This is a genomic window from Streptomyces sp. NPDC018693, assembly GCF_044391385.1.
Taxonomy (GTDB): Bacteria; Actinomycetota; Actinomycetes; order Streptomycetales; family Streptomycetaceae; genus Streptomyces.
In genome coordinates this window covers 1-113,371 of record NZ_JBIRZZ010000014.1, presented here as the reverse complement: position 1 = coordinate 113,371, position 113,371 = coordinate 1, and the positions used below count along the sequence as shown (strand labels likewise).

Here is a 113,371-nt window from a genome sequence, read left to right as displayed (position 1 = left end):
GCTCGGCCGCCACGTCATCGGGCAGCTGCTGGACAAGGTCCCGGCCGAGCAGGTCACGGCCGTCGTGCGCGACGAGGCGAAGGCCGCGGACCTCGCGGCACGCGGGGTGAAGCTCGCGGTCGCCGACTACAGCAGTCCCGAGACCCTCGACGGCGTGTTCGCGGCCGGCGACAAGGTGCTGCTGATCTCCGGCAGCGAGGTCGGCAACGACCGGGTCGGCCAGCACAAGGCCGTCATCGACGCCGCCAAGGCCGCCGGGGTCGCACTGCTGGCGTACACCAGCGCGCCGGGCACCCTGACGGCCGCGCTCGCCGACGACCACCGCGGTACCGAGGAGCTGCTGCTCGCCTCCGGCCTGCCGTACACGCTGCTGCGCAACGGCTGGTACCACGAGAACTACACCGAGAACCTCGCCCCGGTGCTGGAGCACAACGCCGTGGTCGCGGCGGCCGGCGAGGGCCGGGTGTCCTCCGCCTCCCGCGCCGACTACGCGGCCGCCGCCGTCGCCGTACTGACCGGCGAGGGCCACGAGAACCAGACGTACGAGCTGGGCGGCGACGAGGCGTGGAGCTTCGCCGAGTACGCGGCCGAGCTCAGCCGCCAGACCGGCAAGGAGATCACCTACAGCCCCGTCCCCCTCGACGCCTTCGTCTCCATCCTGACCGGCGCCGGCCTGCCCGAGCCGTTCGCGCAGATCCTCGGCGGCGTCGACGTCTCCGTCGAGAAGGGCGAGCTGGTCGTCACCTCCGGCGACCTCTCCCGTCTGATCGGCCGCCCGACGACCCCGGTCTCGGAGTCGATCACGGCCGCGCTCAAGGGCTGAACTCCCCCGGTTGCCCTTGGGCACACCCACACCCCCGGCCGTCATGACCGTATAGCGATACGGACATGACGGCCGGGGGTGCTCGGCGCTACCTTCGACCGACGCGCGTGTGCGCGAGCGCGCGGATGCGCGGGAGAACCAGAAGGAGGGGCCGTGGCCGGAGCGTCCAGGGGCGAGCAGCGGATAGGTCTGCTGAACGGCTTCGCGGCCTATGGCATGTGGGGGCTGGTCCCCCTCTTCTGGCCGTTGCTCAAGCCGGGCGGGGCGGTGGAGATCCTCGCCCACCGCATGGTGTGGTCGCTGGTCTTCGTCGCCGCGGCGCTGCTCTACGTACGGCGCTGGAGGTGGGCAGGGGAGCTGCTGCGGCAGCCGCGCCGGCTTGGGCTGGTCGCGGTGGCGGCCGCCGTGATCACGGTGAACTGGGGCGTCTACATCTGGTCCGTGAACGCCGGCCATGTGGTCGAGGCGTCGCTCGGCTACTTCATCAACCCGCTGGTCACCATCGCGATGGGTGTGCTGCTGCTGAAGGAGCGGCTGCGTCCGGCCCAGTGGGCGGCGGTCGGCATCGGTTTCGCCGCGGTGATCGTCCTGACCGTGGGCTACGGCCGCCCGCCGTGGATCTCCCTCGTCCTGGCCTTCTCCTTCGCGATTTACGGACTGGTGAAGAAGAAGGTCAACCTCGGCGGAGTGGAGTCGCTGACCGCCGAGACGGCCCTGCAGTTCCTGCCCGCGCTGGCCTATCTGCTGTGGCTGACCGAGCGCGGCGAGTCGACCTTCACCACGGAGGGTGTCGGGCACGCGGCCCTGCTCGCCTCGACCGGCGTGGTCACCGCCCTCCCGCTGGTCTGCTTCGGCGCCGCCGCGATCCGCGTCCCGCTGTCCACACTGGGGCTGCTGCAGTACCTCGCACCGGTCTTCCAGTTCCTGCTCGGTGTCGTCTACTTCCACGAGGCCATGCCGCCCGAGCGCTGGGCGGGCTTCGCGCTGGTGTGGCTGGCGCTGACGCTCCTCACCTGGGACGCGCTGCGCACCGCCCACCGGACGGCCCGCGTCCTCAGGGCGAAGACCGCGCCCGCGATGCCGGCCGCCGACGTACGGGAGGCCGACCCGGCTCAGTCCGCGCCGGGCCGCCGCTGAGCCCCGTCGGCGGCGGTCTCGCGGGCCCGGTGGGCGCGTACCTTCTCCCGGTTGCCGCAGTGTTCCATCGCGCACCAGCGGCGGCGGCCCGGGCGTGAGGTGTCGACGAAGAGCAGATAGCAGTCGTGGGCCCCGCACTCGCGGATGCGGTCGGCGTACGGCCCGGTGAACAGGCCGATCGCGTCGCGGGCCAGTGTGCCGAGCAGGCGGGTGCCGGTGGCGCCGGGGGCCCAGGCGTGGCTGCCGTCGGCGGTGAGGCGGGGGACGAGCGAGGGCTCGGCGGCGGCCGCGTTGATCACGTCGAGCTGCTCCGGCCGGGCCGGGCGGCCGTGGGCGCGATCGGCGGTCAGCAGGAACAGGGCGTCCCGGAACTCCCGTATGCGCGCCAGCTCGCCGTAGTCCACAGCCAGTTCCAGCCCTTCGGGGAGCCGGCTGCGGGCGGCCCAGCTGATCACGTCGGCGGGCTCGTGCAGCATCTCGTGGCGCGCGAAGGCGCCCGGACCGCCGGTGGTCAGCAGCTCCAGACAGAGCGCGCCCGGGTCGAAGCGGTAGGGCTTGCCCTCGTACGAAAGCAGCGTCAGCCCGGGGGACCGTTCCGGCGTTTCCCTTGCCCACTCGCGCATGTAACCACTATAAGCAGTTACATGACGCAGACGCAGAACTCTCCCGCCCCGCTGCCCTGGAAGCTCGTCATCGACTGCGCGGATCCGCATGCCCAGGCGGACTTCTGGGCCGCCGCGCTGCACTACGAGGCCGAGGACAACAGCGCACTCATCGAGCGGCTGCTCGGCATGGGCGCGCTGCCGGGCGCGGCCACCGTCGAGTACCACGGCCGCGCCGCCTTCCGGGACCTGGTCGCCGTACGACACCCCGAGGACCCGTACGACCCGGACAGCGGCACCGGGCTGGGGCGGCGGCTGCTGTTCCAGCGGGTGCCGGAGGCGAAGACCGTCAAGAACCGGCTGCACCTCGATCTGCACGTCGGCGGGGAGCGGCGCGCGGCCGAGGTCGAGCGGCTGACGGCACTGGGGGCGAGTGCGCTGCGGGAGGTGAAGGAGCAGGGCGGCGAGTGGGTGGTGATGGCAGATCCCGAGGGGAACGAGTTCTGCGTGCAGTGAGGCACTGTCGCCCGAACGACCTGTCCATATAGCACTCTTGACGGAGAGTCAGCTTCAGCTTCACCATCCAGGCACCCCATTCACGCGGGCCCCCCGGCGAGCGACCCTCGCCGGGGCCCCACCGGAATCCGGAGCCCCCCACCATGAAGCTCTCCGTCTCCGGGCGGGCGTCGGCCGCCGCCGTCGTCACGGCCGCCCTCACCCTGCTCGCCACCGGCTCCCTCGCCGGCACGGCACCCGCCGCCCCGGCCCTCACCGCCCCGGCCCTTGCCGACGCGCCGGACATACCGCTGGCGAACGTCAAGGCACACCTCTCCCAACTGCAGTCCATCGCCACCGCCAACGGCGGCAACCGCGCGCACGGGCGGGCCGGTTACCGGGCCTCGCTGGACTATGTGAAGGCGCGGCTGGACGCGGCCGGATACACCACGACGATCCAGCAGTTCACGGCCTCCGGCCGCACCGGCTACAACCTCGTCGCCGAATGGCCCCACAGCCGGTCCGACCAGGTCGTCATGGCCGGCTCCCATCTCGACAGCGTGACCGGCGGCCCCGGCATCAACGACAACGGCTCCGGCTCGGCCGCCGTCCTGGAGACAGCGCTCGCCGTGGCCCGCGCGGATCTGCGGCCCACCCGGCAGCTGCGGTTCGCCTGGTGGGGTGCGGAGGAACTGGGGCTCGTCGGGTCGCGCTACTACGTCAACCGGCTGTCCTCGACGGAGCGTTCACGCATCAGCGCCTATCTGAACCTCGACATGATCGGGTCGCCGAACCCCGGCTACTTCGTCTACGACGACGATCCCACGATCGAGCGAACGTTCAAGGACTACTTCGCCGGCCTCGGCGTCCCCACCGAGATCGAGACCGAGGGCGACGGCCGCTCCGACCACGCGCCCTTCAAGAACGCCGGGGTGCCGGTGGGCGGCCTGTTCACCGGGGCCGGCTACCTCAAGACGGCGGCACAGGCCGCCAAGTGGGGCGGCACGGCGGGCCGGGCCTTCGACCGCTGCTACCACTCGTCGTGCGACACCAGCGCCAACATCGACGACACGGCCCTGAACCGCAACGCGGACGCGCTGGCGTACGCGGTGTGGACCCTGTCGTCGTAGCCGCCCGGGCCTCGCGTCATCCGCCGGGCGTGGCGGCCGACTTCCGGGCGGCCCGCTCGGCCAGGCGGAGCATCCGGGCGCGGGCCGACTCCAACTCCTCGACGTCGTCGGCCGCGGGGCCCTCCTCGCCGGCCAACGCCGTCCACAGGCCGAGCAGTTCATTGCCCAGGTTCAGCCCCTGGAACGGGTCACGCACCGCCCGCCAGGCGGCCGCCGCGCTCTGTACGTTGCCGTACGCGGCCTCGGCGTCACCGGACCGGCGGTGGATCCCGGCCAGGTCGAGGGAGATGTGGAGGGCGCGCACCGGATCGTCCGCCAAGTAGGCGATGTACGCGGTGAGTTCACGCAGCCGGAGCACCTCGGGGTGCTCCGGCCCCAACGTCCCGGACGCCTCGACCACGGTCCGCTCCGCGATCCGCCCCGCCTCATCTATCCGCCCCACCCGCACGGCCTCATTGACCCGCGCCACGGGCTCCCCGAGCACCGCCGGACCACCGCCCTGCCCGCGCCCCCCGACATCGACCCCCTCCCCGGCAAGCACAGCCTCGGCCACAGCATCGAAGCCGCGAGCGGGGGTGGGGGTGGGGGTGGGGGTGGGCTTGGGGTCGGGGTCGAGGCCGAGAACGAGGGCGGATTCGGGGGCGGGGGCTGGCCTTGGGCCGGGACCGAGAGCGGATACGGAAGCGGAGGCCGGCGTGGGGATGGGGGCAGCGGCGGGCTCGAGGCCGGGGCGGAGGGTGGACGCGGAAGCGGAGGCCGGCGTGGGGATGGGGGCAGCGGCGGGCTCGAGGCCGGGGCGGAGGGTGGACGCGGAAGCGGAGGCCGGCGTGGGGGCGGACGTGTGGGCAGGGTCAGGGCTGGACGCGGACGTGACCCTGGTCTGGGTGATCTTGGGCGCCGGGGCGGGGGCGGACCCTGCGGCGGACCCGGGCTCGGGTGCCGGGGCAAGGGCAGCCCCGGGCACAGGCCCCGGCTCGGGCACGGGCACGGCCATTGCGCCCAGGGCGGATTCGGCGGCGAGGGCGGGCGCGGGGTCCTCCGCTGGGGCCGGTACCTCCACTGGTTCCGGCGTCGCGTCCATCCGTGGCGGCGGCCCGAAGACGCCGATCGGGGCCATGGCCGTACCGGGTGCCGCAGCCGCACCCCCACCCGGAGCCGCACTCACACTCGGGCACGCAGGGAGCGCGCGCTCCGCGACCGCACGCCCGCCCGTATCCGAAGCCGCACCAGGAGCCGCGGCCGTACCCGAAGCCGCCACCCCCGCGGGCTCCGCCCTGGGCACCGCACGCGAGCGGAAGGCAGGGGCGGAGTCCGGTGTCGGCCTGGTCGCCTCCTCCAGGGCGCCCATCCGCACCGGCTCCCCCGTGAAGTGGCTGGCGCCGTCGGTGTCGACGCGGAGGGGGACGACGTAGCCGATGCGGCTGTCGTGGACCGTGGCGAGGACGGGGTGGCCGGTGGCGAGGGCGATGCGGTGGAGGTGGCGCAGGACGGCCTGGTGGATGTCGGCGTCGTCGGACGCGCCGACCGGCATGCCACCGATCGTCGCCCCGGCCGTCCCCGCTCCGGGGACACGCACGTCGAGCGGCACCACCACGGCCGCCGCTTCCCGCTTCTTCTCGGGGCTCAGTCGAGACATCGGTTCCCTCACACTCGTACAGGTACCGTCGAGTCTCTCCGCTTCCCCCCGATACCCGCGTCACCACGACGTCACAGCCTCGTTCCAGACCCCCCAACCCCTATTGATTGCGTATGCATATAGTATGTGGATACAAGGATTGGGGGACTCCATGACCACCCGCCGCTTCCTGTTCGTGCTCGGCAGCAGCCGTAGCGACGGCAACACCGAACTCCTCGCCCGCCGGGCCGCCGAGCAGCTACCCGCGGAAGTGACGCAGGAATGGGTGGATCTGACCGAGCGTCCGCTCCCCGACTTCGAGGACGTGCGTCACGACGGCGACCATGACCGCCGCACCGAGGGCGAGACCGCACGCCTCCTCGACGCCACACTCGCCGCGACGGACATCGTGATCGCCTCGCCGCTGTACTGGTACTCGCTGTCCGCCCAGACCAAGCGCTACCTGGACCACTGGTCGGCCTGGCTGCGCACGCCGGGCGTCGACTTCAAGGCGACGATGGCCGGCCGCACGCTCTGGGGCGTGACCGCGCTCGCACACGAGGAGTTCGAGGTCGCCGCCCCGCTCATCGGCACACTGAACCACTCGGCCGCGTACATGGGGATGCGCTTCGGCGGGGTCCTGCTCGGCAACGGCAGCAAGCCCGGTGACGTGCTGAGGGACACGGAGGCGCTGGCCCGCGCCAAGACGTTCTTCGCACAGGAGGCACCCCTGGCCCGTTTCCCCTACGAGGTCTGAGACGAGCCCCGATCAGGTGCTGATGTCCTTGGTCGTGAAGCGCGCCCAGGCCGCCGAGCCGAACACGGCCGCGTAGAGGGCCTGCAGGCCGAGGTTCTTGCGCAGGTCCTCCCAGTGGACGGGGTCGCGCATCAGGTCGGCGAAGGACAGCCAGTGGTGCGGGAAGAGATACGGGTGGATCGTGTGCAGCTGCGGTATCTGATCGACGATCTGCACAGTGATCAGCAGGCCGACGGTCGTCGCCATCGCCGCGATGCCGCTGTTGGTGAGCGTGGAGACGAACAGGCCGAGCGCCGCCACCCCGAGCAGGGACGCGGCGACGACCAGCGCGATCAGCAGGGCTCTGAGCAGCCCCTCTCCCAAGGCGATGCGGGTGCCGGAGATGGTGGTGAGGTCGCCCAGCGGGAACAGCAGCGCCCCGACGGCGAGGGCCGAGGCGGCGACGACGAGGGTGGCGACCAGACAGAAGGCGGCAGTGGTGGCGAACTTGGCGAGCAGCAGCCGGGTCCGCCCGGCCGGGGCGACCAGCAGATAGCGCAGGGTGCCCGCGTTCGCCTCGCCGGCGATCGCGTCGCCCGCGACGACCCCGACCGCCATGGGCAGGAAGAACGGGAGGGTCGCGGCGAGCGCGGTGAACACCAGGAACAGGCCGTTGTTGGTGACCTGCGCCATGAACGCCGGGCCGTCGCCCCTGTGTCCGCCGCCCGAACCGCCACCGTCCGACTCGATCTTGATGGCGATCCCGACCAGGACGGGCACGGCGGCCAGCACACCGAGCAGCGCGACGGTGCGCCAGCGCCGCAGGGTGACGACGAACTCGCTGAGGAAGAGCCCGAGCGCCCAATGGGGCCGCGGCCTCACCGTGACCTCGGCCGTCTCAACCCGCGACATCGAACCCCTCCCCCGTGATGGCCACGAACGCGTCCTCCAGGGAGGCCCGTTCCACCCCGAACCCGCGCACCCGCACCCCCGCCTTCACCAGCGCGGCGTTCAGCTCGGCGGGCTCCCGTTCGGGCGGCTCCCCGGTGACCCGTTCCTCTCCCTCCGCGACGACCACATCGCCGACCCCCTGCTCCTTGAGCACCCGGGCCGCCTCCGCCGTGTCCGGGGTGGTGACCACGAGCCGCCCCCGCGCCCGCGCCGCGAGGTCGGTCACCGCGCCGTGGGCGAGCAGCCGGCCCCGGGCCATCACCGCGGCGTGCGTGCAGACCTGCTCGATCTCGTCGAGGAGGTGGGAGGAGAGGAAGACGGTGGTGCCGTCGGACGCCAGCTCCCGCACCAGGGCCCGGATCTCACGCATGCCCTGCGGATCCAGGCCGTTGGTCGGCTCGTCGAGCACCAGGAGCCGGCGCGGCTGGAGCAGGGCGGCCGCGAGTCCGAGCCGCTGCTTCATGCCGAGCGAGTAGGCGCGGGCCTTCTTCCCTGCGGCGGCCGTGAGTCCGACGCGCTCCAGCGCCGCCCCGATCCGGGCGCGCCGGGTGCGTGGGTCGGCGGTCGGGTCGGCGGCGTCGTAGCGCAGCAGGTTGTCCCGGCCGGAGAGATGGCCGTACAGGGCGGGTCCCTCGATGAGGGCGCCGACCTGTGGCAGTACGGTGCGGGCGGCGCGCGGCATGGGCTGCCCGAGCACCCGCGCCGAGCCGGAGGTCGGCTCGATCAGCCCCATCAGCATGCGGATGGTGGTGGTCTTGCCGGAGCCATTGGGGCCGAGGAAGCCGAAGACGCTGCCGCGCGGGACGGTGAGGTCGAGGGCGTCGACGGCGAGCTGACCACCGCGGTAGCGCTTGGTCAGCGCGCGGGTGTGGATGACGTCGTCGCGCCCCTCACCCTCGACCTCGTTCTCGGCCTCGCCCTTGGCCTCTTCCTCCATCGGCCCCTCCTGCCCCCGGTGGCTCACTTCTGCTGGTTCGCCGCCTTCACGAGCGCGTCCTTGGTGACGGCGCCGGCGTAGACCTTGCCGTCGTCGGTGACCAGGGCGTTGACGAGGCGGGTGGAGTAGACCGTGCCCGAGCCGAACTTGCCGGTGACCTTGTCGCCGAAGGAGCCGAGGAAGTCGCCGAACGCGCCGAGGTCCTCACCGCCTGCGGCCGGACCGGAGGGCAGGTCGCCCATGCCCTCGGCGCCGGAGTCGAAGGTGGCGATGGCGCCCCAGCCCTCGCCGAGGACGTTCATACCGCCGAGCTCGCCGCCGAACGCGCCGAAGTCCTCGGCCGCTCCCGGTTCCTCCTCCATCCCCTTCTCCATGTCCTCGGCCTCGGCCTCGGTGACCTTGGCGCCCTTGGGCGGGGTGAAGTCGAAGGTGGAAGCGGCCGGCTTGGCGAAGCTGACCTTGGTGAAGCCCGCGTCCACGACGGCGGCACCGCCGCTCGCCGGAGTCAGGGTGAACTTCAGGGGCATGCCCGTGCCCGCGTCCACGGCCACGGTGATGGCGCCGACGGTGGAGGTGGCGTCCTTCGGCTTGATGACCAGCTTGTAGGCGTCCCGCCCGGCGACGTGCAGGCTGCCGTCGACGGTGACGGACGTGGTGTCGTCGACGGCCTTGAGAGCTTCGTCGGCGAGTTCCTTGGGCGTGACGGGGACGGTCTCCCCGCCCTTGTGGTCCGCCTCGCCGTTGTGGTCCGCCGCCTCGTCCTGCGGGGCGGTGGAGTGGTAGACCTCGTTGGACTCGCTGTCGTAGCCCCAGAGGTCCTTGCCGTTGTGGATCAGGCTGTACTCGGCGCCCTTCTCCAGGAGGGAGAGCTTCTGCCGGTCCGGCCCGTCGGCGGCGACGCGCAGGGTGTGGGTGCCGGTGACCAGCTCGGTGAGGCGCGCGGAGGGGTCCGCGGAGGAGCCCTCACCCGACTCGGTCATCCCGGCCAGCAGGCCGTCGGCCAGGCCGCCGAGGTCCGGGAGCCCGAGGTCCGTGCTGATCTTCACGGTGCCGGAGAACTGCTCGACGTCCGATGCGGCGATCTTCTCCACGAGCTGCTGCGCGGTGACCTCGGGCAGATCGGGGTCACCGGAGTCGGCGAGCGCCGGGACGAGACCGATGGTCGCGGCCGCGACACCCACGACGGTGACGGGGACGACGTACCGCGCGACCTTGCGCCGCGCGGTGGTGGTGTCGTCGGATTCGTACGGTGCCATGTGTGCCTAACCTCCGTAGTCGGCGGCGCCATTCACCCGAATCGGTGAGGAGCGGTGGTTTCCGTACTCACCATCAGACCAAAACCGCCCGTGGGAGACGTCAGCCCGCGGACTCAACTCAATGTACGACTTCGGTATGACATCGGTGACTTGGAGGTGGAGGCGACCCGTAGGGGATGATCCGGAGCCGGGGGTGTCAGCCCGCGCGATGCACCACCGCGTCGCACAGCTCGACCAGCGCCACCTTCGCGTCGCACTCCGGCAGCGGGGCAAGCGCCGCCCGCGCCTCCTTCGCGTACCGCACGGTGTCCCGCCGCGCCTGCTCCAGCGCCGGGTGCGCCCGCAGCGCGGCCAGCGCCTCGGCGTGCCGTACGTCGTCACTGAGGTCGGAGTCCAGCAGTTCGCACAGCGCGATGTCCTCCGGCAGCCCGAGCCGTGCCGCCCGCTCCCGCAGCCGCAGTACGGGCAGCGTGGGGATGCCCTCGCGCAGATCGGTGCCCGGCGTCTTCCCGGACTCGTGCGAGTCGGAGGCGATGTCCAGCACGTCGTCGGCCAACTGGAAGGCGACCCCGAGGCGCTCTCCGTACTGGGTCAGCACATCGACCACGGTCTCGTCGGCCCCGGACATCATCGCCCCGAACCGGCAGGACACCGCGACCAGCGAGCCGGTCTTGCCGCCGAGCACATCGAGGTAGTGATCGACGGGGTCGCGCCCGTCGGTCGGGCCGGCCGTCTCCAGGATCTGTCCGGTGACGAGCCGTTCGAACGCGAGCGCCTGGACGCGTACCGCCTCCGGCCCGAGGTCGGCGAGGATCTGCGAGGCGCGGGCGAAGAGGAAGTCACCCGTGAGGACGGCGACGGAGTTGCCCCAGCGGGTGTTCGCGCTGTCGACCCCGCGGCGCACCTCGGCCTCGTCCATGACGTCGTCGTGGTAGAGCGTGGCGAGATGCGTGAGCTCCACCACGACGGCCGACGGCACCACACCCGGCGCGTAAGGGTCGCCGAACTGCGCGGCGAGCATCACCAGCAGCGGCCGGAACCGTTTGCCGCCGGCCCGCACCAGGTGCTGCGCGGCCTCCGTGATGAAGGGCACCTCACTCTTGGTGGCTTCGAGCAGGCCCTCCTCGACAGCCGCCAATCCAGCCTGGACATCGGCTTCGAGGGCCTGGTCCCGCACGCTCAGCCCGAACGGCCCGACGACGGTCACGAGGGATCTCCTGTCTGCTGGCGTCTACCGGCGATTACACGGTTTGTCGATAGGTCGCTGCCATCACTCAAGTCAGCGTATCCGGTCACGTTTCGATCACCATCAGACCCCACCGCCTCACGTGAAGGGAACGCCAAGGGAACGGAAGGGACATTTATCGACTTACCGGAAAGTATCCATTAGCCAACCAATGAAGAATTAGCCGCTATTGCCCGATTTGCCACGCATTGCAAAGGGCGGTGACATCTCTCACTCGGCCCGACCGCCCGACCGCGCCCCGGGCGCCCGTCTCCCCTGCCCCGCAGGCGAGTTGAGCCTTGGCGAACGCAAAGGATCAAGCGCCCCATATGCCTCGCCGCGAGGTCAACAGGGCGTTCTGTGAATTCGCCACTTGTTTCGGACATGTGCCCTCGCATACGTTCCCGCCGAGTCGGGCGGACGCCGAATCCTGCCGCCGCCTGACACCCACCCATCGACGAACCACTCGCGTACGGCAGGAGCGGGGGACCCAGGTAACACGCCGCGCCGGGCACACGCCCGACCGGCTTGGGGTGAAGCCATGCCCGTACGGGCGTGGCCGGGCACCTCCCAGCCCGAACCCGACAGCTCACCTCGCAGGCGCCGGAGAGGAACATCACCATGCCCGCATACGGCAAGCCCACCCGCCCGAGCCGCCTCGCCCGCCGCCTCGCCCTCGCCGGCACCGGCGTGGCCGTACTCGCCCTCCCGCTCGTCGGCGCGACCACCGCGTCCGCGGCCACGGCCACCCCCACCTCGACGACGACGGTCGCCGGATACCCGAACAACCTCGACGGCTGGATCCGCGAATCCCTCGCGATCATGGCGGAGAAGGGCATTCCGGGCAGCTACGACGGCATCCACCGCAACATCATGCGCGAGTCGTCCGGCAACCCGAACGCCATCAACCTGTGGGACTCCAACGCGGCCAAGGGCACCCCGTCCAAGGGCCTGCTCCAGGTCATCGACCCGACCTTCGCGGCGTACCACGTGGCCGGCACCTCGTACGACCCGTACGACCCGGTCGCGAACATCACCGCCGCCTGCCACTACGCCCAGCACCGCTACGGGTCGATCGACAACGTCTTCGGGGCCTACTAGGCGTACTGGGCGCTGTACCGGACAGCGCCTCACGGAAAGAGCCGTTCGAGGACGACGGCCACCCCGTCGTCCTCGTTCGACGAAGTCACCTCGTCGGCCACCGCCTTCAGCTCGGGATGCGCGTTGGCCATCGCCACCCCGTGTGCCGCCCAGTCGAACATCGGGATGTCGTTGGGCATGTCGCCGAAGGCGATCGTGTCGGCCGGCCCGATGCCCAGGTGCCGGGCGGCCAGCGCCAGTCCGGTGGCCTTCGTCACCCCGCACGGCTGGAGCTCCACCGTGCCCGGCCCCGACATGGTGACCGTGGCCAGCGAGCCCACCGCCGCCCGCGCCGTCGCCGCCAACTCGTCGTCGGACAGCTCCGGATGGCGCAGCAGCACCTTGCTGATCGGCTCGCACCACAGGTCCTCGCGGCGGGCGACCCGCAGCGCGGGCAGCGTCGGGTGCGGCATCCGGTACCCGGGCTCGATCAGCGTCAGCCCGTCGACGCCGTCCTGGTCGACGGCCGCGTACACCTGGCCGACCTCGGCCTCGATCTTGCCGAGCGCGGTCTCCGCCAGCTCCCGGTCCAGGGTGACCGACCACAGCAGACGGTCCGCGCCGGCGTCGTACAACTGCGCGCCCTGTCCGCACACCGCGAGCCCCCTGCTGCGCAGGTTCTCCAGCAGCGGCCGTACCCGCGGCGCCGGCCTGCCGGTCACCACCAGATGCCGGGCGCCGGCCTCGGTGACCCGGGCGAGCGCGTGCAGCGACCGGTCGGAGAAGGTGTCGTCGCCGCGCAGCAGCGTTCCGTCCAGGTCGGTGGCGATGAGGGCGTACGCGGAGCGCTCGGCATATGCGGTGGGTGCGGGCATGATCAGAGAATACGGATACTTCACGCCGGACCCGACGGCCGTCTCACGCCCCGGATCGCCGCTTTCCCACGCATCGCCGGGTAATGGACGCTTGACGGCCAATGCACCGGTTGGCAACAACATGCTCCGCTACCTACCGCCCGCACCGAGTCGGGCGGTACCGTCCAAGAGTCCAGGGGGGACTTGATCGGGGGGTCAGGTTGAACAGTGGGCGCATTCGTGTGCTGCGGCCGAGCGAACTCGGCGCGGGGGACAGGGAACGGTGGCGCGGGCTGCGGGCGCTGTCCGCGGCTCCTCGCAACCCGTTCATGGAACCGGAATTCACCGACGCGACGGGCAGGGTACGGCCACGGGCCCGGGTCGCGGTGGTCTACGAGGGGCGTGAGCCGGTCGGCTTCCTGCCCCATGAACGCGGCCCGCTCGGCGTGGGCCAGGCGCTCGCCTACGGGGTGTCCGACGCCCAGGGCGCGGTGCTGAGTCCCGGACTCGGCCTCGACGCCGCCGAACTGATGCGGGCCTGCTCTCTGTCGGCGTTCGCCTTCGACAACCTGGAGGCGGAGCAGGGCCTGTTCGTGCCGCACGCGGCCGCCGAGTACGCGGCGTACGTCATCGACGTGGAGAAGGGCTACGACACCTACGAGTCCGTCCTGCGCGCCCAGTCGCCGAAGTTCCTGAAGACGACGCTCGCCAAGGAGCGCCGGCTGGGCCGCCAGGTCGGCGAGGTGCGGTTCGTCTTCGACGAACGTGACCCGGCCGCGCTGCGCACGCTCATGGCGTGGAAGTCCGCGCAGTACCGCAGGACCGGCCGCCGGGACCGGTTCGCGCAGGAGTGGATCACGCGGCTCGTGCACGGGCTCGCCGAGACGCGCGCCCCGGAGTGCACCGGCACGCTGTCCGTCCTCTACGCCGGTGACCGTCCGGTCGCCGCCCACTTCGGGCTGCGCTCCTCGACCGTCCTGGCCTGCTGGTTCCCGTCGTACGACGTGGAGTTCTCCAGGTACTCGCCGGGGCTGGTGCTGCATCTGCGGATGGCCGAGGCGGCCGCCGCCGAGGGCATCCGCACGCTCGACCTGGGGCGGGGCGCGGCCGAGTACAAGGACTCGCTGAGGACCGGCGAACTGCCCGTGTACGAGGGGGCGTGGACCAGGCCGGGGGTCGGCGCCGGGCTGTACTGGCTCAGCCGCGAACCCGCGCGCCGCGCCCACCACTTCGTACGTAACCGGCCGAGGCTCGCGGCGGCGGCCGCTCAGGTGCTGAAGAGCACGGGGCGGCTGCGGCGGTCCTGACACCGAAACGTCATTCTGGGGGGAGCGCATGTTCCGCACGACGCGCACACGGCAGGAGATCCAGCGGTTCCTCGACATCAGTCCCGTCCAGGTCGCCGAGATCGACCTCGACGACGGGGTGGTACGACCGGGTCCGGGCAGCCCGCCGGTGACCCACGGCGAGGTGTTCCTGCTGGTCAGGCGGGCCGGTCGGCCGATCGGCACCCTGCTGGGGCGGGTGCCGGAGGGCGGCGATCCGGCGGCGGTGCTCGGGGCGTCGGCCCATCGGCTCGGCTCCCGGGCAACCTCCCCGCCCGCTGCCCCGGCCGTCCCCGGTCCGCCACCGCCGTACGCCACCGTCGTCATCGCCACCCGTGAGCGCGCCGGACAGCTCGCTCACGCGCTCGACTCGATGCTCGCCCAGGACCACCCGGACTTCGAGATCGTCGTCGTCGACAACGCGCCCGTCACGGACACCACCCGGGACCTGGTCGAGCGCAAGTACGCCGAGCGGGTGCGGTACGTGTGCGAGCCGCTGCCGGGCCTCGCGATCGCCCACAACACGGGCATCGGGGCGGCCCGTGGCGAGGTGGTCGCGTTCACCGACGACGACGTGATCGCCGACCCGCGCTGGCTCACCGAACTGACCGCGCCCTTCGCCGCCGACCCGTGGCTCGGCTGCGCGACCGGCCTGATCCTGCCGGCCCGGCTGCGCACCCCCGCCCAGGTGCTGCTGGAGAGCCACGGCGGCTTCGCGAAGGGTTTCGCGCCCCGGACGTACGACCCCGCCGAACCGCCCGCCGACGAGCCGCTGTTCCCGTTCACGGCGGGACGTTTCGGCTCGGGCGCCAACATGGCCTTCCGCACCGGCGCACTGCGCGCGGTGGGCGGCTTCGACCCCGCGACCGGCGCCGGTACGCGCGCGCGTGGCGGCGACGACCTGTACGGGTTCGTCCGCGTCCTCGCGGCCGGGCACCGGCTGCACTACACGCCGTACGCGCTGGTGTGGCACCACCACCGGGAGACCTGGCGGGACCTGGAGACCCAGGCGTACGGCTACGGCGCGGGCCTCACCGCCTACCTCACCGCGATCCTGGTGAACCGGCCCGCTCTGCTGCCGGCGTTCCTGGCGCGGCTGCCCCGGGGGTTGGCGTACGCGCGGACGCTGACGGCGGTACGGGAGGACTCGGCGGGGGGAGCACCAGGTGATCACGACGAACGGAACCATCCCTGGCCACGGCGGCTCTCACGACTGCAGCGGCGCGGGATGGCGTACGGACCTGTGGGCTATCTGCGGGCGCGACGGGCACTGCGGGCCATGAGACGGGAGCAGCGATGAGAGTGTCTGGGGACAGAGTGGCGGACCTGGGTGCCATAACAGGGCTCGACAGCATCCCGGTCCTCCTCTACCACGCCGTGATGGAGGAACCGCCCGGCTGGATCGCCGAGTTCACGGTGTCGCCGAAGCAGTTCGCGGCGCAGCTCGACGCCGTGGTCGACAGCGGTCGTACGCCCGTCACCATCAGCGCGCTCGCCGACCATCTGGCCGGGCGGGCGCCGCTGCCGGCCCGGCCCGTGCTGCTCACCTTCGACGACGGCTTCGCCGACCTGCCCGGGCCGACCGCCGAGGCGCTCGCCGAGCGGGCGCTGGCGGCGACCGCCTACCTCACCACCGGCGCCATCACACCGGGCGGGCGCAGCCTGCTGCCGCCCGCGCCGATGATGACGCTGGACCGGGCCGCGCTGCTGGAGCAGAGCGGCATGGAGGTGGGCAGTCACACCGTCACCCACGCCCAGCTCGACACCCTCGCGGCGAAGGACCTCTCACACGAACTGCGCGACTCACGTGCGCGGTTGGAGGACGCGCTGGGGCACCCGATCCGCCATCTCGCCTATCCGCACGGCTACAACAGCGGGCGGGTGCGGCGGATGGCGGCCGCGGCCGGGTACGACACGGCGACCGCCGTCCGGCACGCGCTCAGCTCGGACCACGACGAGCGGTACCGCATCGCGCGGCTCATCGTGCGGCAGAGCCACACCGTCGCCGACGTCCGGAACTGGCTGGCCGGACGGGGGGCGCGGATCGCGCCGTACCGGGACGGTCCCAGGACGGTCGGCTGGCGGTGGTACCGCCGGGCGCGCGCTGTCGTGCGGGGGCCCGTGTTCGCCGGCTGACGCGACGGGTGACTCGCCGGGTGACGCGCCGGGTGACGCGCCGGGTGGCGCGCCGGGTGGCGATCTTCCCTACCCCAGCGGCTGGTTGAGGTAGGGGTCGGAGACCGCCTTGCGCAGGCTCTTCCACGCCTGGTCGTTGGCGACGGCCAGATCGCAGTGCGGTCCGGGGTCGCGGTAGTTCCACTGGAGGGCCGCCTTGACCCCGTCGAGGTCCTTGAGCACCGCCGGCACGCCCGCGTACCACTGCGCCTGCCGCTCGGGCCGCGACGGGTCGTCGGCGGTGCCGAACTCGGAGAGCATCAGCGGCTTGTCGTCCGATATGTTCCGGCGGATCCACTCGTGGGTGGCGGTCTGGGTCTGCTCGAAGGACAGCCAGCCGGTGCGGTGGCACTGGTAGTAGTTGTACTGGTTGTAGCCGATCCAGTCGACGTACCGGTCCCCCGGGTACATCTGCCGTATGAGGTCGGCGTGGCCGATGTAGCCGGTGACGATCCACGTCCAGACGACGTTGTCGACACCCAGCGTCCGGAACCGGTCATGGATGTGCCGGTAGGCGTCGACGTAGTCCGCGGGGCTGCCGTTGGCCGGGGTGCGGGTGTCCATCTCCAGGTCGAAGGAGAGGAAGACCTTCCGGCCGGTGCGCTGTCCGTACTCCTTGATCCGCGTGGCCTGTACGTCGATGACGGAGCTGTCGAGACGGCCGGCGGCGATCTGCTTCCAGGTGGGCTGCTGGGCCTCGGTCCCGCCCCACCACTTGCTCTCCCAGGACAGCAGCAGCAGACGGTCCTCACCGACGAGCTGCTCCTGCTCGGTGAGCAGCTGGCCTTCCACGCGTCCCCCCTGGACCAGGGACATGTCGTGGTACGTGTACACGATGTCGAGCGAGCGGCCGACCCGCCGCTCGTACTGGCGGACCTTGTCCGCCAGGTCGTTCCGGTTGTGCGGGACGAAGGCTCCGAACCACGCGCCGCAGGGGGGTTCGAGCAGGTCCGTCGGGCTGCACCGGCCGCCCTGCGGGGCGAACCGTGAACCGGCCCGGCCCTCGCCGGCCGCGGAGCCATCCGCTCCGGAACCGTCCCGCAGCACCAGTACGGCCATCAGCGCCGCGCAGACGGCCAGGGCGGCGGCCAGCAGCCGCCGACCGCCGCGCAGTGGTGGTGGAGGATGAAACAACCTCACAGAGCAGTACCCTTCGCTGTCCTGGGCGGAGAGGCGCGCAGCCGCGGGCAGAACGCGGCGACGGTGGTCAGCAGCGTGAGTGTCAGCAACACGCGCTGCGCGCTGAAGGCATGCGTGGCGATGTAGACCGTCGAGACGACCAGGACGACAGCCACGCTCGACAGGACCGTCAGCATCAGCCGCTCCAGTTGGTCGGAGCGGCGTTCGAAGGCCGGGTCCCTGCGTTCGACGGGTCCTTCCGCGGGCCGCGCGCCGAGCGCCGGCCCGCAGATTCTGACCAGAGCCGCGCCCGGCCCGGCCACCAGGAAGAGGGCGACCGCGGCGACCCGTGGCGGGGAGGCGTCGGGCAGGGCGATCGAGGCGAGGGCGAGCCAGCCGCTGAGCGGGGGCAGCGTGCGGAGCACGAGTTCCCGCGGGGTCATCGGGTTCATCGGTCCGCCTCCTCGGGTTCGGCCGGCCTCGCCGTCTCCGTCGTCTGCTTCAGCGTGTAGACGGATCCCGCGCTGTTCTCGGCCACCAGCTCGAACAGCGGGGACTGAGCGACCGACCGCTGGATGCGGTCGAGCTGTTCCTCGGTGAGCAGACCGTTCATCTCCGCGTTGGCGAACTGGCCCTGGCTGAGCAGGAGATAGGCCCGGCCCGGCGACTCCACGGACGACATGTCCCGGGCAAGGGTGGCCGCCGGGTCCCGGACGATCCGGTCGACGTGCTCACGGGCGTCGTCGAGGAACCAGTAGTGGTCCACACGCCAGTAGTCGGCGAAGGCCAGCGGGTAGTTGCGGTTGGCGGCGACGACGAGCGAGCCGTCGGGGGCCCGGTCGATGAGCCCCTGGACGAGACCCACCTCGGCCGGCGGGAAGTAGCTGATGCGGTCCTTGCCGGAGTAGCTGGGCACGAAGGCGAGCGTGCCGGCGAGGAGGGCGAGAAGGGGCAGCCAGATGAAGCGGCGGGTGGTCGCGGGGTCGGGGCGGGTGGCTGTCGGGTCGCGGGGGGCTGACGTGGCGGCGGCCTCGGCGTCCGCCTCCAGCGCGGCGAGGGTGCGCACCTGGGGCAGCAGCGCGGCCGCGGCGAAGAACGCGGTGCCCGGCAGCATGAACAGCAGTACCCGGAAGGTCATCTCGCTGCCGTAGCTGCTGGCCGCGAACATCGGCAGCGGCGCGATCGCGAGCAGCAGCAGCGGCATGGCGCGATGGCGCAGCACCGGCTGCCGTACGACGCCGACCGCCGCGAGCAGCACCGTGAAGGCCGACAGCAGCCTGGCCACCCAGGACGTGGTCACCGCGCCGGTGCCGGTCGGGGTCGCCCCGTAGCCGGTGGCCACGTTCCCGCCGATGTCGCCGACCGATCGGAGCAGCTCCGGCATCGCCGCAGACAGGAAGGGCAGGGCCGCGGTCGCGCACCAGGCGAGGAAGATCGCGACGGTGGTGATCGGCGGGACCTTGTCCCGATAGCGGCGGGAGACGAGGAGGGCGGCGAACGAGATGATGAGCATGGCCGGGGTCAGCTGGTGCGAGATGACGATCGCCACGAGCAGCAGCACGAGCAGCACGGTCCACACCGCCCGCCGCTGCCGCTCGTCCGTGGCTCTGCCGGTTGCGTACCGCCGCAGGACGACGGCGAGCACACCGAGGTGCAGGGCGAAGGCGACGGACTGCGGGGAGAAGTAGTCCTGCCCCACCCAGTTGGCGATGCAGAACACCCAGACCGCGGTCCAGATCAGCCGCCGGTCCTCGGTGAACGTGCGGTAGATCAGCACCACCGGGAGCAGCAGCAGCAAGCTGGAGAACAGCGGCCACCACGCCATGAACTGGGTGGCGGCGTCCACGCCGAACAGCCGCACCACCGTCGCCTGCGCGGCGAAGAAGCCGGGCCACTGATCGTAGACGGCCATGTCCCCGATGACGTCTTCGCCCTGCAGCCGGCCGGCCGTCAGCAGATGGTCGATGACGGCGTCGTGCTTCCACGCCCACGCGTACAGCGGGGTCGGGTAGAGCACGGCCTGGGTGGCCCGCTCCATCACCAGCAGCCCCACCACGTACGCCGGCGCCCAGCCCGGGTGCCGGCGCGGGTCGCGCACCGTGTACCAGAACCCGCAGGTGAGCAGGGCCAGTCCGGCCCAGAACGCCGGGTGCAGCGCGGCGACCAGCCCGTAGTCCCCGAGCGCGGACACATCGGTGCGCGCGACGGCGATCCCCCACAGGGCCAGCGCCCCGACGAGTGCCAAGCCGGGCCAGGGCCGCCCGGTCCGCCGGGCGGCCTGCGCCCCGGCGGGGCCGGCCATCGCCTCTCCGGCGCCCGCTGCCCCGGCGCGCGCGGGTGACGTCGAGACGGTGAGGGACGGCTCTGACACGGGGGTGGACGCCTGGGAAACAGGTGTGGACGCCTGAGCAGTCGCCACAACCGGCACCGACCCGGGCCCGGCGTCCGCGTCCCGTCCACCCCGTCCGCGCCCCAGCACGGGGTCGCGCCGGGCACCGCCCCCGCGGTTCCCGTCCGGGGGCTGCTGGGCCCCAGGGATCGCGGAGGCCGCAGGCTCCGGTACGCGCGACGTCGTACGGCTCTTCCCCGTCGGCTCCGCGGGCCGGCCCGTCCGCGCGACGGCCAGGTCAAGCGTCGTCTCACCGGAGGTGACGCGGTCGTCGGGCTCCTCCGGGACCGCGTCCGCGGGTTCCCGGTCGACAGGCGGATGCGGCTTCGCGACGGGTTCGGGTTCGGTTCTCTGCCCTGGTGTGTTCGGCGGACGCACGCGGTTCCCCCCTGGCATTGCGGCTCTGGAAGCGTGTTCAGGCACTGGATCGGCCTGTTTCGTCGAAGTGGTGCGCGGGCTCCGCCGGCCGCTCGGGGCGGCGGAGCGACAGGAGCGTGACCGTCAGGAACAGCAGGGCGAGTACGGGCAGGGCGGCCGGAGCGAGCGCGTCCCGCCACGCCCAGCCCCCCACGGCGGCGAGGTACACGACTCCCCAGCGCGCCGTCCACGGCAACCACCGGCCCAGGCTGCTGAGCAACTGCCACACCATGAGAAGAGACAGCAGTTGGAACACCGGCGGCGCCCACCGCAGCAGCGAGCCGGGCCCGCCGACACCCGCTGCCTCCGCGAGGAAACCGGCTGTTTCCGTATAGAACGCCCCACCCACCGCCTGCGGTTCCCGCCCGAGCGCCACCGGCAGCGCGTAGAGCGCCAGGACCAGGGCCGCCAGAGCGGTCCCGGGCAGCCATGGCTCCTGGCGCAGGCACAGCGTCACCGCGGCGGCGTACAGCACGAGCAGGGCGAGCAGGGCACCGAGCGCCCCGGCCGGAAGCTCGTCGAGCATCTCCCGGCCGCTGAGCACCCTGCCCGCCCCGGCCGTCGGGACGTCCCGAAGCCACGGCAGGTCCCACAGCGCCACGACGAACACGCCCGTGGCGGCGGTCAGCAGCCCCCAGAGTCCCGCCCTGAGCCGCCGCTGCCACACCTCGGACCACGGCCCACGCGCCGCGTGGTCCGGACCCGGTGCCGGTACGCCGCCCCCGAGGCCGTCCTCGGCCGGCGGCGCCGCCCCCGGCTGCCGCGGCCGCACGATCAGGGCGAGTGTGTCGGCCTGCAACGCCTCCCGCTCATATCCGGGACGCCCTATGAAGAGCGTCACCGTGTCCTCGTCGGGCCGCACGTGCGGGTGCGCGGCCCGGCGGGCCCAGCTCGTGCCGTACCCGGCGGTGGAGTTCAGCCGTGCCCCGCGCGGTCCGGGCGCCGCTGCGGCGTCGGTGCCGGTGCCGGCCGTGGTGTCCGTGCCGGGCCGCGCCGGGCCCTCCCCCTCGGCCGCCGCAGCGGCCGTCGGTGAACGGAACCGTGGCGGCCGGTCGGCCGGCCCGGCCTTCGTCCCCCGCAGCGCCACCCGCAGACCCACCACCGACACCGTCGCGACCACCGTCATGCCGAGCAGCACCGCCCAGCCGGCGCCCGCGATGCCCGCCGGGGTGAACAGCACGGCCGCGCTGCCCAGCACCAGCGTGCACATCGTGCCCTGCAGCGCCGCGAGCATCCCGGTCCGGCCCTGGACCCGCAGCACCCCGATGTACAGCTCCACCACCACTCTCGGCAGCGCGGCGGCGGCCAGCAGCCGCAGCACGGTCGTGCCGTGCTCGGCGTAGTCCGCGCTGAACGGGGTCAGGATCTGCGGCGCGAACACCACCAGCACCGCGACCACCGGCACCAGCAGCAGCGTCATCCGCCGCAGCGCCCCGCGCACCCCGTCGGCGAGGTGGCGCGGGTCGTGCGAGGCGTGCGCGGTGAGGGAGGAGGCCATGTTGATGGCCATGAACTCCATCGTGCCGCCGACGGTGTACGCCACGTAGAAGTAGCCGTTCTCCGCCGCGCTGAAGCGGACCGCGACCATCACCGGCAGCAGGTTGATCATCGCCAGGCTGAACAGCGCGCCCAGCGAGTCTCCGGCCAGGAAGCGTCCCATGTCGCGGACCCTGGGCGGCTCCAGGTGCCGGTCGGCGGCCTCCTGACGCGGGATGAGCCGGCGGAAGATCAGCCAGCCGAGCGGCAGTGTGGAGAAGGCGATGGCGACGGCCCAGGAGACGAAGATGCCGAGCACCGGCAGCGCGGTGGCGAAGACGGCCAGCAGGACCAGCTTGCCGATGGAGAACACCGCGTTGCCGACGGGCACCCAGCCCGATCTGCGCAGCCCGGTCAGCACCCCGTCCTGCAGGGTGAGCAGCGCCCACGCCACACAGGCGACGACGAACGCCGCGCCCGCCGCTCTCCCGCCGAGCGGCGCGTACGAGTCGCCCCACAGGTCGAGGGTGAGCAGGAAGACGACGGCGGCGATCGCCACGACCACCGAACTCGCCGCGTACGCCCGCCACACCAGCGAGCCGGTCGCCCGTCCCGCGCGCGGCACGAACCGCACCACGGCGCCGATCATCGTGGTCGCCGTGATGCTGGCCAGCAGCCGCATCGCGGCGATCGCCGCGGAGCCCTGGCCGACGGCCTCCTCCGAGTAGTAGCGGGCGGCGACGAGCCAGAAGCCGAGGCCGAGCACCGCGGAGACGCCGGTGCTGAGCATCAGGAAGTACGCGTTGCGGAACAGCGAGTCGGAGACCGGCGCCGCCGCGTGGCCCGCTTCCGCCCGGCCCGCGGTCGACGAGGCGGCTTCCACCACCGCGGTCTCGGCCGGTGTCCCGGCCTTGGTCTCAGCCACGCGTCGGCCCCAGCCCTCCCGGTGCGTCGGCCGGGCGCACCCCGGACTCCTCCAGCACCCGTACGACCTCGCGGGCGCGCCGCGGGTCCACCGGCAGCGCATGCCGCGCGAACCACCGCGCCCCCTGCGGATCGTGCGACGGATCGGTGAACCGGGCGCCCGCGTAGTCGTCCAGCGGCGGGTCGTACAGATACCCGACGACGATCCCCCGCCGCGCCAGCGCCGCGCTCGCCGCGTCCCGGTCGGCGACGAACAGCGGTACCCGGAAGAGGGGTTGCACCTGCTCGCCCGCGGGCCGCTGGACGGGCCGCGCCCACTGGGTCGCCAGCAGCAGCTCGGTACCCTCCCGGCAGGCGGCCAGCACCGCGTCGAGCCGGTCGAGACTGCGGCCGATCCGGCCGAGCCGCAGCCGGCCCGAGCGCAGCCGGTAGTCGTGCATGTCGACCCGCACCCAGGAGTCCGACGCGGCGAGGTCCGGTGCCGCGTCGACCGCACGGGCCAACTCGCCCGGCCGCAACGGCATCCGGATCTCCTCCCGTTCGGTCAGCCCCAGCAGCCGCAGCGTCGCCCAGGCGGCCCGCCGCAGCCCGAGCCCGCGCACCGCGGCCTCCGCGTACGGCCGTACGACGTAGGCGAGTTCGGCCATGAGCCGGGGCGGCAGGAGGAGGTCCTCGCAGGTCTTCGCCAGGGCCTCGCGCAGCCCCGGGTCGGCGCAGGACAGGAAACCGCCGGCCTTGGCGCCGACGTGCTTGGACAGGCTGAAGACGGAGGCGTCCCCCCAGGCGCCGACCGGCCGTCCGCCGGTCTCGCTGCCGATGGCGTGCGCCGCGTCCTCGAACAGCGGGATGCCCAACGCGTCGCACCGCTCCCGCAGGCGTCGCGCGTCGTCCGGGTTGCCGTACAGGTTCGTCGTCAGGACCCCCGACAGCGAGCCCCACACCTCGTCGGGCACGGCATCGATGTCGATGGACGCGTCGAGCGGGTTCAGCGGCGCCTGCACCGGCCGCAGACCGGCCGCGAGCACCACGAAGAAGATGACGTCGTCGTTGACCGGCGACATCAGGACCCGTCCGCCGGACGGGCACCAGTGGCGCAGCGCCACGAACAGCCCGAACCGGCACGACGGCACGTACACGCATTCCCGGCCGAGTCTGCCGCGCATGGTCGCTTCCAGCCGCATCGGCTGTGCGCCACGCCGCGCTGACCCGAGGCCGGCCTCCCCAATGGCCATCCGCCCCCCAAGGTGTGCCATGCGGAAGCCCCCTCCCCGAGGCCCTCCGGCACCCGCCCAGAGTCTCCCTGTTCGCACCGCTCCGTCAAGATTGCGTACCCGCCTGTGGACAACTTGCCGTGCCCGAGCGGTAGCGGAGCGCTGTGGGGCGCGTGGGGTGTCGGGCGCCTCACCCGTCTCACCGCGTGCCTCCCGCACAAGGTCGGCCGTAACGTGTGGCGCGGCTCCCCGCACGCGCGGAGCACCCGCGAGCACGACATGGCGAACACGAAAGCGAGGCAGCACCCGATGCCCCCGTTCGACCTCCCCGAGGGCGACCCCTTCGGCCCGCACAACCTTCCGTACGGCGTCTTCTCGCTCCCGGACACCCCGCAGGAGCGCACCGTCGGCGTACGCCTCGGCGACCACGTTCTCGACGCCGGCGCGGCCGCCCGCGCCCTCGGCTCGCCCCACGCGCCGCTGCTCGCCCAGCCGACCCTCGGCCCGCTGCTCGCGGCGGGCCGTCCGACCTGGTCGGACGTACGGCGCGCGCTGCGGGAGTGGGTGACCGAGCCGACCCACCGGGCCACCCTCGAACCGCTGTTCCACCCGCTGTCCGCGGTGACCCTGCACCTGCCCTTCGAGGTCGCGGACTACGTCGACTTCTACGCCTCCGAGAACCACGCCCGGAACGTGGGCCGGATGTTCCGCCCCGACGCGGCCGACTCCCTCACCCCCAACTGGAAGCACCTGCCGATCGGCTACCACGGCCGCTCGGGCACGGTCGTGGTCTCCGGCACCGATGTCGTGCGCCCCTCGGGCCAGCGCAAGGCGCCGACCGACCCGGAGCCCGTGTTCGGCCCGTCGGTCCGCCTGGACATCGAGGCCGAGGTCGGCTTCGTGGTCGGTGTCCCGTCGCGGATGGGCGAGCCGGTGGGCCTCGGCGCCTACCGCGACCATGTGTTCGGCCTCTGCCTGCTCAACGACTGGTCCGCCCGCGACATCCAGGCATGGGAGTACGTGCCCCTCGGCCCCTTCCTCGGCAAGTCCTTCGCGACCTCCGTGTCGGCCTGGGTCACCCCGCTGGAGGCGCTGGACGAGGCGCGCGTGTCCCCGCCGCAGCGCACGCACCCCCTGCTGCCCTACCTGGACGACACGGGCGAGGAACCCGCCGGCTACGACCTTCGCATCTCGATCACGATCAATGGCCATGTGGTGTCCGAACCCCCCTTCTCCACGATGTACTGGACCGCCGCTCAGCAGCTCGCCCATATGACGGTCAACGGCGCCTCCCTGCGCACCGGCGACCTCTACGGCTCCGGCACGGTGAGCGGCCCGACGGAGCGCGAGCGCGGCTCCCTGCTGGAGCTGACCTGGAACGGCCGCGACCCGCTCGAACTCCCCGACGGCAAGCGGACGTTCCTGGAGGACGGCGATGTGGTCACCCTGTCGGCCTGGGCCCCCGGGCCCGGCGGCCTGCGCGTCGGGCTGGGCGAGGTGACGGGCCGGGTCACCGCGGGCTGACGTCCGCGGCCGAGGCCGTCATACTGGCGGCGGGTGCGGTCCCTGCAGTGCCCGCCGCCCAGCACCACTCCTTCTCCACAACTCCTCTCCCCTACCAGGATCCGGAGCCCGTGGCGTGATCTTCTGTCTGCTCCTGCTGAGCACCGTCGCCCTGACGGCCGCCGTGCCCGCCCCCCGTGCCCTGACCCGGGCCGGCTGGCCCGAACGGGAGCCCGTGGTCGGCCTGTGGGTGTGGCAGTGCCTGGTCGCCACGGTCCTGCTGAGCTGTCTGACGGCCCTGGTGCTGGGGGCCGCCGCCATCTTCACCACCGTCCGCACCCAGGTGTTCGCGCCGGCCCCGCCCGGCGTGGCCGAGGCGTACGACCTCTCCGCCACCCCGGCCTGGGCGTCCGCCCTCACCCTGCTGCTGGCCTGTGGGGCCGCGTGGACCACCGCGATGCTCGCCCGCGAGCTGTTCGAGGCCCGCCGGCGCCGTCATCTGGCCCGAACCCACCTGCGCGAACGCGCCCCCGACCTGCCCGCGGGCCTCCCTGCCGCCCGCGGCCCCCTACTGGTGCTGGAGGACGAGTATCCGGACGCCTGGTGGCTTCCCGGAAACCCACCCCAACTCATCGTCACGACCGGCGCGCTGCACCGTCTCACCTCCCACCAACTCGACGCGATCCTCACCCATGAGCGCGGTCACGCCCGCGCCCGCCACGACTGGCTGCTGCACCTCTCGACCGCCCTGGCGACCGGCTTCCCGCGCATCCCCCTCTTCGCCCACTTCTGCGACCAGACCCACCGCCTGGTCGAACTCGCCGCCGACGACACGGCCTCCCGCCGCTGCGGCCACCTCACCACCGCCCTGGCGCTGATCGAGCTCAACCAGCACCGGGGCGTCCTCTCCTGCGCCAACACCAACCGCCTCCTCGGCGAGCGCGTCGGCCGCCTCCTCGAACCCCCGCCGCGCCTGCTCCCCCACCACCGAGCCCTCACGACCACAGCTGCCGCCCTGGTCCCCCTTCTGCCCTTGCTGATCACCTTCGCCCCGGGCCTGACGGCACTTACCTGACCCACCCGTCTGAACCATCGCGGTCGCGGGCAGTCGGTGGCTGGTCGCGCAGTTCCCCGCGCCCCCAGGTACGCCGCCGAGCTTCTACACCCAGTCCGGCTCCGGCTCCGGCGTAGGCTCTGCGTCCGGCTCCCCCAGCCCGGCCAGCACCTCCAGCACCCCCTCCCCATACGTCGCCAGCTTCTTCTCCCCGACCCCGCCGACGCTCCCCAGCTGAGCCACCGACGTCGGCCACACCGTCGCGATCTCCCGCAGCGTCGCGTCATGGAAGATCACATAGGCCGGAACCCCCTGCTCCCGCGCCTGCTCGGCCCGCCACGCCCGCAACGCCTCGAACGCGGGAACCAGCTCCGCCGGCAGCTCGGCGGCGACCGCCGCCTTCGCCTTGCGCTCTCCCCGCCCGCCGGACGAACCCCCGGCCTTCGCGGTCACCGTCGGCTTCGGCGGCTCCTTCCGCATCGGCACCTCGCGCTCGCGCCGCAGCACCGACCCGCTCGCCTCGGTCAGCACCAGCGTGCCGTACTCCCCCTCGACCGCCAGCAGCCCCTGCGCCAGCAACTGCCGGATGACGCCCCGCCATTCGCCCTCGGCGAGCTCCTCACCGATGCCGAACACGGACAGCTGATCGTGGTCGAACTGGATGACCTTGGCCGTACGCTTGCCCAGCAGGATGTCGACGATCTGCACGGCACCGAACTTCTGCCCACGCTCCCGCTGCAGCCGCACCACCGTCGACAGCACCTTCTGCGCGGCGACGGTGCCGTCCCAGGTCTCCGGCGGTGTCAGGCAGGTGTCGCAGTTGCCGCAGCCCGCCGGGTCGGGTTCCTGACCGAAGTAGTTGAGGAGCTGACCGCGGCGGCACCGCGCGGTCTCGCACAACGCCAGCATCGCGTCCAGGTGGGCCTGCGCCCGACGCCGGAACGCCTCGTCCCCCTCCCCGGACTGGATCAGCTTGCGCTGCTGTATGACGTCGTTGAGGCCGTAGGCCATCCATGCCGTGGAGGGCAGCCCGTCACGGCCTGCGCGCCCCGTCTCCTGGTAGTAGCCCTCGACCGACTTCGGCAGGTCGAGATGGGCGACGAACCGCACGTCCGGCTTGTCGATGCCCATGCCGAAGGCGATGGTCGCGACCACGACCAGGCCGTCCTCCCGCAGGAACCGGGACTGGTGCGCCGCACGGGTGCCCGCGTCCAGTCCGGCGTGGTACGGGACCGCCTCGACGCCGTTCTTCGACAGGAACTCGGCCGTCTTCTCCACCGAGTTGCGCGAGAGGCAGTACACGATGCCCGCGTCGCCCGTGTGTTCCTCTCGCAGGAAGCCCAGCAGCTGCTTCTTGGGGTCGGCCTTGGGAACGATCCGGTACTGGATGTTCGGCCGGTCGAAGCTGGCCACGAAGTGCCGGGCGGTCGGCATGTTCAGCCGCTGGGTGATCTCCTGGTGCGTCGCGCGGGTGGCCGTCGCCGTGAGGGCGATCCGCGGGACGTCCGGCCAGCGCTCGCCGAGCAGGGAGAGGGTCAGGTAGTCCGGGCGGAAGTCGTGGCCCCACTGGGACACACAGTGCGCCTCGTCGATCGCGAAGACGGAGATCTTGCCGCGGGAGAGCAGGTCGAGGGTGGAGTCCAGCCGCAGCCGCTCCGGGGCCAGATACAGCAGGTCCAGCTCACCGGCGAGGAACTCGGCCTCGACCGTCCGCCGCTCGTCGAAGTCCTGCGTGGAGTTGACGAACCCGGCGCGCACACCGAGCGCCCGCAGCGCGTCCACCTGGTCCTGCATCAGCGCAATCAGCGGGGAGACCACGATGCCCGTGCCGGGCCTGACCAGAGAGGGGATCTGGTAGCACAGCGACTTGCCACCGCCGGTCGGCATGAGGACGACCGCGTCTCCGCCGGCCACGACATGCTCGATGATCGCTTCCTGCTCGCCGCGGAAGGCCTCGTACCCGAAGACCCGGTGCAGCGTGGCCAGCGCCTCGCTCCCGGTCACCCCTGCCATCTCGCTGATGCCACCCATCCCGCCGCTCCCGCCCATCGCTCTGTCCCCGACGTCGTCCCTCGACCACTGCCTCCACGATAGGGGCCCGCACTGACACCGCCGGAGTTATCCACAGGCACGATCCGGTCACTCTGCGTGTTCGAATCCACAACCGCCGGAACGCGCAAGGGCCCCGGTCCCAGGACGGGAGCCGGGGCCCACAGGCCGCTAGGGGTCAGCGCACGAACACCCCTGCCTGGCTCGCCAGGTCCAGGAAGTACTGCGGCGCCACACCCAGCACCAGCGTGACCGCCACGCCCACCCCGATCGCTGTCATGGTCAACGGCGAGGGCACGGCCACGGTCGGCCCCTCGGGGCGCGGCTCGCTGAAGAACATCAGCACGATCACACGGATGTAGAAGAACGCCGCGATCGCCGACGAGATCACACCGACCACGACCAGCGGCGCCGCGCCGCCCTCCGCCGCCGCCTTGAACACGGCGAACTTCCCGGCGAAGCCGGAGGTCAGCGGGATACCGGCGAAGGCCAGCAGGAACACCGCGAACACGGCCGCCACCAGCGGCGAGCGCCGGCCGAGACCGGCCCACTTGGACAGGTGCGTCGCCTCACCGCCCGCGTCCCGGACGAGCGTGACGACCGCGAACGCGCCGATCGTCACGAACGAGTACGCCGCGAGGTAGAAGAGGACGGACGACACGCCGTCCTCCGTGGTCGCGATGACACCCGCGAGGATGAAGCCCGCGTGCGCGATGGACGAGTACGCCAGCAGCCGCTTGATGTCGGTCTGGGTGATCGCGACGATCGCACCGCCGAGCATGGTCAGGATCGCCACGCCCCACATGACCGGCCGCCAGTCCCAGCGCAGGCCCGGCAGGACGACGTACAGCACACGCAGCAGGGCGCCGAAGGCGGCCACCTTGGTCGCCGCCGCCATGAAACCGGTGACCGGGGTGGGCGCGCCCTGGTAGACGTCCGGCGTCCACATGTGGAAGGGCACCGCGCCCACCTTGAACAGCAGGCCCATGACCAGCAGCGCGGTGCCGACCAGCAGCAGCGCGTCGTTGCCCATGGTGCCGGCGAGCGCCGGGTCGACGGTGGTGATGGTGCCGTCGACGACCTGGGAGATCGTCGCGTACGACACCGACCCGGCGTACCCGTACAGCAGGGCGATGCCGAACAGGGTGAACGCGGAGGCGAAGGCGCCGAGCAGGAAGTACTTGACCGCGGCCTCCTGCGACATGAGCCGCTTGCGGCGGGCCAGCGCGCACAGCAGGTACAGCGGCAGCGAGAAGACCTCCAGGGCGATGAAGAAGGTCAGCAGGTCGTTGGCCGCGGGAAAGATCAGCATGCCCGTGACCGCGAAGAGCAGCAGCGGGAAGACCTCGGTCGTGGTGAAGCCGGCCTTGACGGCGGCCTTCTCGCTGTCGCTGCCGGGCACGGAGGCCGCCTGCGCGGCGAAGGAGTCGACGCGCTTGCCGTGCGCCACCGGGTCCAGGCGCCGCTCGGCGAAGGTGAACACGCCGACCAGCGCGGCCAGCAGGATGGTGCCCTGCAGGAAGAGCGCGGGTCCGTCGACCGCGATGGCGCCCATCGCGGCGATGCCGGCCTTGGTGGTGCCGTATCCGTTGGCCGCGAGGGCGACGACCGCGGCGAACGCGGCGCACAGAGCCACCACGGACACGAACACCTGTACGTAGTAGCGGGACTTGCGCGGTACCAGCGCCTCGACCAGTACCCCGATGACCGCCGCGCCCACGACGATCAGGGTGGGCGACAGTTGCCCGTACTCGATCTTCGGCGCGTCGATCTTCGCGATCGGGTCGGCCGCCGCTGCCGCCGTTGTCCACAGGCTGTGGACGGCTGTTGCGCTCACTTGGCCGCCTCCACGTCAGGCCGGGGGTCCTTCTTCTCCACGTCGGACAAGGTCTGCTTGACCGCCGGGTTGACGATGTCCGTCACGGGCTTCGGGAAGACGCCCAGGAAGATCAGCAGTGCCACCAACGGGGCCACGACCACCAGCTCACGCACCCTGAGGTCGGGCATCGCCGAGACCTCCGGCTTCACCGGGCCCGTCATCGTCCGCTGGTAGAGGACGAGGGTGTAGAGCGCGGCGAGCACGATGCCGAAAGTGGCGATGATCCCGATCACCGGGTAGCGCGCGAACGTGCCGACCAGGACCAGGAACTCACTGATGAACGGTGCCAGGCCCGGCAGCGACAGGGTCGCCAGACCGCCGATCAGGAAGGTGCCGGCGAGCACCGGGGCGACCTTCTGCACACCGCCGTAGTCGGCGATGAGCCGCGAGCCGCGCCGGGAGATCAGGAAGCCGGCGACCAGCATCAGCGCGGCCGTCGAGATGCCGTGGTTGACCATGTAGAGCGTCGCGCCGGACTGGCCCTGGCTGGTCATCGCGAAGATGCCCATGATGATGAAGCCGAAGTGCGAGATCGACGCGTACGCGATCAGGCGCTTCATGTCCCGCTGGCCGACCGCGAGCAGCGCCCCGTAGATGATGCTGATCAGGGCGAGGACGAGGATGGCCGGCGTCGCCCACTTGCTGGCCTCCGGGAACAGCTGGAGGCAGAAGCGCAGCATCGCGAAGGTGCCCACCTTGTCGACGACCGCCGTGATGAGCACGGCGACCGGCGCGGTGGCCTCCCCCATCGCGTTGGGCAGCCAGGTGTGCAGCGGCCACAGCGGCGCCTTCACCGCGAAGGCGAAGAAGAAGCCGAGGAACAGCCAGCGTTCGGTGCTGGTCGCCATGTCCAGCGAGCCGTTGGCGCGGGCCTCGGCGATCTCGGTGAGGGAGAAGTTCCCGGCGACCACGTACAGGCCGATCACCGCGGCCAGCATGATCAGACCGCCGGCCAGGTTGTAGAGCAGGAACTTCACGGCGGCGTACGACCGTTGTGTGGCCGCCACCTTCTCGCCGTGCTCGTGGGCCCGGTCCCCGAAGCCGCCGATGAGGAAGTACATCGGGATCAGCATGGCTTCGAAGAAGATGTAGAAGAGGAAGACGTCGGTGGCCTCGAAGGAGATGATCACCATCGCCTCGACCGCCAGGATCAGCGCGAAGAAGCCCTGGGTGGGCCGCCACCGCCTGCTGCCGGTCTCCAGCGGGTCGGCGTCGTGCCAGCCCGCCAGGATGATGAACGGGACGAGGACGGCGGTCAGCGCGATCAGCGCCACCCCGATGCCGTCCACGCCCAGCTCGTACCGCACCCCGAAGTCCTTGATCCAGGAATGGGACTCGGTGAGCTGGTAGCGCTCGCCGTCCGGGTCGAAGCGGACCAGGACGGTGATCGCCAGGGCGAGTGTGGCGAGCGAGAAGAGCAGCGCCAGCGCCTTGGCGGCATTGCGCCGCGGGGCCGGCACGGCGGCCGTGGCGATCGCCCCGATCGCCGGGAGGGCCGCCGTCGCTGTCAGCAGAGGAAAGGACATCGGTATCAGACCGCCCTCATCAGCAGGGTCGCGGCGACCAGGAGCGCCGCACCGCCGAACATCGAGACCGCGTACGACCGCGCGAAGCCGTTCTGGAGCCTGCGCATCCGTCCGGACAGGCCGCCGACCGAGGCCGCCGTGCCGTTGACGACACCGTCGACCAGGGTGTGGTCGACGTAGACCAGGGACCGTGTGAGGTGCTCGCCGCCGCGGACCAGGACGACGTGGTTGAAGTCGTCCTGGAGGAGGTCGCGGCGGGCGGCCCGGGTGAGCAGCGAGCCGCGCGGGGCGACGGCCGGGACCGGGCGGCGGCCGTACTGGGCCCAGGCGATCGCGACACCGATGACCATGCAGGCCACGGTCGCGCTGGTGACCGCCGCCGCGCTCAGCGGGGAGTCGCCGTGGTCATGGCCGGTGATGGGCTCCAGCCAGTGCAGGAAGCGGTCGCCGATGCTGAAGAACGCACCGCCGGCCACCGACCCGACGGCCAGCACAATCATCGGGATCGTCATGACCTTGGGCGACTCGTGCGGGTGGGGCATCTCGCCGGGGTGCACCTCGATGCCGGGCTCGACGCTCGGTGCCTTGTCCGGGTCGGGCGCCGGCTGCCACCGCTTCTCGCCGAAGAACGTCATCAGCATCACACGCGTCATGTAGTACGCCGTGAGGGCCGCGCCCAGCAGGGCGCAGCCGCCGAGGATCCAGCCCTCGGTGCCGCCCTTGGCGAACGCCGCCTCGATGATCTTGTCCTTGGAGAAGAAGCCGGACAGGCCCGGGAAGCCGATGATCGCGAGGTAGCCGAGGCCGAAGGTGACGAAGGTGACCGGCATGTACTTGCGCAGGCCGCCGTACTTGCGCATGTCGACCTCGTCGTTCATGCCGTGCATGACCGAACCGGCGCCGAGGAACAGGCCGGCCTTGAAGAAGCCGTGCGTCACCAGGTGCATGATCGCGAAGACGTAGCCGATCGGGCCGAGGCCGGCCGCCAGCACCATGTAGCCGATCTGCGACATGGTCGAGCCGGCCAGTGCCTTCTTGATGTCGTCCTTCGCGCAACCGACGATCGCACCGAACAGGAGCGTGACCGCACCGACGATGGTGACGACGAGCTGCGCGTCGGGCGCCGCGTTGAAGATCGCGCCGGAGCGGACGATCAGGTACACGCCCGCGGTCACCATGGTCGCCGCGTGGATGAGGGCGGAGACCGGGGTCGGGCCCTCCATCGCGTCCCCGAGCCAGGACTGCAGCGGCACCTGGGCGGACTTGCCGCAGGCGGCCAGCAGCAGCATCAGGCCGATCGCGGTGAGCTTGCCCTCGGAGGTGTCGGCGACCAGCCCGGCCTCCTCGTGGGTGCCGAGCACCGGGCCGAAGGCGAAGGTGCCGAAGGTGGTGAACATCAGCATGATGGCGATCGACAGGCCCATGTCGCCGACGCGGTTGACCAGGAACGCCTTCTTCGCCGCGGTGGCCGCGCTGGGCTTGTGCTGCCAGAAGCCGATCAGCAGGTAGGAGGCGAGACCGACGCCCTCCCAGCCGACGTACAGCAGCAGGTAGTTGTCGGCGAGGACGAGGATCAGCATCGCCGCGAGGAACAGGTTCAGATAGCCGAAGAAGCGGCGGCGCCGCTCGTCGTGCTCCATGTACCCGACCGAGTACAGGTGGATCAGCGAGCCGACGCCCGTGATCAGCAGCACGAACGTCATCGACAGCTGGTCGAGGCGGAAGGCGATGTCCGCCTGGAAGCCCTCGACCGGGATCCAGCTGAACAGGTGCTGGGTCAGCGTCCGGTGCTCGGCGTCCTTGCCGAGCAGATCGCTGAAGAGGATCAGGCCGAACAGGAAGGAGACGGCCGACAGAAGCGTGCCGATCCAGTGGCCGACGGCGTCCAACCGACGGCCGCCGACCAGCAGGACGGCCGCTCCGAGCAGGGGCGCCGCGATGAGCAGCGCGATCAGGTTCTCCACGATTCTTCCGACCCCTTACAGCTTCATCAGGCTGGCGTCGTCGACCGAGGCCGAGTGGCGGGCGCGGAACACCGACACGATGATCGCGAGTCCGACCACGACCTCCGCGGCGGCGACGACCATCGTGAAGAAGGCGATGATCTGGCCGTCGAGATTGCCGTGCATCCGGGAGAAGGCGACGAGCGCGAGGTTGCAGGCGTTGAGCATCAGCTCGACGCACATGAACACGACGATCGCGTTACGCCTGATCAGTACGCCGGTCGCGCCGATGCTGAACAACAGGGCGGCGAGATACAGGTAGTTGACCGGGTTCACTTCGACGCCTCCTCGGTCCGCTTGAAGTGCGGCGGCTCGATCCCGGACCGCTCCAGACGGTCCTCGGCGCGCTGTTCGAGGGCCTTGAGGTCGTTGAGCGCCTGGGTCGACACGTCACGGATCTGGCCGCGCTCACGCAGCGTCTTGCTGACCGTGAGGTCCGACGGGGTGCCGTCGGGCAGCAGGCCGGCGATGTCCACGGCGTTGTGCCGCGCGTACACGCCGGGAGCGGGCAGCGGCGGCAGGTGCTTGCCCTCGCGGACGCGCTGCTCGGCCAGCTCGCGCTGGGTCTTGGCGCGCTCGGTGCGCTCGCGGTGGGTGAGCACCATGGCACCGACGGCGGCCGTGATGAGCAGGGCGCCGGTGATCTCGAAGGCGAAGACGTACTTGGTGAAGATCAGGGCGGCGAGGCCCTCCACGTTCCCGCCGGAGTTGGCCTGGGCGAGGCCGTTGAACTCCGTCAGGGAGGCGTTGCCGATGCCGGCGGTCAGCAGGATGCCGAAACCGAGGCCGCACAGGAGGGCCAGCCACCGCTGGCCCTTGATGGTCTCCTTCAGCGAGTCCGCCGCGGTCACGCCGACCAGCATCACCACGAACAGGAACAGCATCATGATCGCGCCGGTGTAGACGACGATCTGCACGATGCCCAGGAAGTAGGCGCCGTTGGCGAGGTAGAAGATCGCCAGGATGATCATGGTGCCGGCCAGGCAGAGCGCGCTGTGCACGGCCTTCTTCATGAAGACGGTGCACAGGGCACCGATCACCGCGACGGTGCCGAGGACCCAGAACTGCAACGCCTCGCCGGTGGACGTCGAGTACGCGGCGAGCTGCGCGCTCATGCGTCCACCTCCTCTTCCTCGGGCCTCTCGCCCTTGGAGACGGCGACCTGGCGCTCGGTGCCGGGCGCGGCCTCCGTCACCAGGCCGCGGTAGTAGTCCTGCTCGTCCGTCCCCGGGTAGATGGCGTGGGGCGTGTCGACCATGCCGTCCTCGAGGCCGGCGAGCAGCTGCTCCTTGGTGTAGATGAGGTTGGCGCGGCTGGAGTCGGCGAGCTCGAACTCGTTGGTCATCGTGAGCGCGCGTGTGGGGCACGCCTCGATGCACAGGCCGCACAGGATGCAGCGGGCGTAGTTGATCTGGTACACGCGCCCGTACCGCTCGCCCGGCGAGTAGCGCTCCTCGTCGGTGTTGTCCGCGCCCTCCACATAGATGGCGTCTGCCGGGCAGGCCCAGGCGCACAGCTCGCAGCCGACGCACTTCTCCAGGCCGTCCGGGTGCCGGTTGAGCTGGTGCCGTCCGTGGAACCGCGGAGCCGTGGTCTTCTTCTGCTCCGGGTACTGCTCGGTCAGCCGCTTCTTGAACATGGCCTTGAAGGTCACGCCGAACCCGGCGACGGGGTTCATGAAACCGGGCTTGGTCTCCTTGGGCTCCTCAGCCATCGGACGCCTCCTTTCCCTCCAGCGATCCGTCACTCACAGTGTCCGACCCACCACTGACAATCAGCTCCCGCTCGCGGTGCGGGCGACGCCTCGGCACCGGCGGCAACTCCTGCCCCGGCAGCGGTGGCACGGGGAATCCGCCTGCCATCGGGTCGAAGGCGGCGGGCTGTTCCACGGCCTGCTCGGCCTTCTGCGTCTTCTCGCGGAACATGTCGGCGACGAAGGAGAGCAGCAGCAGGACGAGGACGCCGCCGCCGACGTAGAGGGCGATGTCGGAGAAGTCGTAGCCCTCGTTCCGCAGGGCGCGCACGGTGGCGACCAGCATCAGCCACGCCACGGCGACCGGGATGAGGACCTTCCAGCCGAGCTGCATCAGCTGGTCGTAGCGGACCCGCGGGAGGGTGCCGCGCAGCCAGATGAAGAAGAAGATCAGCATCTGGAGCTTGACGACGAACCAGAGCATCGGCCACCAGCCGTGGTTCGCGCCCTCCCAGAAGGTGCTGACGGGCCAGGGCGCCCGCCAGCCGCCGAGGAACAGGGTCACCGCGATCATCGACACCGTGACCATGTGGATGTACTCGGACAGCATGAACATCGCGAACTTGATCGACGAGTACTCGGTGTTGAATCCGCCGACCAGGTCGCCCTCGGACTCCGGCATGTCGAACGGGGCCCGGCTGGACTCGCCGATCATCGTCACCATGTAGATCAGGAACGAGACCGGGAGCAGCACCATGTACCAGCGGTCCTCCTGCGCCTCCACGATCGCGGACGTCGACATGGAACCGGAGTAGAGGAAGACCGAGGCGAAGGCCGCGCCCATGGCGATCTCGTACGAGATGATCTGGGCGACCGAGCGGATGCCGCCGAGCAGCGGGTACGTCGAACCGGAGGACCAGCCGCCCAGGACGAAGCCGTACACGCCCAGCGAGCCGATGGCCAGGATGTACAGCATCGCCACCGGCAGGTCGGTGAGCTGCATCGTGGTGCGCTGGCCGAAGATCGAGATCTCGTTGCCGGCCGGGCCGAAGGGGATCACCGCGATCGCCATGAAGGCCGGGATGGCCGCGATGACCGGCGCGAGGACGAACACCACCTTGTCCGCGCGCTTGACGACGATGTCCTCCTTGAGCATCAGCTTCACGCCGTCGGCGAGCGACTGGAGCATGCCCCAGGGGCCGTGCCGGTTGGGGCCGATGCGCCGCTGCATCCATCCGACGACCTTGCGCTCCATGACGATGGAGATCAGCACGGTCAGCATCAGGAAGGCGAAGCAGAAGACGGCCTTGATGACGACCAGCCACCAGGGGTCGCGGCCGAACATCGAGAGGTCTTCAGCGGCGAGGTACGGGCTCATGCCTCCACCTCCTGGGGGGCTTCGGCGGCCGGTGTGGCCGGGCCGATGCGGACGAGGGACCCGGGCAGCGCGCCGGTGTCGGAGGCGACGCCCCCGCCGACGGAGTTCAGCGGCAGCCAGACCACCCGGTCCGGCATCTCGGTGACCTGCAGGGGCAGCTGGACCTCGCCGGCGGGTCCGGTCACGGCGAGCACATCGCCGTCCTTGACGCCCGCCTCGGCGGCCGTCGCGGCCGACACACGTGCGCGTGCCGCGTGCCGCGTCCCGGCGAGCGCCTCGTCGCCCTCCTGAAGGACCCCCTGGTCGAGCAGCAGCCGGTGTCCGGCCAGTACGGCCTCCCCGGCGGCGGGCCGCGGCAGCACGGCCGCGGTATCCAGCGAGTCGCCGGCGCGCGGCCCGTCCCAGAGGCCGAGCCGGTCGATCTCCGCGCGCGTGGTGCGCAGATCCGGCAGGCCCAGGTGGACGTCCATGGCGTCGGCGAGCATCTGCAGCACGCGCGCGTCGGTGGGCGCGAGGCGCCGGGTCATCTGCTCCGGCTTGAGCGCGGCGTCGAAGAACCGCACCCTGCCCTCCCAGTTCAGGAAGGCCCCGGCCTTCTCGGCCACGGCGGCCACCGGCAGGACGACGTCGGCGCGCTCGGTGATCTCGCCGGGCCGCAGCTCCAGCGACACCAGGAAACCCACCTCGTCCAGCGCCTCACGCGCGCGTGCCGGGTCGGGCAGGTCGGCGACCTCGACACCGGCCACGACCAGTGCCTGCAGTTCGCCACCGGCGGCGGCCTCGACGATCTGGCCGGTGTCCCGGCCGTAGCGGTGCGGGAGTTCGGCGACGCCCCAGACGGCGGCGACCTCCTCACGCGCGCGCGGGTCGGTGGCCGGGCGCCCGCCCGGCAGCAGCGACGGCAGCGCGCCCGCCTCGATCCCGGCCCGCTCCCCTGCCCGGCGCGGGATCCACACCAGCTCGGCACCGGTCGCGGACGCGGCCCGTACGGCGGCGGTGAGCCCGCCGGGCACACCGGCCAGCCGCTCCCCCACGACGATGACGGCGCCCTCGGCCCGCAGCGCCTCCGCCGCGCGGCCGCCCGCCTCGTCCAGGCCGACCCCGCCGGCCAGGGCGTCCAGCCACTCGGTCTCGGTGCCGGGAGCGGCCGGCAGCAGGGTGCCGCCCGCCTTCTCCAGGCCGCGGGTGGCGTGCGTGGCCAGCGAGTACACCTTCATGCCGTGCTTGCGCCAGGCTTTGCGCAGCCGCAGGAAGACGCCGGGCGCCTCCTCCTCGGACTCGAAGCCGATCAGCAGGACGGCGGGCGCCTTCTCCAGCGAGGTGTACGTGACGCCCCGTCCGTCGAGGTCGCGGCCGTGTCCGGCGACCCGGGCCGCGAGGAAGTCCGCCTCCTCGCCGCTGTGCACGCGCGCGCGGAAGTCGATGTCGTTGGTGTCGAGCGCCACGCGCGCGAACTTGCTGTACGCGTAGGCGTCCTCGATGGTGAGCCGGCCACCGGTCAGCACGCCGGTGCGCCCCCGCGAGGCCAGCAGGCCCTGCGCGGCGATCTGCAGCGCCTCCGGCCAGGACGCCGGCTCCAGCTCACCCTCGGCGTTGCGCAGCAGCGGCGTCTGAAGGCGGTCCTTGAGCTGCGCGTACCGGAACGCGAAGCGTCCCTTGTCGCACACCCACTCCTCGTTGACCTCGGGGTCGTTCTCGGCGAGGCGCCGCATGACCTTGCCGCGCCGGTGGTCGGTGCGGGTGGCGCAGCCGCCGGAGCAGTGCTCGCAGATGGACGGCGAGGAGACGAGGTCGAAGGGGCGGGAGCGGAAACGGTAGGCCGCCGAGGTGAGCGCGCCGACCGGGCAGATCTGGATGGTGTTGCCGGAGAAGTACGACTCGAACGGATCGCCCTCACCGGTGCCGACCTGCTGGAGCGCGCCCCGCTCGATCAGCTCGATCATCGGGTCGCCGGCGATCTGGTTGGAGAAGCGGGTGCAGCGGGCGCACAGCACGCACCGCTCGCGGTCGAGCAGCACCTGTGTGGAGATCGGCACGGGCTTCTCGTAGGTCCGCTTGCGTCCCTCGAAGCGGGACTCGGCGTTGCCGTGCGACATGGCCTGGTTCTGCAGGGGGCACTCGCCGCCCTTGTCGCAGACGGGGCAGTCCAGCGGGTGGTTGATGAGCAGGAGCTCCATCACACCCTTCTGGGCCTTCTCGGCGACCGGCGAGGTGAGGTGGGTCTTCACCACCATGCCGTCCGTGCACGTGATCGTGCAGGACGCCATGGGCTTGCGCTGGCCCTCGACCTCGACGATGCACTGGCGGCAGGCGCCGGCCGGGTCCAGGGCCGGGTGGTCGCAGAACCGGGGGATCTCGATGCCGAGTTCCTCGGCGGCCCGGATGACCAGGGTGCCCTTCGGCACGCTGATCTCCGCGCCGTCGATCGTCAGCGTCACCAGATCTTCCGGCGGGAGTGCCGCCTCGCCGCTCCCGGACGGAGCGCTGCTGGTCACGGTCATGCGTTCACCTCCGTACGGTCGGCCCAGGCCGTCGACTTGGCCGGGTCGAAGGGGCAGCCGCGGCCCGTGATGTGCTGCTCGTACTCCTCACGGAAGTACTTGAGCGAGGAGAAGATCGGCGAGGCGGCGCCGTCGCCGAGGGCGCAGAAGGACTTGCCGTTGATGTTGTCGGCGATGTCGTTGAGCTTGTCGAGGTCGGACATCTGTCCCTTGCCGGCCTCGATGTCCCGCAGCAACTGCACCAGCCAGTACGTGCCTTCGCGGCAGGGCGTGCACTTGCCGCAGGATTCGTGGGCGTAGAACTCGGTCCAGCGGGTCACCGCCCGCACCACGCAGGTCGTCTCGTCGAAGCACTGGAGTGCCTTCGTGCCGAGCATGGACCCCGCGGCGCCCACTCCCTCGTAGTCGAGGGGGACGTCGAGGTGCTCGTCGGTGAACATCGGGGTGGAGGAGCCGCCCGGCGTCCAGAACTTCAGGCGGTGGCCGGGGCGCATGCCGCCGCTCATCTCCAGCAGCTGGCGCAGGGTGATGCCGAGCGGAGCCTCGTACTGGCCGGGGCTGGCGACGTGGCCGCTGAGCGAGTAGAGCGTGAAGCCGGGCGACTTCTCGCTCCCCATCGACCGGAACCATTCTTTGCCCCGCTGCAGGATCGCGGGAACCGACGCGATCGACTCGACGTTGTTCACAACAGTCGGGCACGCGTAGAGGCCCGCCACAGCAGGGAAGGGGGGACGCAGCCGCGGTTGACCACGGCGGCCTTCGAGGGAGTCCAGGAGCGCGGTCTCCTCACCGCAGATGTACGCGCCGGCGCCGGCGTGCACGGTGAGGTCCAGATCGAGTCCGCTGCCCAGGATGTTCTCACCGAGGTAGCCCGCCGCGTACGCCTCGCGCACGGCCTCGTGCAACCGCCGCAGAACAGGGACGACTTCACCACGCAGATAGATGAAGGCATGCGAAGACCTGATGGCATAACACGCGATGACGATGCCCTCGATGAGGCTGTGCGGGTTCGCGAAGAGGAGCGGGATGTCCTTGCACGTCCCGGGCTCCGATTCGTCGGCGTTGACAACTAGATAGTGCGGTTTTCCATCACCCTGGGGAATGAACTGCCACTTCATCCCCGTCGGGAATCCCGCGCCGCCGCGCCCGCGCAGACCGGAGTCCTTGACGTACGCGATCACGTCGTCCGGCGACATGGCGAGCGCCTTGCGAAGTCCCTCGTATCCTTCGTGCCTTCGGTAGACGTCCAGCGACCAGGACCGGTCCTCGTCCCAGAAGGCCGACAGCACGGGTGCGAGCAGCTTCTCGGGGCTCGTGTCTTTCAGCTCGGGTGCCAAGGTCATCCCTCCCCCTCCTCGGCGATAGGCCCTGCCGGGTGGGCTGGGTCGGAGGCCGATGTGTCCTGCGGCGCGTCATGTGAACTGAGGTGCTCGGCCGGCGACGGCTCGTGCACCGCACCTTCCTGCGGCTCGCCGTGCGGGCCGCCGTCCCGCGGATGGACCACGCGCGCGGGTGCGGTCTCTCCCCTTGCCAGGCGAAGGCCCACCAGCGACGCCGGTCCCGCGCTCCCGCTCGCCTCGACGGCCCCGTCCCGCTCGTCGGGGAAGCCGGCCAGAATCCGCGAGGTCTCCTTGAAGGTGCACAGCGGCGCCCCACGCGTCGGCGAGACGGTCCTGCCGATGCGCAGGTCGTCCACCAGGCGCTTGACGCTCTGCGGGGTCTGGTTGTCGAAGAACTCCCAGTTGACCATCACGACCGGAGCGAAGTCGCAGGCCGCGTTGCACTCGATGTGCTCCAAGGTGATCTTGCCGTCGTCGGTGGTCTCGCCGTTGCCGACGCCCAGGTAGTCCTGGAGCTCCTCGAAGATCGCGTCGCCGCCCATCACCGCGCACAGCGTGTTGGTGCACACCCCGACCTGGTAGTCGCCGGACGGCCGGCGCCGGTACATGGTGTAGAAGGTGGCGACCGCGGTGACCTCGGCGGTGGTCAGGCCGAGCATGTCCGCGCAGAACCGCATCCCGGTGCGCGTGACATGGCCCTCCTCCGACTGCACGAGGTGCAGCATCGGCAGAAGCGCGGACCGGGAGTCGGGGTAGCGGGCGATGATCTCGCGCGCGTCCGCCTCCAGCCGGGTCCGGACGTCGTCCGGGTACGTGGGCGCGGGCAGTTCGGGCATGCCCAGGCTGACGCCGCGGTCCGAAGATGAGGTGGTCACCGGTCGACGCCTCCCATCACGGGGTCGATGGACGCGACGGCGACGATGACGTCGGCGACCTGGCCGCCCTCGCACATCGCCGCCATGGCCTGCAGGTTGGTGAAGGACGGGTCGCGGAAGTGGACCCGGAAGGGGCGGGTGCCGCCGTCGGAGACGGCGTGCACTCCGAGTTCGCCCTTCGGTGACTCGACGGCCGCGTACGCCTGTCCCGGCGGGACGCGGAAGCCCTCGGTCACCAGCTTGAAGTGGTGGATCAGGGCTTCCATGGAGGTGCCCATGATCTTCTTGATGTGGTCCAGGGAGTTGCCGAGCCCGTCCGGTCCCAGGGCGAGCTGGGCGGGCCAGGCGATCTTCCTGTCGGCGACCATGACCGGGCCCGGCTCCAGCCGGTCCAGGCACTGCTCGACGATCCTCAGCGACTGGCGCATCTCCTCCAGCCGGATGAGGAAGCGGCCGTAGGAGTCGCAGGTGTCGGCGGTCGGGACCTCGAAGTCGTAGGTCTCGTAGCCGCAGTAGGGCTGGGCCTTGCGCAGGTCGTGGGGCAGGCCGGTGGAGCGCAGGATCGGGCCGGTGGCGCCGAGTGCCATGCAGCCGGCCAGATCCAGATAGCCGATGTCCTGCATACGGGCCTTGAAGATGGGGTTCCCGGTGGCGAGCTTGTCGTACTCCGGGAGGTTCTTCTTCATCGTCTTCACGAACTCGCGGATCTGGTCCACCGCGCCGGGCGGCAGGTCCTGGGCGAGTCCGCCGGGCCGGATGTACGCGTGGTTCATGCGCAGGCCGGTGACCAGCTCGTAGATGTCGAGGATCATCTCGCGATCACGGAATCCGTAGATCATGATCGTGGTCGCGCCGAGTTCCATACCGCCGGTGGCGATGCACACCAGGTGGGAGGAGAGCCGGTTCAGCTCCATCAGGAGCACCCGGATGATCGTGGCCCGGTCGGGGATCTGGTCCTCGATGCCGAGGAGTTTCTCGACGGCGAGGCAGTAGGCGGTCTCGTTGAAGAAGGACGTCAGGTAGTCCATGCGCGTGACGAAGGTGGTGCCCTGCGTCCACGTGCGGAACTCGAGGTTCTTCTCGATGCCGGTGTGCAGATAGCCGATGCCGCAGCGGGCCTCGGTGACCGTCTCGCCCTCGATCTCCAGGATCAGGCGGAGCACCCCGTGGGTGGAGGGGTGCTGGGGGCCCATGTTGACGACGATGCGCTCGTCGTCGGCGCGGGCCGCGGACTGGACGACCTCGTCCCAGTCGCCACCGGTGACCGTGTAGACGGTGCCTTCGGTGGTCTCGCGCGCCGAGGCGGCAGATGCGTGGGAAGTGCTCACGAGTACGACCTCCGCTGGTCCGGAGCCGGGATCTGGGCGCCCTTGTACTCGACGGGGATGCCGCCGAGGGGGTAGTCCTTGCGCTGCGGGTGGCCCTGCCAGTCGTCCGGCATCATGATCCGCGTCAGGGCCGGGTGACCGTCGAAGACGATCCCGAAGAAGTCGTAGGTCTCACGCTCGTGCCAGTCGTTGGTCGGATAGACCGGGACAAGGGACGGGATGTGCGGGTCGCTGTCCGGGGCGCTGACCTCCAGGCGGATCAGCCGGTTGTGGGTGATCGAGCGCAGGTGGTAGACGGCGTGCAGCTCGCGGCCCTTGTCGTTCGGGTAGTGGACGCCGCTGACGCCGGTGCACAGTTCGAAGCGGAGGGCCGGGTCGTCGCGCAGGGTGCGGGCGACGCGGAGCAGGTGCTCGCGTTCGATGTGGAAGGTGAGTTCGTCGCGGTCGACGACCGTCTTCTCGATGGCGTTGTCGGGCAGCAGGCCCTGCTCCTCCAGCGCGCCCTCCAGTTCGTCGGCGACCTCGTCGAACCAGCCGCCGTAGGGCCGGCTCGCCGGGCCCGGGAGGCGGACGGAGCGGACCAGGCCGCCGTAGCCAGAGGTGTCGCCGCCGTTGTTGGCGCCGAACATGCCGCGCTGGACGCGGATCTCCTCGCCGCCCTGGCCGCGCTGGCCGGGGAGGTTCTCCGCGGAGAGCTCCTTCTCGGGGTTGACCCCGTTGCCGTTCGCGTCGCTCACCGCAGCAGCCCCTTCATCTCGATCGTGGGCAGGGCCTTGAGCGCCGCTTCCTCCGCCTCGCGGGCCGCTTCCTCGGCGTTCACGCCGAGCTTGGAGGTCTGGATCTTCTGGTGCAGCTTGAGGATGGCGTCCAGCAGCATCTCGGGCCGTGGCGGACAGCCAGGTAGGTAGATGTCGACCGGGACGACGTGGTCGACGCCCTGCACGATCGCGTAGTTGTTGAACATGCCGCCCGAGGAGGCGCAGACCCCCATGGAGATCACCCACTTGGGGTTCGGCATCTGGTCGTAGACCTGCCGGAGCACCGGTGCCATCTTCTGGCTCACCCGGCCCGCGACGATCATCAGGTCCGCCTGGCGCGGCGAGCCGCGGAAGACCTCCATGCCGAAGCGCGCCATGTCGTAGCGTCCGGCCCCGGTGGTCATCATCTCGATGGCGCAGCAGGCGAGGCCGAAGGTGGCGGGGAAGACGGACGCCTTGCGCACCCAGCCCGCGGCCTGCTCGACGGTGGTCAGCAGGAAGCCGCTCGGCAGCTTTTCTTCGAGTCCCATGTCTTAAAGGCCCCTCAGTCCCATTCCAGGCCGCCGCGCCGCCATACGTACGCGTACGCGACGAAGACGGTGAGCACGAAGAGCAGCATCTCCACGAGCCCGAAAACACCCAGGGCGTCGAAGGTGACGGCCCAGGGGTAGAGGAAGACGATCTCGATGTCGAAGACGATGAAGAGCATCGCCGTCAGGTAGTACTTGATGGGGAAGCGCCCGCCGCCGGCCGGCGTGGGGGTCGGCTCGATGCCGCACTCGTACGCCTCGAGCTTGGCGCGGTTGTACCGCTTCGGACCGATCAGCGTGGCCATGACCACGGAGAAGATCGCAAAGCCTGCCCCGAGGGCTCCCAGTACGAGGATGGGCGCATAAGCGTTCACCGCTCCTCGCTCCCTTCAGTCGGCACTGACTGGTGGCGGTTCTTCGGACTCCCTTCCTGCCTCAACTGCCCCACGAGCCCCGCCCGTCCCGGCGAAGATCGAGAACATGTGAAGCAGGTCACAAGCCCAACTGCCTCGCATCTTATGCCCGAGGCTCTGTGATCTGCGACACGGGGTATTACCCAAGCTTTGTGATCTCTGCCACCTGACGAAGGATCATGAAGTCACATCAGTGGTGATCTTCGCACGTGAAGCGTCAGAGTGATCACCAGAAGTGACATTTTTGTTCATCGATGCAGGCAGCAGCGGCGTCTCCATATCAAGATGCTTCCCTTGCATGCAAATTGGTGCTGGACGCGGACCCTTGATAGAGGACCGCGTTCACACATGAGGGGGAGAACGGAACCGGGTGTGGACGGGCCGGGCGCGTGTGCACGCGTTCACGAGCGGATCCGGCCAGGCCGGCCCGCGCGAGACGCGGCCACATCGGTAACCGTTCCGTGACCTCGGCCACATTCACAAGGGCCTTATGGGAACCGGGCTTGGCCAACAGTCCCCACCGATGGTAGGTCGCGGGCAATTCGGACGTAACAGCGAAAGGCCATGATCACAGGCATGATCACGTGTGTCCGCAATGACCGTTACGCCGTCAATAAAGAAAACTGCACCCGGGAGTTGGGCCGCGGATTGAACAAGTGTGGCGCAGCACACGTTCCTTGAAGGTATGGAGCAGCCCCTGGTACCGCTTGTACCCATGTCCCACACCGCTCACATACGTAGCCACCGGAAGCCCCGCCCTCGCAGCGCGTCGACGATCGCGATGCGGGCCGGAGTGGCCGGTGGCATCCTCAGCACCGTCGGCGTGGCCGGCGCGTCCACTGCGGCCAACGCGGCGGAGCCGGTGACGCAGACGCTGGAACTGCCGACCCTGACCGCCGACCTGAGCGCGCAGGTCGCGCAGTCCGCTCAGGCCATGGAGCAGGCCGCCGCGGAGTACCAGCTGCAGGCCGAGCGTGACGCGGCCGCCGCCGCGGCGGCCGAGCAGGCCGCGAAGGACCTCGCCGCGGCGAAGAAGGAGGAGGCGCGCAAGCAGGCCGCCGAGGCCGCCCGCAAGGCCGCCGCCGAGCGTGCCGCGCGCAACGCGGAGCGCACCGCCCTGTCCGCCTCCGCCTCGACGACCACCACCGTGAGCGCGCCCGCCAGCGGCAGCGTGGGCACGGTCATCTCCTTCCTCAAGGCGCAGCTGGGCGACGCCTACGTCCTGGGCGCGGCCGGGCCCAACGCGTGGGACTGCTCCAGCCTGGTCCAGGCCGCGTTCAAGCAGGTCGGCGTGGATCTGCCGCGCGTCTCGCAGGACCAGTCGCGGATGGGCGTCGAGGTGTCCCTGTCCAACCTGCAGGTCGGCGACATCCTCTACTGGGGCGCCAAGGGCTCGGCCTACCACGTGGGTGTCTACGTCGGAAACGGCCAGTACCTGGACGCGGCCAACCCCTCCAAGGGCGTCGTCATCCAGAACCTGTCCGGCTACCCGGCGACGGGTGCGGTGCGCGTGCTCTGAGCGCACCACCGTACGTGCTCTGAGCGCACCACCGTACGTGCGCTGAGCACACCACCGCAGGTGCGCCGACCGCACCGCCACACACCGGCGAAGGGCCGCAGCCGCTCGGGGGCAGCGGCCCTTCCGGTCTCCCCGGAGCGGCTACGCCTTCGGGGCCACCTTGCTCAGGCCGTTGATGATGCGGTCCATCGCGTCGCCGCCCGTGGGGTCGGTGAGGTTGGCCAGGAGCTTGAGGGTGAACTTCATCAGCAGCGGGTGGGTCAGACCCCGCTGGGCGGCGATCTTCATGACCTTCGGGTTGCCGATGAGCTTCACGAAGGCACGGCCGAGCGTGTAGTAGCCGCCGTAGGTGTCCGCGAGGATCTGCGGATAGCGCTGGAGGGCGAGTTCGCGCTGGCCGGGAGTGGCACGCGCGTGTGCCTGGACGATGACGTCGGCGGCGAGCTGCCCGGACTCCATGGCGTAGGCGATGCCCTCGCCGTTGAAGGGGTTCACCAGGCCACCGGCGTCACCGGCCAGCAGCAGGCCCTTGGTGTAGTGGGGCTTGCGGTTGAAGGCCATGGGCAGGGCGGCGCCGCGGATCGGGCCGGTCATGTTCTCCGGGGTGTAGCCCCAGTCCTCCGGCATGGACGCGCACCACGCCTTCAGCACCTCGCGCCAGTCCAGCTCCTTGAAGGAGTCGGAGGTGTTCAGGACGCCCAGACCGACGTTGGACGTGCCGTCGCCCATGCCGAAGATCCAGCCGTAGCCGGGCAGCAGCCGGTCCTCGCCCGGCCCCCTGCGGTCCCACAGCTCCAGCCAGGACTCCAGGTAGTCGTCGTCGTGGCGCGGGGAGGTGAAGTACGTACGGACCGCGACGCCCATCGGGCGGTCCTCGCGGCGGTGCAGGCCCATCGCCAGCGACAGCCGGGTGGAGTTGCCGTCGGCGGCCACCACCAGCGGCGCGTGGAAGGTGACTTCGCGCTTCTCCTCGCCCAGCTTGGCGGTCACGCCGGTGATGCGGCCGGTGCGGTCGTCGACGATCGGCCCGGAGACGTTGCACCGCTCGTACAGCCGCGCCCCCGCCTTCTGGGCCTGGCGGGCGAGCTGCTCGTCGAAGTCGTCGCGCTTGCGGACGAGGCCGTAGTCGGGGAAGGAGGCGAGATCCGGCCAGTCCAGCTGGAGCCGGACCCCGCCGCCGATGATGCGCAGGCCCTTGTTGCGCAGCCAGCCGGCCTCCTCGGAGATGTCGATCCCCATGGCCACCAGCTGCTTGACCGCGCGCGGGGTGAGGCCGTCGCCGCAGACCTTCTCGCGCGGGAACTCGGTCTTCTCCAACAACAGGACGTCCAGACCGGACTTGGCGAGGTGGTAGGCCGTCGTGGAGCCGGCAGGTCCCGCGCCGACCACGATGACATCGGCGGTGTTTTCGGAGAGAGGCTCGGTCACGAAGGTCACGGCGGGATCTCCCCAAGGTTCGAAATCTGCGTGCCGACCGGCACTGGACATGGGCAGTCTATTCAGCAGAATTGATCACCCGGCTGAAGGGCTGCCCCGTGAACCGAGTTCTCCCCGAAGTACGGCTGCGTGTCCCCACCGACGAGGACGCGGTCGCGTGGCACCGGATCTTCGGCCACCCGGACGTCATGGAGTTCCACGGCGGCAAGCCGGCGGAACTGTCCGTCTACGAGGAGCTCACCGCCCGCCAGCGGCGGCACGACGCCCAACTCGGCTTCTGTCTGTGGACCATGCTCGACGAGTCCGGGCGGGTCATCGGGTTCACGGGTGCCCAGCCGTGGCCCCGGGACTGGGGGCCGACCGGCGAGATCGAGATCGGCTGGCGGCTCGCCCGGGAGCACTGGGGCAAGGGGTATGTCACGGCGGCCGCGCGGATGACGCTGGAGCGGCTGCGGGAGGCCGGCGTGCCAAGCGTGGTGGCGATGGTGGACGCGCGCAACGCCCGCTCCGTCGCGGTGACCCAGCGGCTGGGGATGCGGCTCGCCGAGGTGTACACCACGCCGGTCTCCCGGCGGGAGGGCCGCTGCTACCGGCTCGACCTGACAGGGCCCGATAACCCAGAGTAATTGACTGTTACAGAAAGACACCTGGCGCTTCCGGACGGCACCCCGGGCGGTTACCCTTCAGGTACCGCTGGGGGTGACATCTGTGCTCATACCACCCAAAACACCCGAAGTGCGCGTACCGAAACTCACCGGCCTGATGGCGATGGACGCGCGCGCGAAAGCCCAGGCCCACGGGGTGCTCCTGACCGCCCCCGACCGGCCCGACTTCCACCACACCGTCGTCGACTATGTCGTACGGCAATATCCACCACCCGGGGCCGAGGTGCCGCGCGGGGCGGTCGTCACCGTCTGGTTCGACTTCGGCGAGGGAGAGGGCGGCGGAGGCGCGGGCGTGCGTGAGCCGCGGGTGCCCAGGCCGGGCGGCGGCGGACTCCAGCGTGAGCTGGACCGGCCGGGGGACGCCTTCGAGGCGATCGCCGGCTGAAGGGGCCCGGGGAGGGCCTCAGCTCTCCTTGAAGCCCCGGTGCAGGGCCACGACCCCGCCCGTGAGGTTGCGCCACGCCACCTTCGACCAGCCGGCCTTCTTCAGGCGCTCGGCCAGGGCCGGCTGGTCGGGCCAGGCGCGGATGGACTCGGCGAGATAGACGTACGCCTCCGGGTTCGACGACACCGCGCGCGCGACCGGGGGCAGGGCGCGCATCAGGTACTCGGTGTAGACGGTGCGGAAGGGCGCCCAGGTCGGGTGTGAGAACTCGCAGATCACCACGCGCCCGCCGGGCCGGGTCACCCGGTGCATCTCCCGCAGCGCCGCGTCGAAGTCCTGCACGTTGCGCAGTCCGAAGGAGATGGTCACGGCGTCGAAGGTGTCGTCCTTGAACGGCAGCCTCGTGGCGTCCCCGGCCGTGAAGGGCAGCCAGGTGTGCTTGCGCTTGCCGACCTGGAGCATGCCCAGGGAGAAGTCGCAGGGGACGACGTACGCGCCCGTCTGCGCGAAGGGCAGTGAGGACGTCGCCGTGCCGGCGGCCAGGTCCAGGACCTTCTGCGCGGGGCGGGCGTCGACCGCCTTCGCGACCTCCTTGCGCCAGCGCCGGTCCTGTCCCAGGGACAGCACGTCGTTGGTCAGGTCGTACCGTTCCGCCACGTTGTCGAACATCGAGGCGACTTCGTGCGGCTGCTTGTCCAGGGATGCGCGGGTCACGGGGCCATTGTGGCAGTACGGGCTCACGCCGGGAGCCTCGCCCTCGGTCGAAACGGTGCCCGGCGCCGAGGACTGTGCCCACCCTCCCCCATTGCCTCAAGGGCATGGGAGGTGCCCCCATCGCCCTGCGGAACGACTGCCCACAGCCAGGCCGGCACGGCCGAGCGACCCACAGCCCCGCGGCCCGCGGCCGCCGAGCGGAGCTACCGGCGTCGGTGGACCAGGCGGCCGTCCAGTACCGTCGCCACGCAGCAGTCGGCGCCGTGGGCCAACAGCCCCGCCTCGTCCGGCGCGTCGAAGACGGCGAAGGTGGCGGGCAGGCCGGCGTGCGGCAGAAGCGGCCGCAGGGTCGCCTCCGCGAGCGCGGTCCGCCCGGCCAGCGGGTCGAGGGTCGGCGGACCGGGCGGGTCCTCGAACCGTTCCCCGGCCGTCAGCCCGGACCGGTGCACGGCGTCCAGCACCTCGGGCAGCCGCAGGTCCCCCGCCACGGCCACCGTGCCGCGCGCCAGCATCCGCTGCACCCCGCGCCGCGCGCTCGCTCCCCGGCGCACGTCGGTCAGGGCGAGCGCGGCGAGCGCCTCGCCGGTCAGCGGCTCGGTGCCGAGCTCGTCGGCCTCGCGGGGGTCGGGGTGGTAGGCGCGCTCCAGCAGCTCAGGGCCATACGGGTTGACCAGGCCCGGGGTCAGCAGGCCCGGCCAGCGTCGTACGCGCGCGCGTGGATGCGCGGCCGCCAGTTCCTCGTACGGACCGACGGCAGCGATCGCACGCCCGTCCACGAGCACCGCGCCACCCGGCACGGCCGGCCGCTCCGGATGGCCGGGAAGCAGCAGGTCGGCGGCGTGGATCGTCAGCAAGGCAGGCTCAGTTGGAAGCCAGGATCTTCAGCTCGGGGTGCGCGGTGCCGCCCTCGATCGCCGTGGACGAGATGTGGGACACGACCCGCTGGTCGACGGGGTCGTTCGCCGGGTCGTCGTGGACGACGAGGTGTTCGTACGTCGTGGAACGCTGGGCCGGCACCCGCCCCGCCGTACGGATCATGTCGATCATTTCCTGAAGATTGGAGCGGTGCCTGGCCCCGGCCGCCGAGACGACGTTCTCCTCCAGCATGACCGAGCCGAGGTCGTCCGCGCCGTAGTGCAGGGTCAGCTGGCCCGCGTCCTGGCCGGTGGTCAGCCAGGAGCCCTGGATGTGGGCCACGTTGTCGAGGAAGATCCGGGCGATCGCGATCATCCGCAGGTACTCGAAGATCGTGGCCTGCGTGCGGCCCTTGAGGTGGTTGTTCTGCGGCTGGTAGAGGTAGGGGATGAAGGCCCGGAAGCCACCGGTCCGGTCCTGCACGTCACGGATCATCCGCAGGTGCTCGATGCGCTCGGCGTTGGTCTCGCCCGTGCCCATCAGCATCGTCGAGGTCGACTCCACGCCCAGCCGGTGCGCGGTCTCCATGATCTCCAGCCAGCGCTCGCCGGACTCCTTCAGCGGGGCGATGGCCTTGCGCGGCCGCTCGGGCAGCAGTTCGGCGCCCGCGCCGGCGAAGGAGTCGAGACCGGCGGCGTGGATCCGCTGGATGGCCTCCTCGACCGACACCTTGGAGATCCGCGCCATGTGCTCGACCTCGCTCGCCCCCAGGCTGTGGATGACGAGCTGCGGGAACTCCTTCTTGATGGCGGCGAAGTGCTTCTCGTAGTACTCGACGCCGTAGTCCGGGTGGTGTCCGCCCTGGAACATGACCTGCGTACCGCCCAGTTCGACCGTCTCGGCGCAGCGCCGCAGGATGTCGTCCAGGTCGCGCGTCCAGCCCTTGTCGCTCTTCGGCGGTGCGTAGAAGGCGCAGAACTTGCAGGCCGTCACACACACGTTGGTGTAGTTGATGTTCCGCTCGATGATGTACGTCGCGATGTGCTCGGTCCCCGCGTACCGGCGGCGGCGTACGGCGTCGGCGGCGGCGCCCAGAGCGTGCAGGGGCGCGTCGCGGTAGAGGTCGAGCGCCTCCTCGGGAGTGATCCGCCCGCCCGCGGCGGCGCGGTCGAGGACGGCTGTGACATCAAAAGAGGTGAGGTCGGCCTTCTCGGTCACGGCGTCCCTTTCGCAAGGTTCGTAAGGGCTGATCAGGAAGTGAGCGCGAAGCGCCCGATTTAAGGGTGGTGGTGGGAGACGGGTGGGCGGACCGGGCCAGCCTACGCCAGCGCTCCCGCCGACCCGGCGTCAGGCCGCGTACGCCCCCGCCAGAAGTCCCACGAGCGCGCCCGCGAGCAGGAACGGCCCGAACGCGATCGCCGTCCCGCGCCCCGCCCTGCGCGCCAGCACGAGCACGCCCGCGTACAGCGCGCCGAGCAGGAACCCGGCGAAGGTGCCGAGCATCACCGACGCCCACCCGTACCAGCCGAGCGCCGCGCCCACCCCCAGCGACAGCTTCACATCGCCGAAGGCCAGTCCGGCCGGATTGATCAGGTGCAGCAGCAGATAGCCGCCGCCGAGTGCGAGCCCGCCCAGCAGCGATGTCGTCCACCGCCCCGCGTGCTCGGGCAGCACCGCCACCACACCCAGCAGGGCGGGCACGACGACCGCGAGCGGCAGCGTCAGCGGATCGGGCAACCGCTGAACCCGCAGATCCACGACGCCCAGCAGCACCCCGACCGGTGCGAGCAGCAACCACACGCCCAGCTCCGGCCGGATCCCGGTGGCGGCGGCGAGCGCGACGCAGACGAGGGCGGTGACGGTGGCGAGGCGGAGGACGGGGATGCCGTAGGAGTACGACGGTGAAGTGGCCGGCGCGTCCAGGCGACCGCCCTCGCACCGCCCGCACCGGGCCCGCCCCAGCCACCCCCGGACGGCATGCCCGGCCGGGCAGCTCGCCCGCCAGCCGGCGCCCTCGTCCGCCTCCTCCAGGGGGACCGAGAAGCGGTAGGCGGCGCGCGGCAGCAGGGAGCCGGCCAGTGCGCCCCACAGCGCGGCGAACGCGATGACCACGGCATCGCTCGGCGGCGTACTCACCATCTGCCCACCCCGTTTCCCCGCCCCCGCGTCCTACTCGTCCCCGAAGACCCGTGACATCCGCGCCACCGGGTTGCCCTCCGCCTTGCTGTCCGACGTGTACGTCAGGTCGTCGCCGGTCGGGGTGAGCCGGATGGTGTGCGGCTTCGGGTTGCAGCCGCTGTGGTTGGACTTCGCGCCGACCGATGTGGCGACGACCTCGGTCTCCGTCACCTGCTTCAGGGTCAGCACGTCCACGCAGACCGCGCCGATGATGTCGGTCTGGTGCAGTTCCCCCAGCTTCTCCCCTACACCGGCCTGTTGGACGGTCACCCGGAAGGTACCCATGGGAAGGGCACCGCCGAGCCCGCTGCCCTGTCCTTCCCAGGTGCCGATGTAGTGCGTCGGCAGAGTGCTGGGCCCCGGACTGGTACTGGGGCTCGCGCTCGGCGTCGCCGCATCGCCCGGCGAGGACGACGGAGCCGGGGAGTACGCCCCCGACGGACCGGCGTCCTCGTCGCTCTCCCCGCCCGGCAGCAGCTCGAACAGGAACGCCGAGCCCACCGTCACCGCCGCCAGCGCCCCGGCGACCGCCAACGCGACCGTGCAGCTCAACCGCCGCCCCCGCCCGCCCTCCCCGGCCCCCGCGCCGGCGGCCACGGTGACGGACACCTTGCCGGGCCTGCCCGGGGAAGGCGCGGTCGGAGGGTCGACCGGCGCGGGTACCGCGGCGGGTGCGGCGGTGTGTACGGCGCCGGGTACGACGGTGGGCACAGGCATCACGGGCGGCGGCCCGAACTCCCCGACGGCACCCGTCCGCTCCCCCTGCACCGCCACTTCGCTGAACCCGACGATCCCGGACCCGGCGCCCCCGGACCCGGTATCTCCGCCCGCCCCGTCGGACGCCCCCTCCAGATTGAGCAACTCCACGGCCGTACGCCCCAACCGCTCCACCAGCGGCCCCGGTAGCCACCCCGCCGCCACCAGCCGCGCCGCCCCCTCGGGAGCGAGCCGGCGGGCCACCTCCCCGGGGGTCGGCCGAGCGGCCGGCTCCTTCGCCAGGCACGCCTCGACGACCTCCCGGAGCACGCCCGCGCCCAGCTCCCCCAGCTCGGGCTCCTCATGGACGACCTTGTACAGCAGCGTCGCCGAGCTGTCCCCTCGGAAAGGGGGCTCGCCGGTCGCCGCGTACGCGAGCACCGCGCCCAGCGAGAAGACGTCGGCCGCTCCCGTGACGCCCTTGCCGAGGATCTGCTCGGGGGCCATGTAGCCCGGCGAGCCGACCGAGACGCCCGTCGACGTCAGCGAAGCCGTGCCGTCCGTGGCCCGGGCGATACCGAAGTCGATGAGCAGCGGGCCGTCGACGGTCAGCAGCACGTTCGACGGCTTCACGTCCCGGTGCACCAGCCCCAGCTCGTGCACCGCGGCGAGCGCCTCGGCCAGCCCCGCGCCCAGTACCCGTGCCGTGTGCCCGGGCAGTGCGCCGCCGCCGTCCGAGGTGACGGCCGCGGCGAGGGACGGGCCGGCCGCGTAGGCCGTGGCGACCCAGGGCACGGCGGCCTCCGGGTCCGCGTCCAGCACCGGCGCGGTCCACGCGCCGCCCACCCGGCGTGCCGCCTCCACCTCGCGGCGGAAGCGGGCGCGGAACTCCTCGTCGAGCGCGAAGTGCGGATGCACGATCTTCACGGCGACCGTACGGCCCCCGGCGCTGCGCCCGAGATAGACCCGGCCCATCCCGCCGGACCCGAGCCGTCCGAGCAGCCGGTAGGGCCCCACGACGGTGGGTTCGTCCGCACCGAGCGGCTGCATGCCCTCACCCCTCCCCCGGAGCACCCTCCTGTGTGAGAGGCAGGTTACGGCCGGAGCAGTTCCACCTTCACGTCCGCCGGGAAGCCGGTCGTCGGGCCGACGCGGCGGGCGAACTCGGCCACCGCCGCCAGCTGCGGCCCGCCGAAGCGGAAGTCCAGGGTGGTGAAGTACTGCTCCAGGACCTTCTCGTCGAACTCCTCCCAGCGCGCCGCCTGCTCGGCGACCTTGCCGACCTCCTCCAGGGAGAGGTTGCGGGAGGCGAGGAACGCCTCGTGGACCTGGCGGGTGATGACCGGCTCCCGCTCCAGGTAGTCCCGGCGCGCCGCCCACACCGCGAAGACGAAGGGCAGCCCGGTCCACTCCTTCCACAGCTGACCGAGGTCGTGCACGGCCAGCCCGAGGCGCGGGCCGTCGTGCAGATTGGCCCGCAGGGCCGCGTCACCGATCAGTACGGCGGCCTCGGCCTCCTGCATCATCAGGCTGAGGTCGGGCGGGCAGGTGTAGTAGTCCGGCCGTACGCCGAAGCGCTCGGCCAGCAGCAGCTGGGCCAGGCGGACCGAGGTGCGGGAGGTCGAGCCGAGGGCCACACGGGCGCCGTCCAGCCGGTCCAGCGGGACCTGGGTGACGATGACGCAGCTCATCACCGGTCCGTCGCAGCCGACCGCGATGTCGGGGAAGGCGACCAGCTGGTCCGCGTGGCGCAGGAACTCGACGAGCGTGACCGGCCCCACGTCGAGGTCTCCCTGCACCAGGCGCTCGCTGAGCTTCTCCGGGGTGTCCTTGGTCAGCTCGAAGTCGAGGAGCGTGCCGGTTCTCGCGAGCCCCCAGTACAGGGGCAGGCAGTTCAGGAACTGGATGTGGCCGACGCGCGGCCGGGTGCGAGAATTGTCCACATCGCGAGACTAGACCCCATCGGGTACGCTGCCGTCCCCGACCCCACCCCGACCCGATCCCGGGCCGATCCGCCGTCCGGGTCAACCATCATCCGGATGTTCAAACATCCGGGTGAAGTGATCTTGACCTCTATTGCTTTCGGCTGCCCGCGTGCTAGGCTCGCCGCAAGTTGCAGTTTGGTTTCCCTTGCAGTACAGAGCCTGCGGAGCATGTAACCGCGGGCTCTCGTCGTTTTCAGACATATGCAGTTGTGCGGCACCGTTTCACACTTGCAGGTTCTGGAGCAGGGCAACCCTTTGTGAGCCCAAGGAGGGCTTATGGCTACCGGAACCGTGAAGTGGTTCAACGCCGAAAAGGGCTTTGGCTTCATCGCCCAGGAGGGCGGCGGCCCCGACGTCTTCGTTCACTACTCCGCGATCAACGCCTCGGGTTTCCGTTCTCTCGAAGAGAACCAGCAGGTGAGCTTCGACGTGACCCAGGGCCCGAAGGGCCCGCAGGCGGAGAACGTCACCCCGGTCTGATCGCCACCAGTGGCATCGTGATCGCAGTCTGAGAGCAGTACCCAAGGAGCCCCGCGCCACATGGCGACGGGGCTCCTGCCTTTCAGTCGTTCCGCTTCAGACGTGTTGCATCACCAGCACGAATGTCGTCCCGGGCGCCAGCGCCTCGTAGAAATGCGGCAGGTCTCCGCGATACGTCACATAATCCCCAGGATTCAGCTCCACGCCTTCTCCCAGCGGCCCCGCCTTCACCTTCCCGGTGCTGACGATCAGATGCTCGACCGATCCCGGAATATGCGGTGCCGACTCGCGGGCCGCGCCCGGTTCGGCGCGCACGTGGTAGATGTCCCGGCGCACGCCCGGTGGGCTCGCCGACAGCAGCGTGCCGACGTAGTTCGCGTGCTCCGAGGCGACCGACGGCCCCTGGCCCGCCCGGATCACCTGCACGGACTGCGACGGCGGCTCCACCAGCACGCTGAAGGGCACACCAAGGGCCACCGCCAGCGCCCAGACGGTCTCGATACTCGGGTTCCCGTTCCCCGCCTCCAGCTGCGACAGCGTGGACTTGGCGATACCTGCTCGTTTGGCCAGTTCGGACAGGGAGAGCCCGGCGCGGGCGCGCTCCCGGCGCAAGGAGGCTGCGATCCAGCCGAGGGGTTCAGTCATGTTCGTCGTCGTTCACTCCATCGGTATGATCGTTCGACTTGACGAACGATCCTCATTCTGTTCATTGTAGGAAACATGCGTTCGCCACAACGAACAGACTCGTCCCCTGCCCGGGGCCCCCTCGTCCGCGACAGTGCCCTCGTGTGGATGGCGAGCGGTGTCGTCGGTGTGTCCTTCGGCGCGATATCCGTCGCCGGCGGGCTGCCCGTCTGGGTGCCGGTCGTGATGTCCCTCGTCGTCTACGCGGGATCCGCCCAGTTCAGCGCGGTCGGCATCCTGATCTCCGGCGGCGGCCCGGTCGCCGCCACCGCCACCGGCCTGCTCCTCAACACCCGCACGGCCGCCTTCAGCCTCGCCGTCGCCGAGATCCTCGGCCGCGGCCGCGCCGCCCGCTTCCTCGGGGCGCACCTGGTGACCGACGAGACGGTCGCCTTCGCCCTGGCCCAGTCCGACCCCGGGCGCCGCCGGGCCGCCTTCTGGATCTCCGGCCTCGGCCTGTACGCGGTGTGGAACATCGGCGTCCTCGTCGGCGCCGTCCTGGGCACCGCCCTGGGCGACACCGCGACCTACGGCCTCGACGCCGCCTTCCCCGCCGTGCTCGCCGCGCTCGTCCTGCCCGCACTGCGGGAGAACGCCCGCATCCGGCGCGCTGCGGCGCTGGGCGCGGTGGTCGCACTGGCGGTGACGCCCGCGGTCCCGGCCGGGGTACCGGTACTGCTGGCGCTGACCGGGCTCCTCGCATACGGCCGTAAGGGCGCCGCCGTATGAGCGCCACGGTCGCGGTGATCCTGGCCCTGGCCGTCGGGACGTACGCCTTCCGGCTGGTGGGACCGGCGCTGCACGGTCGCGTCGAGCTACCCACGCGCGTGCAGGAACTGCTCTCCGCCGGTGCCGTGCTTCTCCTGGTCGCCCTGCTCGTCACCGGCGCGGCGACCGAGGGTGACGGCTTCGGGGGCTGGGCGCGGCTCATCGGCGTGCTCGCGGCCTGCGCGCTGGCGTGGCGCCGGGTGCCGTTCCCGGTGGTGGTGCTGGTGGCTGCGGGAGTGACGGCGGGGCTCCGGGCGGCGGGAGTGGCCTGAGCCGTACGGCGTCGGTCGGAGTGTCAGTGGGCGCCGTTAGCGTCGTACCCATGGCCACCCCCGACTTCCTCACCGCCACCCGCGCCTTCTACGACGCCATCGCCGACGACTACGCCGAGCACTTCCGTGACCTGTTCACACGCTTCCCGATGGACCGGGCCCTGTTCGGCCTCTTCGCCGAACTCGTCGGGCCCGGCGGCAAGGTGGCCGACCTCGGGTGCGGCCCCGGCTGGGTGACCGCGCGTCTGCACGACCTCGGACTGGACGTGTTCGGGGTGGACCTCTCGGCCGGCATGATCGCCGTGGCCCGTCGGGAGAACCCCGGGCTGCGGTTCGAGCAGGGCTCGATGCAGGACCTGGGCCTTCCCGACGGCTCACTGAACGGGGTGGTGTCCTGGTACTCCTCCATCCACACGCCGGTCACCGAAATGCCCGCGCTCCTCGAGGAGTTCCACCGCCTCCTCTCCCCCGGCGGCCACCTCCTCCTCGCCTTCCAGGTGGGCGACGAACCCCTCCACCTCGATCGGCCCTGGGACCACCCCGTCGCCCTGGACTTCCAGCGCCGCCGCCCGGAGGCGATCGCCGAGCTGCTCGACGGGGCCGGTTTCGCCCTGCACTCCCGTACGGTCCGCGAGGCCGATCCGGAGCTGGGCGAGAAAGTCCCCCAGGCGTATCTGATCGCCCGCAGACCATGAGCGGTGCGGTCAGGCGAGGGTGATGCGGCAGTCGGCCCAGGCCGCGTCGCTCAGCAAGGGCCGCAGCCGGGTGAACAGTTCGAAGAGGTGGGGGCCCCAGCGCTCACGGAAGGCGGGGTCCTGGTCGGCGAGGTCAAGCTCGTTGGCGGCGGTGAGTTCGGCGAAGTCGCGGAGCAACCGGGGGTCGGCGGCGTGCGGTCGGCCGGTGAATCGGTCGTGGAGCGGCGCACCGGGCTCGGCCAGCGTCGGGTAGGTGGCGCTCCGTTCGCAGGCGGCGTAGCGGTACACGATCTCCTCGGCCTCCGCGCCGATCAACGCCGCCAGGTCGGTACGGCGGTCCAGCGGAAGCAGGGACCCGGCGAAACCGTCGGTGCCGTACGCGGCATGGCAGAGCCCGGCGAGCCGGAGGGCGGGTCGGGCGTCCCAGGCGGCGAGGCGGGCCTGGACCCGGCTGAGATGGGCGAGGAGCGTGCCACCGGGGTGGGGCAGGTCCCCGGCTCCCGACTCCTCCAGGAAGCGGACGGCTTGGAGGAGGACGGCTTGCTCCGTCACGCGCAGTCCTCTGGTCTCATACATGAGTCCCATCCATGAGTCCCGTCCATGAGTCCCATCCATGACGAGCGTGTCGGTGTGTGCGGGTCGGCACCCGCCCCTCCTCCGCGCCGGTCCGGAGCTCGGCGGGAGCGGGAGCGGGTTGCCGCCCTGGGCCCAGTGGAGATCTTCATCCAGGGCGCTGCGCCCAGTCAATCCTAAGGAATAGTGCATGGACCCAAGTGCTAGCTTGGGTCTCATGACCCTGGACGATCTGCGCGTGTTCGTGGCCGTGTGCCGGGCCGGAAGCCTGAGCGCGGTGGCCCGCGAACTGGGCTGTACGCAGTCGGCGGTCAGCCAGCACGTGAAGCGACTGGAACGGGAGACGGGCGTCGCCCTGCTGGAGCGTCAGCCCAGAGGGGTCGCACCGACCCAGGCCGGCCGTCTGCTGGAGACGGCGGCGGCGGAGGGCATCGCCGGACTCGACCTCGCCGTACGGCAGTTGCGGGACCTGGTGGACGGCGAGTGCGGCTACGTCCGCGTCGCGACCGGCGCGACGACCGTCCGCCACTTCATGTCGGACGCGCTGGTCGCGTACCGCCGCAGCCATCCCAAGGTCAACCTGGAGTTCCGCACGGTCAGTTCGGGCCGGGGCAGTTTCGACGCCCTTGCCGACGGCACACTCGACCTGGCGTGGATCACGCTGGGCCCGCCGGTGCGGGGCATCGAGCAGCGGCCAGTGGTGGAGCTGCCCTGGGTCCTCGCGGTCCGCGCGGACGATCCCATGGCCGACCACGTGTCCGTGGACCCCGCCGATCTGACCGACGTCCGCCTCATCCGCCTCCCGCCCAACTCCGCCTCCGCCGCCCATCTGGAGTCCGCCTGCGTCGAGTCGGGCGTCCGCTTCTCCTACGACACGAGCGTCGCCGACTGGGACACGGCCCTGCTGCTGGCCGAGCTGGGAGCGGGCCGCGCCGTCATCCCGGCCCTCCCCGGGCTGCCGGTGCCCGGGGAGGGCGAGCTGCGCCTGATCCCGGTGCGGGGGCTGCGCCCGCTGCCTGTCGGCTGGGCTGTTCGCCGCTGGGACGCGCTGAGCCCGCCGGCACGGGCGTTCGCGGACATGGTGGTGCGGTGGCGGCGGAGTGGGTGGAGGGGTGAGGCTGGGGGCTGAGGCCCGGGGTACGCCACCAAGTGACCGCAGGGGCCGCCCCTCCTTCAGTCCTTCAGTGCCCGTACAGCCCCTCCACCGTCTCCGTGAAGTCGCGCAGGATCTGCTCCCGGCGCAGCTTCATGGAGGGGGTCAGGTGGCCGGCCGCCTCGGTGAAGTCCCGGGGCAGGATCGCGAAGCGGCGGATGGACTCCGGGCGGGAGACGAGTTTGTTGGCCTCGTCGACGGCACGTTGGAGGACGGCTTCCAGTTCCGCGTCGTCGATGAGGAGGTCAACGGGGACGGGGTGTCTGCCGTTCATCTGGCGCCAGTGGTTGAGGCCGTCGGGGTCGAGGGTGAGGAGGGCGGAGACGTAGGGGCGGCCGTCGCCCAGGACCATGGCCTGGGAGATCAGGGGATGGGAGCGGAGCCAGTTCTCCAGGGGTGCCGGGGCCACGCTCTTGCCGCCCGCCGTGATGATCATCTCCTTCTTGCGGCCGGTGATGGACAGATAGCCCTCGTCGTCCAGGGCGCCCAGGTCGCCGGTCGGCAGCCAGCCGTCGGGGGCGGCCGGGACCACTCCGCCGGCCGCCGGGTCCCAGTAGCCGCGCAGGACGTGCTCGCCGGCGATCAGGATCTCGCCGTCCGCCGCTATGCGGACGCGGGTGCCGGGGAGCGGCCAGCCGACCGTGCCCAGGCGGGGTTTCAGGGGCGGGGTGACCGTGGCGGCGCCGGTGGTCTCCGTGAGGCCGTAGCCCTCGTAGATCTCGATGCCCGCGCCCGCGTAGAAGGCGGCGAGGCGGCGGCCGAGCGGGGAGCCGCCGCAGATCGCGTGGCGGACGCGGCCGCCCATGGCGTTGCGGATACGGCGGTAGACCAGGGGGTCGTAGAAGGCGCGGGCCGTGCGGAGGGCGGCGCCGGGGCCGGGACCGCCGCCGGTCTTGTGGGCCTCGACGGCCTCGCCGTAGCGCCGCGCCACCGCCACGGCGCGGTCGAAGGACGACAGTCTGCCGCCCGACTCCGCGCGTGCGCGGGCCGTGTTGAAGACCTTCTCCAGCATGTACGGGATGGCCAGCAGACACGTCGGCCGGAAGGCGGCCAGGTCCGGCAGCAGGTCCTCCGACTTCAGGCTCGGGGCGTGGCCCAGCCGTACCCGGGCGCGGATGCAGGCGATGGCGACCATGCGGCCGAAGACGTGCGAGAGGGGGAGGAAGAGGAGGACCGACAGGTCGTCCCCGTCGCGCCCGTCCGACTTGAAGACCGGGTAGAGGAGTTCGATCGCGTTGTCGACCTCCGCGAAGAAGTTGCCGTGGGTGAGCGCGCAGCCCTTCGGGCGGCCCGTCGTGCCGGAGGTGTAGATGAGCGTGGCGAGGGTGTCCGGGCCCAGCACGCCACGCCGTACGGCCACTTCGGCGTCCGCGACCCGCGCCGCGCCCAGCTCCGCCAGGCGCTCCACGTGCCCCTTCTCCATCACCCACACGTGCCGCAGGTCCGGGAGCCGGTCCCGTTCCGGGCCCAGGGCCGACGCCTGTCCGACCGTCTCCGTGACCAGGGCGACGGCACCGGAGTCCTGGAGGATCCAGCGGGTCTGGAAGACGGAGGAGGTCGGGTAGACGGGCACGGTGACCAGGCCGGCCGCCCAGGCGGCGAAGTCGAGCAGGGTCCACTCGTAGGTGGTGCGGGCCATGATCGCGATGCGGTCGCCGGGTGCCAGGCCCTCCGCGATCAGGCCCTTCGCGACCGCGAGGACCTGGGCCGCGAAGTGTTCCGCCGTGACGTCCGTCCAGCGGCCGTCCGGCCACTTGCGGCTGAGGACCACCGCGTCCGGTGCGGCGGAGGCGTTCTCGAAGGGCAGGTCGGCGAGCGAGCCGTGGGTCACCGGCTGGGCGAGGGGCGGTACGGCCGCCTCGCGTACGACGCCGTCGAGTCGCCGTGTCTCGGGGGCCGCCGGGGCGGCTGGGGCGGGGTATGCGGTGGACACGGGCGGCTCCCTGGGCGTGCAGCGGCGTGCAGCGGCAAGAACTGCTTGCTGCATACGTACGTGCCTCGCGCTGCGAGGTTTCACCGCCGACGCCCCGAAGGAGGGGTTACCGGCGGTTAGGTGGGGATCGTACGACCCTGAGCTGTGGGGCGTGTGTGGGTTCGGGGATGGTCCCGAGCCAGGGCTGTGCAATCTTGCGGGTTATGTGAGTGACCCTCAGGTCCGACGACGGGGCAGGTCTGCAGCCGTTACCTCGGGTAACCTTACTTCGCAGTCAGCAACCGAGTGGGGAGACGACGTCCATGGCCGACCGCTATCTGACCTTCACCGGCACCGCACCCGGCCGCTTCCTCACCCGCCGCCTCGGCCTGCCGCAGCCCGCCCCGTTGAAGCGCTGGGCGCCGCAGCGGCACACCGGGGAGGTCCTCCACCTCACCGCCGGCAAGTCGGACCTCGACCTCGCCGGACCGCCCCTCGCCGCACTGCCCCGCACCACGGCCTCCGACCACCCCTACGCCGTACTCCTCGACGCCACCGGCGTACGGGACGTCGAGACGCTCGCCGAGGTGCACGCCGCCCTGCACCCCGTCGTACGGTCGGTCGCCCCGAGCGGCCGGGTCGTCCTGCTCGGCGCGCCCCTCGACCCCGCCGACCATCACCAGGCGGCGGCCCAGCAGGCCCTGGAGGGCTTCACGCGCTCGCTCGCCAAGGAGATCGGGCGGGGCAGGACGGTCAATCTCGTACGGCTGACCGACGCGGCCTGCGCCGAGTCGACCCTCCGCTTCCTCCTCTCCCCCAAGTCGGCCTACGTCAGCGGCCAGGTGATCCAGGTAGGGGCCCGCCCCGTCGACGCGCCGGCCGATCCGGAGCGGCCCCTCGCCGGCCGTACCGCCCTGATCACCGGTGGCGGGCGCGGCATCGGCGAGGCGGTCGCCGAGACGCTGGTCAGGGACGGCGCGCGGGTCGTCGTACTCGACGTACCGCAGGCCGAGGACGACGCGCGGCGGGTCGCCGAGCGGCTCGGCGGCACCGCCCTCACCCTCGACATCACCGTCCCCGACGCGGGCGAGCGCATCGCGGCCGCGCTGCCCGACGGGCTGGACGTCCTGATCCACAACGCCGGGATCACCCGGGACCGCCGCCTGGTCAACATGCCCGCCGAGCGCTGGAGTTCGGTGCTCGACGTCAATCTCGCGAGCGTGCTGCGCACGACGGACACGCTGCTGGCGGGCGGGACCCTGCGGCGGGGCGGCCGGATCGTCGCCACCGCGTCCATCGCGGGGCTCGCGGGCAACGCCGGGCAGACGAACTACGCCGCGAGCAAGGCGGGCGTCGTCGGACTGGTGCGCTCCCTCGCCCCGCGCGCCCTCGCCGAGCACGGCGTGACGGTCAACGCGGTTGCGCCCGGGTTCATCGAGACGCGGATGACCGCCGCGATCCCGTTCCTCATCCGGGAGGCGGGCCGCCGGATGAACTCCCTCGCGCAGGGCGGACTGCCGGTCGATGTCGCCGAGACGACCGCCTGGCTGGCCGATCCGGGGTCCGGGTCCGTCAACGGCCAGGTCGTACGCGTATGCGGCCAGAGCCTGCTGGGGGCGTGATGTCCGTCGTCCTCACCCGTGCTCCTTCCCTTCCGCCCCTGCTCGCCCGGGGCGCCCTCCTGTCACCCTTCAAACGCCCCGGCCCCGACGCGGAGTTCCCGCGCACCCGGCTCGTCCTGCCCGGCCTGCGCGTCGACCTCGCCCGGCTCGCCGCGTACGAAAGGGTGTGCGGCTTCGCCACCGGCGAGGACGCGCTGCCGGTCACCTATCCGCACGTCCTCGGCTTCCCGCTGGCCATGCGGCTGATGAGCGGCCGGGACTTCCCGCTGCCGCTGCTCGGGCTGGTACACACGTCGATCGACATCAGGCGGTACGGCGATCCCACGGCCGCCCAGGCGTACGAACTCACCGTGGGTGTCGACGGTTTGGCGCCGCACCGGCGCGGCACCGAGGCGACGGTGACGACCGAGGTGCGGGGCGAGGGCGGGGACGTCGTCTGGGAGTCCCGGAGCACGTATCTGGCACGCCACCGCACCGAGCACCGGGGAGAGGCCCGCGCCGAGCACACGCAGGAGGCCCGCACCGAGCCGGAGTCACCGCTCCCCGTGCTCGACGAGTGGCGCCTCGCCGGGGACGTCGGGCGGCGCTACGGTGCCGCCTCCGGTGACCGCAACCCGATCCACCTGCACCCGCTCACCGCCCGCCTCTTCGGCTTCCCCCGCGCCATCGCGCACGGCATGTGGACGGTCGCCCGCTGCCTCGCCGCCCACGGCACCCCACCGGCCGCGCACGTCCGCGCCGAGTTCCGGGCGCCGGTACTGCTGCCGGGCACGGTGGTGTACGCGGCGGACGGATCGGGTCGGTTCGAGCTGCGCGGGAAGGCGGGGCGAGCGCATGTACGGGGACGGGTCAGCCACCTGTAGCCGGCGGCGACCACGGCCGGCCCTCCATGAGGTTGCCCAGGCCCGCCCACGCGAAGTTCATCAGGGTGGCCGCCGCCTGCCGTCCCGTGACGCCCTCGGAGGCGTTGGCCCAGGTGGCGAGGGACTCGGCGGCACCGACCAGGGCCTCGGCGAGCCCGGCGACCTCCCCCTCGGGCAGGTCGGGGTCGCGGTGGGCCTCGCGGGCGGCGACCGCGATCAGCCGGGTCACGAACGCGACGATCTCCTCCCGCATCACGGCGACCTCGGCGGCGAACGTCTCGCCGTGCGTACGGGCCTGGAGATGCAGCACCGACCAGGCGTCCGGGTGCCGCGCGGTGTGCGCGAAGAACGCCCGCAGCCCGTCCCAGAGTTGGCGGTCGGCGGGCACGTCGGTGCGGACACCGGAGCGCACCGCCTCGACGAGCGCGCCCGCCTCACGCCGGATGCAGGCGGTGAACAGGTCTTCCTTGGAATTCAGGTACAGATACACCAACGGCTTGGACACGCCCGCCAGTTCGGCGATCTCGTCCATCGAGGCGGCCATGTACCCGCGCTGGCCGAAGATCTGTACGGCGGCGTCCAGCATCTGCTGCTCACGGACCGCACGCGGCATCCGTTTGGTCTTCACGGCACCCATGCGTTCAGCGTACGGGCCGGGAGGGAGGTTCCCACCCGGCCCGTGATGCCACTGGCTTATTCCTCGCCGCTTGCGTCGTCCTCATGACGCAGCACCTGGTGGTCAGCCGCCGGCAGGGCCGTGAGGCGGGGCAGGAGCTGGGCGGTGAGCAGGGTGGACAGGGCGGAGGTGTCCGCGCCCGTGCCGTCGGTGCGGACGACCACCGGCTGCGGGGCCCTGCCCGCGAGCCGGGCGCCCACCTCCAGCCGCCGGCGGGCGAGTTCGTACTGCAGGACGGCGCGATTGTCGCGGTACGCCTTGGCGAGGGCGCGCTGGGCGCGGGCCTCGTTCTCGGCGGCGATCAGGCCGCTGCGGCCCCGCGTCTCGATCTCGAACCGCACCCGCTGGGCGTTGGTCTCCTGCTGCTCCAGCAGCTGGGCGACCTCTTCGCGGGCCCGGTTCAGCGCGGCCCTGACCTCGACGATGCGGGCGTCGCGGACCTTCTTGGCGCGCTCGATGTCCATGCCGAGCTGGTCGATGCGGCGCTTGCGGATCAGGCCCCACTCCTGCTCGTACGCCTCCCGCTCCTTGGCGACGCGCTCCCGTGTGGCCAGGTGCTGCTGGTACTGGGCCGGCAGCTGCACGTCCGGGATGTTGGAGCCGGTGATGCGCACGCCGTAGCCGGACAGCTGGCGGTTGAGCAGCTCCTGCATGTCGGCGACGTCCGAGCCGCGCAGGTCGTAGGCGCGCTCGGTGCGCATCTTGCGGGCCCGCTGCCGGATCGCGTCCTGGACGGCGCTGGACAGGACGAGGTCGAAGTTGCCCGCGCCGATGGTGCGGACGAACAGCACGGCGTCGGTGATGCGGAACTTCAGGAAGAACTCGATGGAGCGCAGCGGAACGTTTTCTTGGGTGGGGCAGGCCATGACCGGCGCCGAGTACGGGATCTCGGTGGCCGTGTCGACGACGAAGTCGACCCGGGACCAGGGGTGCCACAGGTAGTGGCGGCCGGCGTCCAGGGTGCGGGTGACGGCGCCGTAGCGCGTCAGGACGCCGTTCGTGCCCTGCTCGATCTCCACGATCGAGGAGCGCCACCACCACAGCCCGCCGATCAGCAGCAGCACCACACCGCTGACGTAGGAGAGGGTGGCGAGGGCGCCGTAGGCGAGGTCACCGGCGGCCGAGTCGGAGTCCGACTCCGCCAGCGACAGCATCACGCCCATCAGCAGGGCGTATACGCCGAGCCACAGCGGCAGCATCCACCACAGGCGGCGCCGGTGGCGCGGGATGATGACGGGGATCAGGGTGTCGGCCTCGCCGCCGCGCAGCAGTCGCGCGATGTCGCTCCAGGGCGCGACGGCCTCGGAGATGACCGACCGGCGGTTCATACGGGCGGTGCTCACTGGTCGGCCTCCTCGGACACGTCGGTTGCTTCGGCGGTGTCGGGCACGTTCGGCACGGTGGGCCGATCGGCCGCCAGCAGCGCGCCGATCTCCGCCTCACGCGAGGCGATCCGCTCGGACACCTCCGCGAGACGCGCCCGTACGGCGGCCATGTCGGCGTCGGTGAACAGTTCCGTGCCGCGCTCGCCGACCAGTTCGCGGGCCAGCTCCAGGAAGTCGATGCCGGCGCCGCCGTCACCGTCCGCCGCGCCGATGCGCACCAGGCGGGGCAGATGGTCGGCGACCTCCTCCAGGGTGTCCAGGACCTGCTGCTGGTAGCGGTATTCGAGGATCTCCGGCGCCTCGGCCGCGGTCACCGCGCGAATGTCGAGGGCCTGCGCCTCCAGGAGCGCCGCGTTGGCCTTGGCCTCCGACTCGGCCTGTACGTAGCGCTGCCGGGCGAGCGCCTCGGCGCGGTTGGTCTCCCGCTCCACGGCGGTGTCCATCTGCGCCTGGTACTGGGCGATGTCGGCCTGGATCGCGGACAGCGTCTCCTGGCTGGAGGCGAGCTCACGGGTGAGGTCGCCCTCGTCCTGCTCCTTGCGCAGCTGGAGCGCGTACTCGTGGGTGTACGCCTCCTTGGCCACCCGCACCATCTCGGGCGCCGCCAGGTCCATGCGGTAGCGCTGGTCGGAGGGCTCGGCGTGGGTGATGTTGGCGTTGGTCAGCTCGACGGCCGGCCGGAACTGCTGGTTGAGCTGCTCAAGCAGCCGCCCGGTGTCCTCACCGACCATGTCGTAGATCCCGGCGGCCTCCTGCTCGTAGATGAGGCTGCGGATGGTCTCGCTGACGGCGTTGCTCAGCTTCTCCTCGAAGCCGCGCACGGCGCCCAGCGTGTAGACGAACTCGGTCGGGTCGCTGATGCGGAACTGGATGAACAGGTCGATCGACGCCTTCACGCCGCCCTTGGTCGGGGCCTCACGCACCGGCGCGTTGAACGGGTACTCGCGGGTGGTGTTGACGATGTACGACACCCGCTTCCAGGGGCTGAGCAGCACGACCCGGCCCGGGCCGACGACCTTCTCCAGCTTGCCGAAGCGGGTGATCATCGCCTGGCAGCCGTCCGGCACCATGACCATGCCCTGCCGCCACCACACGAAGGCGACCGCGAGCACCGCGATGATCCAGTAGTGCACGCCGAAGAGCGGGTTGGTCAGGACGTCACCACCGGCCGCCCCGACGATCGACGCGCCGGCCACGCCGAGCACCGGCAGCATCAGCACCGGCAGCATGGACAGGAAGGAGCGGCCCTTCGGGATCACCATCGGGCAGATGGCGTGCACCGGTTCGCCGGTCTCACGCAGCTGCTCGCTTCTGCCGAGCGCCTCCCCGGCCTCGTCCAGCGGCACGGTCTTCTGCCGCATGACGGTGGCGATGGAGCCACCCTGTTCCCGGGCGGCGGGGAAGTCGGCGGGGTCGATGCCCTGCTCCTCCACCTCGTACTCGTCGCCGCCCCGGGTGTCCGCGGCGCCCTGCGCGCCCGCGCCGCGCGTCCCCCGTCCGACCTGGCGCCGCAGTTCCTCCTGGGCCGCCGCCCGAGGATCGGTTCCGGACGCCACGGCCTCGGCGACGCGCCGTAGGCTCTGTGCCCGCGCTCGTGCCACGGTTCCCCCTTGCTGTACGGATGTCGGTGCTACCGGATATCGGTCTCACCGGTGTGGATTCGGCCATTCCACACCGTGGATCCGCACAAGGGTAAGGGCCGCGCCTGGACAGTTACCGGCCGGTGTCACTGCCGGGACGCGGAAGAAATCCGTGCGGCGATATACGGGGTGCTACGACGCCTGACCCTGGGCACGCGCCGCGTCGTCGGCCACGTCCTCCTGGCTGCGGTTGGCGTCCAGGTCGGCCTTGACCCTGTCCATCTTCCGCACGATCTGCGCGGAGGCCCGGTCCCGCTCCTTGCGCAGCGCCACGAAGCTGACGGGCGCCGAGATCACCAGCGACAGCAGCAGCACCCACATGCCGTTGGAGGAGCCGAGGCCGCGCGGCGCGACACCGGAGTAGACGAGGCCCCAGACGACCACGAAGCAGCCCATGAAGATCCCGAGGCGCATCAGCGTGTAGCGGAGCATCTCAACCCAGTCTTCCGATTCCAGTCCACAAGGCCACTGCAGTCCAAAAGGCCACTGCCCAGTGAAGCACGCCGGGGCACCGATCTTGCACGGGGGTCAGCCGAGCGGCAGCAGCATGATCACGTCGTCCCGGTCGTCGCCCGGCGCGACCCGGATGGCGGCCGGGATCCGGCCCACTTCCTTGTAGCCGCAGGAGCCGTAGAACCGCTCCAGGCCGACCCCGCCCCTGCAGGTGAGCCGGATCGCCTCGATGCCGTCGAAGGTGCGCCCCGCGTCCTCGGCGGCGGCCAGCAGATCACGGCCGTAGCCCTTGCCCTGGTGACGCGGGTGCACCATGACCGTGTACAGCCACGCCCAGTGGGTCATCAGCCGGTGGGTGTTGAAGTGGAAGAAGCCGGTCGCGGCGACCTGCCCGGCCTCGTCGTGCCCGACCAGCAGCCGGGCCCTGCCCTCGGCCATCGCCACCAGGTGCTGCACCAGCGCCGGCCGGATCGCCTCCCGAGTCACCGGCGGCACGAAACCGACGGCTCCACCGGCGTTGGACACGTCCGTCCACAGATCGAGGATGCCGTCGCGCAGTTCGGGAGTGACGGCGGGGTCCAGAGTGAAAGTAAGGGACACCCAAGCATCGTACGCATTACGACAGCAGGCGTGCCGCGACTTTCAGATCGCCGACCAGCCCCTGGTAGGCACGCTCCCGGTCCTCGTCCTGCGCCCTCAGTACCGACGACGGATGCACGGTCGGCACCAGCCGCTCCGGGCGCCCGTGGATCTCCTCCTCCAGGACCGTCCCGCGCACCTGGGTGACCCTGAAGGAGGACCCCAGCAGCGCCTTGCCCGCCGTGGCCCCCAGGATCACGATCAGCTCCGGCTCCACCACGGCCAGCTCGGCGGCGAGCCACGGCCCGCACGCCGTCATCTCCCGCAGCGTGGGCGCCTTGTGAATACGCCGCTTACGGGGCTCGGCCTGCGTGAACTTGAAGTGCTTGACGGCATTGGTGACATACGTGTCGTCCGGCTCGATCCCGGCTTCCTCCAGCGCCCGCCCCAGCACCCGCCCGGCCGGCCCCACGAACGGCTTCCCCTGCCGGTCCTCCTGATCCCCGGGCTGCTCCCCGACGAGCATCACGCGCGCGTGGGGATTCCCGGCGCCGAAGACGGTCTGGGTGGCGTTCAGGTGCAGGGGGCAGCCACGGCAGCCGGCAGCGGCCCGCCGCAGCGCGGGCAGCCCCCCGCGCTCAGGAACGAAGGGTTCGGCGGTGTAGGCGTCTTCCGGGGCCGTGGTACTTGGCATGCGCCACGAGTACCCACCCAAGGGGCGCGGGGAACGGCGCGATCAGCCACGACGGACCCGCACCCGGCGTACATCAGACGCGCATCGGCTGAGGCGCCTCCCGACGCCCGGGGTCGGCCCCGTCGTACTCCCGGATGACCTCGTACCGCGTGTTCCGCTCCACCGGCCGAAACCCCGCGTCGCGGATCAGCTCCAGCAGATCCTCCCGCGTGAGCTTGTTCGGCGTACCGAAGTCGTCCGCGTCATGCGTGATCTTGTACTCGACCACCGAGCCGTCCATGTCATCGGCCCCGAACTGCAACGCGAGCTGCGCCGTCTGCACCCCGTGCATGACCCAGAAGACCTTGACGTGCGGAACGTTGTCGAACAGCAGCCGCGACACCGCGAACGTCTTCAGCGCCTCCGCGCCGGTCGCCATCCGGGTCCGCGCCTGGAGCCGGTTGCGCACCTTGCCGTCCTTCAGGTCGACGAAGTCGTGCTGGTAGCGCAGCGGGATGAAGACCTGGAAACCGCCGGTCTCGTCCTGCAGTTCGCGCAGGCGAAGGACGTGGTCCACCCGGTGCCTGGGCTCCTCGATGTGGCCGTACAGCATGGTGCACGGGGTCTTCAGACCCTTCTCGTGCGCCAGCCGGTGGATGCGGGACCAGTCCTCCCAGTGGGTCCGGTGGTCCACGATGTGCTGCCGGACCTCCCAGTCGAAGATCTCCGCGCCGCCGCCGGTCAGGGACTCCAGACCGGCGTCGATCAGCTCGTCGAGGATCTCGGAGGCGCTGAGCCCGGAGATGGTCTCGAAGTGGTGGATCTCCGTGGCGGTGAACGCCTTCAGGGACACGTCCGGGAGGGCGGCCTTCAGCTCCCGCAGCGACCGCGGGTAGTACCGCCACGGCAGATTGGGGTGCAGTCCGTTGACGATGTGCAGCTCGGTGAGGTTCTCCGACTCCATCGCCTTGGCGAGGCGGACGGCCTCCTCGATACGCATGGTGTACGCGTCCTTCTCCCCCGGCTTGCGCTGGAAGGAGCAGTACGCGCAGGAGGCCGTGCACACATTGGTCATGTTCAGGTGCCGGTTGACGTTGAAGTGCACGACGTCGCCGTTCTTGCGGGTGCGCACCTCGTGGGCCAGACCGCCCAGCCACGCCAGGTCGTCCGACTCGTACAGCGCGATGCCGTCCTCGCGGGTCAGCCGCTCACCGGAGCGGACCTTCTCCTCCAGCTCGCGCTTGAGCCCGACGTCCATGCCAACACCTTTCTACGACAGCCCGACCAAACTTACGCCTAGACCTCTTCGGGCAGGTCCCCGACCCGGTTCTCCCACTTGGTGCTGAGCACAATGGTCGTACGGGTACGGGAGACGCCCTTGGTCCCCGACAGCCGCCGGATGATCCGCTCCAGCCCGTCGACGTCGCTCGCACGCACCTTGAGCATGAAGGAGTCGTCGCCGGCGATGAACCAGCAGTCCTCGATCTCGGTGAACTCCTTCAGCCGGGTCGCCACGTCCTCGTGGTCGGCGGCGTCGGAGAGCGAGATGCCGATCAGGGCGGTGACGCCGAGGCCGAGGGAGGCGGCGTCCACGGTGGCCCGGTAGCCGGTGATCACCCCGGCCGCCTCCAGCCGGTTGATGCGGTCGGTGACGCTGGGGCCCGACAGGCCGACAAGGCGTCCCAGCTCCGCGTACGAGGCCCGGCCGTTCTCTCTCAGGGCCTGGATGAGCTGCCTGTCCACCGCGTCCATGCGATTCGAAGCCTTCCTGAAGTGATGAGGGGTACTGCTGCTTACTACTCGCTGCTTACTGCTCGCTGTTCGCTGCTTGCTGCCGCTGTTCGCTACTCGCCCGAGGCCCCGCCGCCCAGTTCGCCCTTCCACCGGCGGTACAGGCCGTGCTGCTCGACACCCGCCGCGTCGAGGACCCGTCCGGCGACGAAGTCGACCAGGTCCTGGATGTGCGTGGCGCCCGCGTAGAAGGCGGGCGAGGTCGGCACCACGCGGGCGCCCGCGTCGTCCAGCGCGACCAGGTGGCGCAGGGTCTGGCCGTTCAGCGGCGTCTCGCGGACGGCGACGACGAGGGGCCGCCGCTCCTTGAGCGTCACGCTCGCCGCCCGCTGCAGCAGGTCCTTGGAGAGACCGAGGGCGACACCGGCGACGCAGGCCGTCGAGGCGGGGACGATGATCATCCCCCGGGTGGGATACGACCCCGAGGACGGCCCCGCGGCCAGGTCCCCGGCGGTCCAGTACCGGACCCGGTCCAGGTCGGCGTCGAAGACCCCCGGCTTGCCGTCGGCCCCTCGCGAGAGCCACTCACCCAGGTCGTCCCGCCAGTGCGCGTCCCGGAAGGAGATGCCCGTCTCGTCGACCAGGGTGAGCCGTGACGCCCTGCTGACCACCAGGTCAACGCTCTCCCCGACCCCGAGCAGGGCACGCAGCACAGCGGCGGCATACGGCGTCCCGGACGCCCCGGAGACCCCCACGATCCAAGGCACGCGCTGCTTTTCTCCTGCGTTCACACCTTGAGCGTACCGGTGGGGGGAGGGGTGCTCAGGAGCGGCCGGGCGCCTTGGGGTCCACGGGCAGCCGACCGGTGTCGAGCGTGAACTTCCCCAGCGGCGAGTCGATGCTCAGCTCCGGACCGTACGCAATGGTGTCCCGCCCCAGGTAGCCATCGGACGCCGGGTTCCACATGGTCACGGCGTGACCCTTGAGCGGGTCGAGGATCAGGTAGTTGGCGATCCCCCGGGAGGCGTACCAGCGGGGCTTGAGCTCGTAGTCGCGGCGGATGCTGCCCTGGGACACCACTTCGACGACCAGTTCGATGAGGTCGGGCGAGTACGCGCCCTCGTTCTTCGCCACTTCCGAGGCCGGAATGACAGCCAGGTCGGGACAGAACTCATTGTCCTCGTCGAACGGGAAGGCGACATCACTGGCGAAACCCCACTCCGCACCGACCTGGGTCTCAAGAGCGTTCCACACCAGACGGATGGTCTGCGCGTGGTGAGGCTTGACCGGACTCATCATGATGTTGCCCTCGACAATCTCCACCCGATAGCCGGGGAACATGTCCTCGAACCGGCTGAGCTGCGAGTGCAGGCGGTCGATGTCCGAGACGGTCATGGCGGCCTCCCTTGGTCCTGCACCCGATGGTAGGCCGCACGCTATTCACACGGTCAGACCACGAACCAGAAGATCGAGCAGCGCACACACGAAAAGCGCAATCCCGATGAACCCGTTGACGCTGAAGAACGCCCGGTTCACCCGGGACAAGTCGTGCGGGCGCACGATCGTGTGCTCGTAGACGAAGGCGGCCGCGACGATCAGGAGGCCGAGCCAGAAGAAGGTGCCGGCGTCGGTGGCGAGGGCGTACCAGACGAGCAGGGCGGTCGTGATCGCGTGGCACACCCGGGCGGAGCGGATCGCCGCCGGGACGCCGAAGCGGGCCGGGACCGACATGACGCCGATCCGGCGGTCGGCTTCGACGTCCTGGCAGGCGTAGATGAGGTCGAAGCCGCCGATCCAGACGCCCACCGCGAGGCCGAGGACGACCGCGTCCCAGTTCCAGGAGCCGGTGATCGCGAGCCAGCCGCCGACCGGGCCCATCGCCTGGGCGAGGCCGAGGATGGCCTGGGGGAAGTTGGTGAAGCGTTTCCCGTAGGGGTAGACCACCATCGGGATCACGGCGACGGGCGCCAGGGCCAGGCACAGGGGGTTCAGGAGCGCCGCCGAGCCCAGGAAGATCACCAGGGCGATCAGCGCGCCCGTCCACGCGTGGCGGACGGACATCGCGCCGGTCACCAGCTCCCGCTGCGCGGTGCGCGGGTTACGGGCGTCGATCTCGCGGTCGATGATCCGGTTGACCGCCATCGCGAAGGTGCGCAGGCCCACCATGCAGACGGTGACGAGCAGCAGCCGGCCCCAGTGGATGTTCCTGTCCAGCTGGAACATGGCGGTGAGGGCGGCGATGTAGGCGAAGGGCAGCGCGAAGACCGAGTGCTCGATCATCACCAGGCGGAGGAAGGCTTTGGCGCGGCCCGGCTGCGGGATCGCCGCGGAGGCGCTGGTCACAGGCCGTACTCCCGCCAGCGGCGGTCGACCAGCGCGGCCGTGTCCGGGTCCGACTCGACCATGTCCGGCCAGCCGCCGTCGCGCGTGTAGCCCTCCTCGGGCCACTTCTTCGTCGCGTCGATGCCCGCCTTGCCGCCCCAGAACTGCTGGTAGGAGGCGTGGTCGAGGTGGTCGACGGGGCCTTCCACGATGCTGAGGTCGCGGGCGTAGTCGGTGTTGCCGAGGGCCCGCCAGGCGACCTCGTGCAGGTCGTGGACGTCGCAGTCGGAGTCGACGACCACGATCAGCTTGGTCAGGGACATCATGTGGGCGCCCCAGATCGCGTGCATCACCTTCTGCGCGTGCTTGGGGTACTTCTTGTCGATCGAGACGATCGCGCAGTTGTGGAAGCCGCCCGCCTCCGGCAGGTGGTAGTCCACGATGTCCGGCACGATGATCTTCAGCAGCGGGAGGAAGAAACGCTCCGTCGCACGGCCCAGCGGCCCGTCCTCCGTCGGCGGGCGGCCCACGACGATCGACTGGAGCAGGGGCCGGCGGCGCATGGTCACACAGTCGATCCTCAGGGCCGGGAAGGGCTCCTGCGGGGTGTAGAAGCCGGTGTGGTCGCCGAAGGGGCCCTCCGGGAGCATCTCGCCGGGCTCCAGCCAGCCCTCCAGGACGACCTCGGCGTTCGCCGGGACCTGCAGCGGCACGGTCTTGCAGTCGACCATCTCGATCCGCTTGCCCGCGATGAAGCCCGCGAAGAGGTACTCGTCGATGTCGCCGGGGAGGGGGGCGGTGGAGGCGTACGTCACGGCGGGCGGGCAGCCGAAGGCGATCGCGACGGGGAGGCGCTCGCCGCGCCGGGCCGCCACCTGGTAGTGGTTGCGGCTGTCCTTGTGGATCTGCCAGTGCATGCCGATGGTGCGCTTGTCGTGGCGCTGGAGGCGGTACAGCCCGAGGTTGCGGATCCCCGACTCCGGGTCCTTGGTGTGGGTCAGCCCCAGGTTGAAGAAGGAGCCGCCGTCCTTGGGCCAGGTGAAGAGGGCGGGAAGCTTCTCCAGGTCCACCTCGTCGCCGTGCAGGACGACCTCCTGGACCGGCGCGTCCCCGGACTTCACCTTCTTCGGGGGTACGTGCGTCATCGCGCCGAGCTTGCCGAACGCCTCACGCACACCGACGAACCCGTGCGGCAGCTCCGGCTTGAGCAGGCCGCCGATCTTCTCGCTGATCTCGCCGTACGACTTCAGCCCGAGCGCCTTCAGCAGGCGGCGGTCGGTGCCGAAGACGTTCATCGCGAGGGGCATCGCGGAGCCCTTGACGTTCTCGAAGAGGAGCGCCGGGCCGCCGGACTTCTGGACGCGGTCGACGATCTCCCCGACCTCCAGGTACGGATCGACCTCCGCCTTGACGCGCTTGAGGTCGCCTTCACGTTCCAGTGCCCTGAGCAGGGACCGAAGATCGTCGTAAGCCATGGGGCCCAGTATCCCCGAGCGGCTACCCTGGCCCTGTACCTGGGGGCCGTGTGGCCCCCGGCCCCGACGACCGTTCCACTGGAGACGCCCATGCTCCGGGTGCTGATGTTCCTCGTGCCACTGGCGTTGAGCGTGTACGCGTTCATCGACTGCATCAGCACGAAGGAAGAGGACATCCGCCACATCCCCAAGCCGCTCTGGGCGATCCTGGTGCTCCTCTTCCCGCTGGTCGGCTCGATCTCCTGGCTGATCGCCGGCAAGCGCCGCAGCCCGGCCGCCGAGGGCTGGTCCGGCCTGCGCACCGGCGGCGCCCAGGACCGCCCGCGCTGGGTCGCCCCCGACGACAACCCGGACTTCCTGAAGTCCCTGGACGACGACGAGGACAAGGACAAGCGCGACAAGGGCAAGGGCGACAGCTAGCCCGCGGTCAGCCGACCACCTCCTCGGCGGCCGGTCGGCCGGTGCTCACGGAGTCGGGCAGCAGGACCAGTGAGACCGTGCCCACGTGGTCGGACGAGGGGCGGACCTGGACGCGGATGCCGTGCCGTGCGGAGAGGCGGGCGACCACGAACAGGCCCGTGCGCCGGGCGACATCGGGGGTCAGGGTCGGCGGGGTGGCCAGCCGGTGGTTGACGTCCGCGAAGCCCTCGGCGGTCATGCCGATGCCCCGGTCGTGGATCTCGATCATCAGGCGGCCGTCGGGCAACCGGGCCGCGAGGACGCGGACGATGGTGTGCGACGGGGAGAACCTGGTGGCGTTGTCCAGCAGTTCGGCCAGCAGGAGCACCAGGTCGGCCACGGCGCCGCCGTGGATCTCGGCCTCCGGGATGCCGGACGGCTCGATCCGCTCGTAGTCCTCCACCTCGGAGGCGGCGGCGCGCAGTACGTCGATCAGGAGGACCGGCTGGTCGAAGCGGCGGCCGGGCTCCTGGCCCACGAGGGCGAGGAGCTTCTCGCTGTTGCGGCGCATCCGGGTGGCGAGGTGGTCGAGCCGGAAGAGCTTCTCCATCTGGTCCGGGTCGGTCTCGTGTGTCTCCAGGTCGGTGAGCAGGGCCAGCTGGTCCTGGAAGAGCGCCATGTTGCGGTGGGCGAGGTCGGTGCAGACCGCGTTGACGGCGAACCGTTCCCGGGCCTGCTCGGTGATCAGCCGGACCGCCTCCCACAGCATTCGGTCGAACGCCCGGGCGACGTCCCCGACGTCGCCCTTGGCGTGGATGCCGAACCGCTCGACGCTGAAGTCGACGTCGTCCGGGTGGGCCCGGGACAGTTCCTCGGCCAGGCGGGGCAGACCGGCGTGGGCGGCGTCGCGTGCCACGGTCTCCAAGCGCCGTAGGGCCGCCGTCCTGTTGGCCACCGCGGGCTGTGCCCTCGCCGCTTTGTCGCCGGCCTCCCGGAGGATCTGTCTGGCCTCGGCCTCGGCCTGCTCACGGCGGTCGGTCGCCTCCCGTTCGGCCGCCTGCCGTACCCGCTCGGCCTCCCGACGGGCGTGGTCGAGGTCGGCGCGGTGCCGGTCGGCGGCGCCCGCCGCCTTCGCCTCCCGCAGGCGTTCCTCGGCGACCAGCCGCTCCAGCCGCTCGCGTTCCGCCGCCTCTTCCGCCTCGGCGAGGTCCGCTTCGAGCTGCGCGCAGCGGGCTCGTGCCGCATCGCGTTCGCGTACCGCCTCGGCCAGTTCGGCCTCCAGTTCCCGGATCGTCGCGTGCAGTTGCTCGCAGCGCGTCAGTTCGGTGCCGAGCAGCTGCCGGTCATGGGCGCCGGTGTCCTCGATCTGCTGGATACGGGCCTTGAGCCGGCTCAGCTGGAGTGTGCGGTGGGACAGGTCCTGTTCGAGGTCGCGGATGCGCAGCTCGGCCTGCTCCCTCTTGAGGACGGCGTCCTCCAGGCTGTCGCCGGCCATCTGCTCGCGGTACCGGGCGGGTTGGTCGCTGAGCAGGGCGTCGCGGTGCCGCTGGTAGAGGCGTGCCTGTAAGTCGGCGGTGACCTCGCGGCCGTTGCGCCGGCAGGCCGACTTCATCAGGACGTCGAGGAACTGCTTGTCGGGGATGCGGTCGCCCTTGAGGTAGCGGCAGACCGAGGCCGGGCCGAAGTGGTGGGTGGCGGCGAACGCGCGCAGGCTCAGCCCGGTGGCCTGGAACAGGCCGCGCATCGCGAGGACCAGGTCTCTGGTCTCCGGGGAGAGTTCGGGCCGCAGGTCCTGGAAGCCCTTGAGGTGCTCCACGTCGCCGAATTCGTGCTCTTGCCCCACCGATGGCCCCGCCTCTCCGTCCCCTTCGCCCCCATAGGTTCCCATCTCTTCGTCCGCCGATCAGCCGGTCAGTCGATCAGCACGTTGAAGAACGGCACGGCGGCACCGAAGACGGCCGCCCCCACCAGGACGCCCTCGGCCGCGGCCTGTCCGGCGAGACCGGTCAGGACGCCCGCTCCGATGCCGCACAGGGTCCCGAGCAGGAAGATCAGGGCCGAACGGGGGGTCAGCAGGGGGCGGTGCACAGCGACTCCTTCGGGTCGTCCGCGGGGTGTGACGACAGCGTGCCGGAGACCGGGGGTGTCGCGGGACGGAAACACCGCCCGTTTCCGCAGGTGGGAACAGTTCGCGACGGACGGAGTCTCGTTCCCGGCCGGAAACACCCCCCGCACCCCCTTGAACTTGTCCGATGACCCTCGTACTTTGAAGACCGCCATACTTCGACGACCGTCGTACTTAGCTCAGGCTTTCGGTCGTCGACGGACGTCATCGAGAGGCGGAGGTGTGCGCCCATGCGCGCGGTCGAGTTCCAGGAGTACGGCGGTCCCGGCGTCCTCGGGGTGGTGGAGGCCGACGTGCCGGAGCCCGGACCCGGGCAGGTGAGCATCGACGTGGCGTACGCGGGCGTGAACTTCGCCGACCTCAAGGCCCGCGCCGAGGGCTACCGGGTGGCCGGGCTGCCCTACCGCCCCGGCATCGAGGTCTCCGGCCGGGTCCGGGCGCTCGGCGCGGGCGTCGAGGGCCTGGCCGTCGGCCAGGAGGTGGCGGCCCTGCTGCAGAGCGGGGCGTACGCCGAGGTGGCCGTCACCGACGCGGCGACCGTCTTCCCGCTCCCGGCCGGCGTCGGCCTGCGCACGGCCGCCACCCTCCCGACGGTCCTGCCGACGGCGTACGGCCTGCTGCACACCGTGGGTCGGCTCCAGCCCGGCGAGAACGTGCTGGTGCAGAGCGCGGCGGGCGGTGTCGGCACGGTGGCCGGCCAGCTGGCGAGGGCGGCCGGCGCGGGCGCGGTGTACGGGGTGGTGTCCTCCGGGGCGAAGGCCGAGCACGCCCGTGCGCACGGCTACAACGAGGTGTTCGTGTCCCCGGCGGACGCCGGCCTCGCCGGGGGCGGCCTGGAGAAGGCGGTGCGGGCGGCCACCGGCGGGCGCGGGGTCGACCTCGCCCTCGACCCGGTCGGCGGCGACGCCTTCCGCGCCTCGCTGGCCTCCCTGGCCCCCTTCGGCCGGCTGATCTCCTTCGGCAACGCCGCCTCGGCCGAGCCCTGGCGGGTGACACAGCCGGAGCTGTTCTCCCGCATGGTCGCGGTCGGCACCTTCTCCGTACTGACGCTGGCCGCGACCGACCCACGGCGGCTACGAGAACTGGCCGAACTTGCGTTCGCGAAGGTCGCCGACGGCACCGTCTCCCTCCCGGTCACCGCCGAGTTCCCCCTCACGGACGCGGCCGCCGCCCACCATCTGATGGGCTCCCGCACCAGCACGGGCAAGCTGCTGCTGCGGATGGAGGGGTAGGTCCCGGGGATCCTCGCACGGCTCCGGCACAGTGGACGCATGGACCGGACTCAGGCACACACATGGCTCGCCACCGCCCTCGCGGAGGCCCGCGCCGGGCTCGCCGAGGGCGGGATCCCGATCGGGGCCGCGCTCTACGGCCACGACGGCACCCTGCTCGGCCGGGGCCGCAACCGGCGCGTGCAGGACGGGGACCCGTCCACGCATGCGGAGACGGCGGCCTTCCGGGCAGCGGGGCGGCAGCGGTCGTATCGCGGTACGACGATGGTGACCACTCTCTCGCCGTGCTGGTACTGCAGCGGCCTTGTACGTCAGTTCGGGATCTCCCGGGTGGTGATCGGCGAGGCGGTCACCTTCCACGGCGGCCACGAGTGGCTGGCGGAGCACGGCGTGGAGATCGTGCTGCTCGACGACGCGGAGTGCGTCGGAATGATGCGCGACTTCATCGAACGCCGTCCCGACCTGTGGAGCGAGGACATCGGGACCTGAGCGTTCCCGAGCGCTTCCGCGGCGCGCCGGGACGCTGATTTCGTAACCCAACGGACATCACGCACCCTAGTCCGAACCAACTCCCCCTTCTTACCCTGGTGTTGGCAGACTGACCGCTCCGGGGGGAGACGCGGTGGGCAGACGATTGCACGGACGGGGAGCACTGTTCGACGTCGAACCCGCCGGTCTCGTGCCGCGGCTGGTCGGACTGCGCCCCCACGAGCACCTCGCCACCAGGACCGACCAGCCCCGTGAGCTGCCCGTCCTGGTGCTGGCTGGCGGGCGTGGGCTCGGCAAGAGCGCGGTGCTGGGCGAGGTGCGGGAGGCGTACACCGAGCGCACCCGCTCGGGCGAGCCGCGCAAGCGGACGCCGCTGGCGCTGATCGACTGCGAGGACGGGCAGTTCGCCGCGCCACCGCACGAGGAGAGCCCGGAGTCCTGGTCACCGGTGTGGCAGGCGCTGCTGGTCCTGGCCGAGCAGCTCACCGAGCCGGTGAAGGCGGCAGGGCAGCTGACGTTCCCCCGGCTCACGGCGGGCCTGGTGGCGGTCCGGGCGAGCGACTGGAGCGGGCGGACCGACTCCGACCGGATCCGGCGCGAACTGACCCGGATCCTGCTGCTCAACGAGCGCGGGTCCCGCTTCTCCCTCGCCGGGCGGTGGGCCGGGAAGGTCGCCGCGAAGGTCGTCGCGGCGGCCAGCGGGCAGGGCGCCTTCGTGGCCGCCGCGATCGAGGCGACCCTGGAGGCGCTGTCGGAGGGCGTCACCTCACGCAAGGAACAGCGGCCCTCCGCCTGGTACCGCGCCTACCCCAACGCGGGCGGCAACGCCAAGCGCGGACTCCTCCTGCTCGCCGGGAACTTCCGCGCCGGCGGCACCTCCCGCGAGCACGCCGAGCGCTGGCTGGTGCGGGCCCTGCTGGCCGACCTCACGGAGGCGTACTCGGGGCTCGGCTCGCATCTGAGGCGGCTCGGCCGGCCGGTGGTCCTGCTGGACAACGCGCAGGGCGGGCCGGGGCCGGGGCTGCTGGACGCCGTACTGCGGGACCGCTCCGAGGGGAGCGCCGACCAGGTCGTGTTCATCGCCGCCGTACGCGGCATGGAGCACGGCCCGCTGCGGGGCGCCGTACGGCGGGAGCTGGCGGAGGTGGCCCGGAGCACCGACTGGGAGCCGGGCAGTGCGCCGGCCTCGCGGGCGCTGCTGGTGCCGCTGCCGCCGCTGTCGCCGGACGACACCCTGCACATCGTGGGCGCGGTCTGCGAGGACGCCGAGGTGCCGCCCCAACTGCCGCACGCCGTGCACCGGCTGACCGGCGGCAACCCGCTGGGCATCGTGCTCGCCGCCGGCGCCGCCCGGCAGCACCCCGGCCGGGCCGCCTCGCTGGGCCGGCTGCTGGCCTCACGGATCACCCTGGAGGAGGGGCAGGCCGACGTCCGCCCGGCATACGGGCGGTTACTCGCGCGGCTGGTCCCGCCCGACCGGCTCGACGAGCTGACCGTGCTGGCCGCCGCCCACGACCACGACTCGGCGGTAGCCCTGGCCACCGCCCAGCTCCCCGACGACTTCGGCTCCTCGGGCGTACGGTCCTTGCGGGCCCGGCTCGCCGAGGAGGGGCTGACCTCCGCACCCGGGCACTTCATCGGCGACCCCTTCGTGCGCACCCTGCTGCTGCTCCGGCTGCACCACCGCCACGCCGACCACGCCAAGTGGCGGGAGGTCCACGAGACACTGATCCGCTACTACGCGGAGCGCCAGGACAGCGATCCGGAGCACGCCGACCGCTATCGGCTGTACCACGAACTCGCCCTCGGCGACACGGCCGGCGCGGTGGCCTACCTGCGGGACGGCTTCCACTGCCTGGACACGCGCGCCTGGCTGGACACCCTGCGCTTCCTGGCCACCGCGCCCTACTTCCACGCACACGACGCCGAGGGCCGTGACGCCACCGGCCACACCGACCGTCGTACGGCCGTCGCGCTCGGCCACACGGACGCCGACGAGCCGCCACCGGAGGGCGTGGACCCCTTCCTGCACCTACGGATACGGCGGCTGCTGCACGCGGTGTGGCAGGTCGCCGACCCGCTGGTGCTGCCCGACCCGGGCGTGTGCGACCGGCTCCGCTTCGAACTGCTGCAACTGTCCGACCTGCGGCCGGCCGGGGGCGCGCTGCTCTTCGCGACGTCCCGCGCCTGGCCCGAGGACGCCCTGGCCGGGCGCGCCCTGAGCCTGCCGGCCGAGGACGGTCCGGACTCCGACGACGGTGAGGGGGACGCCCGATGAGACATGGGGTGCTGCGCGGGCTGCGGGAGATCTGGGCGATCCGGCTCTACCGCTATGTCGCCCTGCTGGTCGTGGCCGGGATGATCACCGGCGGCTACTTCGGCGTGCGGGCGGTCCTGGAGGAGGACCGCTCGTGCGCGCCCGGGGTGGTACGGCCGGAGAACAGCGACGAGTGCGTGGGTGTGGCGTCGACGGTGTTCGACTTCGGGCGGCCGCAGCTGCGGGACGCGGTGAGGGCGGTCGTCCGGGAGAACGGGCGGCTGGAGAAGGGGAGTTACGTCACGGTCGCGCTGGCGCTGCCGTACACCTCCACCACCGCCTCCACCCTGCGGGACATCCAGCACGAACTGCAGGGCGCCTACCTGGCGCAGTGGCAGGCCAACCACCGGGCCAACGGGCAGCACCCGGCGATCCGGCTGGTGCTGGCCAACCCGGGGGCGACCGGCGACCACTGGCCCGACCTGATCGACGATCTGGAGGAGATGACGAAGGGCGAGGACCGGCTGCGGGCGGTCGTCGGCATCGGGATGAGCACCGACCCCAACAAGAAGGCCGTGACGGAGCTGACCCGGCGGGGCATCCCGGTGATCGGCTCCTCCATCACCGCCGACGACCTCGCCAACGGACAGCGCGGCGAGGACCCCTTCCCGGGACTGGCCCGGGTCGCCCCCACCAACACCGACGAGGCCCGCGCGCTGGCCTCCTTCGCCAAGGTCGGCGCGGACCGGGCGCTGCTGGTGTACGACAAGCCGGGCGACCCCTACACCCGGACCCTCCAGGAGAGCTTCGCGGCGCTGATCAAGGGCTCGCCGTACGAACCGCAGCCCTTCACCCCGCCCTCCGACCGCAGCCAGGAGGGCACCACCGCGAACACCTTCCGGCAGATCACGCACCTGGTGTGCGACACCGCGCCGGGCACCGACACGATCCTCTTCGCGGGCCGCCACACCCAGCTGCGGCAGTTCATCAACGCGCTGGGCGGCCGGGGCTGCCAGGACCGCCGGTTCACGGTGCTCACCGGCGACGAGGGGTCGTATCTGGACGCCGAGAAGGACCTGAACCGCGGCGCCCTCACCCGCAACCTCTCCGTGCGCTACACCGCCCTCGCCCACCCGGACGCCTGGACGAACGCGGCGCCGGGGACGACGGGCGGCTCGGCGGCGGACGCGGCCGTCCTCATGGAGCTGCTGGCGCTCGCCGAGCGGGACAAGCAGGTCGGCCCAATCGGGAAGGTCACCCTGGAGGACGGCCAGGCGATCATCGGGTTCGACGCGATGCAGCTCGCCGTGAAGGGCATCCGGGAGGCGGTCGGCGAGGGCGCCACGATTCCCCGGCTGGACGACGTGGGCCTGCAGTGGCCGCAGGTCAAGGGGTCGCTGCGGGTGAACGGGGCGAGCGGCTGGATCTGCCTGGACGTGCACGGCAACCCGTACAACAAGGCGGTGCCGATCGTGGAGCTCACCCCGGAGGGCGGCTCCCGCTTCGTCCGCATCGCCTGGCCGGAGGGGAAGCCGCCGGAGAAGGGGTGTCTGACGCCGTCGGAGTCCTAGAGGCCCTCAAGGTTGTCGATCAACTGCTCGAATCGATCCCTCCATCGCTGCTCCGACTCCCCCTCTCCCTGGAACTCATGGGTGAACCGCAGGAGCGACTCCGTCTCCCCGGCCCGCTCCAGATGGAACCGGACCCGGCCGCCGCCCTCCACCGAGTACTCGGCGACCCGGTCCACGTCCCACGCCGTGACCTGCCCCGCGCCCAGGCCGCGCAGCGCGACCATGCCGCCGAGCCGGGGTTCGAGCACATCGACGGGGGTCCACCAGGCGCCGATCCCCTCCGGGGTGGCGAGCGCCGGCCAGACCGCCTCCATGGGCCTCGGGAGCCGCACCAGGAAGTGCAGGATGTGCGTGTTCCCGTGGGTCTGGCTGGTGCCCTGTTCGATGGAACCGGTCATAGCACCAGCCTGGCCCTGGGGTGCGCGTTTCGCACGTGTTCTACGGCTCAGGTCTCAGAACCCGGCGGACCGGAGGACGCCCAGGCCGACGTCGGCGTAGGAGTGCTTGCCGGAGACGAAGATGTTGACGCCGTAGTAGTTGAACAGCCAGCAGCCGAAGGCGGCCAGCGCCAGGTACGCGGCCTTGCGGCCCTTCCAGCCGGCCGTGGCGCGGGCGTGCAGATAGCCGGCGTAGGCGACCCAGGTGATGAAGGACCAGGTCTCCTTGGGGTCCCAGCCCCAGTAGCGGCCCCAGGCGTCGCCCGCCCAGATGGCGCCCGCGATGATCGTGAAGGTCCACAGCGGGAAGACGGCCGCGTTGACGCGGTAGGCGAACTTGTCCAGGGACGCGGAGGCGGGCAGCCGGTCCAGGACCGAGTTGGCGAACTTGCCGGGCTTGCCGCCGCTCGCCAGCTTGTTCTCGTACGAGTCCTTGAACAGGTACAGGATCGCGGCGACCGCGCCGACGTAGAACACCGCGCCGCACAGGATCGCGGTGGAGACGTGGATGTACAGCCAGTACGAGTGGAGGGCGGGAACCAACTGGTCGCTGGCGGTGTACAAGACAGTGACGGCGAGGCCGAGATCGAGGAGGACCGTGGTGATCAGGAACAGCCCCAGCCAGCGCACGTTCTTCTTCAGGGCCAGCAGCGTGAGGTACACGGTCACGGCCACGGTGGAGAAGGTGATGTTGAACTCGTACATGTTGCCCCACGGCGCCCGCTCCACCGAGGCCGCGCGGGCGATGACCCCACCCAGCTCGATGGCCCAGGCGAGCACCGTGAGGGACACGGCGATACGCCCGTAGAGGTCCCCCTGCTCGTCCCCGCCGTGCGCCCCGGGCCCGTCCGGCACGTCCCGCGTACCCGTCGCCGCCCGCACGACCACCTTCGGCCGCTCCAGTACGGCGGTCCCTCCGGCCTTCTTCACGGTGACGGCCGGCGCCTGCGCCTTGGTCCTGGCATCGGCGGTGAGCGCGGCCGCCGTGCGCCCGACCTTGCTGCGGCTGCCGAAGAGCCATTCGGCGATGTAGGCGAAGAAGGCCAGGGTGTAGACGGCCATCGCGGAGTAGATCAGCGTGTTGCTGATGTTCGCGAGGTTCTCGTTGGCTGCGACGGCGAGAGTCACTTGTCAGCCCCTTCGGCAGGTACGACTTCGGGGTCGGGGTCGGGTGAATCTGAAGGGTCGGGCTCCTGGTCCGGGTCGGGTGCCCCGGGTGCCTGGTCGTACAGGATCCCGGCGAGGTCGCCTAGTTCCTCGGGTACCTTGGCGGACTCGCTGCGACCGAGCCCGGCCATCTCGACGACGGTGACGCCGTCGGCGCCGGTGGTGGCCCGCACCCACACGCGGCGGCGCTGGATGAACAGGGAGGCGGCGAGACCGAGGATCGCGGCGAGCGAGCCCGCCAGGGCCCAGCCGCTGCCGGGTGCCTGGACGATCTGGAAGTTCGCCCACTGCTTGGTGCCCTCGTAGGTGATCGAGCCGGCGCCGTCCGGGAGTTCCATGGTGTCGCCGGGCTTCAGCTGCTTCTTCAGCAGCTCGCCGTCGGTGTCCTTGAACTCCTTCATCTTCTTCTTGTCGAGCTGGTACACGCTCTGCGGGATGCCCGAGTTGACGCCGAGGTCGCCGTGGTAGGCGTTCAGCGACAGCACCGGGTTCAGCAGCGCGGGGAACCGGGAGAGCATCGTGGTGCCCTCGCCGCCGTAGGTCGGCAGGAAGAACGCCTGGAAGGCGAGCTGCTCGGACTCGCCCTGCGGGTTCCGGTAGCCGTCGTAGACCTTGACCACACCGGAGGAGGTGATGTTGCCGTCGAGCGGCAGCAGCGGCACCGCGTCGCGGTAGACCACCTCGCCCTTGCCGTCGCGGACGGTCACCACGGGGGCGTAGCCGTGGGCGGTGAGATAGACCTTGGCGTCGCCGATCTCCAGCGGGTGGTTGACCTGGACGACGGTCTTCCGGTCCTTGCCGTAGGCGCCCTCGCTGTAGGTGAGGGCCGCCTCGAAGGTGCGCGCGGTGCCCCGGTTGGGGCCGCTGAGCTCATAGGTGCCGTGGAACTTGTCCAGGGTGAAGCTGAACGGCTCCAGGTCGTCGGTGTGGAAGAGGTTGCCCGACTTGAAGTCGTCGTAGGAGACGAGGACGTTGGAGAAGCCGTCGCCCTCGACGACCAGCTTGTTGCCCTCGGACTTGAACAGCTGGCCCCAGGCGAAGGCGACCAGCATCACGATCAGCGCGATGTGGAAGACGAGGTTGCCGACCTCCCGCAGATAGCCCTTCTCGGCGGCGACCGCGTCACCGACGATGGGGGCACCTCCCACGCCTTTAGGGCTGTGGGGGAGGGCGCGGAAGCGGCGCTTCTTCAGCAGGGCGAGGGCGGCCTCGTGGACCTCCTCGGGCGTCGCCTCGGTCCGCCAGGTGGTGTGCGCGGGCAGCCGGGTCAGCCGCTTGGGCGCGCCCGGCGGCCGGCCGCGCAGCTGGCCGACGAACTGCCAGGTGCGGGGCACGATACAGCCGATGAGGGAGACGAACAGCAGGATGTAGATCGCGGAGAACCACACCGAGCTGTAGACGTGGAAGAGGCCGAGCTGGTCGTAGATCGGTGCGAGGGTCTTGTGGGCCGCGCGGAAGTCGGCGACCTTCGTCTCGTCGCTGCCGGACTGCGGGATCAGCGAGCCGGGGATCGCGCCGAGCGCCAGCAGCAGCAGGAGCAGCAGGGCGACCCTCATGGAGGTGAGCTGACGCCAGAACCAGCGGGCCCAGCCGATGACGCCGAGGGCGGGCACGGAGCCGAGCGTCTCGCGGGGTGCGGTGGACAGCTGGGAGCCGGCGGCGCCGAGGTCCTGGTCCGTGGCAGCGTCGTCGGGCGCCGGGTCGGTGGGCACGGGGTCGGTGGGCGCGGTGGTCTTGCTCATCGATCAGATCCCCACAGTGAAGCCGTTGGACCAGGTCTGCATGTCCTGCACGATGCGGTCCCAGACGCCGGTCAGGAGCAGCAGTCCGGTCAGGATCATCATCGTGCCGCCGATCCGCATCACCCAGACATAGTGGCGCTTGACCCAGGTGAAGGCGCCGAGCGCCTTGCGGAAGGCGATGGCGGCGAGCACGAAGGGGAGACCGAGGCCGAGGCAGTAGGCGACGGTCAGCACGGCGCCGCGGCCGGCGCTGTTCTGCTGCGCGGACAGGGCGAGCACGGAGGCGAGGGTCGGGCCGATACAGGGCGTCCAGCCGATCCCGAAGAGCGCGCCGAGCAGGGGCGCGCCGACGAGCCCGGTCGCGGGCCGCCGGTGGAAGCGGAACTCTCGCTGGGTCAGCCAGGGCATCAGCCCCATGAAGAACACGCCCATGAGGATCATGAGCACGCCGAGCACCTTGGACAGGATGCTCTTCTCGGCCTGGAGGGTGTCCCCGAAGTAGCCGAAGAGGGCCCCGCTGGAGACGAACACGGCGGTGAAGCCGAGCACGAACAGGGAGGCGCCCATGACCATCCGGCCGCGCCGGGCCTCGGCGAGGTCGGTGCCGCTGATGCCGGTGACGTAGGAGAGGTAGCCGGGGACGAGCGGCAGGACGCAGGGCGAGAAGAAGGAGACGAGGCCGCCGAGCAGGGCGATGGGCAGGGCGACGAGCAGGGCGCCGTTGAGCACCGTGTCGTTGTAGCCGACGGCGGCGAGCGTGGTGACTGCGGTCACGTCACTTCTCCGCGAGGACCGGGTCGATCATCTTGCGGAGCTTCTCCTCGCTGAGCGCGGCCAGCGAGCGCGCGGCGATCTTCCCGTCCCGGTCGAGGACGAGCGTGGAGGGGATCGCCTGGAGGTTGAGGGTGCCCTTCTCGAACCGGAGCAGGAGCTTGCTCGTCGGGTCGTAGAGGCTGGGGTAGGTGACGCCCTGTTCCTTCTCGAAGGCGCGGGCGTTGAGGACCTCGGTGTCGCGGGTGTTGATGCCGATGAACTGCACGCCCTGGTCCTTGAGGTCCCGGTGGACCTTCTCGAAGTTGGGCGCCTCCGCACGGCAGGGCGCGCACCAGGAGCCCCAGACGTTCAGGACGACGATCTTGCCCTTGTAGTCGCCGACGCTGAGCTGCTCGCCGTCGACCGTCTTGCCGGAGAGGTCGGGGGCCGCGTCCCGCTGGCCCTTCGTCACCGTGGCTATGCCGTCCTTGCCCATGACGAAGTTGGTGTTGCCGCCTCCTCCGGAGGTGCCTCCGGAGGTGCAGGCGGACAGCAGCAGGGCGGCGACGGCGGCTCCGGCGGCGGTCCTCAGGGCGGCGCGGCGCGGGCGGCCGGCGGTGGTCGAGCGCAGGGGGGCGCGGCAGGCGGCACTCATGTGAATACTTTCGCATGCCCGTTCTGCGGATCTTGCGCACCCCCCTTACGGGGGGCACTTGCGCATTTCAGGCGGCGTTCGGGGTCCCGCTCGGAGCGTCGGCCAGGAACGTCTTCCAGCCGCCGGCCGGCTGCCGGCCGACCTCCAGGGTGCGCAGCTTGTCGAGCACCTCCGGCTTCTGTACGTCGATCCAGTCGACGAACTGCCGGAAGGACACGATCCGTACGTCGCCGCCCTTCTCCTTCTCGCCGGCGATGTACTTGAGGGCTTCCTCGACGGCGTCCATGTAGATGCCGCCGTTCCACTGCTCGAAGTGGTTGCCGACGAAGAAAGGCGCGCGGTTCGTCTCGTATGCCCGCTTGAAGCCGGATATATACGATTGGGCGGCTTGTTCGCGCCAGCCCGGGTAGTTGTGGGCGGGCGCCTTGGTGGTGTTGATCGACTGGTTGGCCAGCATGTTGTAGTCCATGGAGAGGACCTCGAAGCCACGGCCGGGGAAAGGTATCTGCTGGAGCGGCAGGTCCCAGATGCCCAGCTTCTTGCGGGGCCAGACCTGGCGGCCGCCCGGCGAGGAGGCGTCGTAGCGCCAGCCCAGCTCGCGGGCGGTGGGCAGCAGGTTGTCCTGGCCCAGCAGACAGGGCGTGCGGCCGCCGATCAGTTCCTTGTCGTAGTCGAACGGCAGGGACGGCAGATCGGTCCACCCGCTGTTGGTGCGCCACTCCTTGACGAAGGACTTCGCCTGGTCGATCTCGCTGCGCCACTGCTGCGACGTCCAGTGCGCGACCGAGCCGCGCCCCTCCCCGCAGAAGTGCCCGTTGAAGTGGGTCCCGATCTCGTGCCCTTCGAGCCAGGCGCGGCGCACGCCCGCCAGCGTGTCCTTGATGTGGTCGTCGGTGAGATACCCGATGTCGGAGGCGCCGCGGTTGTTGTTCGGCGGGTCGTAGAGACGCTTCTTCGACTCGGGCAGGAGGTAGAGGCCGGAGAGGAAGAAGGTCATGGACGCGCCGTGCTCCTTGGCGAGGTCCAAAAAGCGCGGGAAGAGGCCGTTGCCGACCTCGCCGGCGCCGTCCCAGGAGAACACGACGAACTGCGGCGGCTCCTGCCCCGGCTCCAGCGGCACGGGCTTGGCCGGCTGGTGGGGCTGCTTGCCGGTGAAGGCGGTGGAGCCGTCGCCGATGGGGCGGGCGGTGGCGCTGGGGCCGGCGCTCGGGCTGCCGTCGGGGCCCTTCCCGGAGCCGCCGGCCCCGCTCGACCCGTCCGACTTCGAAGAGGTGAAGCCTCCGCACCCCGTGAGTCCGACGGCGGCGGCCGCGCCCGCGCCGAGTCCGAGTGCTCCCCTGCGGCTGAAGGTGCGCATCGCGCGTCCCCCGTTCGTCATGCCCTGTGGTGTCACCCATGGAGAGGACATGGCGAACGGGGAAGTTCCGCCAGTAGTTCCGCGTTTGGTAACGGAAGTACGCAGAAAACGCTTACGCCCCGAACGCCTTCTGCTTCCCCTTCACCGGCTTGGCGCCGGCCAGCAGATGGGCGGGGACCAGATCGCGGGCCGGCTCGGTGTAGCCGACGGAGACGATCCGGTCGCCCTGGTAGGTGAAGGTGGTCAGCGAGGCGAGCGTGCACTGCCGCTTGCGCGGGTCGTGCCACAGCCGCCGCTTCTCGACGTAGGACCGCACGATCCAGATCGGCAGCTGATGGCTGACCAGCACGGCCTCGTGTCCCCGCGCCCGCTCCTTGGCGGCGTCCAGCGCCCCCATCATCCGTACGACGATGTCGACGTACGGCTCGCCCCAGGACGGCTTCAACGGGTTGACGAGGTGCTTCCAGTTGCCGGGCCGGCGCAGCGCGCCGTCGCCCACCCCGAAGGTCTTCCCCTCGAAGACGTTGGCGGCCTCGATGAGCCGCGCGTCGCTGCCCAGGTCGAGACCGTGCGCCTTGGCGATCGGTGTGGCGGTCTCCTGCGCCCGCTCCAGCGGGGAGGCGCAGACGTCGACGACGTCCCGGGAGGCGAGGTGGTCCGCGACCCGGTCGGCCATCTGCCGCCCCAGCTCGGACAGGTGGTAGCCGGGCAGCCGCCCGTACAGGACCCCGTCGGGGTTGGCCACCTCCCCGTGCCGCATGACGTGGACGACGGTGATGTCGGACTGGGTGCTCACGCGGTCGCCTCCGAGGCGGCTCGGGCCGCCGCCGGAAGGGCGTCGGCGATCTTCTGGACGGCCCGCTCGTCATGGGCCGTGGACACGAACCACGACTCGAAGGACGACGGCGGCAGATAGACGCCGTTCGCGAGGAGCGAGTGGAAGAAGGCGTTGAAGCGGAACGACTCCTGCGCCTTGGCGTCCTCGTAGTTCCGCACCGGACGGTCGATGAAGAACACCGAGAACATGTTGGAGGCGCTCTGCACGGTGTGCGCGACGCTCTCCTTGCTGAGCGCCTCGGAGACGAGGGTCTGGATCTGCCGGGACACGGCGTTGACCTTGTCGTACGCCGCGTCGTCGAGCAGCCGCAGCTGGGCGAGTCCGGCGGCGGTCGCGACCGGGTTCCCGGAGAGGGTGCCGGCCTGGTAGACCGGCCCGGCGGGAGCCAGATGGGCCATCACATCGGCCCGTCCGCCGAACGCGGCGGCCGGGAAACCACCGCCCATGACCTTGCCGAAGGTCATCAGGTCGGGCCGGACCCCGTCGACGCCGTACCAGCCGGCCCGGCTGGTGCGGAAGCCGGTCATGACCTCGTCGGAGATGTACAGCGCGCCGTTCTTCGCGCACGCGTCCTTGAGCCCCTGGTTGAACCCGGGCAGCGGCGGTACGACGCCCATGTTGCCCGGCGACGCCTCCGTGATGACGCAGGCGATCTCACCGGGGTGCCGGTGGAACGCCTCGTGCACGGCCTCCAGGTCGTTGTACGGCAGGACGATGGTGTCGCCGGCCTGGGCGCCGGTGACGCCCGGGGTGTCCGGCAGCGCGAAGGTGGCGACGCCCGAGCCGGCCGCGGCGAGCAGCGAGTCGACGTGACCGTGGTAACACCCGGCGAACTTGATCACCTTGCTGCGCCGGGTGAAGCCGCGGGCCAGCCGGATCGCGGACATGGTCGCCTCGGTCCCGCTGGACACGAGCCGCACCTGGTCCACGGGCTCCACCCGGGCCACGATCTCCTCGGCGAGCGCGACCTCGCCCTCACCGGGCGTACCGAAGGAGGTACCGCGGGAGACGGCCTCCTGGACGGCGGCGATGACCTCCGGGTGGGAGTGCCCGAGGATCATCGGCCCCCAGGAACAGACCAGGTCGACGTACTCGCGCCCGTCGGCGTCGGTCAGGTACGGGCCCTTGCCGGACACCATGAAGCGGGGCGTGCCGCCCACGGCGCGGAAGGCGCGCACCGGGGAGTTCACCCCGCCCGGCGTGACGGCGGCCGCGCGGTCGAACAGGGCCTGCGAGACAGGCGCATCGTAGGGGTAGGGCGCTGCCGGCAGCGCTCCCGAAGAGGGCGTTTCGCTCATGACCTGCGACTTCTCCGACCTTCTCCGACTTGCTCGGACTCCGGTTGCTGGGTGACCTCCTCAGGGTAGGCCAGGGGCTCGGAAGGGGCTGGGGAGGGCGACGGGCCCGACTTCCCTGGGCCCTGCTGATCCACTACCGCGATCGATCTGCTGAGATCATCGGTGATCTGCGAAACTGAGTGCCGATACACACAGCTCTTGAACACACAGCTCTTGCGGGCCGTGATGGTCAGAGACTGCGAAGATCCTGCGGACAGGTGTTTCAGCGCACGTTTCGGCGGGCGGCCGTGGGGGAGGTCACTGACACGATGATCGGGTTGCGCGGCGGGGGCCACGCGTCCTAGAAAAGCAGTCGGGTGGAGATATGCATCGCGGTGGCGGACTGGGCGAGGGGACTGATGACCTGGGTCCTCGACGTGCCCGGCGGGGAAGGCACCGGCGCGACGCGGAGAACAGCGGCGAAGCACGTCAGGCACATGGTGGACCGAGTGGACCGAACGAGCCCGAGCGGATCGATCGGGTCGACCGGATCGACGGGATCGACCGGGTGAACGATGCGCGGGCCGACCGCCTCCGGGCGGGGAGCAGGAATGGTGGTCGGGTGGGGGTGACGTACAAGTACTTCGGCGCGCCGGACGGCGCGACGGCGGCCCGTGTCCCGATCTCGATGCGCCCCGAGGAACTCGGCGGCGACGAGCTCGGTATGAACGGCATGTTCACCAAGATCAAGCCGGAGACCATGGCGGCCATGGTCCTCACCGGCATCGAGGGCGTCCCCCTGCACAAGGTGCCGCCCCTGGAACTGGTCGTCCTGCACCCGGACTACGCGGTCGTGAAGCTCCCCATGACGGTCGTCGACCCCCTCCGCGACATAGGCGAGGAGGCCGTCGGCGCGGCAGCCTTCATCTGGTCGACAGTCCCGGACCGGGGCGGCCCACGGGACGCGTTCAACGTGTACCAGCTGCTGCACGAGTGGCAGGACTTCAGCCACCGGCTGCATGAGGCGGGGCATCAGCCGTACTGCCTTGTGTGGCCCTGATCGGCTCTGAGCTGGGGTTTCTTGCGGGTTGGGCGGGGTCTTCGGGCCTCGCCCTTTTTGGTGCCGGGTGGGCCGTCAGGCGGCCAGGGCACATTGAGGGCACATTGGTTTTGCTGGGGGTGCTGATGCGCCCTGGGTGGCGGGTGGGTCGCCGTCGGCTTCCGCTTCCGCCTCGGCTTCCGTTTCCGTGAAGGCGTCGTCGATCGCCTTGCGGGTGCGGGTCTCGCTCGACGGCAGCAGGTGCGTGTACGTCCGCAGCGTGAATCCCGGGTCCGAGTGGCCGAGGTACTCGGAGAGCGCCTTGATGCTCTCCCCCGCGTCCAAGAGGACGGAGGCGTAGGCGTGCCGGAGGGCGTGCATGCCGTCTTCCGGGGCCGCCTGGAGGTAGCGTGCGCCCCGCTCTCGGGGAGGGATCACGCCAGCGGCGGCCAAGGCGCGCTTCCAGTCGCCCATGTTGAAGACACTGCGGTTGTACGCCCGCTCCTTCGCGTCGACGAAGAGCAGACGGAACGTCTTCGGCTCACCGTCCGGCTTGGCCCAGGGCAGGGTGACCTCGACCGCCGGGAACTCCTTCATGTGGGCCTTGACGGCGACGGCAAGCTGGGCCGGTAGGGGCACCGACCGGATCTTGTTGCCCTTGGGGAGGGCGAAGACGGGCTTCGTGCCGACGAGCCGTACCTGGCGGTTGACGTGGATCCAGCCGCCCTTGAAGTCGATGTCCTCGACTGCGAAGCCGAACACCTCGCCCTGACGCAGGCCGCAGCCGAAGGCGAGCTTGCCGCCGGCCTGGAAACGCTTCGGGAGACCGGCAATGACGGCGCGCACACGCTCCAACGACCAGGGGACGATCTTCTTCTTGGTCGCGGTCGGCAGCTTGACCGACTTGGCCTTGCAGGGGTTCTTCGGCAGCAGCCCGTCCTCCACGGCCATGCCGAGGATGCTGGAGAGGATGTCGAAGATGCCCTCGATCGTCGACACCTCCAGTTCGGCGTCCTGGAGCGTGCGAATCCAACCCTGAATGATCGAGGGCTGGTTGAGGGACCGCAACTCGCGTCGGCCGAGGTGCTCGACGATGTGGTTGCGGACCGTCGCCTCGTAGCGGAGCGCGGTCGTCGGGCCGACGGAGTTCGCATCGAGCCACTTCTGCGCATAGGCGCCGAGCGTCTGCTTGGTCTCGGCCGGGACAACGTAGGAGCCGCGCCGGATCTCGACGTCGACCTCGGCGGCGCGGTTGTCCGCCTCGGCCTTCGTGTGGAAGTTCTCCTTGCGCTGATGGCCGTCCAGGTCGCGGTAACGGACCTGCCAGCGCTTGCCGGTGCCGTGATCGGCGGTAGGGACCATCCGCTTCGTACGGCTCTTGTGCTCGCCGCACTCGGTCTCAGCGGGGTTGGGGTGGGACTTGTGCCAGCGGTCGTACACGTCAGCCAAGAAGGGCCTCCTGGATGAGGTTTGGGGACTGGGGGGTGGCGTGGGTCGCGGCGGTGTGCGTCAGCCACGGGGGCAGCAGGGCTGCGGGAGGAGCGGCGAGCTGGCGCTGGGGCAGGCTGGCACGAGGCGTGGGTGCTCGATGGCGCGGGCAGTGTGGAGGCCGGCTGGGCCTATTTCGACAGGTCGGTTGGGCATGACAAATAGCTGTAACTTACAGTCGACCGTCGTGGCAAGAGTTAGTTCTTAAACTCTCCAAAAGCCCCCCGGAGGCGAAGTGGTGTTCGTCTCGTCGAATTCCGGTACATCACGAGCCGTTTCGGCGGGGAGGTTGTGCTACCTTCCCTTCGCGTCAAATAAGTGGGCGATTTGAGCGGCTATCGGACGCGATGTCTGCTGGGCGAGCCACGCCACTTCTCAGCGCTTGGCGCCGCCTCTGAGCTGCTGAGGTACCGGATTCCGGCACCTCCGCCGGTTGCTTTGCCGCAGAAAATTTCAGCTTCCGCGGGAGCGATTTCGGCAACCGGCGATCCGCCCTTACTGTTTGGTCTTCCCCGGCGATGCCGAGGGAAGTAGCCGGGAGTTTCAGAATTCACTCTGGACGTTTCCCAGGTGGTGTGGCTGTGTTGCCCACCCTGCCATCCAAAACCCTGATTCCGATATGGAGACCTCATTGCCGAACCACTCCCCGCGCCTTGCCGACGCCGAGCGTGACCAGCTCGCCACTCCCGCCGACGTGGCCGCGTACCTCGGGGTGCCGGTCAAGACCCTCTACCAGTGGAAGTACCGGGGCATCGGCCCCAGCGTCCACAAGGTCGGCCGTCACCTGCGCTACCGCTGGCGGGAGGTGGACGCGTGGCTGGATGCCCAGACGTCGTACGACCTCACGGCCTGACCCCACGTCTGGCGCGGACAACGAAGCGGCCCCCGGCGCGCCAACGCCGAGGGCCGAAGACTTCCCAACTGATCGCCCATCCCTGAACGAATGAGCTGGTGAGGGGCGGGACCTTGCCCGCCTCGCCTCTCACCGGAGAGGAACGCCTATGGAGGACCCTACGTCCCCCAGCTCCACGAACACCTCCCCGACCGACTGGCCCACTCCCGCCGTCCCCGGCGAGGGCGTCCCCTGGCGCCGCCAGGATCAGGCGGACACACGGTCCCCGGCGTCGGGAACTGTCGAGCACTCGGCGGATGTGGAAGCACACGGGGACCGTCCCCAGCCGTCTGCAGATGCCGCTGCTGGGGACCGTCCCCGCGACATGCCCGCTGCTCGGTCCCCGCACGTCCCGGTCCCCGTATCGACATCCGGCACAAACCCGCAGGCCAGCGGCGTCAAAATGGGGACCGGTCCCCAACAGGCTGCAGTTGCACCAGGGGACCGCAATGGGGACCGTGATCACGGTCCCCGCCAGTCGCTGGTGACTGACAACCCCGTGGCGGGAGCCGCCCAGCAGGAGGGGACCGGTCCCGTCGACGCACGGGGACGGGAGCACGGGACCGGCTCCCGGCCTCCTCGGGGACCGGCAGACCGTGGGGAAAGGGGTTCCGGTGAGGGTGCGGAACTGCTGGATGAGTTGCGGGCGGCGATCGGCAAGTACGTCGTGCTGCCCAGTGACGAGGCGCTGGCAGCGGTCACCCTGTGGGTGGCGGCCACACACATCCAGAGCGTTCTGCAGCACGCGCCGCGTCTGGCGGTCGTAGGTCCGACGAAGGGCTGCGGTAAGTCCCGTGTTCTGGACGTGCTTCACGAGACCGTTCACCAGCCGATCATGACGGTGAACATGTCCACGGCGGTGCTCTTCCGCATCATCGGCAAGAACCCGCGCACGATCCTGGTGGACGAGGCCGACACCATCTTCAGCAAGGCCGGCGACAACGAGGAACTGCGCGGCCTGCTGAACGCCGGACACCAGCGCAACCGGCCCGCCTGGCGCATCTCCGGCCCGGAGCACAAGCCGACCCCGTATCCGACCTTCGCCATGGCCGCACTGGCCTCGATCGGCGACCTGCCCGACACCATCACAGACCGGGCGGTTGTGCTCCGCATGCAAAAGCGCAAGCCGGGCGAGAAGGTGACCCCGTTCCGCTCGCGCTACGCCACACCGGAGCTGAACGCGCTGCGGGACAAGCTGGCCGCCTGGCTGGGCCCGCTGCGCGGCACGGCCGGCCGCATGGCGCCGACCATGCCGGTGGAGGACCGGGCGGCAGACACCTGGGAACCGCTGGTCATCATCGCCGACCTGGCCGGCGGCCACTGGCCCGCCAGTGCCCGTGCGGCCTGTCTGGCGATGACCCGGTTCGAGGCCGTCCAGGACGAGCAGACGAACCTGAAGACGCGGCTGCTGCGCGACATCCACCGCGTCTTCGAGGCGCACGGTAACCCCGAGGCCCTGTCCTCCCTGGATCTGGTCACCGCCCTGCTTCAGGACCCCGACGCCCCCTGGGCGGAACACAGCACCAACGGGCTCAACGCCTACCACCTGGGCAGAATGCTCCGGGACTTCGACATCCGCCCGGCCAACTACCGGTTCGACAAGGGCAGGCAGGCCAAGGGGTACGCCCGCAACCGGTTCCTCGATAGCTGGGCCCGCCACTGCCCCGACCTCACCGAGACGGCGCCCGCCCCGGCGCACGACGACACGCCCGCGCACTCGCCAGCCCAGGGCAAGCCGCCCGCCGCCCCGGCGGGCCAGCTGCCCATCGGCCCGCCCGGCGGACCCGCCGGCCCCAAACGCGCCCGCTGACCGGCCTCCCCCTGGGTCCGTATCACTGCGTCGCATCCGTCCCCGCGCAGGTCAGCGCGGGGACGGATGTCCTCGTCGGGACGGACATCTCCGTACCTGCCCGAGTGTCCGTACCTGTGCTGACCAGGCATGGGACGGATGCGACGCACGTGACACGTCTCCCGCCCCCTCACCACCGGAGCACCCCCATGCACGAACAGCACCACGAATTCCCCACAGCTCAACAGCGGGCGCACACCACCTCAGCCCCAAACAGCGCAGCAAGTTGTCGGATAAGGAGTCCTTACCCGGCCCCCGCCCCGGGGAAGGCGGAGGCATCCGGCGCCGAGGCGGCACCGGAGTCGTCCGGCCCGGGGGAGCCGACCGAGGGAGGGACCGTCGAGCCGTCGTCGACCGCGCCGCAGACTTCCGCGCCGCGTCGTCGTCTGCGTGACAAGCAGCTGCGTGAGCGCCGCGTTCATCCCCGCTACAGCGACGACGAGTTCGAGCTCGTCCAGAAGGCTGCTGCCCTGAGTCGCATGGCTGCAGGCGGCTACGTCGCCGAGTGCGCGCTCGCTGCCGCCCGCGCCGAGGACCCCACTGCGGCGGTGGCCGACTACCGCGCCATGGTGAAGGCGCTGATGGCTGCCAACGGCCAGCTCGGCAAGGTGGGCAACAACCTCAACCAGCTCACCTGGCACCTCCACCGGGACGGCGCCTGGCCCCACCCCGATACCGTCCAGCGACTCCTGGACCGCGTCGAGGTATCCGTCGCCGAGCTGGACGCCGCTATCGCCCAGGTCATGGAGGGGCGGTGAGCCATTGATACCCAAGATCATCCTCGGTCAGGGCACCACGCGCGGCCTGATCCACTACCTGTACAGCAAAGGTGACGCGAACGAGCACGTCGATCCGCACCTGGTGGCGTCCTGGAACGGCTTCGCCCCCGACCCCGGCCGCAGCCCCCACCGCGACCCCCAAGAGGTGGAGAAGCAGATCGCCGCACAACTCGACCAACCTGTCCGAATGCTCGGTGACCGCGCACCGGAGACCACCTTCTGGCACTGCCCCGTCCGCGCCGCCCCCGACGACCCGATCCTCACCGACGCCCAATGGGCCGAGATCGCCCGCCGGATCGTTGCCGCCGCCGGCATCGCCCCCGATGGGGACGAGGAAGCCTGCCGCTGGGTAGCCGTCCGCCACGCCGACGACCACATCCACATCGCCGCCACCCTCGTACGGCAGGACGGCCGCCGTCCCCAGCGCGACCACGACATGCGCGCCGTGCAGAAGGAGGCCCGCCAGATCGAAACCGACTATGGGCTCCTGCGGTTGAAGGCCGGCGACGGCACCGCTGCCAAGCGTCCCACCAGCAAGGAGCACTTCAAGGCCAAGCGCCTAGGCCAGGACGCCACCGCCCGCGAGGTCCTACGCATGTGGGTGCGCCGCGCGGTCGCCGCCGCGGCCGACGAGGCCCAGTTCTTCTCGCTGCTGGAGGCGACCGGCGTAGACGTGCGCCTCAAGCTCGCTCCCTCTGGCGACGCGCTCGGCTGCAACTTCGCCCTGCCCGGCAACGTGAACGAGGAAGGCAACCCGGTGTGGTTTGCGGGCTCCACCCTCGCCCCTGACCTCTCCCTGCCCAAGATCCGCGAACGCCTCGCCACCTCCAGCCCCGAGCCGGCCACCATCCAGCCTGGCAACCCGTGGCACCAAGCCACCGCCGCCACCGAACGCATTCCCCACCACCTCACGAAAGGCGACGAGCAGACGGCCCAGGGCCAACTCGTCGCGCTCGGCGCGACGCTGGACCTGCTGCCCGTCATGGCACCGACCGCGGCGCGGGCCGAACTCGAACAAGCCGCCGCTGCCTTCGAGCGCGCCCCCCGCTCCCGTATAGCCGCCGGCCTCGACAGCACCCGCGCCCTGCGCCGGAGCATTCAGACCATCTGGCGCGAGAGGCCACAGGACAGTGACGGCACCGGGCTCATCATGCTCTTGGACGCCGCACTCACCGCGGTTGCCTTCGCGCTGCACTGGCACCGCACCCGCCAGCACGCCCAGCAGGAGGCGGCAGCCGAACAGGCCCTCCTCCACCTGCAGACTGCGTACGCGCAGACCGCCGAGCCCGTACTGGTCCGCCTCGCCGGCCGGGCACCCGGCCCGCAGACCAAGCGCCGCTTCGCCCACCACCTTCAGGATGTGGTTCCGGAGCACGCCGAGCGCATCCTCAACGACCCGGCTTGGGACGCACTCGCCACCGTGCTCGCCGAGGCAGAGGCAGCAGGACACAATGCAGCCACCGTCCTCGGCCAAGCGCTGCACCAACGTGCCCTGGACGACGCCCGCAGTCCCGCTCGCGCGCTGACCTGGCGTATCCGCCGCCTCGGCGAGCGCCACGTTCCCGGTCCTTGGGCCCAGGCAGCCAGGGCCCACAGCGCCATGCAACGGCCCAGCGTGCCGGTCCACCCCGCGGCAGCCATTGCTCAGCCACCGCAGGGGTCACCGACACGGCGGCGCTGATCAGGCCCTCAGCGAGCCAACGCCTCGTATGCAAATTGGCTTCGGACTAGAGGCGCCTTTCGGTCAATATTCAACTGGGACGACATCATGCACGGCTTGTGCGGGTTTGCGGTATGGCCGCACTCGCCGTGCACGTGGACGATGCCCCTTTGTGCCTGCCGAGATGTCATCCCGGTTGGTTCGCTGGACACGGGGGTGGGGAGTTGGCGTTCGCAGAGCATCAGTCCGTCTTTTCGGCGCCTGCGGTACCGCTGGGGACCGCGGATGTCGCCGGAGACGTGATCCGTCACGGCGTGTACACCGAAGGCGTCACCCGCCGGTTGAGTGCCACCGCCTTCGCCCGCACGGACTGGCTGGCCGTGCTCCGTGCCCAACTCGCAGACCTGTGGAAGAAGCTGAAGGCAGCCGTGCGGAAACGTCTGCGGTGGCTGTTTCCCGCGAAGGAAGAAGAGAAGTCCGCTGACGCGTCCGAGCCGACGCCTCCATCGGTCGTGCTGGGCGAGGACTATGCGCTCTGGGTCCGGCGACGCATCAAGAAGTCGGCGCGGCCGGTGCCGGTCTACGGATTCCACCAGGAACCCGTCATCCACGCCAGCGACCGTGCCATCCGCCACATGCGAAGACGACGAATAGCTGTCACTGCGGTGATCGCGCTCGTCGCCTGGCAGGCGATCAGCGGAGTTCTGACGGCGGGTTGGGCAGCTCTGGTCCTGCTGGGCGGCGTGTGGGGCGTCTATGTGGTCGAACGCTGCCTGGCACAGGTGCGGTTCAACGCCCTGCTGGCCGGAGAACTGCATGCACCCACACCGTCCGTGCAAGCTCACGCTCTGCCGTACCTCTACGAGCGTCGACGAAGCGGTGACCGGCACCGATTTCTAGGGGCAGGTCTCCAGGCATGGCACGAGGCGGTCATCGGCATCGACGTCGAGCCCGCGCCCGAGGGCCAAGACGAGGACGACGACATCTCCGGGCCACCTCCAGGATTCGCCTCACCGGCGCAAAGCACAGGCCAGCCCGACATGGCCGAGGTGGCCAAGGCTGTCCTGGAGGCGCTGGCCAAGCACAACAAGCCGGTGGCCCGCAAGCCGCTGAAGCATTTCACCGTCGCCCAGTTGCACGCCCATGTCGCACGCCGTCTAGACGACCCGGCACCCGCTCACCACCGCGAACACCCCATCCCACGCATGGAGGTCATCGGGATCGCCGGCATCCACTACAACCGGTGGGACGAGATCGACGACGACACATGGCGCAGCCTGCACACCCTCGCCGTGGACAGCTTCGGCGACAAGCCCGTCGAGGAGATCGCCCGCCGCTACATCTGGGCCCGCGTCACCGCCTGGAACGGCGACCTCATCGCCGCCATACTCGTCCACTTCGCCTACCAGGGCGGCTTCCTGCGCGTCACCGTTCGCCCGCACATCATGGGTCCGCTGAACCCGAAGGTGGCCGGACTCAAGTCCGCCGACCCCCGCAACCTGAAGTGGCTCACCCGCACGGCGTTCAATGCTCTCGGTGACGTCTACGTCGGACTCGACCGGCTCATACGCCGCAAGCCGCGTAAGCGCCCCGAACTCGATCCCGGCAGCGGACCGGTCAGTCTTCGCGAGGTCTACAGCGTCCGCTGGCTTGAGGACATGCACATGAACGACGACGCCCGCTACTACGTGCAGATGATGCAGCGCCGCGTCTTCGACTCCACCGAAATCTTCCTGCGCGGCCACAACGTCGACATCGCCGCCTACCAGCAACAGGCCACCGCGATCTACAACTTCGGTGTCATGAACGGCGGCACCATGACCGGCCCCGTACAGGCCACGCCGTTCTCCGCCAACCCTTCCATGACGAACTGACCCACGAGCCCGCCAGGAGCCCCGCATGGCCATCCGCCGCCAACCCGACCCGGTCCCCAACGGTCCCAACTTCGGGATCATCAACAACGGCGACATGACCGGGCCCGCCCAGGCCGCCCCGTTCTCCCAGAACGCCACCCAGACCAACAACATCACCAACGAAGCCGTCGACAAAGCCCGCGAAAGCATCGAGGACCTCCGGCGACGCCTGGAAGGTCTGCGCGGCCAGTACCCCGAAGCAGACGCCGCCCTGCGCGACCTCAACATGATCACGCCGCGCCTCGACGAACCCGAACGCGAGCCCGGCACGGTGCGCTACATGCTCCAGAACCTCGTCGAACGCTGCGGCGGCATCCCCAACCTCCTCGGCGCCGCCCAGCTCGTCCAATCCACGGTCCTGGCTCTGCTTCCCAGCTCCTGACCAAGTCGCCCCTCAGGGTCAACCAGGGAGCCTGGGCTCCAGCAGCTCCAAGGCTTCTTCCCAACGGAAGCGATCTGCGCCGCCGCCCGCCTTGGGTCGATGCGGCTCGTAGCTGCCGATCCGAACATCCATCTCGCGCAGCTGGTCCAGGCTTCGGCGGTAGGCGGGATGGGCTGCCTGGGCCGTGTTCAAATATGGCAGGACGGCCGTGGGGATGCCCATGCCGTACGCCTCGCACAGAACGCCCAGGGCAAGGGTGTCGGAGATCCCGGCAGCCCACTTGTTGACCGTGTTGAAGGTGGCCGGCGCGACCGCGATGGCGTCCGCAGGTGGCAGGGGTCGGGCCTCGCCCGGCGTACGCCAGGCCGAGCGGATCGGATAGCCGGTCTGGGCTTCGATCGCCTCGGTGTCGAGGAAGCCCAGACCCTGCGGGGTGGCGATCACACCGACGTCCCAGTGCCGTTCCTGCCCGGCGGCGATCAGCCTGTCGACGTCGCCGGCGATGCCGCAGGCGCACACGACGACGTAGAGGAACGGCTTCTTCTCCGGGGCGTTCGGCTCAGTCACGCAGGGACTCCCAGTTGGCGGCTGAAGTGGTGCAGTTCCGGCAGGGTATGGCCGCGGTCGCGTGCGGCCATGTCGGCGACCAGGTCGCGGACGGCGGGGCGCCGCACGTCCTGGGCGGCACAGGTCTCGGCAATACGGAGGGCTTGGTAGCCGTCGGCGAGGCGGCCCTGCTGACTGTAGGCACGAGCCGCCTCCACCCAGAGGGCGGCACGGCGCTCGGGCACAGGGATGTGTCGACGCATGAGGGGGCGAGCCGCTTGAAGGGCGAGCCCGGAGTCGCCGAAGGCCACTAGGGCGCTGAGCTCGTGGAGGGCGACGTTCGTGGGGCTGAAGTTTGCCCAGGCGTCCGGCCGGTCGAGCGAGACGTAGCGTGCGACCTCTTTGGCCTCGGAGAGGAACTCTTCGGTGGCCACGCGATCACCTCGACCACTGGCTGCGGTCACGCCACGCAGCAACAACAGCCCTACGGCGGCCAGGTACTTCGGGGATCTACGGTCGTAGGATCCGGTGAGCTGGTCGGCTGTGTGCCGGACGAGGGTGACGGCTTGGGCGGTGTGCTTCTCGCGGGCCAGGACGTGGGCCTGGACGCGGACGCTAGAGGCGAGGACCACGGGGTCGCCGGAGCGTTCGGCCTCGGCCATCGCGCGGCCGACGGCGAGCCAGGCGTTGCCCTGATCGTGCTGCTTGAGCAGGAGGCTGGTCGAGGTCTGGTACGTGGTGGCAAGCAGGGCGGAGAGCACATCGCTGTCTGCCGCATCACTGGAAGCCAGCCTCAGATCAGCGATCAGGCCGGGCAGGCTTCGTTCCAATTCCGCGTAGTCGCAGGTGTAGAAGAGCCTGCGGGCAGCGCCGACCCGTTCACGGAGGACCGCCATGTCCAACGGAGCACCGGAGGTCGTCGGGCTCAGGCCAGGCAGGAGAGCTTGCACCAGGTCGTCGTGGGTGGCAGCGGAGGTGGCTGGGGTCGCGAGGGCGGCGATGCTCGCGGTGAGGAAGGTACGGCGGTGCATGTCTTCATCTTCGGGGTGGGTGGCGGAGGCGTCGGGAGCAGTGGCGAGGCCCAACTGCTGAGGTGGGATCTTGAGTTCCTGCGCGACGGCACGCAGGACGCGAATGTCCTCTGTGCCCCGGCCACCTTCCAGGCGACTGACCTTGGACTGGTGGTAGCCGAGCGCGGCAGCGACGTCCTTCTGCGAGCGTCGCTGTAACACCCTTGCCTGACGGATCACTTCACCGATCCGTCTCGCTTCGCTGTGTGCATCGGCCATCTGCCACGGCCCCTTCCGCCGCCGCCGATCCTGCCTGTTCAACCGAGCGTAGATCAGTCGTACTTCACCGTGATGCAGCTCCTGCATAACCGATGCAGCGCCAGCACCTGGGCTAACCACTCGCCGCGATCAGCTGCTTGCGTGAAGTGGCCGCACCAACCTCGGGAGGCCGCTCATGGCAGCGCACCAGCTCAACCTGTCCCTACCCGCTACCCCCACCGCGGTCGCCTCCGCCCGGCACCAGGCCGCAGGGGCGATACAGGGCTGGCAAGCGGATCTGGACGACGAAGCGGTGCACACAGCCGAGCTGGTGATCAGCGAGCTCGTCACCAACGCCGTCCGGTACGCCGACTGCGGTGAGGTCTCCTTGGAGGTGCGGCTCATCAAGGCCGTTCTGCGCGTCGAGGTGTGCGACTCCAGTCCGGTGCTGCCTCGGCCCGACTTCCCGGACGAGCACAGCGAGAACGGCCGGGGCCTGTTCCTCGTCGCCGCTCTCACCGACCGATACGGCGCCGAACCGACGCCCACGGGCAAACGGTGCTGGGCCGAGATCGCGCTGTCCACCGGCGCGGACCACGTGATCGCCGTCTCCCTGCCCTCCCAAAGGAGTTGATGATGCCCACCATCCGCACCCCGGCCGTCGCAGCCGAGGTGATCGCCGTACGCCCCGGTCCCCCGCTCTCCGGCACCGTCGCCGTGGACGGATCGAAGAACGCCGCTCTGCCCCTGCTGGCTGCCGCGGCAGCCCTCGGCCGCCCGGTGCGACTGGGCAACATCCCGGCGAACACAGACGTCCAGATCATGCAGGCGCTGTTGCAGCAGGCGGGCTGGCACGTCGCACACCCGGCGGGTGAGCCGACGACCGCAGTGGTCCTGCCGACGGAGAGCCAGCGCACACATCCCGACCTGGCTCAGGCCGCCCACATCCGCGCGTCGTACTACCTGGTGTCTGCCCTGCTCGCCCGCCACGGTGAGGCCCGGCTGCCCTGGCCGGGAGGCTGCCGGATCGGCGCCCGCGGGATGGAACTGCACTTCAAGGTCTACGAGGCGTTCGGCGACCGGAGCGCATTAGACGACTCCGGCTACCGCGTCGAGGCCGTCACGCCGCACGCCGGCACGGTCTCGCTGGTGCTGCCGTTCCGCTCCCGTGGGGCCACGGTGGCCGCCGTCCTCCGTGCCGTGACGACCGGTCGCCCGTTGCGACTGGGGGGCCCAAATCTCTCACCGGAGGTCCTGTGCGTGCTGGACGCGCTGGACGCTGTGGGCTGGGAGATCCGGGTCGGCGAGGATGTTCTGACACTCTCGCCACCGTCTTCCGGGCAGGGTAACGCCGCGGTGTGGGAGGTACCCGGAGACAAGATCGAGGCCGGCACCCTGGCCTGCGCCGTCGCCGCCACGCGTGGCGAAGCATGCATCAGGGGCGTAGGCGGCAGGGATGTGGAGCCACTGGTCTTGGCTCTCACGCAGTTGGGCATTCCTGCCGACGTCGAGGGCGGTGCGCTCTCTGTCCGCGCTCAGGACTCGAAGTCGGCAGGGCGCCCTCTCCGCGCCATCGCCTCCCTCAGCCCGGGCGGCCTGGACGCCGACTTCGAACCGCCCCTCATGGCACTCGCCCTCGGCCTGCCCGGCACCCACCTCTTCGCCGACGCGATCAATCCCGGCCGTCACGGCAACCTGCTGCCCCAACTGGCCCGCCTCGGAGCCGGCATCGAGGAGATCTCCCCCACCGAATGCCGTCTGACCGGCCCCCAGCGACTGAACGGGGCGGGCGTGGAGGCAACCGACATCCGCACCGGCTCCGCCCTCATGGTCGCCGGCCTCACCGCCCGAGGCGTCACCACCGTCGGCGGCCTCGACCAACTCCGCCGTGGGCACGCCGACCTCCCCGGCAAGCTCCTTGCGCTGGGTGCCGACATCTGCGAGGTCACCCCATGACCGCCACCCGCACCCTGCGCCAGATCGTGGCCACCACCGACGTCCACTCCACCCTCGACCACGCCGCCCCGTTCCTGACCCACCTCCACGTTCTCCGCCCGACCTCGCTCGTCGTGGACTGCGGCGACTTCTTCGAAGGCTCGGGCTACTACCGTCTCGCCCACGGCGCCATCGAGCGCAAGATCCTGCTCAAGCTGTACGACGTCCTGGCGCCCGGCAACCACGGGTGGCCGCACCACTTCGAACCCGACCTCCACTGCCTCACCGTCTGCGCCAACGCCGTCCGTGCCGACACAGGCGACACGCTCTTCCGCCGCGTGCGGGTCGTCGAGATCGACGGCCGACGCGTCGGCGTCACCGCGGTGATCGGTCGGCAGGCTTTCCACTCGATTCCCGTCGGCCAGCGCGCCGAACACCGCGTCACCGATCCTGTCAAGGCGCTGCGCGAGCTGATGCTCGCCCACCACCATGAGGTGGACAGCTGGATCCTGCTCAGCCACTCCGGGTTCGACGAGGACCTCCAGCTGGCGGCTGCATGCCCCTTTCTAGACGTGATCTTCGCCGGGCACTGCCACAGCGATCAATCCGGCCCAGCTCGGGTGGGCGACACGCTCATCGTCAAAGGACGGGAACTCGCCGACGGGTACGCGGTTGCCACGCCGATCGGGCCGGGCTGGGGCGCCGGCACCACTCGCTTCCCGGACCGGAAACCAACCGCTGTTCCAGCCGAACTGTCAGAGGCGATCAAGGAGATCGGCAGAGTCGGGAAGGAGTTGGCAAGCGGCCTCAGGCCCGTCGCCCGGGCGTATCGCCACCAGACACCCGATCGCCGCGGCCTGCTCCTCGACCTGGCCACGCGTCTGCGGAGCGGACTCGGCGTCGACGCGGTCATTCTCAACCACACCTCGCTGCGGCCTGTCCCGCTCGGCGACATCCTCACGCTGGGCAATCTGCTCGCCATCGAGCCCTTCGACAACCAGCTCGTCCACGCCCGTATCCCAGAACACTTCGGGCCGGACGTTCACGGCCTGTTGACCTCCCTCACGGAACAGGCCGGTCCTCTCGTCACGTCGCCGGACCCGTTGCCGGACGGCATCACCACCGTGCTGACCACCGACTACCTCGCAGACAACTACCTGGCCGGCCGCTCACACGCAGCAGGGCTGCTCCTCAGCCAGGCCCTCAAGCACGTCCTCACTGCGCCCGCCGACGGAGGCACGCAATGATCCTCACCGGCCCCGAAATCACGGCCGCCGCCCAGGACGGCCGCCTGCGGATCACACCCTTCGCCTCCGACCAGGTCAACCCCAACAGCTACAACGTCCGCCTCGGCCCGATCCTGCTCACCTACACCGCCGACGTCCTGGACGCCCACCATCCGAACGCGACCACCGAGTGCACGATCGGACCGGACGGGTACGTCCTCCAACCCGGTGAGCTCTACCTCGGCCACACCCTCGAAGAGGTCGGCTCCGACGTCTTCGTCCCGCTGCTGTTCGGTCGGTCTTCCGTCGGACGGCTCGGCCTCTTCGTGGAGATCACCGCCCCTATCGGGGACATCGGCTTCCACGGCCAATGGACCCTGATGCTCACACCGATCCGCCCCCTACGCGTCTACTCGGGCATGCGGATCGGACAGATCATGTTCTTCGCCTCCGCCGGCCCCATCTCGCCATACGCAGGCAAGTACCAGGCTGCGACCGGCCCGCAGCCCTCCGCCTACTGGCGCGACGTGACCAAGCTCCGGGCGGTGGCCTCGTGATCCTCACCGGACTCGCGATCGCCGCCGCTCAAGCCGCCGGTGAGATCGTGATCGAACCGTATGATCCGGCCCGCCTCTCTCCCAACGCCTACGACTGGCGCCTCGGCGACACCCTGCGCATCTGCGACGCCGATCTGGACGCGGCCTCTCCGACTCCGTACACCGAGACCGCCATCCCGGACTCCGGATATGTCCTGCACCCCGGCGTGCTCTACCTCGGCATCACCCACGAGATGACCGGATCGGAGACGTACGCCCAATTCCTCAACGGCGACCGCACCATCGGCGCGCTTGGCATCTGGGTCCATGTCTCCGCCCCGCTCGGGCATCAAGGCCACGCCATCCGCTGGACCCTGGAGATCCGCGCCGCCAGACCGGTCCGCGTCTATCCACGGATGACCTTCGGCAAGCTCGTCTTCCTCCACAGCCTCGGCACCCCGGCCAGCTACCAACAGCACGGCCTCAAGTACACCGCGACCGCAGGCATCGACATCTCGCGCCTCTACGAAGAGCTCGCCGGAGGTGCCACGTGAGTCCACGGGTAGCGACCGTCCTCGACCTGCCCTTCGGCAGCGCCGGCGGCAGCGTCGAGCTCTTCCTCGACCTCTACACCGGCAAGAACCCACCGATCCCGGCCTGCGCCTTCATGCTCGCCCCGCAGGCGCCTCCACCCCACCCACCTGCGGGACTGGGGCTGGTGACCGTGCCCGGTAAATGCCTCTCCGGGCCCCCTTTCACGTCATATGTCAACGCGTTGCGCCGAGCCCTGACGCAAGGCGTCGACCCGTCCAGCGTCGATGTCCTCCACCTCCAACACCTTGCCTTCGGCGGAACCCCAGCCCTGATCCGCGCCCTACCCGCACACCCTCGCATCGCGCTCGTCCACGGCACCGACCTGCTATTCGCCGAAGCCCACCGCGACCAGCTGCGTGTCCTGCAGGAAACCGCGCGTCTCGCTGACGCCATCGTCGTCCCGACCGGCGCCATGGCGGATCGGCTCCTCCAGCTCGCGCCCACCACGGAGCGCAGGAAGATCGCAGAGATTCCCTGGGGCATCCCCGACCACCTGCTCACCACCCCACCGCCGCGCCCGGCCCGCCGACCGACCGGACACCTCCGGCTGCTCTACGCGGGACGCCTCACCGCTGAGAAGGGCATCGAGGCACTCCTGCGCGCGATGCCCGTAGCCCAAGCCGTTGAACTGAGCATCGCGGCGCCTCGTCACCAGTTCCATGGGCTGACCCCACTTCTGCGCCGGCTCAAGGTCCACGTCCGCTATCTCGGCTGGCTCAGCCGTCCACAGCTGTGGAGAGCCTTCGCCGACCACGACGTCCTCGTCATGCCGTCGACCACCCTCGAAGCCATGGGCCTGGTCGCTCTCGAAGCCCAAGCCTGCGGACTACCGGTCGTCTACCAGCCCGTTCCAGGGCTGAGCGACACCCTCGCCGCAACCGGCCTGGCCACCGACTTCACCAACCCAGCCACCCTCGCCCAGGACCTCAGCCGACTCCGCTGCGCACCCGGCCTGTTGGCGGCCCTCCAAACTGCGGGCCGCACCAACGCCGCTCGCTACCCCCTGAAGGCCACCGCCGCTGCCCTGGCCGACCTCGGCAAACAGCTCATCTGACCTGTTCGTGCCGCAGCCGGTTCCGTACCAGCCCCCTCACTACGCTGACCACCGGGACATCTCACGGCCCACGATCGATCGGGAGACCATGACGCTCGACCTCGACACCGACCGCATCCACCGACTCCTCCACGACGGTGCACGCGACAAGATCTACCCGGGCGCCGTGTGGGCCGTCGGTGACAGCCGAGGAACCCATGCCAGCGGCAGCACAGGCGTCCTGGATCCCGAGCGGCCCGACGAGCCGATGCGTAGTGACACCGTCTTCGACGTCGCCAGCCTGACCAAGATCCTCGCTGTGTGGTCGACCATCGGCTGTCTCGTCGAGGACGGCAAGCTCCAACTCGACGCACCACTGGGCGACTTGTGGACGGAAGTGAGCGGACATCCACTGGCTCAGGTGACCGCACGCCGCCTACTCACCCACACCGCCGGCGTCCCGCTCCGGGCCAACCTCAAGAACCTGTACGGCACCGACCAGCAGGACGTCCGGGACGGCGTCCTCCGTGAAGCCCTGCACCGGCCGCCTGGTGAGGCCGTGGAATACACCGACCGCGCCGCCCTCATCCTCGGCTACCTGGCCGAGCACCTCTCCGGTCAGCGGCTCGACGCGCTCGCAGCCGAACGCGTCTGGCGCCCGCTGGGCATGGCACAGACCTGCTTCGGGCCGTTGAGCCCCGATGTGGCCGCCCGCTGCGCACCGACCGAACTCGACGACGGCACAGGAACCCATCTCAAGGGAACCGCCCACGACTTCTCCGCCCGTCTGCTCGACGGGGTGTGCGGCATCGCGGGGGCCTTCTCCGTCCTCGACGACCTCGCCGCGTTCCTGCGCTACCTCCTCGATCCCAACCAGCCCAACACATCACCCGGATTCAGCGCGGACTGGATCAAGGAATCCCTGCAGATCCACACCGGTGAACTGGCGCCGCCCCGCGGCCTGTTCTGGCACCCCGCACCAGGCACGACGCCGGAAGCCGACGACGTCTGGGTGCATTACGGCTTCACAGGCACCGGCATGTGGCTCTCCCCCAGGAAGGACCGCTGGGCAGCTCTGCTCACCAACAAGCTCTACTACAGCCGGGACCGCGAACCACTCACCCGAGTCCGCAACGAGTTCCGCTCACTCGTCTTCGCCTGACCAAGGCCGCAGCGACTTGGAACTTGACCGAGCGTCAACTCCGTAAGGGCAGGACGTCAAGCGATTCTCGCTACCGGGTAACCCGCCTTCTTTACGAAGGCGTCAAGGTATCTCCCCTTACTGGCTGCGCTCATCAATCCGCTGTAAACGGCCTCGGGTACGCCCGCGTACTGATAGACCGATCCATTCTTAAACTGAACTTCGAGTGCCCTAGAGTTCGACTCATAGCCGACGGACACCAGATTGGTGGAAGTGACAGATATTCGCTGCATGGAATCTCCCTTAGAGTCGGCGCCGGTCGAGGCGAGACAAGTCACTTCTGCCTGAACCCCCGTCGCACGAAAAGGCAGCCTAGGCCACAGAGACGAGGAGCTCCGAACAGACGCAAGCCAAGGAGCAATATCGATCAACCTCTGTCAGAATCGGTCACTGTGACGGAACTTCACCAAGAAGTGACCTCCGCAGCGGGACGCCGGTCCTCCGGCACACCAGTCGGAGACTCCAAGTCATCGACGCTCAAGGTTCCTCGGCCAGGTCAGCACCACCCACCTCCAACGCGAACCACCCACTGAGCTCGCTGGGCCCGTCCACGGCGCGGATGCACTCCCCCCTCGCCAACAGGACAGAATGAGCCACGGAATGCGAGATGAGCGACGGGATCGGATCGGCACTCACACGAGGGGCCACGGCGCCCTAGGATGGGGGCTCCGAGACGCTTGGTGCTGCAGTGCATGCCGTTGGCGTCTACCGACGCTGTCACCACGGTTGACAGCACGAGGGTGCGGAGCGATCGACCAGCGGTGTACCTCAAGAATTTCTCGGTGAACGGTTTCCGGTCGCTCCGGGACGTTTCCAACATCCCGGTAAGCAAGCCGACCATCCTGGCTGGGCACAATGACGGCGGTAAGAGTGCCCTGCTGGATGCCCTCAGCCTTCTCGTCGGAACCCGCACCATGGTTCCCGACGACCGTAGCTATATTCGCAGCACGGATTCCGAAGACGAGGACGCCTTCGAGCGCTGCACCGAAACGGTCGTCGTTGGCGAGTTCACTCTGGACGGCTGGGAGCAGCAAGAGTTCGACTTGCCCTCTGAAGTGCGCCTGCGGCGCAGGATTGACGCCGCCCTAGACTCATCGTTGGAGATCTGGAGCTCCCTACCAAACGATGACCGCCTAGCGGACCTTGCTCAGTACTTGCTGCCGGAACTCAAAGAACTCGCTGCCGAGTTCGACATCAAGCCGGACAACCCGAAGCCGAAGAAAGCAGACTTTGAGAAGTGCTTGCGCGACTATGGCCGCAAGCACTCAGACACACAGGGCTGGTTGTCGGCTCCATCCGGTCTGCAGCGACGCATGCCCAGGATCCTGATCTTCGACGGAAAGGCAGCTCGCCCAGATGATGCGGTAAAGACCGCACTCAGTGGAAAATTCCAGGCGCACATGGCAGATGCCTCCCTGCAGGGGAAGCTGCAGGCAGTCGAGGACGAGGTCAAAGAGCGTCTGCGCATCGACGCCAAGTCACTTTGCGACCACATCAAGGAGCGCTGTCCGGATCTCGCCGAGGTGTTCGTAGAGCCCGATGTCTCCTTCCAGCGTGGGTTCAACGGTGCCCCTCTCCGCATTAGTCGGGTAAAGGGTGCTTCAGTTGGCCTGGACCGCTCGGGCCTGGGCAGCAACCGCCGGGTTTCGCTTGCCGTATGGGAGTGGACCAGCGAGCTCCTAGCAGACGAAGAGGCTGAAGCAAACGCAAACACCTCAGATACACACGGGGAGCAGGACAGCGAGAACGAACCGCCGCCGGTTCAGACGATCGTCATCTACGACGAACCTGACACGCACCTCGACTACCACCACCAGCGCAAGGTGATGGGCCTGATCCGCAAACAAGCCGCGATCCCGCACGTCGGCGTGATGGTCGCCACCCATTCCATGAACCTGATCGATGGCGTCGACATCTCTGACGTTGTCCACCTCAAATTGGAGAATCTACGCACCATCGCCGAGCGCATCGGAGCGGATGAGCTCGGTGAAGCCATCGATCTACATCTTGGCAAGATTGCGGCAGCTCTGGGACTCCGCAACTCGGTTCTTCTGCACGAACGTTGCTTTCTGGCAGTGGAAGGTGAAACCGAGCAGCGCGCTTTCCCCCTCCTCTTCCGCCTCTGCGAAGGGCTCTCGCTGCAGGCAGCCGGTGTTGCTCTTTGGGCTTGCTTCAACAACGAAGGGGCCCTACACCTAGCTCGGTACTTGGTCAAACAAGGGCGGACCGTACTGCTCGTAGTCGACGCTGACAGCAGAACGCTCCCGAAAAGCATCTTCAAGGACCAAAAACTCCGCGAGCACTTTGGACCCAACGTTGCCGACTATGTGAAGTTCATCGGCGAGACCGATGACGCCGGATCCGTTGATGTACCCGAGCTCGAAGCGCTGTTCGGCGACGACCTCTGGGCCTCTGTCGCGAACGACGCGTGGCCCAGGAACGAAGGAGTGTGGACACCAGGAGACTTTGCCGCGCTGAGGAGCGAAAAGAAGTTCAGTGCGGCCGTGGAAGAGATGCTGCAGACGGGCAGTGACGTGGGCCCTGGAGGGAAGCCGGACATGATGTACCGGTTCGCCTTGGCGTTGAAGGACGCTGAACAGGTCCCGGAACAGCTTCGACAGGCTTTCGCGCAGGTCAGGAAGCTAGCCGAGTAGCGGCCCCTGCCGGGCCCGCCTCTTGGGACCCGGCAGCACTGCGTCGTCGAGCGATCATCCGCTCCTTGCGCTGTTTCAACGTCGGCGCCTCCCATTTGTGCCACCCAACCGGCAGCTTCCACCGCTGCATGTGTTCACGCTCATCCACTCCACACCAGCGACATCCACTGGGGGCGGGAAAGAGCAGGCCAGAGCCCTTGTGCGGCATGGACATCATCCCTCCCTCACTTACCCCCATTGTTCCCCCACCCACTGACATCAGCCCTCGGTCGACGACCAAATCGGGCAAGCACCACTCGGCGCCTCCACCCCGTCGCATAGCCGATGCCACACCTGGTTGCGTCCTGGGAAGTGGTGTACGGGTTCGACCTGATCCGGGGGTTTGCTCCGGCATCGGGCTGATGCCCGCATAGACGAACGGCCACCGGCTGATCTTCGAAGTGTCGAAGCCTCGAAGGAGATCAGCACGATGACCGCACCTGACAGTCTGCCCCTGCACGTCCTCGCCGAGAACAACCTCGCCACGGCGAGTCCCGATCTGCTGCGCGCGATGATCAAGACGTTCGCCGACGCGCTCATGTCCGCCGAGGCCGACGCCCTCTGCAACGCCGAATACGGGCAGGTCAGCGACGAACGCGTCAACCACCGCAACGGATATCGCCCGCGCGAATGGGACACCAGGGCCGGAACTGTCGAGCTGGCCGTCCCCAAGCTGAGGCAGGGCAGCTACTTCCCGCACTGGCTCCTCGAGCGTCGCCGCCGGGCCGAGCAGGCCCTGATCTCGGTGGTCGCCACCGCCTACCTGCTCGGCGTCTCCACCCGCCGGGTCGAGAAGCTCGCCGAGTCCCTCGGCGTCACCCAGCTGTCGAAGTCCCAGGTCAGCGCGATGGCCAAGCACCTGGACGAACAGGTCACCGCGTTCCGCAACCGGCCCCTGGACGCCGGCCCGTACTCGTTCGTCTGGGTCGACGCGCTCACGC

105 protein-coding genes and 1 riboswitch (1 of these 106 cut by a window edge) are annotated in these 113,371 nt (G+C 70.4%); of the genes, 42 read left to right on the top strand and 63 right to left on the bottom strand.

Features of this window, described 5'->3' with window-relative positions; translation table 11 throughout:
• Both ACH5AC_RS29980 and rarD read left to right on the top strand, forming a co-directional pair.
• Positions 1-823, top strand: partial view of an SDR family oxidoreductase gene (locus ACH5AC_RS29980; RefSeq protein ID WP_398865335.1) — the 3' portion only. Its footprint begins 32 nt before the window's first position; the window shows 823 of its 855 coding nt (coding positions 33-855); its start codon lies beyond the left edge, outside the window; it ends in the stop codon at positions 821-823.
• A gap of 153 nt (positions 824-976) precedes the next feature.
• Complete coding sequence (gene rarD / locus ACH5AC_RS29975; protein ID WP_398865334.1) at positions 977-1,960, top strand: EamA family transporter RarD; 984 nt, start codon at positions 977-979, stop codon at positions 1,958-1,960.
• On the opposite strand, the gene ACH5AC_RS29970 is transcribed toward rarD, so the two are convergent.
• The gene (locus tag ACH5AC_RS29970) at positions 1,936-2,583 is read right to left on the bottom strand and encodes a CGNR zinc finger domain-containing protein (protein ID WP_398865333.1); all 648 of its coding nucleotides are present in this window, start codon (positions 2,581-2,583) and stop codon (positions 1,936-1,938) included. The genes rarD and ACH5AC_RS29970 overlap by 25 nt on opposite strands.
• A 21-nt stretch (positions 2,584-2,604) precedes the next feature.
• Here ACH5AC_RS29970 and ACH5AC_RS29965 point away from each other — a divergent pair, with 21 nt between their 5' ends.
• Together ACH5AC_RS29965 and ACH5AC_RS29960 are read left to right on the top strand one after the other, a co-directional pair.
• Positions 2,605-3,078, top strand: a complete 474-nt coding sequence (locus ACH5AC_RS29965) for a VOC family protein (protein WP_398865332.1) — start codon at positions 2,605-2,607, stop codon at positions 3,076-3,078.
• Between the two features lie 143 nt (positions 3,079-3,221).
• Positions 3,222-4,187 (top strand): M28 family metallopeptidase, encoded by a 966-nt coding sequence (locus ACH5AC_RS29960; protein WP_398865331.1) that lies wholly within the window; start codon positions 3,222-3,224, stop codon positions 4,185-4,187.
• A gap of 16 nt (positions 4,188-4,203) precedes the next feature.
• Here ACH5AC_RS29960 and ACH5AC_RS29955 read toward each other — a convergent pair whose 3' ends face one another.
• On the bottom strand, positions 4,204-5,823 hold the full coding sequence (locus ACH5AC_RS29955) for a tetratricopeptide repeat protein (protein WP_398865330.1): 1,620 nt from the start codon (positions 5,821-5,823) through the stop codon (positions 4,204-4,206).
• Between the two features lie 151 nt (positions 5,824-5,974).
• Here ACH5AC_RS29955 and ACH5AC_RS29950 point away from each other — a divergent pair, with 151 nt between their 5' ends.
• On the top strand, positions 5,975-6,559 hold the full coding sequence (locus ACH5AC_RS29950) for a flavodoxin family protein (RefSeq protein WP_398865329.1): 585 nt from the start codon (positions 5,975-5,977) through the stop codon (positions 6,557-6,559).
• 12 nt (positions 6,560-6,571) lie between these two features.
• Here the strand turns inward: ACH5AC_RS29950 and ACH5AC_RS29945 are convergent, their stop codons facing one another.
• The 4 genes from ACH5AC_RS29945 to ACH5AC_RS29930 all read right to left on the bottom strand — a co-directional run bounded on the left by ACH5AC_RS29945 (position 6,572) and on the right by ACH5AC_RS29930 (position 10,889).
• A complete protein-coding gene (locus ACH5AC_RS29945; protein WP_398865327.1) occupies positions 6,572-7,450 on the bottom strand; it encodes an ABC transporter permease in 879 nt (292 codons plus the stop codon).
• Complete coding sequence (locus ACH5AC_RS29940) at positions 7,437-8,426, bottom strand: ABC transporter ATP-binding protein (protein ID WP_398865326.1); 990 nt, start codon at positions 8,424-8,426, stop codon at positions 7,437-7,439. The genes ACH5AC_RS29945 and ACH5AC_RS29940 overlap by 14 nt, the downstream gene beginning before the upstream one ends.
• Positions 8,427-8,449: 23 nt before the next feature.
• On the bottom strand, positions 8,450-9,682 hold the full coding sequence (locus ACH5AC_RS29935; RefSeq protein ID WP_398865325.1) for an outer membrane lipoprotein carrier protein LolA: 1,233 nt from the start codon (positions 9,680-9,682) through the stop codon (positions 8,450-8,452).
• Positions 9,683-9,878: 196 nt separating this feature from the next.
• Positions 9,879-10,889: a polyprenyl synthetase family protein gene (locus ACH5AC_RS29930; RefSeq protein ID WP_398865324.1), complete on the bottom strand. Its 1,011-nt coding sequence runs from the start codon at positions 10,887-10,889 to the stop codon at positions 9,879-9,881.
• Positions 10,890-11,352: 463 nt separating this feature from the next.
• Positions 11,353-11,525, top strand: a riboswitch (cyclic di-AMP (ydaO/yuaA leader).
• Between the two features lie 3 nt (positions 11,526-11,528).
• Between ACH5AC_RS29930 and ACH5AC_RS29925 the strand changes: the two genes are divergently transcribed.
• Positions 11,529-12,008 (top strand): transglycosylase SLT domain-containing protein, encoded by a 480-nt coding sequence (locus ACH5AC_RS29925; RefSeq protein ID WP_398865323.1) that lies wholly within the window; start codon positions 11,529-11,531, stop codon positions 12,006-12,008.
• A 29-nt stretch (positions 12,009-12,037) separates the two neighbouring features.
• Here the strand turns inward: ACH5AC_RS29925 and ACH5AC_RS29920 are convergent, their stop codons facing one another.
• A complete protein-coding gene (locus ACH5AC_RS29920; protein ID WP_398865322.1) occupies positions 12,038-12,862 on the bottom strand; it encodes an HAD family hydrolase in 825 nt (274 codons plus the stop codon).
• Between the two features lie 221 nt (positions 12,863-13,083).
• Between ACH5AC_RS29920 and ACH5AC_RS29915 the strand changes: the two genes are divergently transcribed.
• The 3 genes from ACH5AC_RS29915 (at position 13,084) to ACH5AC_RS29905 (ending at position 16,302) form a co-directional block, all read left to right on the top strand.
• Positions 13,084-14,148: a GNAT family N-acetyltransferase gene (locus tag ACH5AC_RS29915; RefSeq protein WP_398865321.1), complete on the top strand. Its 1,065-nt coding sequence runs from the start codon at positions 13,084-13,086 to the stop codon at positions 14,146-14,148.
• Positions 14,149-14,176: 28 nt separating this feature from the next.
• Positions 14,177-15,466 carry a glycosyltransferase gene (locus ACH5AC_RS29910; RefSeq protein WP_398865320.1) on the top strand — a complete coding sequence of 430 codons (1,290 nt, stop codon included), beginning with the start codon at positions 14,177-14,179 and terminating at the stop codon, positions 15,464-15,466.
• An 80-nt stretch (positions 15,467-15,546) separates the two neighbouring features.
• Entirely contained in the window at positions 15,547-16,302 is a 756-nt protein-coding gene (locus ACH5AC_RS29905; RefSeq protein WP_398865410.1) for a polysaccharide deacetylase family protein, read from the top strand.
• 69 nt (positions 16,303-16,371) lie between these two features.
• Here the strand turns inward: ACH5AC_RS29905 and ACH5AC_RS29900 are convergent, their stop codons facing one another.
• The 5 genes from ACH5AC_RS29900 to ACH5AC_RS29880 all read right to left on the bottom strand — a co-directional run bounded on the left by ACH5AC_RS29900 (position 16,372) and on the right by ACH5AC_RS29880 (position 23,847).
• Complete coding sequence (locus tag ACH5AC_RS29900) at positions 16,372-17,481, bottom strand: glycosyl hydrolase (RefSeq protein ID WP_398865319.1); 1,110 nt, start codon at positions 17,479-17,481, stop codon at positions 16,372-16,374.
• The gene (locus ACH5AC_RS29895; RefSeq protein ID WP_398865318.1) at positions 17,478-17,912 is read right to left on the bottom strand and encodes a hypothetical protein; all 435 of its coding nucleotides are present in this window, start codon (positions 17,910-17,912) and stop codon (positions 17,478-17,480) included. Before ACH5AC_RS29895 ends, ACH5AC_RS29900 begins: the two co-directional genes overlap by 4 nt.
• Positions 17,909-19,762, bottom strand: a complete 1,854-nt coding sequence (locus ACH5AC_RS29890) for a glycosyltransferase (RefSeq protein ID WP_398865409.1) — start codon at positions 19,760-19,762, stop codon at positions 17,909-17,911. The genes ACH5AC_RS29895 and ACH5AC_RS29890 overlap by 4 nt, the downstream gene beginning before the upstream one ends.
• Positions 19,763-20,264: 502 nt before the next feature.
• Positions 20,265-22,532 carry a lipopolysaccharide biosynthesis protein gene (locus tag ACH5AC_RS29885; RefSeq protein ID WP_398865408.1) on the bottom strand — a complete coding sequence of 756 codons (2,268 nt, stop codon included), beginning with the start codon at positions 22,530-22,532 and terminating at the stop codon, positions 20,265-20,267.
• Between the two features lie 127 nt (positions 22,533-22,659).
• A complete protein-coding gene (locus ACH5AC_RS29880) occupies positions 22,660-23,847 on the bottom strand; it encodes a DegT/DnrJ/EryC1/StrS family aminotransferase (protein ID WP_398865317.1) in 1,188 nt (395 codons plus the stop codon).
• A gap of 339 nt (positions 23,848-24,186) precedes the next feature.
• Between ACH5AC_RS29880 and fahA the strand changes: the two genes are divergently transcribed.
• Together fahA and ACH5AC_RS29870 are read left to right on the top strand one after the other, a co-directional pair.
• Positions 24,187-25,401, top strand: coding sequence for a fumarylacetoacetase (gene fahA, locus ACH5AC_RS29875; protein ID WP_398865316.1), 1,215 nt, complete (start codon positions 24,187-24,189; stop codon positions 25,399-25,401).
• A 115-nt stretch (positions 25,402-25,516) separates the two neighbouring features.
• Positions 25,517-26,455 (top strand): M56 family metallopeptidase, encoded by a 939-nt coding sequence (locus tag ACH5AC_RS29870; protein WP_398865315.1) that lies wholly within the window; start codon positions 25,517-25,519, stop codon positions 26,453-26,455.
• Between the two features lie 84 nt (positions 26,456-26,539).
• Here ACH5AC_RS29870 and recQ read toward each other — a convergent pair whose 3' ends face one another.
• The 15 genes from recQ to ACH5AC_RS29795 all read right to left on the bottom strand — a co-directional run bounded on the left by recQ (position 26,540) and on the right by ACH5AC_RS29795 (position 44,668).
• Positions 26,540-28,465: a DNA helicase RecQ gene (gene recQ / locus ACH5AC_RS29865; RefSeq protein ID WP_398865314.1), complete on the bottom strand. Its 1,926-nt coding sequence runs from the start codon at positions 28,463-28,465 to the stop codon at positions 26,540-26,542.
• Between the two features lie 196 nt (positions 28,466-28,661).
• Positions 28,662-30,320: an NADH-quinone oxidoreductase subunit NuoN gene (nuoN, locus tag ACH5AC_RS29860; RefSeq protein WP_398865313.1), complete on the bottom strand. Its 1,659-nt coding sequence runs from the start codon at positions 30,318-30,320 to the stop codon at positions 28,662-28,664.
• Positions 30,317-31,888 carry an NADH-quinone oxidoreductase subunit M gene (locus ACH5AC_RS29855; RefSeq protein ID WP_398865312.1) on the bottom strand — a complete coding sequence of 524 codons (1,572 nt, stop codon included), beginning with the start codon at positions 31,886-31,888 and terminating at the stop codon, positions 30,317-30,319. The genes nuoN and ACH5AC_RS29855 overlap by 4 nt, the downstream gene beginning before the upstream one ends.
• Positions 31,889-31,893: 5 nt before the next feature.
• Positions 31,894-33,852 carry an NADH-quinone oxidoreductase subunit L gene (gene nuoL, locus ACH5AC_RS29850; RefSeq protein ID WP_398865311.1) on the bottom strand — a complete coding sequence of 653 codons (1,959 nt, stop codon included), beginning with the start codon at positions 33,850-33,852 and terminating at the stop codon, positions 31,894-31,896.
• Positions 33,853-33,867: 15 nt separating this feature from the next.
• Complete coding sequence (gene nuoK / locus ACH5AC_RS29845) at positions 33,868-34,167, bottom strand: NADH-quinone oxidoreductase subunit NuoK (protein WP_398865310.1); 300 nt, start codon at positions 34,165-34,167, stop codon at positions 33,868-33,870.
• Positions 34,164-35,006 (bottom strand): NADH-quinone oxidoreductase subunit J, encoded by an 843-nt coding sequence (locus tag ACH5AC_RS29840; RefSeq protein ID WP_398865309.1) that lies wholly within the window; start codon positions 35,004-35,006, stop codon positions 34,164-34,166. Before ACH5AC_RS29840 ends, nuoK begins: the two co-directional genes overlap by 4 nt.
• Positions 35,003-35,605: an NADH-quinone oxidoreductase subunit NuoI gene (gene nuoI, locus ACH5AC_RS29835; protein ID WP_398865308.1), complete on the bottom strand. Its 603-nt coding sequence runs from the start codon at positions 35,603-35,605 to the stop codon at positions 35,003-35,005. The genes ACH5AC_RS29840 and nuoI overlap by 4 nt, the downstream gene beginning before the upstream one ends.
• Complete coding sequence (gene nuoH, locus ACH5AC_RS29830; RefSeq protein ID WP_398865307.1) at positions 35,598-36,962, bottom strand: NADH-quinone oxidoreductase subunit NuoH; 1,365 nt, start codon at positions 36,960-36,962, stop codon at positions 35,598-35,600. The genes nuoI and nuoH overlap by 8 nt, the downstream gene beginning before the upstream one ends.
• Positions 36,959-39,463, bottom strand: coding sequence for an NADH-quinone oxidoreductase subunit G (locus tag ACH5AC_RS29825; protein ID WP_398865306.1), 2,505 nt, complete (start codon positions 39,461-39,463; stop codon positions 36,959-36,961). The genes nuoH and ACH5AC_RS29825 overlap by 4 nt, the downstream gene beginning before the upstream one ends.
• The gene (gene nuoF, locus ACH5AC_RS29820; protein ID WP_398865305.1) at positions 39,460-40,806 is read right to left on the bottom strand and encodes an NADH-quinone oxidoreductase subunit NuoF; all 1,347 of its coding nucleotides are present in this window, start codon (positions 40,804-40,806) and stop codon (positions 39,460-39,462) included. Before nuoF ends, ACH5AC_RS29825 begins: the two co-directional genes overlap by 4 nt.
• The gene (nuoE, locus tag ACH5AC_RS29815) at positions 40,803-41,678 is read right to left on the bottom strand and encodes an NADH-quinone oxidoreductase subunit NuoE (protein WP_398865304.1); all 876 of its coding nucleotides are present in this window, start codon (positions 41,676-41,678) and stop codon (positions 40,803-40,805) included. The genes nuoF and nuoE overlap by 4 nt, the downstream gene beginning before the upstream one ends.
• A complete protein-coding gene (locus tag ACH5AC_RS29810) occupies positions 41,675-43,006 on the bottom strand; it encodes an NADH-quinone oxidoreductase subunit D (RefSeq protein WP_398865303.1) in 1,332 nt (443 codons plus the stop codon). The genes nuoE and ACH5AC_RS29810 overlap by 4 nt, the downstream gene beginning before the upstream one ends.
• Positions 43,003-43,743, bottom strand: a complete 741-nt coding sequence (locus ACH5AC_RS29805; RefSeq protein ID WP_398865302.1) for an NADH-quinone oxidoreductase subunit C — start codon at positions 43,741-43,743, stop codon at positions 43,003-43,005. The genes ACH5AC_RS29810 and ACH5AC_RS29805 overlap by 4 nt, the downstream gene beginning before the upstream one ends.
• Entirely contained in the window at positions 43,740-44,294 is a 555-nt protein-coding gene (locus ACH5AC_RS29800) for a NuoB/complex I 20 kDa subunit family protein (protein ID WP_398865301.1), read from the bottom strand. The genes ACH5AC_RS29805 and ACH5AC_RS29800 overlap by 4 nt, the downstream gene beginning before the upstream one ends.
• Positions 44,295-44,308: 14 nt before the next feature.
• Entirely contained in the window at positions 44,309-44,668 is a 360-nt protein-coding gene (locus ACH5AC_RS29795) for an NADH-quinone oxidoreductase subunit A (protein ID WP_007383963.1), read from the bottom strand.
• A 724-nt stretch (positions 44,669-45,392) separates the two neighbouring features.
• On the opposite strand from ACH5AC_RS29795, the gene ACH5AC_RS29790 reads away from it, so the two are divergent.
• Positions 45,393-46,226, top strand: a complete 834-nt coding sequence (locus ACH5AC_RS29790) for a C40 family peptidase (protein WP_398865300.1) — start codon at positions 45,393-45,395, stop codon at positions 46,224-46,226.
• A gap of 141 nt (positions 46,227-46,367) precedes the next feature.
• Here ACH5AC_RS29790 and ACH5AC_RS29785 read toward each other — a convergent pair whose 3' ends face one another.
• Positions 46,368-47,663, bottom strand: coding sequence for a geranylgeranyl reductase family protein (locus ACH5AC_RS29785; protein WP_398865299.1), 1,296 nt, complete (start codon positions 47,661-47,663; stop codon positions 46,368-46,370).
• Positions 47,664-47,761: 98 nt separating this feature from the next.
• Here ACH5AC_RS29785 and ACH5AC_RS29780 point away from each other — a divergent pair, with 98 nt between their 5' ends.
• Both ACH5AC_RS29780 and ACH5AC_RS29775 read left to right on the top strand, forming a co-directional pair.
• Positions 47,762-48,289 carry a GNAT family N-acetyltransferase gene (locus ACH5AC_RS29780; protein ID WP_398865298.1) on the top strand — a complete coding sequence of 176 codons (528 nt, stop codon included), beginning with the start codon at positions 47,762-47,764 and terminating at the stop codon, positions 48,287-48,289.
• A 109-nt stretch (positions 48,290-48,398) separates the two neighbouring features.
• A complete protein-coding gene (locus ACH5AC_RS29775; RefSeq protein ID WP_398865297.1) occupies positions 48,399-48,713 on the top strand; it encodes a PASTA domain-containing protein in 315 nt (104 codons plus the stop codon).
• An 18-nt stretch (positions 48,714-48,731) separates the two neighbouring features.
• Here ACH5AC_RS29775 and ACH5AC_RS29770 read toward each other — a convergent pair whose 3' ends face one another.
• The 6 genes from ACH5AC_RS29770 to ACH5AC_RS29745 all read right to left on the bottom strand — a co-directional run bounded on the left by ACH5AC_RS29770 (position 48,732) and on the right by ACH5AC_RS29745 (position 55,099).
• On the bottom strand, positions 48,732-49,427 hold the full coding sequence (locus tag ACH5AC_RS29770) for a demethylmenaquinone methyltransferase (RefSeq protein ID WP_398865296.1): 696 nt from the start codon (positions 49,425-49,427) through the stop codon (positions 48,732-48,734).
• A gap of 203 nt (positions 49,428-49,630) precedes the next feature.
• Positions 49,631-50,281, bottom strand: a complete 651-nt coding sequence (locus tag ACH5AC_RS29765; RefSeq protein WP_398865295.1) for an imidazolonepropionase-like domain-containing protein — start codon at positions 50,279-50,281, stop codon at positions 49,631-49,633.
• 7 nt (positions 50,282-50,288) lie between these two features.
• Positions 50,289-51,500 (bottom strand): cyclic dehypoxanthinyl futalosine synthase, encoded by a 1,212-nt coding sequence (gene mqnC / locus ACH5AC_RS29760; RefSeq protein ID WP_398865294.1) that lies wholly within the window; start codon positions 51,498-51,500, stop codon positions 50,289-50,291.
• A 129-nt stretch (positions 51,501-51,629) separates the two neighbouring features.
• Entirely contained in the window at positions 51,630-52,421 is a 792-nt protein-coding gene (locus ACH5AC_RS29755) for a prepilin peptidase (protein WP_398865293.1), read from the bottom strand.
• A 30-nt stretch (positions 52,422-52,451) separates the two neighbouring features.
• Positions 52,452-54,206, bottom strand: a complete 1,755-nt coding sequence (locus ACH5AC_RS29750; protein WP_398865292.1) for a serine/threonine-protein kinase — start codon at positions 54,204-54,206, stop codon at positions 52,452-52,454.
• 44 nt (positions 54,207-54,250) lie between these two features.
• Positions 54,251-55,099 (bottom strand): menaquinone biosynthetic enzyme MqnA/MqnD family protein, encoded by an 849-nt coding sequence (locus ACH5AC_RS29745; RefSeq protein WP_398865290.1) that lies wholly within the window; start codon positions 55,097-55,099, stop codon positions 54,251-54,253.
• A gap of 318 nt (positions 55,100-55,417) precedes the next feature.
• On the opposite strand from ACH5AC_RS29745, the gene ACH5AC_RS29740 reads away from it, so the two are divergent.
• On the top strand, positions 55,418-55,621 hold the full coding sequence (locus tag ACH5AC_RS29740) for a cold-shock protein (RefSeq protein WP_003992177.1): 204 nt from the start codon (positions 55,418-55,420) through the stop codon (positions 55,619-55,621).
• Positions 55,622-55,717: 96 nt separating this feature from the next.
• On the opposite strand, the gene ACH5AC_RS29735 is transcribed toward ACH5AC_RS29740, so the two are convergent.
• Entirely contained in the window at positions 55,718-56,266 is a 549-nt protein-coding gene (locus ACH5AC_RS29735; protein WP_398865289.1) for a helix-turn-helix domain-containing protein, read from the bottom strand.
• 75 nt (positions 56,267-56,341) lie between these two features.
• Here ACH5AC_RS29735 and ACH5AC_RS29730 point away from each other — a divergent pair, with 75 nt between their 5' ends.
• From ACH5AC_RS29730 to ACH5AC_RS29720, 3 genes are read left to right on the top strand one after another with little or no spacing between them, the layout of a single operon-like run.
• On the top strand, positions 56,342-57,034 hold the full coding sequence (locus ACH5AC_RS29730; RefSeq protein ID WP_398865288.1) for an AzlC family ABC transporter permease: 693 nt from the start codon (positions 56,342-56,344) through the stop codon (positions 57,032-57,034).
• Positions 57,031-57,345, top strand: a complete 315-nt coding sequence (locus ACH5AC_RS29725) for an AzlD domain-containing protein (protein ID WP_398865287.1) — start codon at positions 57,031-57,033, stop codon at positions 57,343-57,345. The genes ACH5AC_RS29730 and ACH5AC_RS29725 overlap by 4 nt, the downstream gene beginning before the upstream one ends.
• A gap of 50 nt (positions 57,346-57,395) precedes the next feature.
• The gene (locus tag ACH5AC_RS29720) at positions 57,396-58,040 is read left to right on the top strand and encodes a class I SAM-dependent methyltransferase (protein WP_398865286.1); all 645 of its coding nucleotides are present in this window, start codon (positions 57,396-57,398) and stop codon (positions 58,038-58,040) included.
• 9 nt (positions 58,041-58,049) lie between these two features.
• Here ACH5AC_RS29720 and ACH5AC_RS29715 read toward each other — a convergent pair whose 3' ends face one another.
• Complete coding sequence (locus ACH5AC_RS29715; RefSeq protein ID WP_398865285.1) at positions 58,050-58,592, bottom strand: DUF6817 domain-containing protein; 543 nt, start codon at positions 58,590-58,592, stop codon at positions 58,050-58,052.
• A 238-nt stretch (positions 58,593-58,830) separates the two neighbouring features.
• Here ACH5AC_RS29715 and ACH5AC_RS29710 point away from each other — a divergent pair, with 238 nt between their 5' ends.
• A complete protein-coding gene (locus ACH5AC_RS29710) occupies positions 58,831-59,742 on the top strand; it encodes a LysR family transcriptional regulator (RefSeq protein WP_398865284.1) in 912 nt (303 codons plus the stop codon).
• A 52-nt stretch (positions 59,743-59,794) separates the two neighbouring features.
• Here ACH5AC_RS29710 and ACH5AC_RS29705 read toward each other — a convergent pair whose 3' ends face one another.
• Complete coding sequence (locus tag ACH5AC_RS29705; RefSeq protein WP_398865283.1) at positions 59,795-61,699, bottom strand: AMP-dependent synthetase/ligase; 1,905 nt, start codon at positions 61,697-61,699, stop codon at positions 59,795-59,797.
• A gap of 302 nt (positions 61,700-62,001) precedes the next feature.
• Here ACH5AC_RS29705 and ACH5AC_RS29700 point away from each other — a divergent pair, with 302 nt between their 5' ends.
• Both ACH5AC_RS29700 and ACH5AC_RS29695 read left to right on the top strand, forming a co-directional pair.
• Positions 62,002-63,300 (top strand): 3-oxoacyl-ACP reductase, encoded by a 1,299-nt coding sequence (locus ACH5AC_RS29700; protein WP_398865281.1) that lies wholly within the window; start codon positions 62,002-62,004, stop codon positions 63,298-63,300.
• Positions 63,300-64,163, top strand: a complete 864-nt coding sequence (locus ACH5AC_RS29695) for a MaoC family dehydratase (protein ID WP_398865280.1) — start codon at positions 63,300-63,302, stop codon at positions 64,161-64,163. Before ACH5AC_RS29700 ends, ACH5AC_RS29695 begins: the two co-directional genes overlap by 1 nt.
• Here the strand turns inward: ACH5AC_RS29695 and ACH5AC_RS29690 are convergent.
• From ACH5AC_RS29690 to ACH5AC_RS29635, 12 genes are all read right to left on the bottom strand, one after another.
• A complete protein-coding gene (locus ACH5AC_RS29690; RefSeq protein WP_398865279.1) occupies positions 64,150-64,800 on the bottom strand; it encodes a TetR/AcrR family transcriptional regulator in 651 nt (216 codons plus the stop codon). The genes ACH5AC_RS29695 and ACH5AC_RS29690 overlap by 14 nt on opposite strands.
• A 56-nt stretch (positions 64,801-64,856) precedes the next feature.
• Positions 64,857-66,182 (bottom strand): SPFH domain-containing protein, encoded by a 1,326-nt coding sequence (locus ACH5AC_RS29685; protein WP_398865278.1) that lies wholly within the window; start codon positions 66,180-66,182, stop codon positions 64,857-64,859.
• On the bottom strand, positions 66,179-67,825 hold the full coding sequence (locus ACH5AC_RS29680; RefSeq protein ID WP_398865277.1) for an SPFH domain-containing protein: 1,647 nt from the start codon (positions 67,823-67,825) through the stop codon (positions 66,179-66,181). Before ACH5AC_RS29680 ends, ACH5AC_RS29685 begins: the two co-directional genes overlap by 4 nt.
• 171 nt (positions 67,826-67,996) lie before the next feature.
• Positions 67,997-68,296 (bottom strand): DUF4229 domain-containing protein, encoded by a 300-nt coding sequence (locus tag ACH5AC_RS29675; protein ID WP_398865276.1) that lies wholly within the window; start codon positions 68,294-68,296, stop codon positions 67,997-67,999.
• 96 nt (positions 68,297-68,392) lie between these two features.
• The gene (locus tag ACH5AC_RS29670) at positions 68,393-68,917 is read right to left on the bottom strand and encodes a GNAT family N-acetyltransferase (RefSeq protein WP_398865275.1); all 525 of its coding nucleotides are present in this window, start codon (positions 68,915-68,917) and stop codon (positions 68,393-68,395) included.
• A 16-nt stretch (positions 68,918-68,933) separates the two neighbouring features.
• Positions 68,934-69,590, bottom strand: a complete 657-nt coding sequence (locus ACH5AC_RS29665) for a UdgX family uracil-DNA binding protein (RefSeq protein WP_398865274.1) — start codon at positions 69,588-69,590, stop codon at positions 68,934-68,936.
• A 73-nt stretch (positions 69,591-69,663) separates the two neighbouring features.
• Entirely contained in the window at positions 69,664-70,827 is a 1,164-nt protein-coding gene (gene mqnE, locus ACH5AC_RS29660; RefSeq protein ID WP_398865273.1) for an aminofutalosine synthase MqnE, read from the bottom strand.
• A 38-nt stretch (positions 70,828-70,865) separates the two neighbouring features.
• Positions 70,866-71,321 (bottom strand): Lrp/AsnC family transcriptional regulator, encoded by a 456-nt coding sequence (locus ACH5AC_RS29655; protein WP_398865272.1) that lies wholly within the window; start codon positions 71,319-71,321, stop codon positions 70,866-70,868.
• A 92-nt stretch (positions 71,322-71,413) separates the two neighbouring features.
• Positions 71,414-72,067 carry a UbiX family flavin prenyltransferase gene (locus ACH5AC_RS29650; RefSeq protein WP_398865407.1) on the bottom strand — a complete coding sequence of 218 codons (654 nt, stop codon included), beginning with the start codon at positions 72,065-72,067 and terminating at the stop codon, positions 71,414-71,416.
• Between the two features lie 55 nt (positions 72,068-72,122).
• Complete coding sequence (locus tag ACH5AC_RS29645; RefSeq protein WP_398865271.1) at positions 72,123-72,695, bottom strand: Uma2 family endonuclease; 573 nt, start codon at positions 72,693-72,695, stop codon at positions 72,123-72,125.
• A gap of 45 nt (positions 72,696-72,740) precedes the next feature.
• On the bottom strand, positions 72,741-73,643 hold the full coding sequence (mqnP, locus tag ACH5AC_RS29640; RefSeq protein WP_398865270.1) for a menaquinone biosynthesis prenyltransferase MqnP: 903 nt from the start codon (positions 73,641-73,643) through the stop codon (positions 72,741-72,743).
• Positions 73,640-75,097, bottom strand: a complete 1,458-nt coding sequence (locus tag ACH5AC_RS29635) for a menaquinone biosynthesis decarboxylase (protein WP_398865269.1) — start codon at positions 75,095-75,097, stop codon at positions 73,640-73,642. The genes mqnP and ACH5AC_RS29635 overlap by 4 nt, the downstream gene beginning before the upstream one ends.
• A gap of 90 nt (positions 75,098-75,187) precedes the next feature.
• On the opposite strand from ACH5AC_RS29635, the gene ACH5AC_RS29630 reads away from it, so the two are divergent.
• Entirely contained in the window at positions 75,188-75,517 is a 330-nt protein-coding gene (locus tag ACH5AC_RS29630; protein ID WP_398865268.1) for a PLD nuclease N-terminal domain-containing protein, read from the top strand.
• Positions 75,518-75,524: 7 nt separating this feature from the next.
• Here ACH5AC_RS29630 and ACH5AC_RS29625 read toward each other — a convergent pair whose 3' ends face one another.
• On the bottom strand, positions 75,525-77,339 hold the full coding sequence (locus ACH5AC_RS29625; protein WP_398865266.1) for an ATP-binding protein: 1,815 nt from the start codon (positions 77,337-77,339) through the stop codon (positions 75,525-75,527).
• A gap of 68 nt (positions 77,340-77,407) precedes the next feature.
• On the bottom strand, positions 77,408-77,584 hold the full coding sequence (locus ACH5AC_RS29620) for a hypothetical protein (RefSeq protein ID WP_398865265.1): 177 nt from the start codon (positions 77,582-77,584) through the stop codon (positions 77,408-77,410).
• Between the two features lie 267 nt (positions 77,585-77,851).
• Here ACH5AC_RS29620 and ACH5AC_RS29615 point away from each other — a divergent pair, with 267 nt between their 5' ends.
• The 4 genes from ACH5AC_RS29615 (at position 77,852) to ACH5AC_RS29600 (ending at position 83,170) form a co-directional block, all read left to right on the top strand.
• A complete protein-coding gene (locus tag ACH5AC_RS29615) occupies positions 77,852-78,853 on the top strand; it encodes a zinc-binding alcohol dehydrogenase family protein (RefSeq protein ID WP_398865264.1) in 1,002 nt (333 codons plus the stop codon).
• A 39-nt stretch (positions 78,854-78,892) separates the two neighbouring features.
• Complete coding sequence (locus ACH5AC_RS29610; protein ID WP_398865263.1) at positions 78,893-79,342, top strand: nucleoside deaminase; 450 nt, start codon at positions 78,893-78,895, stop codon at positions 79,340-79,342.
• Positions 79,343-79,475: 133 nt separating this feature from the next.
• Positions 79,476-81,620 (top strand): hypothetical protein, encoded by a 2,145-nt coding sequence (locus ACH5AC_RS29605; protein ID WP_398865262.1) that lies wholly within the window; start codon positions 79,476-79,478, stop codon positions 81,618-81,620.
• Positions 81,617-83,170 (top strand): ABC transporter substrate-binding protein, encoded by a 1,554-nt coding sequence (locus tag ACH5AC_RS29600; RefSeq protein ID WP_398865261.1) that lies wholly within the window; start codon positions 81,617-81,619, stop codon positions 83,168-83,170. The genes ACH5AC_RS29605 and ACH5AC_RS29600 overlap by 4 nt, the downstream gene beginning before the upstream one ends.
• On the opposite strand, the gene ACH5AC_RS29595 is transcribed toward ACH5AC_RS29600, so the two are convergent.
• The 8 genes from ACH5AC_RS29595 to hemL all read right to left on the bottom strand — a co-directional run bounded on the left by ACH5AC_RS29595 (position 83,167) and on the right by hemL (position 91,390).
• Positions 83,167-83,568, bottom strand: coding sequence for a hypothetical protein (locus ACH5AC_RS29595; protein ID WP_398865260.1), 402 nt, complete (start codon positions 83,566-83,568; stop codon positions 83,167-83,169). The genes ACH5AC_RS29600 and ACH5AC_RS29595 overlap by 4 nt on opposite strands.
• Before the next feature lie 54 nt (positions 83,569-83,622).
• Positions 83,623-84,735, bottom strand: a complete 1,113-nt coding sequence (gene ccsB, locus ACH5AC_RS29590) for a c-type cytochrome biogenesis protein CcsB (RefSeq protein ID WP_398865259.1) — start codon at positions 84,733-84,735, stop codon at positions 83,623-83,625.
• Positions 84,732-86,516 carry a cytochrome c biogenesis protein ResB gene (locus tag ACH5AC_RS29585; RefSeq protein WP_398865258.1) on the bottom strand — a complete coding sequence of 595 codons (1,785 nt, stop codon included), beginning with the start codon at positions 86,514-86,516 and terminating at the stop codon, positions 84,732-84,734. Before ACH5AC_RS29585 ends, ccsB begins: the two co-directional genes overlap by 4 nt.
• Before the next feature lie 3 nt (positions 86,517-86,519).
• Positions 86,520-87,290 (bottom strand): cytochrome c biogenesis CcdA family protein, encoded by a 771-nt coding sequence (locus ACH5AC_RS29580; protein ID WP_398865257.1) that lies wholly within the window; start codon positions 87,288-87,290, stop codon positions 86,520-86,522.
• 1 nt (position 87,291) lies between these two features.
• Complete coding sequence (locus ACH5AC_RS29575; RefSeq protein WP_398865256.1) at positions 87,292-87,924, bottom strand: TlpA family protein disulfide reductase; 633 nt, start codon at positions 87,922-87,924, stop codon at positions 87,292-87,294.
• A 67-nt stretch (positions 87,925-87,991) separates the two neighbouring features.
• Positions 87,992-89,281: a hypothetical protein gene (locus ACH5AC_RS29570; protein WP_398865406.1), complete on the bottom strand. Its 1,290-nt coding sequence runs from the start codon at positions 89,279-89,281 to the stop codon at positions 87,992-87,994.
• Positions 89,282-89,393: 112 nt separating this feature from the next.
• A complete protein-coding gene (locus ACH5AC_RS29565; protein WP_398865405.1) occupies positions 89,394-90,041 on the bottom strand; it encodes a histidine phosphatase family protein in 648 nt (215 codons plus the stop codon).
• A gap of 32 nt (positions 90,042-90,073) precedes the next feature.
• Complete coding sequence (hemL, locus tag ACH5AC_RS29560; RefSeq protein WP_398865403.1) at positions 90,074-91,390, bottom strand: glutamate-1-semialdehyde 2,1-aminomutase; 1,317 nt, start codon at positions 91,388-91,390, stop codon at positions 90,074-90,076.
• 391 nt (positions 91,391-91,781) lie between these two features.
• Here hemL and ACH5AC_RS29555 point away from each other — a divergent pair, with 391 nt between their 5' ends.
• Positions 91,782-92,456 carry a hypothetical protein gene (locus ACH5AC_RS29555; RefSeq protein WP_398865255.1) on the top strand — a complete coding sequence of 225 codons (675 nt, stop codon included), beginning with the start codon at positions 91,782-91,784 and terminating at the stop codon, positions 92,454-92,456.
• A 75-nt stretch (positions 92,457-92,531) separates the two neighbouring features.
• Here the strand turns inward: ACH5AC_RS29555 and ACH5AC_RS29550 are convergent, their stop codons facing one another.
• Positions 92,532-93,875, bottom strand: a complete 1,344-nt coding sequence (locus ACH5AC_RS29550) for a tyrosine-type recombinase/integrase (protein ID WP_398865402.1) — start codon at positions 93,873-93,875, stop codon at positions 92,532-92,534.
• 679 nt (positions 93,876-94,554) lie between these two features.
• Between ACH5AC_RS29550 and ACH5AC_RS29545 the strand changes: the two genes are divergently transcribed.
• From ACH5AC_RS29545 to ACH5AC_RS29520, 6 genes are all read left to right on the top strand, one after another.
• Entirely contained in the window at positions 94,555-94,776 is a 222-nt protein-coding gene (locus tag ACH5AC_RS29545) for a helix-turn-helix transcriptional regulator (RefSeq protein ID WP_398865254.1), read from the top strand.
• A gap of 679 nt (positions 94,777-95,455) precedes the next feature.
• Positions 95,456-96,625, top strand: a complete 1,170-nt coding sequence (locus tag ACH5AC_RS29540) for a DUF3631 domain-containing protein (protein WP_398865253.1) — start codon at positions 95,456-95,458, stop codon at positions 96,623-96,625.
• Between the two features lie 425 nt (positions 96,626-97,050).
• The gene (locus ACH5AC_RS29535) at positions 97,051-97,422 is read left to right on the top strand and encodes a plasmid mobilization protein (RefSeq protein WP_398865401.1); all 372 of its coding nucleotides are present in this window, start codon (positions 97,051-97,053) and stop codon (positions 97,420-97,422) included.
• A gap of 4 nt (positions 97,423-97,426) precedes the next feature.
• The gene (locus ACH5AC_RS29530; protein WP_398865252.1) at positions 97,427-99,124 is read left to right on the top strand and encodes a relaxase/mobilization nuclease domain-containing protein; all 1,698 of its coding nucleotides are present in this window, start codon (positions 97,427-97,429) and stop codon (positions 99,122-99,124) included.
• Between the two features lie 278 nt (positions 99,125-99,402).
• Positions 99,403-100,977: a hypothetical protein gene (locus ACH5AC_RS29525; protein WP_398865251.1), complete on the top strand. Its 1,575-nt coding sequence runs from the start codon at positions 99,403-99,405 to the stop codon at positions 100,975-100,977.
• A 25-nt stretch (positions 100,978-101,002) separates the two neighbouring features.
• Positions 101,003-101,398 (top strand): hypothetical protein, encoded by a 396-nt coding sequence (locus ACH5AC_RS29520; protein ID WP_398865250.1) that lies wholly within the window; start codon positions 101,003-101,005, stop codon positions 101,396-101,398.
• Between the two features lie 18 nt (positions 101,399-101,416).
• Here ACH5AC_RS29520 and ACH5AC_RS29515 read toward each other — a convergent pair whose 3' ends face one another.
• A complete protein-coding gene (locus ACH5AC_RS29515; RefSeq protein WP_398865249.1) occupies positions 101,417-101,965 on the bottom strand; it encodes a flavoprotein in 549 nt (182 codons plus the stop codon).
• Positions 101,962-103,233 carry a helix-turn-helix domain-containing protein gene (locus ACH5AC_RS29510; protein WP_398865248.1) on the bottom strand — a complete coding sequence of 424 codons (1,272 nt, stop codon included), beginning with the start codon at positions 103,231-103,233 and terminating at the stop codon, positions 101,962-101,964. The genes ACH5AC_RS29515 and ACH5AC_RS29510 overlap by 4 nt, the downstream gene beginning before the upstream one ends.
• A 175-nt stretch (positions 103,234-103,408) precedes the next feature.
• Here ACH5AC_RS29510 and ACH5AC_RS29505 point away from each other — a divergent pair, with 175 nt between their 5' ends.
• From ACH5AC_RS29505 to ACH5AC_RS29475, 7 genes are all read left to right on the top strand, one after another.
• Positions 103,409-103,846, top strand: a complete 438-nt coding sequence (locus ACH5AC_RS29505; RefSeq protein ID WP_398865247.1) for an ATP-binding protein — start codon at positions 103,409-103,411, stop codon at positions 103,844-103,846.
• Positions 103,847-103,848: 2 nt separating this feature from the next.
• The gene (locus tag ACH5AC_RS29500) at positions 103,849-105,168 is read left to right on the top strand and encodes a UDP-N-acetylglucosamine 1-carboxyvinyltransferase (protein WP_398865246.1); all 1,320 of its coding nucleotides are present in this window, start codon (positions 103,849-103,851) and stop codon (positions 105,166-105,168) included.
• Positions 105,165-106,394, top strand: a complete 1,230-nt coding sequence (locus tag ACH5AC_RS29495) for a metallophosphoesterase (protein ID WP_398865245.1) — start codon at positions 105,165-105,167, stop codon at positions 106,392-106,394. The genes ACH5AC_RS29500 and ACH5AC_RS29495 overlap by 4 nt, the downstream gene beginning before the upstream one ends.
• The gene (dcd, locus tag ACH5AC_RS29490; RefSeq protein ID WP_398865244.1) at positions 106,391-106,930 is read left to right on the top strand and encodes a dCTP deaminase; all 540 of its coding nucleotides are present in this window, start codon (positions 106,391-106,393) and stop codon (positions 106,928-106,930) included. The genes ACH5AC_RS29495 and dcd overlap by 4 nt, the downstream gene beginning before the upstream one ends.
• Entirely contained in the window at positions 106,927-107,463 is a 537-nt protein-coding gene (locus ACH5AC_RS29485) for a dCTP deaminase domain-containing protein (protein WP_398865243.1), read from the top strand. Before dcd ends, ACH5AC_RS29485 begins: the two co-directional genes overlap by 4 nt.
• Positions 107,460-108,557, top strand: coding sequence for a glycosyltransferase family 4 protein (locus ACH5AC_RS29480; protein ID WP_398865242.1), 1,098 nt, complete (start codon positions 107,460-107,462; stop codon positions 108,555-108,557). Before ACH5AC_RS29485 ends, ACH5AC_RS29480 begins: the two co-directional genes overlap by 4 nt.
• A gap of 88 nt (positions 108,558-108,645) precedes the next feature.
• The gene (locus tag ACH5AC_RS29475) at positions 108,646-109,698 is read left to right on the top strand and encodes a serine hydrolase domain-containing protein (RefSeq protein ID WP_398865241.1); all 1,053 of its coding nucleotides are present in this window, start codon (positions 108,646-108,648) and stop codon (positions 109,696-109,698) included.
• A 56-nt stretch (positions 109,699-109,754) separates the two neighbouring features.
• On the opposite strand, the gene ACH5AC_RS29470 is transcribed toward ACH5AC_RS29475, so the two are convergent.
• Positions 109,755-109,970, bottom strand: a complete 216-nt coding sequence (locus ACH5AC_RS29470) for a KTSC domain-containing protein (protein WP_398865240.1) — start codon at positions 109,968-109,970, stop codon at positions 109,755-109,757.
• A 528-nt stretch (positions 109,971-110,498) separates the two neighbouring features.
• On the opposite strand from ACH5AC_RS29470, the gene ACH5AC_RS29465 reads away from it, so the two are divergent.
• Positions 110,499-112,391 (top strand): ATP-dependent nuclease, encoded by a 1,893-nt coding sequence (locus ACH5AC_RS29465; protein WP_398865239.1) that lies wholly within the window; start codon positions 110,499-110,501, stop codon positions 112,389-112,391.
• A gap of 469 nt (positions 112,392-112,860) precedes the next feature.
• Positions 112,861-113,371, top strand: a 511-nt coding sequence (locus tag ACH5AC_RS29460) for a transposase (protein ID WP_398865238.1), incomplete at its 3' end; no start/stop codon positions are given.

What these genes read in the sequence shown, in the direction of transcription:
- ACH5AC_RS29495 (WP_398865245.1), top strand. Translation starts at nt 105,165, where the DNA reads ATGACCGCCACCCGCACCCTGCGCCAGATCGTGGCCACCACCGACGTC.
- ACH5AC_RS29955 (WP_398865330.1), bottom strand. Translation starts at nt 5,823, where the DNA reads ATGTCTCGACTGAGCCCCGAGAAGAAGCGGGAAGCGGCGGCCGTGGTG.
- ACH5AC_RS29740 (WP_003992177.1), top strand. Translation starts at nt 55,418, where the DNA reads ATGGCTACCGGAACCGTGAAGTGGTTCAACGCCGAAAAGGGCTTTGGC.
- ACH5AC_RS29970 (WP_398865333.1), bottom strand. Translation starts at nt 2,583, where the DNA reads ATGCGCGAGTGGGCAAGGGAAACGCCGGAACGGTCCCCCGGGCTGACG.
- ACH5AC_RS29635 (WP_398865269.1), bottom strand. Translation starts at nt 75,097, where the DNA reads ATGGCTTACGACGATCTTCGGTCCCTGCTCAGGGCACTGGAACGTGAA.
- ACH5AC_RS29585 (WP_398865258.1), bottom strand. Translation starts at nt 86,516, where the DNA reads ATGAGCAAGACCACCGCGCCCACCGACCCCGTGCCCACCGACCCGGCG.
- ACH5AC_RS29840 (WP_398865309.1), bottom strand. Translation starts at nt 35,006, where the DNA reads ATGAGCGCGCAGCTCGCCGCGTACTCGACGTCCACCGGCGAGGCGTTG.
- ACH5AC_RS29905 (WP_398865410.1), top strand. Translation starts at nt 15,547, where the DNA reads ATGGAGGAACCGCCCGGCTGGATCGCCGAGTTCACGGTGTCGCCGAAG.
- ACH5AC_RS29700 (WP_398865281.1), top strand. Translation starts at nt 62,002, where the DNA reads ATGGCCGACCGCTATCTGACCTTCACCGGCACCGCACCCGGCCGCTTC.
- ACH5AC_RS29475 (WP_398865241.1), top strand. Translation starts at nt 108,646, where the DNA reads ATGACGCTCGACCTCGACACCGACCGCATCCACCGACTCCTCCACGAC.
- ACH5AC_RS29895 (WP_398865318.1), bottom strand. Translation starts at nt 17,912, where the DNA reads ATGAACCCGATGACCCCGCGGGAACTCGTGCTCCGCACGCTGCCCCCG.
- ACH5AC_RS29505 (WP_398865247.1), top strand. Translation starts at nt 103,409, where the DNA reads ATGGCAGCGCACCAGCTCAACCTGTCCCTACCCGCTACCCCCACCGCG.
- ACH5AC_RS29960 (WP_398865331.1), top strand. Translation starts at nt 3,222, where the DNA reads ATGAAGCTCTCCGTCTCCGGGCGGGCGTCGGCCGCCGCCGTCGTCACG.
- ACH5AC_RS29695 (WP_398865280.1), top strand. Translation starts at nt 63,300, where the DNA reads ATGTCCGTCGTCCTCACCCGTGCTCCTTCCCTTCCGCCCCTGCTCGCC.
- ACH5AC_RS29615 (WP_398865264.1), top strand. Translation starts at nt 77,852, where the DNA reads ATGCGCGCGGTCGAGTTCCAGGAGTACGGCGGTCCCGGCGTCCTCGGG.
- nuoH (WP_398865307.1), bottom strand. Translation starts at nt 36,962, where the DNA reads ATGAGCCCGTACCTCGCCGCTGAAGACCTCTCGATGTTCGGCCGCGAC.
- mqnE (WP_398865273.1), bottom strand. Translation starts at nt 70,827, where the DNA reads ATGGACGTCGGGCTCAAGCGCGAGCTGGAGGAGAAGGTCCGCTCCGGT.
- ACH5AC_RS29690 (WP_398865279.1), bottom strand. Translation starts at nt 64,800, where the DNA reads ATGGGTGCCGTGAAGACCAAACGGATGCCGCGTGCGGTCCGTGAGCAG.
- ACH5AC_RS29935 (WP_398865325.1), bottom strand. Translation starts at nt 9,682, where the DNA reads ATGGCACCGTACGAATCCGACGACACCACCACCGCGCGGCGCAAGGTC.
- ACH5AC_RS29600 (WP_398865261.1), top strand. Translation starts at nt 81,617, where the DNA reads ATGAGACATGGGGTGCTGCGCGGGCTGCGGGAGATCTGGGCGATCCGG.
- ACH5AC_RS29950 (WP_398865329.1), top strand. Translation starts at nt 5,975, where the DNA reads ATGACCACCCGCCGCTTCCTGTTCGTGCTCGGCAGCAGCCGTAGCGAC.
- ACH5AC_RS29855 (WP_398865312.1), bottom strand. Translation starts at nt 31,888, where the DNA reads ATGTCCTTTCCTCTGCTGACAGCGACGGCGGCCCTCCCGGCGATCGGG.
- ACH5AC_RS29500 (WP_398865246.1), top strand. Translation starts at nt 103,849, where the DNA reads ATGCCCACCATCCGCACCCCGGCCGTCGCAGCCGAGGTGATCGCCGTA.
- dcd (WP_398865244.1), top strand. Translation starts at nt 106,391, where the DNA reads ATGATCCTCACCGGCCCCGAAATCACGGCCGCCGCCCAGGACGGCCGC.
- ACH5AC_RS29800 (WP_398865301.1), bottom strand. Translation starts at nt 44,294, where the DNA reads ATGGGACTCGAAGAAAAGCTGCCGAGCGGCTTCCTGCTGACCACCGTC.
- ACH5AC_RS29890 (WP_398865409.1), bottom strand. Translation starts at nt 19,762, where the DNA reads ATGGCCGGCCCCGCCGGGGCGCAGGCCGCCCGGCGGACCGGGCGGCCC.
- ACH5AC_RS29790 (WP_398865300.1), top strand. Translation starts at nt 45,393, where the DNA reads ATGGAGCAGCCCCTGGTACCGCTTGTACCCATGTCCCACACCGCTCAC.
- ACH5AC_RS29945 (WP_398865327.1), bottom strand. Translation starts at nt 7,450, where the DNA reads ATGTCGCGGGTTGAGACGGCCGAGGTCACGGTGAGGCCGCGGCCCCAT.
- ACH5AC_RS29965 (WP_398865332.1), top strand. Translation starts at nt 2,605, where the DNA reads ATGACGCAGACGCAGAACTCTCCCGCCCCGCTGCCCTGGAAGCTCGTC.
- ACH5AC_RS29925 (WP_398865323.1), top strand. Translation starts at nt 11,529, where the DNA reads ATGCCCGCATACGGCAAGCCCACCCGCCCGAGCCGCCTCGCCCGCCGC.
- ACH5AC_RS29645 (WP_398865271.1), bottom strand. Translation starts at nt 72,695, where the DNA reads ATGACCGTCTCGGACATCGACCGCCTGCACTCGCAGCTCAGCCGGTTC.
- ACH5AC_RS29655 (WP_398865272.1), bottom strand. Translation starts at nt 71,321, where the DNA reads ATGGACGCGGTGGACAGGCAGCTCATCCAGGCCCTGAGAGAGAACGGC.
- ACH5AC_RS29750 (WP_398865292.1), bottom strand. Translation starts at nt 54,206, where the DNA reads ATGCAGCCGCTCGGTGCGGACGAACCCACCGTCGTGGGGCCCTACCGG.
- ACH5AC_RS29520 (WP_398865250.1), top strand. Translation starts at nt 101,003, where the DNA reads ATGGCCATCCGCCGCCAACCCGACCCGGTCCCCAACGGTCCCAACTTC.
- fahA (WP_398865316.1), top strand. Translation starts at nt 24,187, where the DNA reads ATGCCCCCGTTCGACCTCCCCGAGGGCGACCCCTTCGGCCCGCACAAC.
- ACH5AC_RS29730 (WP_398865288.1), top strand. Translation starts at nt 56,342, where the DNA reads ATGCGTTCGCCACAACGAACAGACTCGTCCCCTGCCCGGGGCCCCCTC.
- ACH5AC_RS29735 (WP_398865289.1), bottom strand. Translation starts at nt 56,266, where the DNA reads ATGACTGAACCCCTCGGCTGGATCGCAGCCTCCTTGCGCCGGGAGCGC.
- nuoF (WP_398865305.1), bottom strand. Translation starts at nt 40,806, where the DNA reads ATGACCTTGGCACCCGAGCTGAAAGACACGAGCCCCGAGAAGCTGCTC.
- nuoI (WP_398865308.1), bottom strand. Translation starts at nt 35,605, where the DNA reads ATGGCTGAGGAGCCCAAGGAGACCAAGCCCGGTTTCATGAACCCCGTC.
- ACH5AC_RS29595 (WP_398865260.1), bottom strand. Translation starts at nt 83,568, where the DNA reads ATGACCGGTTCCATCGAACAGGGCACCAGCCAGACCCACGGGAACACG.
- ACH5AC_RS29570 (WP_398865406.1), bottom strand. Translation starts at nt 89,281, where the DNA reads ATGCGCACCTTCAGCCGCAGGGGAGCACTCGGACTCGGCGCGGGCGCG.
- ACH5AC_RS29565 (WP_398865405.1), bottom strand. Translation starts at nt 90,041, where the DNA reads ATGCGGCACGGGGAGGTGGCCAACCCCGACGGGGTCCTGTACGGGCGG.
- ACH5AC_RS29710 (WP_398865284.1), top strand. Translation starts at nt 58,831, where the DNA reads ATGACCCTGGACGATCTGCGCGTGTTCGTGGCCGTGTGCCGGGCCGGA.
- ACH5AC_RS29825 (WP_398865306.1), bottom strand. Translation starts at nt 39,463, where the DNA reads ATGACCGTGACCAGCAGCGCTCCGTCCGGGAGCGGCGAGGCGGCACTC.
- ACH5AC_RS29675 (WP_398865276.1), bottom strand. Translation starts at nt 68,296, where the DNA reads ATGCTCCGCTACACGCTGATGCGCCTCGGGATCTTCATGGGCTGCTTC.
- ACH5AC_RS29555 (WP_398865255.1), top strand. Translation starts at nt 91,782, where the DNA reads ATGCATCGCGGTGGCGGACTGGGCGAGGGGACTGATGACCTGGGTCCT.
- ACH5AC_RS29940 (WP_398865326.1), bottom strand. Translation starts at nt 8,426, where the DNA reads ATGGAGGAAGAGGCCAAGGGCGAGGCCGAGAACGAGGTCGAGGGTGAG.
- ACH5AC_RS29725 (WP_398865287.1), top strand. Translation starts at nt 57,031, where the DNA reads ATGAGCGCCACGGTCGCGGTGATCCTGGCCCTGGCCGTCGGGACGTAC.
- ACH5AC_RS29470 (WP_398865240.1), bottom strand. Translation starts at nt 109,970, where the DNA reads ATGCAGCGAATATCTGTCACTTCCACCAATCTGGTGTCCGTCGGCTAT.
- recQ (WP_398865314.1), bottom strand. Translation starts at nt 28,465, where the DNA reads ATGGGTGGCATCAGCGAGATGGCAGGGGTGACCGGGAGCGAGGCGCTG.
- ACH5AC_RS29575 (WP_398865256.1), bottom strand. Translation starts at nt 87,924, where the DNA reads ATGAGTGCCGCCTGCCGCGCCCCCCTGCGCTCGACCACCGCCGGCCGC.
- ACH5AC_RS29510 (WP_398865248.1), bottom strand. Translation starts at nt 103,233, where the DNA reads ATGGCCGATGCACACAGCGAAGCGAGACGGATCGGTGAAGTGATCCGT.
- ACH5AC_RS29885 (WP_398865408.1), bottom strand. Translation starts at nt 22,532, where the DNA reads ATGCTCAGCACCGGCGTCTCCGCGGTGCTCGGCCTCGGCTTCTGGCTC.
- ACH5AC_RS29665 (WP_398865274.1), bottom strand. Translation starts at nt 69,590, where the DNA reads ATGCCAAGTACCACGGCCCCGGAAGACGCCTACACCGCCGAACCCTTC.
- ACH5AC_RS29720 (WP_398865286.1), top strand. Translation starts at nt 57,396, where the DNA reads ATGGCCACCCCCGACTTCCTCACCGCCACCCGCGCCTTCTACGACGCC.
- ACH5AC_RS29755 (WP_398865293.1), bottom strand. Translation starts at nt 52,421, where the DNA reads ATGGTGAGTACGCCGCCGAGCGATGCCGTGGTCATCGCGTTCGCCGCG.
- ACH5AC_RS29880 (WP_398865317.1), bottom strand. Translation starts at nt 23,847, where the DNA reads ATGCGGCTGGAAGCGACCATGCGCGGCAGACTCGGCCGGGAATGCGTG.
- ACH5AC_RS29610 (WP_398865263.1), top strand. Translation starts at nt 78,893, where the DNA reads ATGGACCGGACTCAGGCACACACATGGCTCGCCACCGCCCTCGCGGAG.
- ACH5AC_RS29910 (WP_398865320.1), top strand. Translation starts at nt 14,177, where the DNA reads ATGTTCCGCACGACGCGCACACGGCAGGAGATCCAGCGGTTCCTCGAC.
- ACH5AC_RS29920 (WP_398865322.1), bottom strand. Translation starts at nt 12,862, where the DNA reads ATGCCCGCACCCACCGCATATGCCGAGCGCTCCGCGTACGCCCTCATC.
- ACH5AC_RS29630 (WP_398865268.1), top strand. Translation starts at nt 75,188, where the DNA reads ATGCTCCGGGTGCTGATGTTCCTCGTGCCACTGGCGTTGAGCGTGTAC.